This window comes from Streptomyces sp. NPDC007945 (assembly GCF_042958885.1).
Lineage (GTDB): Bacteria > Actinomycetota > Actinomycetes > Streptomycetales > Streptomycetaceae > Streptomyces.
The window spans coordinates 1-111,653 of the sequence record NZ_JBIBJV010000011.1 but is presented as its reverse complement, the minus strand read 5'-3'; the positions used below and the strand labels follow the sequence as shown (position 1 = coordinate 111,653).

The following is a 111,653-nucleotide window of genomic DNA, read 5'->3' as shown; positions in this document are numbered from 1 at the left end:
CTCGACCGGCAGCAGGTTCAGCGGGTCGTTGGCGAGCCGCTGCCGCTTCGCGTCCGGCCAGCGGGAGGCGCCCATCTGCCAGGCGTACGAGAGCGGCACCACGTGGTCGATCTGGACCTCGGCGGCCTTCTGCTTGCGCCAGTCGATGGTGGTGCCGGTGTACGGGTCGTCCAGCGTCATCGCCACGACCACGCAGTCCGAACCGTCCCGGAAGCGCAGCGCGCGGCCGTCGCGGCGGAGCAGGTCGTTGCGGGTGTCGCAGCCGTTGCGCGCGAACGGCACGCCGTCCGCCTTGTCCAGCCACGCGTGCCCGAACGCGTCCCGCGCGTACCCCGTGCGCGGCCCCCGCCCCTTGGTGGCGAGCCCCCCGATGAGCTCCCGGGCCCGCGCCCGCTCCCCGTCCGCCACCGGCGCGAGCCCCGGCTTCGTCCCGTCCGGATTCCCCAGGGGACTCGCGACCCGCGCGGACACGGACCCCCCGGAGGACTCCCGCCCGCCGGACGCCCCGTCCCCGCCGCCCCCGGAGGGGGCGCACCCGGAGAGCCCCAGGAGAAGGACGAGCCCGGACAGCCCGACGGCGGAAGCGGGGGCGCGGCGAAGCCTTCGACGTATCAGCACCCGGAAATCCTAGGCACGAAAACCGCCGATAGTGATCGTTTCGTGCCGTCCGGGTGCCGTCAGTCCAGGATCGTCGTCAGGAACTCGCCCGTCCAGGCGAGGAGTTCGCGGCCGACGAGGGGCTTGCCGCCGATGGGGCGGGTGGCGGGGCGGGGCACCAGGATCTGGTGGACGGCCGGCTTGATGACGGACTTGGGGTGGAGGCGCTTCAGGCGGAGTTCCTGGGACTCGCGCAGCTCCACGGGCGCGAAGCGGATGTTGGGGCCCTGGAGGACGATCTCGCCGACTCCGCAGGCGCGGGCCAGCATGCGCAGGCCGGCGACGAGGAGGAGGTTCTCGACCGGCTCGGGCAGCTTGCCGTAGCGGTCGGTGAGTTCCTCCCGGACCGCGTTGATGTCCTCCTCGGAGTTCGCGGAGGCGATGGCGCGGTAGGCCTGGAGGCGGAGGCGCTCGCCGGGGGCGTAGTCGTGGGGGACGTGGGCGTCGACCGGCAGCTCGATCTTGACCTCCAGCGGGGCCTCCTCCTGCGCGCCGCCCTCCAGGGAGGCGCGGTAGTCCGCGACGGCCTCGCCGACCATGCGGACGTACAGGTCGAAGCCGACGCCCGCGATGTGGCCGGACTGCTCGCCGCCGAGGAGGTTGCCCGCGCCGCGGATCTCCAGGTCCTTCATCGCCACGTACATGCCGGCGCCCATCTCGGTGTGCTGCGCGATGGTCGCGAGCCGCTCGTGGGCGGTCTCCGTGAGGGGCTTCTCCGGCGGGTAGAGGAAGTAGGCGTAGCCGCGCTCTCGGCCGCGGCCGACGCGGCCGCGCAGCTGGTGGAGCTGGGAGAGGCCGAAGTTGTCGCCGCGCTCCACGATGAGGGTGTTGGCGTTGGAGATGTCGATGCCGGACTCGACGATCGTCGTCGAGACGAGCACGTCGAACTTCTTCTCCCAGAAGTCGACGACGACCTGCTCCAGGGCCGATTCCGTCATCTGGCCGTGGGCCGTCGCGATGCGCGCCTCGGGGACGATCTCGCGGAGCCGGGCGGCGGCGCGGTCGATGGAGTCGACCCGGTTGTGGATGTAGAACACCTGGCCCTCGCGGAGGAGTTCGCGGCGGATCGCCGCGCCGATCTGCTTCTCCTCGTAGGGGCCGACGAAGGTGAGGACCGGATGCCGCTCCTCCGGCGGGGTGGTGATCGTCGACATCTCGCGGATGCCGGTGACCGCCATCTCCAGCGTCCGGGGGATGGGGGTGGCCGACATGGTGAGGACGTCGACGTTGGCGCGGAGCTTCTTCAGCTGCTCCTTGTGCTCGACGCCGAAGCGCTGCTCCTCGTCGACGATGACCAGGCCGAGGTCCTTGAACCTGGTCTCCGAGGAGAACAGCCGGTGGGTGCCGATGACGACGTCGACGGAGCCGTCCCTCAGCCCCTCCAGGGTCGCCTTCGACTCGGCGTCCGTCTGGAAGCGGGACAGGGCGCGGACGTTCACCGGGAACTGCCCGTACCGCTCGCTGAAGGTGCCGAAGTGCTGCTGCACCAGGAGGGTCGTCGGCACCAGGACGGCGACCTGCTTGCCGTCCTGGACCGCCTTGAAGGCGGCCCGCACCGCGATCTCCGTCTTGCCGTAGCCGACGTCGCCGCAGATCAGCCGGTCCATCGGGACCGTCTTCTCCATGTCCTCCTTCACCTCGGCGATCGTCGAGAGCTGGTCGGGCGTCTCCGCGTACGGGAAGGCGTCCTCCAGTTCCCGCTGCCACGGGGTGTCGGGGCCGAAGGCGTGGCCGGGGGCCGCCATCCGGGCGCTGTACAGCTTGATCAGGTCGGCGGCGATCTCCTTGACCGCCTTCTTCGCCCGCTGCTTCGTCTTGGTCCAGTCGGCGCCGCCCAGCCGGTGCAGGGTGGGCGCCTCGCCGCCGACGTACTTGGTGACCTGCTCCAGCTGGTCCGTCGGGATGTACAGGCGGTCGCCGGGCTGGCCGCGCTTGGCGGGGGCGTACTCGACGAGGAGGTACTCGCGGGTCGCGCCCTGCACGGTCCGCTGCACCATCTCCAGGTAGCGGCCGACGCCGTGCTGCTCGTGCACGATGTAGTCGCCGACCTCCAGGGTCAGCGGGTCGATGGTCTTGCGGCGCTTGGCCGGCATCCGCTGGCCGTCCTTGCCGGCCGCCTTCTGCCCGGACAGGTCGGTCTCGGTGAGGACGGCGAGCTTCAGCGCCGGGTCGACGAAGCCGAAGTCGATCGAGCCGCAGGCCACGTGCACGACCGCGGGCTCGACCTGGGTCAGGTCGCCGGTCAGGCGGGCCGCGATGCCCTCGCCGCCCAGCACCTCGACGGTGCGGGACGCCGGGCCGTGGGCCTCCGTGACGTACACCGTCCGCCAGCCGTCGGCCAGCCAGCCCTTGGTGTCGGCGAGCGCGCGGGCGGTGTCGCCGCGGTACGACTCCGGGGCGCGCATGCCCAGCGCGAGGGTGTCGCCGTCGGTCTCCGCGTCCGCCGCGAACGGCGACACCGACCACCACATCATGCCGAGCTCCCGCGCCCGGTCGCGGACGTCCGCGATCCCCCACAGGGAGGCGGCGCCGACGTCGATCGGCGCCTCGCCGCCGCCGGCCGTCGCCGCCCACGAGGCCTGGAGGAACTCCTGGCTGGTGGCGACCAGGTCGGCGGCGCGGGTCCGCACCCGCTCGGGGTCGCAGACGACGGCCATCGACCCGGCGGGCAGGACGTCGAGCAGCAGCTCCATGTCGTCGACGAGGACCGGCGCGAGGGACTCCATGCCCTCGACGGCGATGCCCTCGGCGATCTTGTTCAGCATCTCGCCGAGCTCCGGGTGCTCCTCGGCGAGGGCCGCGGCCCGTCCGCGCACGTCCTCCGTCAGCAGCAGCTCGCGGCAGGGCGGCGCCCACAGGCCGTGCGCGGCGACCTCCAGCGAACGCTGGTCGGCGACCTTGAAGTAGCGGATCTCCTCGACGTCGTCGCCCCAGAACTCGATCCGGAGCGGGTGCTCCTCGGTCGGCGGGAAGACGTCCAGGATGCCGCCGCGGACGGCGAACTCGCCGCGCTTCTCGACCAGCTCGACCCGGGAGTACGCGGCGGCGGCCAGCCCCTCCACCACGTCGTTCAGATCCGCCGTCTGCCCGGTCCTCAGCGCCACAGGCTCCAGCTCCCCCAGCCCCTTGACCTGCGGCTGGAGTACGGAACGGATCGGCGCGACGACGACGGAGACGGGGCCCGCCGCCGGGTCGTCCGGGCTCGGGTGGGCGAGCCGCCGGAGCACGGCGAGACGCCGGCCGACGGTGTCCGAACGGGGCGAGAGCCGCTCGTGCGGCAGCGTCTCCCAGGACGGGTACTCGGCGACGGTGTCCGGGTCGAGGAGCGACCGCAGCGCCGCCGCCAGGTCCTCGGCCTCGCGGCCGGTCACCGTCACCGCGAGGACCGGGCGCCCCGAGTCCCTGGCCAGCGCGGCCACGGCGAAGGGGCGGGCGGCGGCGGGGCCGACCAGGTCCACGTGCGGACGCTTCCCGTCCGACGCGGCCGCCACCGCCTCCGCGAGGGCCGCGTCCTTGACGACGAGGTCGAGCAGACCGTGCAGGCTCATGGAGCATCCATCCCGGTACGTACGAGGGCGAACGGACAAGCGGCAACGCGAACCACCCGACACGTGAACGGGCCGGGGCCTTCCACCCTACGACGCGCCGCGCCGTTCCGTTGCGGGCACCCGCCCCGCCCTGCGGGACGCCTGCCCACAGGGACGGCGGGTGCGGGCGCCCGCGGGGACGGCGGGTGGGCCTCACCCGATGGGGTGAGGCCCAGGGGGGCGTGCCGCCGCGTCCGGCCTAGTCGCTCGCGATCGCGTTCAGGACGTTCATCCGGCCCGCGCGGAACGCCGGGACGAGGGCCGCGAAGAGGCCCACGAAGGCCGAGCCGACGAAGACCGTGAGGATCGTCGTCCAGGGGATCTCCAGGACCCCGAAGCCCTCCAGGGCGAGGAGCCGCTGCGCGGCCGTGCCCCAGCCCATGCCGAGCCCGAGGCCGAGGAGCGCGCCGAAGAGGGCGATGACGACCGACTCCAGGCGGATCATGCGGCGCAGCTGCCGGCGGGAGAGGCCGATGGCCCGCATGAGGCCGATCTCGCGGGTGCGCTCGACCACCGACAGGGCCAGCGTGTTCACCACGCCGAGGATCGCGACGACGATCGCGAGCGCCAGCAGCCCGTAGATGATGTTCAGCAGCTGCCCGACCTGGTCCTGGAGGTCCTTCTTGTAGTCGGCCTGGTCGGAGACCGTGTACTGGGGGTACGGGGCCAGCGCTTCCTTCAGCGCCGCGTACGCCGCCTCCTCCTGGCCGTCCTTCGCGCCGGCGAGCAGCAGTTTGGCGGCCGGCAGCCGGTCGGCCGGCAGGTGCGCGCGGGCGGTGGTGACGTTCGTGTACATCGCGCCGTTGTCGACGTTCCCGGTGTCCGCCGTGATCGCGGCGACCTTCAGCTTCGCGGTCGAGCCGGGCGCGAAGGCGACGGTGAGGGTGTCGCCGACCTCCACGCCGTGCGCGGTGGCGTAGTCGCTGCCGACGGACATCGCCCCGGGGGCGTACGCGGCCGCCAGGTCGCCGGCGGTCACCTCGCGCCTGAGGTCGCCGATGTACGAGGGTTCGGTCGCCGCCAGCCACTCCTCGGAGACGGTGCCGTCCGGGCCGGTGATCCGCACGTCCGCCGGCCGGTACTCGGTGACGTGGTCGAGGCCGACCGTCCTCTCCACCGCGGCCTGCGCCTGCGGCACGATCGGCGCGCCCATCCGGTTCTGCACGATGTAGTCCGCGCCGACGGACCGGTCGAGCTCGTCGGTGGCCGAGGCGACCATGGAGGAGCCGACGACGGACAGGCCGGCGACGAGCGCGAGGCCGATCATCAGGGCGGCGGCGGTCGCGCCGGTGCGGCGCGGGTTGCGCAGCGCGTTCCGCTCGGCCATCCGGCCGACGGGCCCGAAGACCCGCAGGACGACGGCGCCGAGGACGCGGACGACACCGCCCGCGAGGACCGGGCCGAGGACGACGAAGCCGAGCAGCGAGAGCACGACGCCGACGCCGAGCCACAGCGAACCCGTACCGGCCCGCTCGGCCGCGGCCGCGGCCCACAGCGCCCCGCCGCCGGCGAGGGTGAGGAGCAGTCCGACGGCGCCGCGGACGCGTCCGGCGCGGCCGTCGGCGGGGGTGCCGGCGTCGCGGAGGGCGGCCATCGGGGAGACCTTGCCGGCTCGGCGGGCCGGGACGTACGCGGCGAGGACGGTGACGAGGACGCCGAGGACGAGGCCGACGACGGGGGTGGTCCAGGCGACGGTGAGGTCGCGGGTGGACAGCTCCATGCCCATCGTCGACATGAGCTCCATCAGGCCGACGGCGAGTCCGACGCCGGCGGCGACGCCGGCGACCGAGCCGATGAGTCCGAGGAGGACGGCCTCGACGAGGACGGAGCGGTTGATCTGCCTGCGCCCGGCGCCGATGGCCCGCAGCAGGCCGATCTCGCGGGTGCGCTGGGCGACCAGCATGGAGAAGGTGTTGACGATGAGGAAGATGCCGACGAGGAACGCGATCCCGGCGAAGCCGAGCATCGCGTACTTCATGACGTCGAGGAAGCCGGCCAGGTCCTCGCTGCCCTCCTCGGCGACCTCGGCGGCCGTCTGGACCTTGTAGCCGTCGCCGAGCGCGGCGGCGACGTCCGCCTTCAGCGCGGTGTGGTCGACGCCGGGCTCCGCCTCCACCATGACCTGCGTGAACAGGCCCTCCTTGCCGAGGAGTCGCCGCTGCGCGGTCGCGGTGTCGAAGTAGACGAGGGTGGCGCCGGGGTTCGTGACCTTGAACGCGACGATGCCGGAGACACGCGCGGTGAAGTCGCCGTCGGCGGTGATCGTGCGCAGCGGGGCGCCGAGCTCCAGGCCGTGCTTGTCGGCGGTGCCGCGGTCGACGACGACGTCGGTGGGGCCGCGCGGCTCGTGGCCCTCGACGAGTTCGACCGTGCGCAGCTCGTACGGGCTCCAGTCGGCGGCGATCGTCGGGGCGCCGCTGGTGGGGCCGACGTTCTCGTTCTCCCGGTCGACGACGGTGACGCCCATGGAGGTGACGGAGCCCCGCGCCTCGGCGACGCCCTTCGCGCCGCGCACCTCGGCGACGACGGAGGCCGGGAGGGACTCGGGGCGGCCGGTGTCCGGGGTCTCGTCCGCCGGGTCGGCCGAGGCCGGGGAGACGGTGACGTCGGAGGCGGTGACGGCGAAGAGCTTGTCGAAGGTCGTGTTCATGGTGTCGGTGAAGACGAGGGTCCCGGACACGAACGCGACGGAGAGGAGCACGGCGACGGCGGAGAGCGCCATCCGGCCCTTGTGGGCGAGGAGGTTGCGCAGCGAGGTTCTGAGGACGGTCACGAGGTCCGCCCGCGCGCGTCGGAGTCGGCGGTCTCGGGGTTCCCCCCGGCGAAGAGGAGCATGCGGTCGAGGACGGCCTCGGCGGTCGGCCGCTCCATCTCGTCGACGATCCGCCCGTCCGCGAGGTACAGCACCCGGTCCGCGTAGGAGGCGGCGACCGGGTCGTGGGTGACCATGACGATCGTCTGCCCCAGCTCGTCGACGGAGCGGCGCAGGAAGCCGAGGATCTCGGCGCCGGCCCGCGAGTCGAGGTTGCCGGTCGGCTCGTCGCCGAAGATGATCTCCGGCCGGGCGGCGAGCGCCCGGGCGACGGCGACGCGCTGCTGCTGTCCGCCGGAGAGCTCGGTCGGCCGGTGCTTGAGGCGTCCGGCGAGGCCGACGGTCTCGACGACCCGGTCCAGCCACTCCTTGTCGGGCCTGCGTCCGGCGATGTCCATGGGCAGCGTGATGTTCTCCAGCGCGCTGAGGGTCGGCAGCAGGTTGAACGCCTGGAAGATGAAGCCGATCCGGTCCCGGCGCAGCTGGGTGAGCTTCTTGTCCTTGAGCCCGGTGATCTCGGTCTCGTCGAGGAAGATCTGCCCGCCGGTGACGGTGTCGAGGCCGGCGAGGCAGTGCATCAGGGTCGACTTGCCGGACCCCGAGGGGCCCATGATCGCGGTGAACCGGCCGCGGGCGATGTCCACGTCGACGTGGTCGAGGGCGACGACCCGGGTCTCCCCCGACCCGTACGCCTTGACGACCTGCCGCGCTCGCGCGGCGACGGCCGTCTTCCCTCCGGTACTCCCGTCCCTGGGAATGGTCACAGCCGAAGTCACGGTCTTCTCCTCGTCGCAGCGGCGGTCAGGGCTTGTAGGAACCAGTTAAGAACCGCGCCCGCCCCTTCTCGTCCTCCGCCGGGACGACCGCCCCCTGGCTCGCATGGGGGAGCTTCCCTTAGGGGTTCCTCAGCCCGTGGTCGGAGTGAGACCCTGTCCGCGCCCATTTAGGTGTACGAAGAAAGGAAGCGGCGCGTGGTGGCGGACGGGAGAGCGGCCCCGGAACGGACCGGCCAGGACGACCCGCCCGCGAACCCGCGGCGCGGCCCCGTCGTGGCCGCCCTCATGCTCTGCATGGCGCTCGCCGCCCTCGACGGCACCATCGTCGCCACCGCCGTCCCCCAGATCGTCGGCGACCTCGGCGGCCTCTCCGTCTTCTCCTGGCTCTTCTCCGGCTACCTCCTCGCCGTCACCGTCACCCTCCCCGTGTACGGCCGGCTCAGCGACACCTACGGCCGCAAGCCGGTCCTCGTCGCCGGCACCGTCCTCTTCCTCCTCGGCTCCCTGCTCTGCGCCGCCGCCTGGGACATGGCCGCGCTCATCGCCTTCCGCGTCGTGCAGGGCCTCGGCGGAGGCGCCCTCCAGGGCACCGTCCAGACCATCGCCGCCGACCTGTACCCGCTCAAGGAGCGGCCCAGGATCCAGGCGCGGCTCTCCTCGGTCTGGGCGACGTCCGCCGTCGCGGGCCCGGCGGTCGGCGGCCTCCTCGCCGGCTACGCCGACTGGCGCTGGATCTTTCTCGTCAACCTGCCCCTCGGCGGCGTCGCCCTCTGGCTGATCGTCCGCCACCTCAAGGAGCCCGCCAGGCCCCCGCGTACGGCCCCGGTCCGCGTCGACTGGGCCGGTGCGCTGGGCGTCTTCGCGACCGGCGCGCTGCTGCTGACCGCGCTCGTCCAGGGCGGCGTGGCCTGGCCGTGGCTCTCGCCGCCGTCCCTGGCCCTCCTCGGCGGCGCGGCCGTCCTCGCCGCCGCCACGGTGGCCGTCGAACGCCGGGCGGCGGAGCCGATGCTGCCCGGCTGGGTGTGGCGCCGCCGCACCATCGCCGCCGTCAACGTGTCCCTGGGCGCCCTCGGCCTCCTCATGGTCGCCCCGACCGTCTTCCTGCCGACCTACGCCCAGTCGGTCCTCGGCCTCGGCCCGATCGCCGCCGGCTTCGTCCTCTCCGCCTGGACGCTGAGCTGGCCGATCTCCGCGGCCTTCTCCAACCGCGTCTACACCCGCATCGGCTTCCGCCTGACCGCCGTCCTCGGCATCTCCGGCGCCCTCGCCTGCCTGCTCGCCTTCCCCTTCCTCCCCTACCCGGGGGAGGCCTGGCAGCCGGCCCTCCTGATGCTGGCCCTCGGCGCCTGCCTGGGTCTCTTCCAACTCCCCCTGATGGTCGGCGTCCAGTCGACGGTCCCCTACGAGGAACGCGGCACCACCACCGCCTCCGTCCTCTTCTGCCGCCAGGTCGGCCAGAGCGTCGGCGCCGCCGCCTTCGGAGCGGTCGCCAACGCGGTCCTCGCCGCCCGCCTCGGCACCGACACCGACCTCGACGCCCTCGCCCGCTCGCTCGACACCACCGACGCCATCCGCCGCGCGGTCGACGCGGCCGTCGATTGGGTCTACTTCGGCGCCGCGGCCGCCGCCGCCCTCGCCCTCCTCGCCCTCCTCACCCTCGCCCCCCGCCGCTTCCCGGTCCTGGAGGAGGCGACGGGGGACGAGAAGGAGCGGGACCGCCCCGGCCTCAAGCCGTGAGGGCCGGGACGAAGCCGTCCGGCAGCCGCGGCGGAGTGCCGCGGGTCCACACCACCCGCAGCGCCGAGGCGGCGATCCGCCACCCGTCGGCCGTCCGCACCAGCTCGTTGTCGACGTGCCCGGCGGACACGAACAGGCCGCCCGACCCGTCCGCCAGGACGTGCGTGCTCAACTGGGCGCCCCTCGCGGTGGCCCGGTCGCCGTCGACCTCGACGACGAGGTCGGTCCCCAGGTGCACGGTCCGCTCGAACAGCGCCATGGCCTCCCGGACATGCGCCAGCAGGGCGTCCCGTCCGCGCACCGTGCCGATGGGCATCTCGGCGGTGACGTCCTCGGTGTGGAACGCGTCGACCCACTCCTCGTCGAACACCCCCACGTCCAGGGACCGCAGGTAGCGGCCCATCAGGTCGGTGATCTCGGCACGGTCGGCCAGGGCCCGCAGCTGCCGCTGCATCTCTTCGATGTCCATGCCGAAACTGTCGACCCTCAAGTCCACTTGAGGTCAAGGGTCTCTCGCCGCGGACACGGGGGCCCTGCCCGTCCGGCTCGGACGGGCAGGGCCCCCGTACGTACAAGCGGCGGTTGTACTACTCCGCCGAGGCGAGCCCGACGAACCCGGCCCACGCGTCGTGCGAGACCCGCAGGGCAGGCCGGGCCACGTCCTTCGAGTCGCGGACGTACACGGTTCCCGCGCCGGCCGCGACCTCGACGCACTGGCCGCCTTCGCCGCCGCTGTAGCTGCTCTTGAACCAGGCGAACGCGACCTCGACGCAGTCACCGCCTTCAGCACCGCTGTAACTGCTCTTGAACCAGGCGAGGGGCTCCGCGCTGTTCATAGGTCTCCCAACAGTCTTTCGATGAACGCAAGCGACTCTCGCGGGCTGAGAGCCTGCGACCGGATGGTCCCATAGCGGGCTGCGGCGAGGATCACCCGTTTGGGGTCGGCCTCCAACGTGCCGGTTCCCTGAGCTTCGGCGTAGGCGAACCTCTTGCCGTCATCTCGGGTGACGACGGTGAACGGCCCGTCCACACCCGAGTTGTCCTCGCAGTCGAACGGCATGATCTGGATCTCGACGTTCCTCCGCTGACCGATGAGAAGCAGATGCTCCAGCTGCCCGCGCAACACGCCCTTGCCGCCGATTCGCCGCCGCAGCACCGACTCGCACATGACGAAACTGAGCATGGGGGTGGGGCGGCGATCGAAGATGGCCTGGCGGGCAAGACGGGCGGTCACGCGCTGCTCGATGACCTCGGTGTCGAGCAGCGGCCGTCGGTTGTTCAACACCGCCCGCAGGTACTCCTCCGTCTGCAACAGCCCCTTCACCACCAGGGTGTCGTACGCCAACAGCTCTATCGCCCGCTTCTCCAGCTGCGCCATACCCTGGAAGAACGCCGGGTACTGCGCCTCCTCCAACTGGTCCTTCCAGACCTTCAACAGCCCGCCGGCGCCCAGCACCTCGTCCGACCGGTCGATCGCGCGCGGGGGAGGGATCCGTCTGCCCTGCTCGAAGGAGGCGATGGTCGAGGCCGAGTAGCCGAGCCGCTTGCCGAACTCCTCCCGTTCCATCCCCGCCCGCACCCGCAGCGTCTTCAGGCTCTGCCCGAACGCCGCCACCACGCCCTTGCCGGACTTGTCCGCCGCCTGGCCCGCCTCGGCGTCGGGTCCCGCCTCCGGCTCCGGCACCTCTTCTTCCACCGCACCCCGCCTCTCGTACCTGCGCCGACACGGCGCGTACAAGCGGATCGCGTCGGCGCGTCACCACTGGTCACGCTACGCCACCAAGAGGAGCTTGGAGGGCATGACGAGCAACATCGGCAGCCCCAGTGGGCCCACCCAACTCCCGGCCACCTCGCCTTACTTGACCGGCCGCGCCTTCGCCATGCGGTTCACCTCCACGCCCCGGGGCGCGCGGCTCGCGCGGCGGATGGTCGCCGTGCGGCTGGACGAGTGGGGGGTGCCGTACGGGAGCGCGGCGCACGAGGGCGTCGTGCTGGTCGCGGCCGAGCTGGCGGCGAACGCGGTGCGGCACGGGCACGTGCCGGGGAGGGACTTCCACCTCTCGCTCCGCGCCACGGAGGCGCCCCGGCCGGTCGCGCGGGTCGAGGTGAGCGACACCCGGGCCGAACGCCTGCCGTGCCGGCGCCACGGCCATCCCGGCGAGACGGATCCCGCCGAGGGCGGCCGGGGGCTGCTGCTCGTCGGGGGGCTCGCACAGCGGTGGGGGTGGCATCCGAGGCCCGGGGCGCCGGGGAAGACGGTGTGGGCGGAGTGCCTGCTCGACGTCGGGACGGAATAGTCCTGTACGGGGGCGGGTTGGGTGCGGACATGCGTCCTGATCCGGAACCGCGCGGCGGTCTCCATCCCCTGCTCGCGGCCCGGTTCAGTCCGCGCCGGTTCGACCCGGCCGGGCGGGTCGACGACCGGGCCCTGCACCTTCTCCTGGAAGCGGCCCGCTGGGCGCCCTCCGCGGGCAACTCCCAGCCGTGGGGGTTCTTCACGGCGCGGCCCGGGGAGCCGGGGCACGCGCGGGTGGTGCCGCACCTCGCGCCGAGCGCGGCCCGGTGGGCGGTGGACGCGGGCCTCCTGGTCGTGGCGCTGACGCGGCGGCACGTCGACGGCTCGGAGGTGGTGTACTCCGAGTTCGCCGACTACGACCTGGGCCAGGCCGTCGCCCACATGACCGTGCAGGCGCAGGCGATGGGCCTGGCGGCGCACCAGTTCCGCGCCTTCGACCTGGAGGGGCTCACCGAGGAACTGGCTCCCTCCCCCGGCTGGGCCGTCGTCTCGATGGTCGCCCTGGGCAGGGCCGCCGGCGCGCCGCCGGTGACCAGGGATCGGCGCGGCGTCGCGGAACTGCTGGCCGCCCCCTGGTCACCGGCGGAGTAGGGCTCAGAAGGCGGAGTCGTACGCCGCGTCCTGGGTCAGGTTCGTCCGGACGCCCCGCTTGAAGGGGGCGGACCAGTCGCCGGTGCCCGCGTAGAAGGTCTCGTCGCCGTTCCAGGCGACGAGGTCGGCGCGGCCGTCGCCGTCGGCGTCGCCGACGGCGGTGAGGCCCTTGAAGCCGCCCCAGCCGCCGCCGACCTGCTTGCGTGCGGCGAAGGTGCCGTCGCCCTTGCCGAGGTACAGCCAGAGGACACCGGAACGGTCCCGGGCGAGGAGGTCGCCGGCGCCCGCGCCGCCGAGGTTCCCGGCGGAGGTGATCTCGTTGTAGGCCTGCCAGCCGCCGCCGATCCTCTTCCGCGTGGAGAACGGCGCCTTGGCGTTGCCGGTGCCCGCGTAGAGCCACAGGACGCCGGTCTTGTCGGTGGCGAGGACGTCGGGCCGCCGGTCGCCGGTGACGTCGCCGCCGCCGGTGATCCGGTCGTACGTCTGCCAGCCGCCGCCGATCTGCGTCCGGGCCGCGAGGGGGGCGTTCCGCTTGCCGGTGCCCTGGTAGAGCCAGAGCACTCCGGAGCGGTCGCGGGCCACGCTGTCGGGCGCGGAGCCGCCCGCGACGTTCCCGACGGACACCAGCCGGTCGTACGCCTGCCAGCCGCCGCCCACCCGCGAGGCGCTGGTGCCGGTGAGCGGGCCGCCGGGGGCGGTGGGCCGGGTGCCGTACCGCCACAGGACGCCCTGCGGGTCCCGGGCGAGGAGGTCGGCGGTGCCGTCGTCGTCGTAGTCGTGCGCGGCGGGGGGCCGGGTCACGGTGAACCGGCCGGTGGTGACGAGGTCGGGGCCGATGCCGTCGTCCGGGCGGGCGTTGATCTCCCACTCGTACGTGCCGTTGCGGGCGGGCGCGTCCGGGTTCGCGGGGTCCAGGTCCTTGCCGTCCCAGTGCCAGGCGAACCTGCGGGGGGTCCCGGCCACGGTTCCGGCGGGGACGCCCCAGCCGCTGTACGTGGTCGTCCGGCTGGGCAGGTGGGTGACGGTCAGCCAGACGTGGCTGTCCGCCCGGGACAGGTCCCAGCCGAGGTCGACCCCGCGCGCCGCCTGCGCGCCGGTGAGCTCCTTCGGCACCGAGGAGCCGGTGAGGGCGACGACGGTCGACTGGCCGGTGGACGCGACCTGTTCGACCAGCGGGCGGCCGCCGTCGGCGCCCGGTGAGATCCGGTACAGCCCTTCGCCGTGCTCGGGCGTGCCGCCGCGGACCAGCAGCGAGCCGCCGGGGGCGGCGACGGCGGAGGAGTACGCGGTGAGGGCCTCGAACGTCTCGCCGGTGTCGAGCGACCGGAGGGTGAGGGGCCGCTTCCGCGGGTTGTGGCCGCCCGGGACGTAGGTGTCCTCCTCGATGGAGACCTTCTGGCCGGACGCCAGCCAGCCGCCGACCAGATACAGCGGGTCGGACCACGCGGCGGCGTCCGGGATCCACCGCTCCTCGGCGGACGCGCCCCGGCGGACGGCGACGATGCCGCTGCCCCCGGGCCGGGACTCGCGCCAGGCCGCGTGCGTGGCGGAGACGGCGCCCCACCAGGGCAGTTCGTCCGCGGAGCGGGCGAACCAGGCGTCCTCGCCGGTGGCGAGGTCGACGAGGATCTTGGCGGCCGTCACCGAACGCCCCACGCCGATCTCGCAGTCGTAGAGCGCGGCGCCGCCGCCGGTCCACCCCTCCTCGGCGCCCATGCAGCTGATCTGCGGCCCGCCGACCAGCTTGCGGGGCTTCGGCGTGCCTCCGGCGAGCACCTCGGCGTCGAGCGTGGCGGCGTACTGGACCTCGTACCCGTCCTCGTACCGGCCGAGGAGCAGCGTGTCGCCGGCCAGGCCCGTGTAGGAGTAGTCGCCGAGCGCGTCGAGGTCGACCGTGACCGGCGGTGTGCCCGGCTTCGCCGTGTCGTGGACCTTCAGCACCGAGCTGACGGTGAGCATCGCCCGGTCTCCGGTGACGACGAGGTCCCCGCCGCCGCCCGCGGCGGACGGGCCCGGCAGCACCGTCGAGGTGCCGTCCGCGTACCGGGTCCACCGGAACTCCGGCGCGCCGCTCCGGGTCTTCGACAGGAAGCCGCTCGGGCCCGCGCCGACGACGTCCGCGTCGCGCGGGAACGGTACGGCGGACGCCTGCTGGTCCTGCGTGGCCACCGGCGCGACCGGCGCGGCGGCGGCCGGGAGTGTGGTGAGCGTGCCGCCGGTGGCGGCGAGGACGACGGTGACGGCGGCGGCCGCGAGACGGCGGGCGCGCGTGCGCGTGATGTGCATGATCGTTTCCCTCCCCTGGGAGGCCAGACGCTACCGGACGGTCACATCGGGCGCCGCCTCCGGGGGGAGACGCAGAAGGGGTGACCGGCCGGGTCCAGGAGGACGCGCCAGCGGTCGGGGCGGGACTGGGCCGCGGGGAGGGTGGCGCCGAGGGCGGTCAGTGCGGCCACGGCCTCGTCGAGGTCGTCCACGTCGAAGTCGAGGTGGAGCTGGGCCGGGACGTCGCCGTCGGGCCAGGTCGGCGGGCGGTGGTCCGCGACCCGCTGGAAGCCGAGGACCAGGCGGTCCCCGTCCACGAGCGCGGCGAAGTCGGCGTCGGACCGCGCGTGCGGGGTCAGCCCCGTGGCCCTCGCGTAGAAGTCGGCGAGGGCCAGGGGGTCGGCGCAGTCGAGGTTCACCGCCGTCAGCTTCATCCGCATGCGCGGAGCCTACGGGCGGGGTTCCTCAACCGGCTCGGGGTTTTCCGCCGGGGCCTCGGCCGGGGCTTCCGCGGGTTCCTGCGCCGTCGGGCGGCCGGTGAGGGCGGCGAGGGAGTTGCGGATGTGCTCCATGTGGGAGTGGATCTCGTCGCGGGACTCGTCGTGCTCGCGCAGCAGCCGTTCCGTCGCCCGCTCCGTCCGCTCGGCCGTGAGCCGGGCCTCCGTCAGGATCTCCGCGGCCTTCGCGTCGGCGTCCTCCTGGCGGTGACGGGCCTCCTCCTCGGTGCGGGCGAGGGCGCGACCGGCCTCCTCCAGGCGGGCCTCGGCCCGGGCGACCTGCTCGACGTGGCGGGCGTCGAGCGCCGCGGCGGCCTCCTCCGCCTCGCGGTCGGCCTCGGCGCGGGCGGCACGGTGCTCCTCGGCCTGGTGGGCCAGGAGCTCGGCCGCGCGGTGCGCCGTCTCCTCGTACGCCTCCTTCGCCGCCTCCCTGGCCCCCTCGGCGTCCCGGCGGGCGATGACGGCCAGCTCCTCGGCGCGTTCGCGGGCGGCCTCCAGGGTGCCGCGGGCCTTCGCCTCGGCCTCGGCCCGGACCCCTTCCGCGTACGTCCTGGCCGCCTCCCCGGCCTCCCGGGCCGCCGCGTCCGCCGCCTCCGCGACGGCCTGCGCCTCGGCCTCGGCGGCGCGCACGAGCCGCTCGTCCTCCTGCTCCGCGAGCTTCAGGATCTGTACGGCGGCCTCGCCCAGGGACTCGTACCGCTGCGGTTTCAGCGCCGCGACGGTCTCCCGCAGCGCGGCCAGCTCCGTCTCCATCTCCTTCGCGAGGACGGTCAGCCGCGCGGCCCGCTCCCAGGTCTCGTCGCGCTCCCGGGACAGCGCGTCGACGTACCGGTCGACCTGCTCCGGGCGGTAGCCCCGGCCCCGTCCGACGGAGAAACTCATCTGCGCCCCTTCCCTCTGTCCTCACCCACCAGGATGCGCCATAAGAACGGACAAAAGGCGCCCGACGTGATCACACATCGAGCGCCCTTCATCACATTCCGCTCTCACACGGCGTCAGATCCGGCGCCCTTCCGACACCTCAGAGCAGCCCGTCCCACATCTGCTCCAGCAGCACCGACCACCAGTTCTCCGGCGAGGACAGCGCCGCCGGATCCAGCATCGCCAGCTGCGCCTGGAAGTCGACCGTCCAGCGCCCCGCCTGCTCCGGCGTGAGCCCGAACCGCAGCCGCCACATCCGCCCGAGCAGCGCCATCGACCGCGTGAACTCCGGCAGCCCGGTGTTCACGAACTGCGGCGGCACCGACGCCCCGCCCGGACCGGCCTCCACCGGCACCGCCACGATGTGCGCGGTCCCGTACTGGACGCAGATCGCCCGCCCGAAGTCCGAACCCAGCACCAGGTACGAGCTCGCGTCCGGCGCCGCCGGCACCTGGCGCTGCTGCGCCAGCTCCGCCAGCGTCGGCACCACCGGCATCGCGGGCTGCGCCCAGAAGAACGGCCCGAAGTCCGCCGGAAGGCCCGCCCACATGAGCGTGACCGCCACCAGCTCCGGCACGCCCTGCCGGGACACCGCGCGCTGGTCGAACCGGAGGATCCCCGGCCCGAACGCGCCCGCCAGCTCCTGCGCCACGGCCTCCGGCGGCACCGGCGGTGCCGGCTGCACCTGCGGCAGCGGAGCCCGTACCGGAGCGGGCCGCGCCGGACCGTCCGCCACCTGATGCAACTCGCCCTGATGGGTGAGCAGTTGACGCATGCCCTGCTGACGGCCCGCGTGGTCGCGGCCGTACGGGGCGATGCTGGTGATCCGCGCCTGCGGCCACGTCTCCCGGATCATCCGCGCGCAGTAACCGCCCGGCAGCTCACAGGAGGCCAGCTCCGTGTGGAGTTCGAGCACCTGCTGCGGCGGCACGCCGAGCCCGCGCAGCTCGTGCAGGATCTGCCACTCCGGATGCGGGGTGCCCGGCGCCGAACGCCGGATGATCTGCTGCTCCGAACCGTCCGGCGCCCGGTACCGCAGCACCGCCTGGTACCCGGGGCCCACCGTCGGCACACCGGCCGGCGGCTGCGGATACCCGTAGGCCGGAGCCGGGACGGGACCCGGCGCCGGAGCGGGAGCCGGGATCGGGCCCGGCGCCTGCGGCGCGGCCGGGGCGGGCGCGGGCGGCGGCACCGGCGCGCCCGGACCCGCCGGACCCGGCTGGGCCAGCATCGTCGGCGCGTGCTCGATGCCGTGCGCCGGCGTCCCCGCACCCCCGGAGGCACCCGGAGCACCCGGAGCACCCGGAGCACCGGGAACGCCCGGCGGCGGAGGCGGCGGAGGCACGTTCCCGCCGGACGGACCGGCCTGCCCGGGATGCGCCAGCATCGTCGCCGCGTGGTGCACCGGCTGCGGCGGCGTCACCGGGCCCGGCGGCGCGGGCGGCGGAGGCGTACCCGGACCGACGGGCGCGGCCTGCCCCACCGGCACACCCGGCGCCGGCGTCTGCGGCACCAGCTGCGTCGGTACGTACGCGGGCGCCGGCGCGGGCCCGCCGGACGTCGCACCGGGCGCCCCCGGCGGAGGCGGCGGCGCGACCGGCGCCGCCGTCTGCTTCTTCGGCGGCAGCGTCGCCTTGCTCGTCGCCGCGTCCGCGATGTCCCCCGCGCCCGGCACGACCGGCGGGGCCGCGGGCGGCGGCGGAGTGGCACCGGGCGCCACCGGCGGCGCAGGCGCGGCCGGGTCAAGGCGCGGCGCCACGGCCGTCTTCGGCAGCGCGCTCCCGCCCTGCATCAGCGCCGTCGGCGCGTCCGCGCCCACCACCGGCACCGGGGCGTCCTCGTCGTCGGCCCCCGACAGCGGCGGCGCGAACACCGTCGCCGGCAGCGGCACACCCTCCACACCGCCGGAGCTCGCGTTGGCGTCGACCCACGGACCGGCCGGCGCCGACGTCGGCACCCCGTCCATCGCCGTCGGCTCGTACTCCCCGTCCGACGAAGCGGAAGACGAAGACGCCGAAGAAGCCGAAGAAGCCGAAGACGCCGAAGAAGCCGAGGGCGGGTCGAACGAGGGAAGCGGGATCGCCGCCGCCGGCGTCTCCGAACCGTCCGACGCATCCGCCCCGGCCGACGACACCGACCCCGACGCCGACACCGCGACCGCCTCGGGACCCGACGCCGGAACCACGTCCCCGCCCGCGTCCGGCTCACCCTCCGACTCGGCCCGCTCCTCCTGCGACGCGTTCGGCCGCTGCGGCAGACCGATCTTGTCCGCCGCGTCCTGCAACCACTCCGGCGGACTCAGCAGGAACGACGTCTGATTCAGGTCGATCCGCGCCGGCGGCGCCGCCGGAACCGACACCGCCGCCTCCTCCACGGACCCGTACTCCTCCTCGTACCGCCGGATCACCTCACCCACCGGCAACCCCGGCCACAGCGTCGCCTCACCCGAATCCCGGGCGATCACCAGCCGCTGCCGGCCCCGGTCCGACGTCGGACCACCCTCACGGGCCTCCGCCCACACCACGAAACCCAGACCGAACTCCCGCACCCGCACCTCCTGGTGCTGGTACGGCGGCAGATCGCCGTTGATCCACTCCTCGGCGCGCTCCTGCGCCTGCGCGAACGTCACCACAGCCGGCTCAGCCTCCCACCGGGACCACGGGCACGGCACGCGCGAACCCGCCGTCCACCATCAGATTCGCGACCGTCTCCAACTCCGGCGGATTGCCGGCCAGCCGCAGCAGGAACGCGTCGAAATCCTCACCACACGGAAGCAGCAGACGCTCCACCCGCTCGTTCACCGACCACCCCGCGGCCTCCTCCCCGGAGTCCCGCACGTCGTCGTAGGCACAGAACCACACGGAACCCACACCCGCGCCCCGCACCTTCACCGCCACCAGACCACCCTGCACGAAGGCCACCCCCAGGTAGTCCTTCGTCAGATGGTCCCGCAGACACTTGTTGACATAGACGAGGTCGTTGAGCCCCGCCTCCTCACGCACCGTGAAGAACGGCTGGTCCACCAGAAGCCCCAGCTCCGCGTCGAGCGCCGCGCCCACCGGCGCACACCCACCCGCCACCTTCAGGAACGAGCGGTACGCCCCCGGCAGCCGATAGCCGAGATCCTCCTCGACGCCCTGCAACTGCTGCTCCGACACCGACATCCCCGACTTCGGCAGCCCGAAATGCACCGGACGCGTGTCCCGCAGCGGCCGCGTCCCCCGCTTCGCATGGTCCACCGCCGCCGTCGCCACCCCACCGTGATGCCGCAGCAACGCCTTCACCTCGACCGGCACCAACTCAAGACGACGCGAACCCACCACGTGATGCCACGTCCACCCGTGCGGCGTCGCCACCGCCGGAATCGTGTCCCACAGCTCGTGACCCGTCGCCGCCATCGCCGCGTTCGCCGACACGTAGTCCGTCAGCCGCAGCTCGTCGACACCGAAACCCTCCGGAGGCTCCGCGATCTCCGCCGCCGCACGCGCGTACGGCGAGAAATCCGGGAACCCCCGCTCGTCCACCCGCACCCCGCGCGGATGCCGCGAGGCGCGCACCGGATCCGGGAAGCGCACGACCTGCCCGGCATAAGCCGCGTTCGGTGGCGCGGTGTACTGCCCGAGCCGACCTGTCGTCATGGCGGTTGCCCCCTGCATGGCGTCACTGGCTGCTACTGCTTGCTACTCGCCGCTCGCGCACCCGGACACCACTGCTCCCGGCACGCCCGAGCGATCCCGCACAGCCTATGCGCTGCCACAAGAGCACGAACCGGGCCGCGCCCCCACCGGCCCACCCCGCACACCCACCGTCACGAACCGTCACGACCCCATGACAGGCCGACCACGGCTCCGACACACCGGCGCGGCGAAACCCCCACCCAGCTTCCCCATATGGCTCCCTATTTGGCAGGCTGTCACCGCAACTCGGGGGATTGCAGGAGGGGAAGACCAGCACGATGTACGCCAGCACCACACCCACACAGGGTGACCCACGCCTCAACTGGAGCAGCGACACCGACCACGGTCGCGCCCCCTTACTGCTCCACCGCCGCGACGGCATCCTCCCCGCCGTCGGGGCCGCGCTCTCCGTCCGCGGCGAGACCCTCACCTGCACCGCCGGCCGCGGCGACACGCCACCCGTCCTGCACGCCCTCGTCCAGGACTTCCTCGACACCCTCACCAGCGGCCAGCGCGAACGCTTCACCGGACGCTGCCCCGAAGCCATCCTGCTCTCCCGGCACCTCACCGCCACCGAGAACGGCCGCTCCAAGCGCGCCCAGCGCAAGCCCCTCACCGCGGGCGAGGCCCGCCGCAGCCTCAAACACGCCAAGATCACCGCCCGGCGCATCCGCGAGGACGGCGACCCCCTGCACGGCAGCTACGCCGCACCCTGCCGCTCCTGCGCCGCCCTCCTCGACCACTTCGGCGTCCGCACCGTCACACCCACCGAGAACGGCTGACCCGCACCATGGCCGACACCACCCGCTTCCCCGTCAACGTCGACGCCGCCCTCCGCGACGCCGGCTGGCAACCCGGACGCTGGGACATCAAACTCGCCGAGGAATGGGCCGACACCCTCCGCGCCCACGTCTCCCCCGCCGGCCACCGGCACACCGTCTTCCCCGCCGTCGTCGAAGCCTGGGCCGAATTCGGCGGCCTCCACCTCACCGCCCCCGGCCCCGGCCGCCAGATCGCACCCGCCACCCTCCGCTTCGACCCCCTCGCCGGCCTCCACCTCGCCCGCACCCTCGCCGACCTGGGCCGCGCCCTCGGCACCGAACTCGCCCCCCTCGGCGAAGAGGGCGACCACCAGGCCGTCCTCGCCATGGACGCCGAAGGCCGCGTCTACAGCCTCGACCACACCGGCGACTGGTACCTCGGCCGGGACATCGACACCGCCCTCGCCACCCTCGTCACCGGCACCCAGCCCGTCCGCCTCACCGCCGGCCAACCCCACCCCGCCGGGATCACCACCGGCTAACCCCGCCCCACCGGAATCACCGCCGACACCTTGAAACCACCCGCGTCCGTCGGCCCCGACACGAACGCACCCCCCAACCGCACCACCCGCTCCCTCATCCCCACCAGACCGTTCCCCCCGCTCGGCAACCCCGCGTCCGCCGCACCCGCGTCCGACGGACCGTTCTCCACCTGCGCCGCCACCTCCGCCTCACGATGCGCCAGCCGCACCACCACCGAAGCGCCCGGGGCATGCTTGTGCACGTTCGTCAACGCCTCCTGGACCACCCGGTACGCCGTCCGCTCCACCTCCGGCGGATACGCCCCCGGCTCCCCCAGCACCACCAGCTCCACCACCGCCCCCGCCCGCCGCGACTCCTGGCACAACTCCTCCAGCGCCCCCAGGCCCGGCCCCGCCGCCGCCTCCGCCGCCGCGGCCGCCGCCCGCCCCACCGCCGCCAACGGCACCACCGCCGGAACCGCCACCGGAGCCTCCTCCCGCAACACCCCCAACATCTCCCGCAACTCCGTCAGCGCCTGACGCCCCATGTCCCCCACCAGCGCCGCGTTCCGCACCGCCTTCTCGGGATCCTTCAACGCCACCGCCTGCAACGCCGCCGCGTGCACCACCATCAACGACACCCGATGCGCCACCACGTCGTGCATCTCCCGCGCGATCCGCCGCCGCTCCTCCTGCCGCGCCCACTGCGCCCGCTGCTCCGCCCGGTCCGCCAGCAGCGACAACTCCTGCTCCAACGAGTCCGCCCGCTCCCGCAGGCTCTCCATCAGCCGCCGCCGCGCCCCTATGTAGAGACCGAACAACACCGGAGGCGCGTTCAACCCCAGCGTCATGAACAGCGCCATCACCGGCACGTACCAGGCACTCGGATCGAAGTCGTCCGCCTGCGCGGCGATGTCCCGCCGCATCTCCACCGCCGTGACGACGAACACGGCGACCGTCGCCATCCCCGCCAGCACGGCCGTGTACCGACGCGGCACCTCCGAAGCGGCGAGCGTGTACAGACCGACGATCCCCATCAGGAAACCCATCTCGGCCGGCGCCACCGCGACCGACACCAGCACCACCGTGATCGGCCACCGCCGACGCACCAGCAGCACGGCCCCCACCACGAACCCGAACAGCGCCCCCAGCGCCTCCGGCACCCCCGCGCGGCCGGCGAACGCCACCCCCTCGAAGGCGCACTCCACCCCCGACACCAGCGCCAGTCCGACATCGAGCACGGCACTCCGCCGCCGCCCCCACCACCACACGGCCCGCGCGCCCGGCGCGTCCCGATCTGCCCCCGTTGCGGTCATGCCCCCACCCTACGGGCGCACCCCCGCGTACCCCGCGGGGCGTCAACACTCCGCACACCAGTCCCTCGAACTAGCGGAGCGGAAGCGGTCCTCGCAGCAGGCATCCGAGATCGCCCGGCGGGGCTGGGAAGCGACGATGCGCCGGCGCGAGGAGCAGCGGCAGGCAGCCAAGCGCGCGGCAGCCGACGAGATCGGTACTGGGCGGAGCTCGTGGGCGTGGACCCCGCCCGCTTCAACAAGACCACCCTCAAGCGCCATCAGCCCAAGACGATCCGCAAGAACACCGGGGTGGATTACCGGGGATGCCTCGCCATCCGCGTTCTCGGCAGTGCCGACTTGCACCGTCGCATCGAAGGCGCCCGGTACGGCATAGTAGGGGCGGCGTCCGCACTGGATCTCCAGAAACGGACATAAGGCCCATCCCGGGTCGTCTAAGGGCAAGACGGGAGATTTTGGTTCTCCATATGGGGGTTCGAGTCCTCCCCCGGGAGCTAGCCAGGTTAGGGCCCTGACCTCACAGGTCAGGGCCCTTCCTCATGGCCGTCCTCCGACGCCCCGGTATCCTGCGTGCGTCCACCACCCAAAGCCGAAGGGCATATCCGTGAGCGCCAACCGCCCGGCAGCCGTCGTCGTCCTCGCAGCGGGTGAGGGCACCCGCATGAAGTCCAAGACCCCCAAGGTCCTGCACGAGATCGCCGGGCGTTCGCTCGTCGGGCACGTCGTGTCCGCCGCGCGCGAGCTCGACCCCGAGCACCTCGTCGTGGTCGTGGGGCACGCGCGGGAGCGGGTGCGGGGGCATCTGGAGGAGGTGTACCCGGGGACCCGTACCGCCGTGCAGGAGGAGCAGAACGGCACCGGGCACGCGGTGCGCATGGCGCTGGAGGAGCTCGGGGACGCGCCCGAGGGGACCGTCGTGGTCGTGTGCGGCGACACCCCGCTGCTGTCCGGCGCGACGCTGCGGGGTCTGGCCGAGACGCACGCCGCCGACGGCAACGCGGTGACCGTGCTGACCGCGGAGGTGCCGGACTCCACCGGGTACGGCCGGATCGTGCGGGACGTGGCCACGGGTGCCGTGACCGCGATCGTGGAGCACAAGGACGCGTCGCCGGGCCAGCTGGACATCCGGGAGATCAACTCGGGTGTGTTCGCGTTCGACGGCGTGCTGCTCGCGCAGGCGATCAAGCAGCTGCGGACGGACAACAGCCAGGGCGAGGAGTACCTCACCGACGTGCTGTCGATCCTGCGTGAGGCGGGCCACCGGGTCGGCGCCTCCGTGGCGGCCGACCACCGGGAGATCCTCGGCATCAACAACCGCGTGCAGCTGGCCGAGGCGCGGGCGCTGCTGAACCGCCGGCTGATCGACGCCGCGATGACGGCCGGGGTGACGGTGGTCGACCCGGCGTCGACGATCGTGGACGTGACCGTGACGTTCGAGCCGGACGCCGTGATCCACCCGGGTACGCAGCTGCTCGGTGCCACGCACGTCGGGGAGGACGCCGAGGTGGGTCCGAACACCCGTCTGACGGACACGACGGTGGGCCGGGGCGCGCGGGTGGACAACACGGTGGCGGTGTCGGCGGAGATCGGCGACGGGGCCTCCGTGGGTCCGTACGCGTACCTCCGTCCGGGTGCGCGGCTGGGCGCGAAGGCGAAGATCGGCACGTATGTCGAGGTGAAGAACTCGTCGATCGGTGAGGGTACGAAGGTTCCCCATCTGTCGTACGTGGGTGACGCGACGATCGGCGAGTACTCGAACATCGGTGCGGCGAGCGTCTTCGTGAACTACGACGGGGTGGCGAAGCACCACACCACGATCGGGTCCCACTGCCGGACGGGTTCGGACAACATGTTTGTGGCTCCCATCACCATCGGGGACGGTGCGTACACCGCGGCGGGGTCCGTGATCACGAAGGACGTGCCGGCGGGTGCTCTGGCTGTCGCCCGGGGCCAGCAGCGGAATATCGAGGGTTGGGTCGCCCGGAAGCGGCCCGGCAGCGCCGCGGCGAACGCGGCCGAGGCGGCCTCGGAGGGGGCGGCCGGCGAAAGCTGACCGGAAACAGGTGCGTCGAACTCGGCGTACCGTGATACGTGCACACAAATTCGGCTGGTTCGCACACGCCTCCGGGAGCTCCGGGAGCGCGGGTCTTGCGGCCAGAGAACACGTCTGAGGAGACAGTGCTGTGACCGGGATCAAGACGACCGGCGAGAAGAAGCTGATGCTCTTCTCCGGCCGCGCCCACCCCGAGCTGGCCGAGGAGGTCGCGCACCAGCTGGGTGTCGGTCTCGTTCCGACCAAGGCGTTCGACTTCGCCAACGGTGAGATCTACGTCCGCTTCCAGGAGTCGGCGCGCGGCGCCGACTGCTTCCTGATCCAGAGCCACACGGCTCCGATCAACAAGTGGATCATGGAGCAGCTGATCATGATCGATGCTCTGAAGCGGGCTTCGGCCCGGAGCATCACCGTGATCGTCCCGTCGTACGGCTACGCCCGTCAGGACAAGAAGCACCGTGGCCGCGAGCCGATCTCGGCCCGTCTGGTGGCGGACCTGATGAAGACGGCCGGCGCGGACCGGATCCTGACCGTGGACCTGCACACGGACCAGATCCAGGGCTTCTTCGACGGCCCGGTGGACCACCTGTCGGCGCTGCCGGTGCTGGCGGACTACGTGGGCAGCAAGGTCGACCGCGAGAAGCTGACGATCGTGTCCCCGGACGCGGGCCGCGTGCGGGTCGCCGACCGCTGGTGCGACCGCCTGGACGCGCCGCTGGCGATCGTGCACAAGCGCCGTGACAAGGACGTCGCCAACCAGGTGACGGTCCACGAGGTCGTCGGTGACGTGAAGGGCCGCGTCTGTGTCCTGGTGGACGACATGGTCGACACGGGCGGCACGATCTGCGCGGCGGCCGAGGCGCTCTTCGCGCACGGTGCCGAGGACGTGATCGTGACGGCGACGCACGGCATCCTGTCGGGTCCGGCGGCGGACCGCCTGAAGAACTCCAAGGTGAGCGAGTTCGTGTTCACGGACACGCTGCCGGTGCCCGGCTCGCTGGAGCTGGACAAGATCACGGTGCTGTCGATCGCGCCGACGATCGCGCGCGCGGTGCGCGAGGTGTTCGAGGACGGTTCGGTGACGAGCCTCTTCGAGGAGCACTGAGTCCCGGGTTCCACGACGGAGGGCCGTCTTCCCCGCTCGGGGGAGGCGGCCCTCCGCCGTTCCCGGACCCACAGGCTGGTGATCCATTTGGGGGGCCGGGGTGGGGCGGGTAGACTGCCCTGGTTGCTCGGCGAGGGAGGCCGGTACCCGTTCTCGGGTCGGCGCTCCGTTATCGACGCGCTCTTCGTAGCAGGCCATCGCCAGTCGGCGGCCGGGTGACAGTCGCGTTCGTCACCACCACTTACGAGGAGTGCACATGTCCGAGGTGAAGCTCACCGCCGCCGTCCGCACCGAGTTCGGCAAGGGCGCCGCCCGCAAGATCCGCCGTTCCGGCAACGTCCCCGCGGTCGTCTACGGCCACGGTTCGGACCCGATCCACCTGACGCTGCCGACGCACCAGACCACGCTGGCGCTGCGTACCCCGAACGTCCTGCTGGCCCTGGACATCGAGGGCAAGGGCTCCGAGCTGGCCATCCCGAAGGCCGCCCAGCGCGACCCGCTGAAGGGTGACCTGGAGCACGTCGACCTCCTCCTCGTGAAGCGCGGCGAGAAGGTCACCGTCGAGATCGTCGTCGAGACCGAGGGCGACCTGGCCCCGGGTGCCTTCCTGGTCGAGAACGTGCTGAACACGCTCTCCGTCGAGGCCGAGGCCACCCACATCCCGGAGTCCGTCACGGTCTCCATCGCGGGTCTGTCCGCCGGTGACTCGATCCACGCCAAGGACATCGCGCTGCCGAAGGGCACCGCCCTGGTGACGGACCCCGAGGCCGTCGTCATCCAGATCCTGGCCGCCCAGGCCGAGGAGCCGGCCGCCGAGGGCGCCGGCGACGAGGCCGCCGAGGCCTGAGCCGTAGGCTCTTGTCCGACGTGACGGGGTGACGGGCCGTGCTGCGGTCCGTCACCCCGTTTCGCTGTGTCCGTTTCCCTGTGTCCGGTGAATGAGGAGAGTGCGATGACCGACGACGCGAACGCGCCCTGGCTGATCGTGGGCCTCGGCAATCCGGGGCCGGAGTACGCGGGAAACCGCCACAACATCGGCTTCATGGTGGTGGATCTGCTGGCGGAGCGGATCGGCGGGAAGTTCAAGCGGGCGCAGAAGGCGCAGGCGCAGGTCGTGGAGGGCCGGCTGGGGCCGGTGGGCCCGGCGAACCGGCGGGTGGTGCTGGCGAAGCCGATGTCGTACATGAACCTGTCCGGTGGGCCGGTGACGGCGCTGCGGGACTTCTACAAGGTGCCGACCGCGCACGTGGTGGCGGTCCACGACGAGCTGGACATCGACTACGCGACGCTGCGGCTGAAGCTGGGCGGCGGGGACAACGGGCACAACGGCCTGAAGTCGATGACGAAGGCGATGGGTGCGGACTACCACCGGGTGCGGTGCGGGATCGGGCGTCCGCCGGGCCGGATGCAGGTGGCGGACTTCGTGCTGAAGGACTTCTCGTCGACCGAGCGCAAGGAGCTGGACTGGTTCGTGGACCGGTCGGCGGACGCGGTGGAGTGCCTGGTGACGGAGGGCCTGGAGCGGGCGCAGTCGGCGTACAACTCCTGACGGTCGTCTTTCGGCCGTACGACTGTACGATCGCGGGTCATGACGCACGTCCGGAACGCCGCCATGGCCCTCGTCGCCGTCCTGCTCGTCGTCGCGGGGGTGTGGGCGTCGTGGGCGTCGGCGCAGCACGTGCTCCTTTCGAAGGGCCGTGAGCACGGGACCCTGACCGTGACGGGGTGCGGGGACGAGCGGTGCGGCGGCGCGTACGTGCCGGAGGTCGCGGGTGCGCCGCGGCGGACGCTGACGATCGAGCGGTCGGTGGCGGTGGAGCCGGGTGCGGTGATCCCGGTGGTGGTGAAGCCGGGCACGGACGAGGGCGTACGGGCCGGCTGGGGCGGCGGGCTGCACGCCTGGCTGCCGTTGGGCGGGGCGCTGGTCCTGGCGGCTCCGCTGGTGGCGGGGGGTCTGCGGCTGCGGCGCACGGCGTGGTCGCTGGCGGGCGCGGGGGCGGCGTTGTGGGTGGCGGCGTTCCTGGCGCTGTGAGCGGCGCCAAAGTGCAACCGGTTTCAACCAGTTGATGGTGGGATCGTTATGCACCTCTGGGTTAAGCGTGGCTCAAAGCGACGGATAGGCTGCCCCCGCCACCTCCCACGGCATCCCTCATCCCACAGATGGACGACTGCACATGCGACGTTCCCTCATTCCTGCCGCCACGCTCGTGGCGGCCATGGCGGGCTCTCTGGCTCTGGCGCCGGCGGCTTCCGCCTCCAGCGGTGTCTACGACCTCGAGCTGCACCAGAAGACGCCGATCAAGGCGGCCGAGTTCGAGCAGGGCGAGTGCCCGGACACCATCCCGGCCGGCAAGGACGGGTGGCACTTCGTGATCCCCGGCGGCGGCACGGACTTCGTGAAGCTGACGGTCACGTTCGACAACGGCGCCCCCATCGAGATCACGTCCTTCGGCCCGCCGAAGGACGACCACGCGTACGTGGCCTCGGACGCCGGTGCGGAGCTGACCTCGGCGGTCGCGACGGTCAAGGGTGAGCGGGTGAAGTTCTTCAACCTCTCCCACACCTGCGCCGCGGAGGGCGAGGAGACCACCGGTGGCACCGCCACCGGTGAGACCACGACCGGTGAGACCACCACGGGCGAAACCACGACCGGCGAGACCACCACGGGTGAGACCACCGCCACCGGTGAGACCACCGCCACGGGTGAGACCACCTCGACCGGTGAGGCCACCGCCACGGGTGAGACCACCTCGACCGGCGAGACCACCGCCACCGGCGAGACCACCTCGACCGGTGAGGCCACCGCCACGGGCGAGACCACCTCGACCGGTGAGACCACCGCCACCGGCGGCTCCTCCGCCACCGGCGAGACCACCGCCACGGGTGGGACCGCCACGACCGGTGAGGCCGCCACCGGTGACGTCAAGGGTGGGACCGACACCAAGGGCGGCTCCGAGGAGGGCAACCTCGCGGAGACCGGTTCGAGCGCGCCGGTCGGCGTGATCGCCGGCGTCGCCGCCGCGCTCGCCGCGGCCGGCGCGTTCCTGGTGCTGCGCCGTCGCAAGGCCGCGCAGGGCTGACGTACTCCGTCGCGTGAAGCGAAGTGCCCCCACGGGATTCCCGTGGGGGCACTTCTCGTGGGTCCGGCGGCGTCAGCCGGTGTTGCGCAGGCCCGCGGCGACGCCGTTGACCGTGAGCAGCAGGGCCCGCGCGAGGAGCGGGTCCGGCTCGTGGCCGGCCTCGGCGTCGGCGCGCTGGCGGGCGAGGAGGGCGACCTGGAGGTAGGAGATCGGGTCCAGGTAGGCGTCGCGGATGGCGAAGGTCTGCTGGAGGACGGGGTGGGAGTCGAGCAGCTTCTCGCCGCCGGTCACCTTGAGGACCTCCTCGACCGTGAGCGCGTGCTCCGCCTCGATGGTCTCGAAGACGTGCTTGAGCTCGTCGGGGACGAGGGTGTCGACGTAGTGGCGGGCGATCCGCAGGTCCGTCTTCGCGAGGGTCATCTCCACGTTGGAGAGGAAGTTGCGGAAGAAGTGCCACTGCTCGTACATCTCGCCGAGGACCGCGTCGAGGCCGGCCTCGCGGAGCGCCTTGAGGCCGGATCCGACGCCGAACCAGCCGGGGACGATCTGGCGGGACTGGGTCCAGCCGAAGACCCACGGGATGGCGCGGAGTCCGTCAAGTCCCGCGCCGGAGTCGGGCCGGCGGGAGGGCCGGGAGCCGAGGTGCAGGTCGGCGAGCTGGTCGACGGGGGTGGCCGCGAAGAAGTACGCGGGGAGGTCGGGGTCCTCGACGAGCTTGCGGTAGGCGGTGTGGGCGGCGTCGGAGACGGTGTCCATGGCCGCGTCCCAGCGGGCCAGCGCCTCCTGGGACTGGCGCGGCGCGGTGTGCAGGGCGGAGGCCTGCAGGGTGGCGGCGACGGTGAGTTCGAGGTTCTCGCGGGCCAGCGACGGGATGAGGTACTTGTCGGAGATGACCTCGCCCTGCTCGGTGACCTTGATCTCGCCCTCCAGGGTGCCCCAGGGCTGGGCGAGGATCGCGTCGTGCGAGGGGCCACCGCCGCGGCCGACGGTGCCGCCGCGGCCGTGGAACAGCCTCAGCCGGACCCCGTAGCGGTGGGCGACGTCCCTCAGCCTCCGCTGGGCGCGGTGGATCTCCCACTGGCTGGTGGTGATGCCGCCGAACTTGGAGGAGTCGGAGTAGCCGAGCATGACCTCCTGGACGTCGCCGCGGAGCGCGACGAGGCGTCGGTAGGAGGGGTCGGCGAGCATGTCGTTGAGGATGACGTCGGCGGCCTTGAGCTCGTCGGTGGTCTCCAGGAGCGGCACGATGCCGATCTTGGCCCAGCCGGCGTGCAGGTCGATGAGGCCGGCCTCGCGGGCGAGGACGGTGGCGGCGAAGACGTCGTCGGCGCCCTGGCACATCGAGATGATGTAGGACTCGATGACCTCGGGGCCGAAGCGCTCGAAGGCTTCCTTGACGGTGTGGAAGACGCCGAGGGTCTTCTGGCCGGGGGCGTCGAGCGGGGCCGGGGTGGGGGCGAGCGGCCGGCGGGAGCGGAGTTCCTTGGCGAGGAGCTTCTGCCGGTAGTCGCGGGGCATGTCGGCGTACCGCCAGGACTCCTCGCCGAGGCGGTCGAAGAGCTGGCCGAGGGCGTGGTGGTGGGCGTCGGCGTGTTCGCGGACGTCCATGGTGGCGAGCTGGAGGCCGAAGGCGGCGAGGGTGCGGATGGTGCGGTCCATCCGGCCGTCGGCGAAGAGGCCGCCGCGGTGTTCGCGCAGGGAGGTCTGGATGAGGGTGAGGTCCTGGACGAGCTCGGCGGTGCCGAGGTAGTCGCGGCCCTCCTGGTGGGGGGTGCCTGCGGCGAGGCGCTCGCGGGTGTTGAGGAGCTTCTGGCGGATGCAGGTGGCCTTGAGGCGGTACGGCTCCTCGGCGTTGAGCCGCTTGTAGCGCGGGCTGATCTCGGGGAGGAGGTCGAGGTCGCGCTGGAGGGAGTCCAGGAGTTCCTGGGTGGCTCCGGTGTAGCGGATGGAGTTGGAGAGGAGGCCGCGGAGGAAGTCGATGAGCTCCAGGGCGTCGGTGATGCCGTGCTCGTGCTGGAGGATCAGGACGTCCCAGGTGACCTGGGGGGTCACGTTCGGGTTGCCGTCGCGGTCGCCGCCGATCCAGGTGCCGAAGGTGAGGGGGCGGGTGCCGGCGGGCAGCTCGTAGCCGACGCGCTCCAGCTCGGCGGCGAGGTCCTCCAGGACGTCGCCGACGGCTCCCGCGTGGAGCTCGTCGAGGTAGTAGATGGCGTTGCGGGCCTCGTCGGCGGGCTCCGGGCGGACGACGCGGAGTTCGTCGGTCTGCCAGATGAGGTCGATGTTCTCGGCGAGGCGGAGGTCGTGGCGGCGCCGGTCGGCCTCGATGACGGGGCTCTCCAGGAGGGCGCCGATGCGGCGGAGCTTGTTGAGGACGGAGCGGCGGGCGGCCTCGGTGGGGTGCGCGGTGAAGACGGGCCGCACGTTGAGGTTCTTGATCGTCTCGCGGACGTGGGCGGGGTCGCCGTCCTTGAGCATGTCGGCGGTGCGGGCCAGGAGGCTGCCGTCGGCGGCGCGCTTCTCGCGGAGCTCGCGGCCGCGGTGGACCTGCTCGGTGACGTTCGCCAGGTGGAAGTAGGTGGAGAAGGCGCGGACGAGCTTGGCCGCCGTCTCCAGTTCGACGCCGCGGAGCAGCTCGGCGGCGGCGTCGCCGTCCTCACGGGTGAGTCGCCGGACCTTCTCGACGAGGTCGAGGAGGTCGTGGCCCTCCTGGCGTACGAGGGTCTCGCCGAGGAGGTCGCCCAGTCGGCGGATGTCGGCGCGCAGCTCGGCGTTGGTGGTGGGAGTCTGGTCGGCACTGCTCACAGGTGTGGCTCCTTGCAGTGTTCAAGCACGTCTGGAGGGTTCTGGAGGCTTGCGGACCGCGCTGTCCGGCGTCCCCAGGATAGGTGTCCATTCCCTGGACGTCGGCGAGCCCCCCGCTTGTGCCCTCTTGCCGGGCGCCGTCACGCTGCCATACTTACGTTGCCGTAGGTTACGCAGCCGTAGCCTCGACGCGGCCGATTCCGGCCGTGCCTTCATCCTCTCCCTCACCCCCCAGGGGACACACGTATGACCATCACCCCCGACATGACTTCGGCGTCCGAGACGCAGGATCAAGCCCAGGCCCTGCCCGCCGCCACGCTCGGCGGCGACCGCAAGGGGTCCGTCGAGCAGCTCGCACTGGGGCTGTTCATCGTGGTGCCGTTCGCGGCGCTCGTCGCGGCGGTGCCGCTGGCCTGGGGGTGGGGGGTGAGCTGGCTGGATCTCGGGCTGATGACGGCGATGTACTTCATCGGCTGTCACGGCATCACGATCGGTTTCCACCGGTACTTCACGCACGGCTCGTTCAAGGCGAAGCGGCCGCTGCGGATCGCGCTGGCGATCATGGGTTCGCTGGCGGTGGAGGGGCCGCTGGTGCGGTGGGTGGCGGATCACCGCAAGCACCACAAGTTCTCGGACGCGGACGGCGACCCGCACTCGCCGTGGCGGTTCGGCGAGACGGTCCCGGCACTGCTGAAGGGCCTGTGGTGGGCGCACATCGGCTGGATGTTCGACGAGGAGCGGACGCCGCAGCACAAGTACGCACCGGATCTGATCAAGGACCGGGCGATCCGGCGGATCTCGCGGCAGTTCATGCTGTGGACGATCGTGTCGCTGGCGATCCCGCCGGTGATCGGCGGGCTGGTGACGTGGTCGTGGTGGGGCGCGTTCACGGCGTTCTTCTGGGGCTCGCTGGTCCGGGTCTGCCTGCTGCACCACGTGACCTGGTCGATCAACTCGATCTGCCACGCGGTGGGCAAGCGTCCTTTCAAGTCGCGTGACCGTTCGGGGAACGTGTGGTGGCTGGCGGTGTTGTCCTGCGGCGAGTCGTGGCACAACCTGCACCACGCGGAGCCGACCTCGGCGCGGCACGGCGTGCTGAAGGGACAGATCGACTCCAGCGCCCGGTTGATCCGCTGGTTCGAGCAGGCCGGCTGGGCGTACGACGTGCGGTGGCCGGCGCGGTCCCGTATCGACGCCCGGCGCCAGTCGGCGTCCGCCGACGCGGCATGATGGAGGACGTGGCGATCGACGGCAGTTCCAGCAGCACCAGCGGTCCGGGCGGCACCGGGGCGAAGCCCCGGCGGAGCCGCCGGGTGCGGATGACCGGTGCGGAGCGCCGGGAGCAGCTTCTGGACATCGGCCGGACGCTCTTCGCCGAGAAGGGGTTCGAGGGCACGTCGGTGGAGGAGATCGCGGCGAAGGCCGGGGTCTCGAAGCCGGTGGTGTACGAGCACTTCGGCGGCAAGGAGGGGCTGTACGCGGTCGTGGTCGACCGGGAGATGCGTCAGCTCCTCGACGGGGTGACGGGCGCGCTGACCGCGGGCCACCCCCGGGAACTGCTCGAACAGGCGGCGTTCGCGCTGCTCGACTACATCGAGAACTACACGGACGGGTTCCGGATCCTGGTCCGGGACTCGCCGGTGGCCCAGTCCACGGGCACGTTCGCCTCGCTGATCAGTGACATCGCCACGCAGGTCGAGGACATCCTGGGTCTGGAGTTCAAGGCGCGCGGCTTCGACCCGAAGCTGGCGCCGCTGTACGCGCAGGCGCTGGTCGGCAGCGTGGCGCTGACCGGCCAGTGGTGGCTGGACGTCCGCAAGCCGAAGAAGGCGGAGGTCGCGGCGCACCTGGTGAACCTGGCGTGGCACGGCCTGGACGGCCTGGAGCAGAAGCCGCGGCTGATAGGGCACCGGAAGAGCTGACCCGGCGCGCCGGTCCGGGCCCGGGTCCGCGGGCCGGTGTCCGGGCGCCCGGCCGCGGTCGCCGGGGCCGGTGCCCGGTCCGGGCGGGGTCCGCCGACCTGACGGATCCCGAAAAGATTCGTTGCCGTATCAACGTTCAAGGTTATGATCCCCCCACATCCGGGGGGGTGTCCGCCCTCCGCGCGTGCCTTCTGCCGCGCGGAGCAGGAGCGGAACCCTGCCCTGGATCCTGTTCTCACGTTCCCCAGGGGGGGATCACTTTGCGTACCGCTTTCTCCCTGCGCGGCCGCCGGATCGCCGCGTGCACCGCTCTCGCCCTCTCCGCCGGCATGCTGCTGGCGTCCCCGGCCGTGGCACAGCCCACGCCCCCGCCGACCGCGGAGCAGCCGCGTCACGCCGCGACCCCGCTGCCCGACCTCGACCTGTCCCCGCTGCGCGCGGGCGCGACCGCCCGGACCGCCGAGGCGGGCGACCCGCTGGCGTCGCGGTTCGACGTGGACGGGGACGGTTTCACGGACATTCTGCTGCGCGACTGGAACGACCAGCTCGGCGTCGTGACCAGCGGTCCGGGTGACAGCAACGTGTGGACGCGCTACGGCACCGACGAGCTCCCGATGGACCTGGTCCCGCTCGGCGACCAGAACGGCAACGGGCAGCCCGAGGTGCTGGTGCTGACCAAGTACGGCAAGGCCGAGCTGCAGGGCGACGCCTCGCTGTACGGTGCCACCCACTACTGGACCGGCAGCGGCTGGAACGTCTACAACAAGGTCTTCTCCCCCGGTGACGTCGACGGCGACGGACGCTTCGACCTGCTGGCCCGCCAGCACAACGGGGACCTGTACTTCTACCGGGGCACCGGCAACCCCTCCGCGCCGTTCTCGGCCCGCGTGAAGGCGGGTGTCGGCTGGGGCGCCTTCGACCAGCTCGTCGGCATCGGCGACAACGACGGCGACGGCCGGGGCGACGCGGTGGCCCGCACGCCGGACGGCACCCTGTACTTCTACGGCAGCACGGGCGTGAAGACGAACCCGTTCAAGCCGAAGAAGCAGCTCGGCGGCGGCTGGAACACGTACAACCAGCTCGTCTCCGTCGACGACACCAACGCGGACGGTTTCGCGGACCTGTTCGCGCGGGGCGTGGACGGCTCCCTCTGGGTGTACAACGGCCGGGGCAACGGCACCTTCGCCACCAGGGGCCGGATCGCGTCGGCCGGCAGCTTCATCGGGGTCGACCAGTTCGCCGGCTCCGGCGCCAACGCCCACGCGGGCAAGAAGTCGCTGCTGGCACGGACGCCCGGGGGCACCCTCTACTGGTACGGGGCGACGAACAACGGCAAGCTGACCGCACGCAAGCCCGTCGAGGGCAACGTGTCGGGCCTCACGGTGGGCTATGCCGCCTCCCTCGACAAGGCCAGCTTCGGCGACCTCTTCCTCCTCGCCGGCGGCACCCTGTACACCGAGGGGTGGAACGGCGGCGGGTGGGGCTCGTACAACCACGTCTTCGGCCCCGGCGACCTGAACGGCGACGGCAAGGGCGACCTGCTGGCCCGCGACCGCTCCGGCGTCCTGTATCTGATGCGGGGCAACGGCGAGGGCACCGGCTTCGCCTCGCGGATCCGGGTCGGCAGCGGCTGGGGCGCGTACAACCGCCTGATCGGCGCCGGCGACGTCTCCGGCGACGGCCGCGCGGACGTCCTCGCGCGGGACGGTTCGGGCACCCTGTGGCTGTACAAGGGCACGGGCGTGTCGACGCGTCCGTTCGCGACCCGGCAGAAGGTCGGCGGCGGCTGGAACACCTACCGGCAGATCGTCGCCCCGGGCGACGTGGACGGCGACGGCCGCGCGGACCTGCTCGCGACGACGTCCGGGGGCACGCTGTACCGCTACCACGCGACGGGCTCCCGGGTCGCGACGGCCACCTTCGCCACGCGTGCCGCGGTCGGCGGCGGCTGGCAGGCCTACTCGAACCTGTACTGATCCGCGTCGCCCCGGCGCCGGCATCCGTTCGTCCGGATGTCGGCGCCGGGCGCTACACTCACGCACACACGGGGAGAGGTGTTCGCCCTTCGCACGCGAGTGCGTCGCGCAGGCGTGCGAACCCACCCCGGTACCCACATCTTCATGTTCCCCAGGGGGGGATACCTTTGCGTTCCATGTTCTCCGGGCGCGGCCGCCGCGTCGCCGCGTGCACCGCCCTCGCCCTTTCCGCCGGCATGCTGCTGGCCACCCCCGCCTCGGCCGACGACGTCGTTCCGTCGAAGTCGCGCGCCCTCGCCGAGCGGAAGCAGGACCACAAGCCCACGCAGCGGAGCCTGACGCTGCCTCAGACCGGCGCCGCCCGCGCGGACGCGCAGGCCGCCGAGGCCGCCTCGCCGCTCCTGTCGGACCTGGACGGCGACGGCTTCGAGGACCTCATCTACCGCGACACCTTCGGTTTCCTGAACGCGGTCACGGCCACCGGCCTGTCCCCGTTCGGCGAGATCGAGACCGTCGTGAAGGACGTCGTGCCGATCGGCAACCAGGTCGGGGACGAGCGGCCCGAGGTGCTGACGGTCAGCGAGACCGGCGCGCTCGTCATGTACCGCGACAACAACGAGTTCGGCAGCCAGGACGCGGACGGTAACCCGCGCCCGGGCACCTTCGTGGGCGGCGGCTGGCAGACCTACAACAAGGTCTTCTCCCCCGGCGACGTGAACGGTGACGGCCGTGCCGACGTCCTCGGCCGCGCCAAGACCGGCCAGCTGTACCTGTACCTCGGCACCGGCAGCGCGGACAAGCCGCTGAGCGGCCGGACCCTGATCGGCCCCGGCTGGAACAAGTTCGACCAGCTCATCGGCGTCGGCGACGGCAACGGCGACGGCCACGCCGACCTGTACGCCCGCTACCCCGACGGCCAGATGGTCTTCTACCCGGGCACCGGCGTCGTCGCCCGGCCCTTCGGCGCCCCCAAGGCCATCGGCGGCGGCTGGCAGGCGTACACCCAGATCGTGGCGGGCGGGAGCGGCAGCCTCCTCGGCCGCGCCCTGGACGGCACGCTCTTCTTCTACGCCCCGAAGGGTGACGGCACCCTCGCGGGCCGCGTGCAGGAGGGCGACAAGGGCGCCTGGTCGGACGCCGCGCAGATCGCCAACGCGGGCAGCATCCCGTACCTGGGCCGCACGGGCGTCAACGCCATCACCTCGAACGGCACCTGGTACTGGTACGACAACCTGACGACGGGCCGGCTCAGCTCCCGTACCCTCGTCTCCGGGCCGGACGCGTTCATGGCGAGCCTGAACCTCTTCACCGTCTCCTCGCTGAACGACGACGTCGTCGGCGACGACGCCTACATCATCGACGGCCGACTGTTCATCGACGGTGAGGACATCGGTGGCGGCTGGAACGCCTTCACCTCGATCGTCGGCCCCGGCGACCTGACCGGCGACGGCAAGGGCGACCTCGTCGCCCGCGACCGCTCCGGCGTCCTGTGGCTCTACAAGGGCAACGGCCTGGGCACCGGCTTCGCGCCGCGCGTGAGCATCGGCGGCGGCTGGAACGGCTTCAACAAGCTCCTCGGCGCCGGCGACTACACCGGTGACGGCCTCACCGACCTGGTGGCCCGCACCACCGGCGGCGACCTGTACGTCTACCCGGGCACCGGCAACGCCAGCGGCGTCTTCGGGGCCCGCAAGCTGGTCGGCAGCGGCTGGAACACCTTCAAGCGCCTCACGGCCCCCGGCGACCTGAACGCCGACGGCAAGAGCGACCTCCTCGGCGTCAACAGCGCGGGCGAGCTCTACCCCTACCTGAACACCTCGTCGGCCCGCTTCGCCAAGCAGAAGAGCGCCGGCACCGGCTACCAGGTCTACAACAAGTTCGACTGACCCTCGGGTCGGGCCCGTCAGCCGCCCCCGCACCGGTTCCCTCCGGTGCGGGGGCGGCCGCGTTTCCGGGGGGTCAGGCGGGCTTGCGGGCGACGGCGAAGACGCGGCGGAAGGGGAAGACCGTGCCGTCGGGGCCCGGGGGGTAGGCCTCGCGGAGGAGGTCGCGGTACTGGGCGAGGAAGGTGTCGACGGCTTCCCGGTCGTCGCCGAGGGTGGTGAGGACGGGGCGCAGGGCGGTGCCCTTGACCCAGTCGAGGACGGGGTCCTCGCCCTGGAGCAGCTGGCAGTAGACGGTCTCCCAGACGTCGGTCTCGCAGCCGAGGGCGGTGAGCCGGGTGAGGTAGTCGGCGGCCTCCAGGATGTGGACGAAGCGGCGGCCCTGGCCGGCGAGCCGGCCGCGCCACTCGGGGCGGGCGCAGAGTTCGCCGAGGAGGGCGTGGCTGGGGGAGGTGAAGTTGCCGGGGACCTGGAAGGCGAGGACGCCGCCGGGGCGCAGTCCTTCGATCCAGGCGGCGAAGGACTCGGGGTGGTTGGGGACCCACTGGAGGGCGGCGTTGGAGACGATCAGGTCATAGGGCTCGGTGGGGGTCCAGTGGGCGGCGTCGGCGAGGCGGAAGTCGATCCAGCCGCCGCCGGAGGTGCTGCCGGCCCAGTCCTTCTCGGCCTGCTGGAGCATCTCGGGCGAGAGGTCGAAGCCGGTGATGTGGGCGTCGGGCCAGCGGTCGGCGAGGAGGGCGGTGACGTTGCCGGGCCCGCAGCCGAGGTCGGCGACGCGGGCGGGGCGGCCGTGGTCGGGGAGGGACGGTATTCGCTGGAGGAGGTCGAGGAAGGGGCGGGTGCGGTGGGTGGAGTGGCGGAGGTACTGGTGGGGGTCCCAGACAGGTGCGGCCGCGGAACTCTCGGCCGGCGCGAACGGCACGGAATGCATGTTCGAAGTCCCCTTGCAGGAGTGAGTCGGCGAAACGGAACCGGTTCCGGCCGGGTCCCTTCCCCACCTTTCGGCCAAATATATCTTGACATCAAGATTCACGATATCGAGAAACTCTAACCCAAGAGACTTTATGTCAACAGACCCTCTACACTGATCACATGGAGGACGAGGTCGACCGACTGGTCGCTGCATGGCGCCGCGAGCGCCCGGACCTCGACGTGGAGCCGTTGGAGGTCCTCAGCCGCGTCTCCCGGCTGGCCCGGCACCTCGACCGCGCGCGCCGGCTCGCCTTCTCGGAGCACCAGCTGGAGCCCTGGGAGTTCGACGTCCTCACCTCGCTGCGCCGGGCCGGAGCCCCGTACCAGCTCTCCCCCGGCCAGCTCCTCACCCAGACCCTGGTGACCTCCGGCACGATGACCAACCGCATCGACCGGCTCACCAAGAAGGGCCTGGTCGAGCGGCTCCCCGACCCCAGCGACCGGCGCGGGGTCCTGGTCCGCCTCACCCCCGAGGGACGCGACCGCGCCGACGAGGCGCTCGCCGGGCTGCTCGCCCAGGAGCGCGCCATCCTCGCCCAGCTGTCCCGCCCCCAGCGCGCGGAACTGGCCACCCTGCTACGCCGGCTGACCGCCCCGTTCGACAACGTCCCCGGCTAGCGCCGGCAGCGGCGCCGGGCCCACGCCCGCCCGCCGCGCCAAGGCCACCGCCGCGAGCGTCGAGTGGACGCCCAGCTTCCCCAGCACGTTCTGCATGTGCGTGCGGACGGTGTGCGGGGAGAGGAAGAGGCGCTCCGCCACCGCCTTGCGGCCCAGGCCCGCCACCATGCAGCGCAGCACCTCCCGCTCCCGCGGCGTCAGCGACTCCACGAGCCGCTCGCTCTCCGTCCGGTGCCGCCGGGCCGCCGTCAGCTCCCGCAGCACCCCCGTCAGCAGCGCCGGCGGCAGATGCGTCTCGTCCCGCAGCACCCCCCGCACCACGGCGAGCAGCCGCTGGAGCGAGGAGTCCTTCGCCACCCAGCCGGAGGCCCCGGCCTGCAGCGCCAGCGCGGCGCGCCGGGGGTCGTCCCGCTCGGCCAGCACGATCGTGCGCACCGCCGGCTGGGCCTTCCGCACCCCCGCGACCAGCGCGATCCCGTCCACCACGGGCTCGCCCTCGGCGGCCTGCGGGGCGGCCTGCGGCATCGTGGCGGCCCCGGGCGGCACGCCCAGGTCGGCGTCGACGAGCAGGACGTCGAACCGGCGCCCCTCCGCGACGCCCCGGTCCAGACAGCGCATGGCGGCGGGACCGGTGCCCGCCGCGGCGACGTCGACGTCCGGCTCGGCCGCGAGCGCGGCGGCCAGCGACTCGGCGAAGACGCGGTGGTCGTCCACCACCAGGACGCGGATTCGTGCCACGGACACCCCCAAGTGTCGAGGAGAGGCCGGCGCGGTACGGCGCCGAGGGGGGCGGGTCCGTCGGGCCACGGCCGCCGCCGTGACCAGACCTGTACCCCGCTCCCGGCGCCGTACCCGACGGGTCTCGCTCCCCTGAACGGCACCGGCCCCCACCGGTGCTGCCCCACAGAGTAGGGGCAGGGCGGCACCGTGGGGGCCGATGGGCGGAAGTGTCCGAAGTCGACCGTCCGTGTCGTTCACCGGGGCGCGGGGCCCGGTCGAACGGACGACCGGGTCAGAGGCGGCGGGCACCCGCCGAGGGTACGGCCGGGAAGATCCCCGGCTCCGCGTACCCGGCGGCCTCGAAGGCCTTCCGGACCGCCGCCGCGACGTCCTCCGCCCGGTCCGCCTCGACCAGGACCACCGCCGAGCCGCCGAAGCCGCCGCCGGTCATCCGGGCGCCGAGCGCCCCGGCGGCGTTCGCCGCCTCGACCACCAGGTCCAGCTCGGCGCAGGAGACCCGCAGGTCGTCCCGGAGCGAGGCGTGGCCCTCGGTGAGGAGCGGGCCGACCGCGCGGGTCGCGCCCGCGTCCAGCAGGGCGATCACCCGGGCCACCCGGTCGTTGTCCGACACCACGTGCCGCACGTACCGCAGAATCGTCCCGTCGCTCAGACGGTCGAGCGCGGCGGGCAGATGCGCGGCGTCCACCTCGCGCAGGGCCCGCACCCCGAGCGCCCGCGCGCCCGCTTCACAACCGGCGCGCCGCTCCGCGTACGCGCCGTCCCCGAGCGCGTGCTTCACCCGGGTGTCGACGACCAGCAGCGCGAGCCCCTCGGCGGCGAGGTCGAAGGGCACCTGACGGTAGGACAGGTCCCGGGTGTCCAGGTGGAGGGCGTGGCCCTCCTCGGCGCACGCGGAGGCCATCTGGTCCATGACCCCGCAGGGCACGCCGACGAAGGCGTTCTCGGCGCGCTGGGCGATCCGGGCCAGCTCGGGCCGGGTGAGCCCGAGCTCGAAGAGGTCGGCGAGGGCGAGGGCGGTGACGACCTCCAGGGCCGCCGAGGAGGAGAGCCCGGCGCCGGTCGGCACGGTGGAGACGAGGTGCACGTCGGCGCCGCCGATCGCGTGCCCGGCCTCCCGCAGCGCCCAGACGACGCCGGCCGGATAGGCGGCCCAGCCGCCGCCGGAGAGGGGTTCCAGCTCCGCCACGTCGAGCTGGACGATGCCGCCGGCCCCGAAGTCGGCGGACCCGGAGTGCAGCCGCAGGACGCCGTCGTCGCGGCGGGAGACGGCGGCGACGGTGGTGTGCGGCAGGGCGAGCGGCAGCACGAAGCCGTCGTTGAAGTCGGTGTACTCCCCGATGAGGTTGACCCGCCCGGGGGCGGCCCACACCCCGTCGGGCGCGGCGCCGTACAGCGCCTCGAAGTCGGCGGCGACGCTCATGCGCCCTCCTCCTGGTGGCGGTGCCGGGCGAAGGCCCAGGCGTCGGCGACGACGTCCGCCAGGTCGGGGCGGGACGGGATCCAGCCGAGCCGCTCGCGGGCGGTGTCGGCGGAGGCGACGAGGACGGCCGGGTCGCCGGGGCGGCGCTCGGCGGCGATCTCCGGGATCGGGTGGCCGGTGACCTTGCGGACGGTCTCGACGACCTCGCGGACGGAGAAGCCGTTGCCGTTGCCGAGGTTGCAGACCAGGTGCTCGCCGGCCGGCACGTCGCCGCGGGTCATGGCGTCGAGGGCCAGGAGGTGGGCCTCGGCGAGGTCGGCGACGTGGATGTAGTCGCGGACGCAGGTGCCGTCGGGGGTCGGGTAGTCGTCGCCGTAGACGGAGATCGCCTCGCGGCGGCCGAGGGCGACCTGGAGGACCAGCGGGATGAGGTGCGACTCGGGGTCGTGGCGTTCGCCGAGCCCTCCGTACGCCCCGGCGACGTTGAAGTAGCGCAGCGAGGCGGCGGCGAGGCCGTGGGCGGCGCACTCGCCGGTGATCATGTGGTCGACGGCCAGCTTGCTCGCCCCGTAGGGGCTGGTGGGGGCGGTGGCGGCGGTCTCGGTGATCGGGACGGCGGCGGGCTCGCCGTAGGTGGCGGCGGTGGAGGAGAAGACCAGCCTGCGGACCCCGGCCGCGCGCATCGCGGCGAGCAGCGCCATGGTGCCGCCGACGTTGTTCTCCCAGTACTTCTCCGGCCGGGCGACGGATTCGCCGACCTGCGAGTACGCGGCGAAGTGGAGGACGCCGTCGTAGGAGCCGTCGAGCCAGCGGGCGGCGTCCTGGACGCGGCCCTCGATGAACTCGGCGCCGGCCGGGACGCCCTCCCGGAAGCCGGTCGAGAGGTCGTCGAGGACGGTGACCCGGTCCCCCCGCTCCAGGAGGTGGGCGGCGACCGTGCCGCCCACGTACCCCGCTCCGCCCGTGACCAGGTACCTCTTGGTCGTCGTCATGCGCTTGCCACCTCTCGGATGCGCCGGGCCGCGTCCTCCGGCCGGATGTCGTTCATGAACGCGCCCATGCCGGACTCGGTGCCCGCGAGGAACTTCAGCTTGCCGGAGGCGCGCCGGACCGTGAACAGCTCCAGGTGCAGCCCGAAGTCCTCCCGCCGCTCGTCCGTGAACGGCGCCTGGTGCCAGGCGGCGATGTAGGGCGTGGGCGGCTCCGCCGGGCCGAAGATCCGGTCGAAGCGCCTCAAGAGTTCCAGATGGACCTGTGCGAACTCCGACCGGGCGGCCTCGTCGAGGCCGAGCAGGTCGGGGACGCGCCGCCGCGGGTGGAGGTGGACCTCGTACGGCCACTTGGCGGCGTACGGCACGAAGGCGATCCAGTGGTCGGTCTCCAGGACGACGCGCTCGGCGTCGGCGCGCTCGCGGGCGACGAGGTCGTCGAAGAGGTTCCGGCCGGTCTCCCGGCGGTGCTCGTCGATGCGGCGGCGCATCAGGGCGGTGCGGGGGGTGACGTACGGGAAGGCGTAGATCTGGCCGTGGGCGTGGGGCAGGGTGACGCCGATCTCCCGGCCTCGGTTCTCGAAGCAGTAGACCTGCTGGACGCCGGGGAGGGCGGAGAGGGCGGCGGTGCGGTCGGTCCAGGCGTCGAGGACGAGGCGGGCCCGCTCCTCGGTGAGGTCGGCGAAGGAGGCGGTGTGGTCGTCGGTGAAGCAGACGACCTCGCACCGGCCGACGCCGCCGGAGAGGGCGGGGAAGCGGTTCTCGAAGACCGCGACCTCGTAGCTCTCCTCGGGGATCTCGCTCTCGTGTCCGTCCCTGGCCGGGCAGAGCGGGCAGGCGTCGGCCGGCGGGAGGTAGGTGCGGGTCTGCCGGTGGGAGGCGACGGCGACGTGCTCGCCGGTCAGCTCGTCGTACCGGATCTCCGAGCGGGAGGAGACGGGGGCGAGGGGGCGCGGGTCGACGGCGGTGCGGGCGCGGTCGTCGCGATGGTCGTAGTAGATGAGCTCGCGCCCGTCGGCGAGCGTGGTGACGGTCTTCTTCACAGGGTGCCCTCCGGGCGCGAACAAACAGAACCACGCACAAAGAATCACAATCGAACATCGAGGTCAAGGGTGCGGCCCCGGGACCCCTCCGGGGGGACTCAGTGCGCCGTGCGCTGTCGCGGCACCGCCCGGTCCAGAAGACCGGTCCTGGCCGCCAGCGCCGCGGCCTCCAGCCGCGACCCGACGCCCAGCTTCATCAGCACCCGCTGCACGTGCGTCCGCGCCGTGCTCGGCGCGATCCCCATCCCCGCCGCGATCAGCCGGGTGTCCTCGCCCTCCGCGACCCGCACCAGGACCTCCACCTCGCGGTGGGTCAGCAGGGCCAGCAGCCGCTGCGCCTCGTCGTCCGGCTGCGCCGCCGGGTTCAGCAGCTCCGCGAAGGCCCCGGCCAGCAGCTGCGGCGCCACCGCCGCCTCCCCCGCGCGCGCCTTCAGCAGCGCCCGCTCGACGCCCTCGATCCGCTCGTCGTGGCGGACGTACCCGGACGCCCCGGCGGCGAAGGCGGCGGCGATCCCGCGCGGCGACGGCACCGGGCCGAGGACGACGACGGCCACCTGCGGCCGCTCCCGCTTGATCCGCGCGACCGGCTCGAAGGCCCCGGCGGCGGCCGGCGCCGCCGTGCCGAAGAGGCAGACCTCGGGGGCCCGGCCGACCACGACCTCCGCCGCCCCGGCGGCCGGCGCGGCCGCCGCGAGCACCCGGTGCCCGCGCAGCTTCAGCGCCGAGGCGAGCGCCTCCGCGTGCAGGCGGTGGTCGTCCACGACCACGAGCCGAACGCCCATCCCGTCGTCCCCCTCCCCCGGGCGTGCCGTCCCCCGGCAGCCCTGATCCCGGCAAGCTACACGCTCCCCCTCCCCACGGTCCGTCAACCTCCGCCGCCCGAAAGGGGGAAGGAACGCGCGAAGGGCCTCCCCGGTGTCCCGGGGAGGCCCTTCGCGTCGGTCGGGGGGCGTCAGCCCTTGGTGCTGAACGAGACCGCGAGGTACTTCTTGTCGAGGGCGGAGCCGGACTCCCTCGGCTTGTTGGCGTAGGTGCCGGAGATGAAGAACCGGCCGTCGCCGTAGAGGAGCTCGGCGCCGGTGATCGAGAAGCTGGACTCGATGGACCGGTTCGCCTTGTCCGAGGGGTTCTCCAGGAGCAGCGTCGACTTCATGGTGCCGGCGTGGACGGAGACGATCTGCCCGCCCTTGTCGTGCGGGGGCACCTTGTACGCGATGAGGTCGCCGCCGTCCATGCGCAGCGGCATCAGCACGTAGCCGTCGCCCGCGTCGGCCTTCTCGGGCGCCATCTTGCCGTCGGCGAGGCTGAAGGCGACGATCTCGTTGGTCTCGTCGCCGTACTCGCCGGTGGAGCCCTCGTGCTCCTCCGTCGGCAGGTAGAGCCGGTCGTCGCCGACCAGGGCCTGCGAGCACTCCTCCACCGAGGTGGCGCCGCACTCGGCCGCGTAGCGGTCCGGGTTGGCCGTGATCTTGGTCCGCAGCTTGCCGGTCTTCTCGTCGATGGAGAAGAAGTCGGAGACGCTGCTGCCGTCGTCTGCGGCGTCGCCGACGTTGGCCGCGACCACCAGCGGCTTGGTCGAGACGACCGACGTGTAGTCCACGCCCTGCGGCATCTTGAACTCGGAGAGCGGCTTGCCCGACTTCGGGTCCAGGTTCTGGACGGAGACGGTCTGGGCGCCGTACTTGCCGCACTTGCGGACCGCGACGAGGCCGGCGCCGCCGCCGTACCCCATGTCGTAGCAGCCCTGGTCGTTGGACTGGGGCTTCCAGAGCACCTTGCCGGTGGCCGCGTCGAAGGCGGCGCCGCCGTCGGTGCCGCCGGCCGCCACGGTGCCGCCGCCGAGCGTCACCTCGCTGAAGCGGGCCTTCTCGTCGCCGCCGCCGCTGACCGAGGCGGACCAGAGGAGCTTGCCGCTGTTCAGGTCGAGCATGCCGATCTGGTTGCAGCTCTGGTAGTAGCGGGGTGCGACGCGCTTCTTCTCCTCGAAGAGGATCGGCACCTTGTTGTCCTCGGTCTTGTGCCGGGACGCGCCGCAGACCTGGCCGGGCAGCGGGATCGTCCAGGAGACCGTGCCCTTGTCGATGTCGTAGCCGACGACCGAGTCGACGCCCGTCTTCACGAACGTCTTGTCGGTCAGCCAGGAGCCGTCGACGGGCGTGGTGTCGGGCACCTTCGGGACGTCGATCCGGAAGGCGAGGCGGGCGCCGGTCTTGTCGCCCGGCTTCTCCTTGCCGTTGCCGCCCAGGCCGTTGCCCGCGCCGCCGTCGCCGGAGGCGCCGCCGTCACCGCCGCCGTTCGGGGACTGGCTGGTGCCGCCCGCGGGCTTGGCGTCCGGGGACGGGTCCGAGCCGGACTTGGCATACCAGATGCCGCCGCCGACGATCAGGGCGACGGCCACGGCCGCCGCGACGATGATCTGCGCCTGCGCGGACAGCTTCCGGCGGCCGCCCGGCGCGACCGCCGGCACCTGCTGCTGCGGCGCGGTCGGGTAGCCGTACGGCTGCGGGGGCTGGTTCGGATGGCCGTACGGCGGCGGAACCGGCTGCTGGTACTGCGGGGCCTGCTGCGGGTAGCCGTAGCCGGGCTGCCCCTGCGGGGCCTGCGGGTAGCCGTAGCCGGGGTCGCCGGCCGGTGGGGGCGGGGGCGTCGGCGCGCCGAAGCCGCCCTGGCCCTGGCCCTGACCGGGGTCCTGCGGGGCGCCGAAGCCGCCCGGCGGCGGGCCGGGGGGCTGGTTCGGCGGCGGAGGGGGTGGCTGGGTCATCGGTCCGCGTACCTCACTTGCTGAAGCCCATCATCGTCTTGGTCTCCTTCTCCTCGGCGTCGTTGGACGCCGAGACCCGGCCCGCCGCGATCACGAAGGTGCCGTTCCCGTAGGCGTAGCCCGCGCTGAAGAAGCCGCTCTCGATCTGCGTGACCGAGACGGGGTGCTTGAGGAGGATCTTCGGCGCGCCGCCGGCCGGGGCGATCGTCGCGACCGCGCCGCCCTTGTCGTACTTGGGCGCGACGTAGGCGAGGACCTCGCCGCCCTCCATGCGCAGCGGCGACATCTGCTGCTCGTCGGGGGCCTTCGAGCGCCACTTCGGCTTGCCCGTGTTCAGGTCGAAGGCGACGATCTCGTTGGAGGTGCCGTACGCGGTGTCGGTCGCCATGTAGAAGGTGTCGCCGCCGGCGGCGACACCGGTGCAGCCCTGGAGGTTGCGGCCGAAGATGACGAAGCCGCCCCCGCAGCGCGGGGCGAACTTGTCCTTGCCGCCCTGGATCTCGGAGCGCACCTTGCCGTCGGGCTTGAGCGCGACGACGGACCACTTCTTCTGCTCGCGCTGGAAGGCGGAGACGACGAGCGGGTTCACCGAGTAGACCTTGTCGACCTCCCAGGTGGCGGCCAGCCGGTAGGTCCACTTGGCCTTGCCCGTGTTGGGGTCGACCTCGCTGATCGTGTGCTGCTCCTTGTTCACGTCCGAGGTGCGGCACTGCGCGGCGGCGATCAGCTTGGTGGCGTCGCCGGCGTAGGCGTACGGCTTGCAGTCGCCGGTCGGGCCGGTGAAGACCTGGCGGCCGTCGGTGAGCGAGAAGCCGTAGGCGCTGCTGCTGCCGGCCGCGGTGACCGTGTTGCCGCCGATGGCGAGGGTGTTGTCGGAGAAGGCGAAGAGGCCCTGCGGCTTCGGGACGGCCTTCTTCCAGCCCGCCTTGCCGGTCTTGAGGTCGATCTGCTGCAGCATCGAGCACTTGGCGCCGTCCTTGGCGCTCTCCTCGTACCCGAAGACCATGAGGCCGTTGGCGCCGGGCTGGGCCGGGGCGGCGCACAGCTTGAAGGGCACGTCGACGGACCACTTCTTGGCGCCGTCGGTCAGGGAGTAGCCGGAGACGCCCTTGTACATCGCCTTGACGACGGTGTCGCCGACGATCCACGGGCCGAAGACCTCGGAGCCGTTGCGGGGCAGGTCGACGTCGTTGGTGGTGAGGAAGTTGACCTTCGCCTCGCCCTCCTGGCGGGCCGCGTTGAGGTCGTCCTCGCCGCCCTTGTCGCCGTCGCCGGAGCCGTCGCCCTGGTCGACCGACTCGGTCGGCTTCGGGCCGGTGGTGGCGCTGGAGCTGCTCGACGGCGTCTGCGCGACGGTCGGCTGGTCGTCGTCACCGCCGCCGACGACGGCCCAGGTGGTGACACCGGCGACGAGCACGACGGCGGCCGCGACGATCGCGACGAGCCCCGTGCGGCCCTTGAACGGGCCCCCGCCGGAACCGCCGCCCGGCGCGGGCGCGCCCGGGTACATCGGCTGGGTCTGGCCCGGGTAGCCGCCGTAGGGGCCGGGCTGCTGCCCGTACGGGCCCGGCTGCTGCGGCTGGCCGTACGGACCCGGCTGCGCGGCCTGCTGCGGATAGCCGTACGGCGGCGGGACGGGCTGCTGGTGCTGCTGCTGCTGCTGCTGCTGCGGGTAGCCGTAGCCGGGCTGGGCCTGCGGCGGCTGGCCGGGCGCCTGCGGCGGGACCGGCGGCATCTGCGGCGGCTGGGCCGGCGGGACGGGCGGCATGCCGCCCTGGTTCGGATCCTGGGGAGCTCCGAAGCCCCCCGGCGGCTGGTTGCTGGGCGGCTGGGTCATCAGCGCTTCCCCCTTGCTGTGAGCGGGTTTTCTTTCTACCACTCACCAGGTGGCGCAAAAGCGACCGGTCCATCCCTTGTGCCCAAGGGAGGACCGGTCCGTGATGCCCTCGTTATGCGTCCTCGGCCAGTTCGAGCCAGCGCAGCTCCAACTCTTCACGTTCTCCCGAAAGTTCTCGCAACTCGGCGTCGAGCTTCGCGACCTTCTCGAAATCGGTCGCGTTCTCGGCGATCTGCGCGTGCAGCTTCGACTCCCGCTCGGAGATCTTGTCGAGCTGCCGCTCGACCTTCTGGAGCTCCTTCTTGGCGGCCCGCGCGTCGGCCGCGGAGACGCCGGCCTTCTGCTGCGGGGCGGCCGCGGCGGCGGGCGCCGGGGCGGCCTCCTCGATCATCCGGCGGCGCCGCTCCAGGTACTCCTCGATGCCGCGCGGCAGCATCCGCAGGGCCCGGTCGCCGAGCAGGGCGAAGGTGCGGTCCGTGGTGCGCTCCAGGAAGAAGCGGTCGTGGGAGATGACGACCATCGAGCCCGGCCAGCCGTCGAGGAGGTCCTCCAGCTGGGTCAGGGTCTCGATGTCGAGGTCGTTGGTGGGCTCGTCGAGGAAGAGGACGTTCGGCTCGTCCATCAGCAGGCGGAGCAGCTGGAGCCGGCGGCGCTCACCGCCGGACAGGTCGCCGACGGGCGTCCACTGCTTCTCCTTGCCGAAGCCGAACTGCTCGCACAGCTGCCCGGCCGTCATCTCCCGGCCCTTGCCGAGGTCGACCCGGTCGCGGATCTGCTGCACGGCCTCCAGGACGCGCAGCTGGGCGGGGAGCTCGGTGACGTCCTGGGAGAGGTAGGCGAGGCGCACGGTCTTGCCGACGACGATCCGGCCGGCCGGCGGCTGCTTCTCGCCCTGGGAGACGGCCGCGTCCGCGAGCGCCCGCAGGAGTGAGGTCTTGCCCGCGCCGTTGACGCCGACGAGACCGACGCGGTCGCCGGGGCCCAGCTGCCAGGTCAGGTGCTGGAGGAGGGTCTTCGGACCGGCGGTGACGGTCACGTCCTCCAGGTCGAAGACGGTCCTGCCGAGCCGGGCGTTGGCGAACTTCATGAGCTCGGTGGAGTCCCGGGGCTCGGGCACGTCCGCGATGAGCGCGTTCGCCGCCTCGATGCGGAAACGGGGCTTGGAGGTGCGGGCCGGGGCGCCGCGCCGCAGCCAGGCCAGCTCCTTGCGGACCAGGTTCTGCCGCTTGACCTCCTCGGTGGCGGCGATCCGCTCCCGCTCGGCCCGGGCGAACACGTAGTCGGAGTAGCCGCCCTCGTACTCGTACACGGCACCGCGCTGCACGTCCCACATGCGGGTGCAGACCTGGTCGAGGAACCAGCGGTCGTGGGTGACGCAGACGAGCGCCGAGCGGCGGGCCTGGAGGTGGCCGGCGAGCCAGGCGATGCCCTCGACGTCCAGGTGGTTCGTCGGCTCGTCGAGGACGAGGAGGTCCTGCTCGTCGATGAGCAGCTTGGCCAGCGCGATGCGGCGCCGCTCGCCGCCGGAGAGCGGACCGATGACGGTGTCGAGGCCGTGCTCGAAGCCGGGCAGGCCGAGGCCGCCGAACAGGCCGGTGAGCACGTCCCGGATCTTGGCGCTGCCGGCCCACTCGTGGTCGGCCATGTCGCCGATGACCTCGTGCCGGATGGTGGCCTTCGGGTCGAGCGAGTCGTGCTGGGTCAGCACCCCGAGCCGCAGCCCGCCGCTGTGCGTGACGCGGCCGGTGTCGGCCTCCTCCAGGCGCGCCAGCATCCGGATGAGGGTCGTCTTGCCGTCGCCGTTGCGCCCCACGACCCCGATCCGGTCCCCTTCGGAGACGCCGAGCGAGACCCCGTCGAGCAGGGCACGGGTGCCGTACACCTTGCTGACGTTCTCGACATTGACCAGGTTGACGGCCACGTTGACTCCAGTGCGGGGTGATCGATCGACGTACCAGGGTACGTCGCCGCGCCCCGCCGGCGGCCCGGCCGACCGGCTCAGGACCGGAAGCGGCCCGGCCGGTCGACGAGGAGCCAGCCCACCAGCGCCATCGCGACCGCCGCCGGGGCGGTCACCCTGACGGCGATCAGGGTGGCGGTGTGGCCTTCCAGGAGGCCGCCGAAGCCCGTCATCGACAGGCCCAGGACGCCGAGGAGGGCGAGGGCGATGCCGAGTGCGGCGAGCGGGCCGGAACCACCGGTGCGGGGGACGGGGGCGGGGGCCTCGAAGCGGCGGAAGACCGCGACGAGGAGGCCGGTCAGCAGGGCCGCCGCGAGGATCCGGGGCGGCAGCTGCGCCCACCAGGCGGCGGTCGCCGGCGCCGGGAGCCGCACGCCGAGCGCGAGCATCCCGCCGTACACGCCGAGCATCGCCGTCAGGTGCCACAGGAAGGCCGTCATCGCGATGCCGTTCGCCGCGACCACCGCCCGCCAGACCCGGGCCCCGGCCGCGAACCGCTCCCCCGGGCCGCGCAGCAGCTCCACCGCGCCGATCAGCCACAGGCCGTGGCAGAGCAGGGCCAGCGTCGGCGGTGCCATGTTCGACACCTTCTCGCCGGGCATCCCCACCATGGACAGCGGATACGGGCCGAGGGCCACGAGCAGGCCCGCGCCCGCCAGCCCCGCCGCCGCGAGGAGCGCCGGGCGGCGGATCGCCCCGTCGGCGCGCAGGAAGCCGAGCTGGTGCACGGCCAGCCAGACGAACGCGAAGTTCAGGAACTCGACGTACGGGACGCCGGCGGCGAAGCGCAGCACGTCGACGAGGACGGCGGCGGCCGCGAGCCCCGCGAAGGCGCCCCAGCCGTACCTCTCGTGCGCCCGCAGCAGCGGCGGCGTGAAGGCGACCATCGCCAGGTAGATGCCGATGAACCACAGCGGCTGCGTCACCAGGCGCAGCGCGACGCCGGTCAGACCCCCGTCGGCCCCCGCCGCCTGGAGGACGAGCGCCGCCGCGCCCCAGACGGCGACGAACACCATGGTCGGCCGCAGCAGCCGGCGGAGCCGGGCCCGCAGGAAGTCCGCGTACCGGGGGCGGGAGCGGTGGGCGAGGGCGTGCGCGAAGCCGCCCACGAAGAAGAACACCGGCATCACCTGGAGCGCCCAGGTCGCCGCCTGGAGCTCCGGCACGACCGCCAGCAGGTTGCCGACGCCGTCCTGGGTCACGGCCGCCATCAGCCAGTGGCCGAGGACGACGACTCCGAGCGAGACGACCCTGAGCAGGTCCACGTACCGGTCCCGGCTCGCCGGCGTGCCCTCGGCGAGCTCCCGCGCGCTGATTCTCATGCGGGCAGCGTCCCGCGCCCTGCCTCCGGGCCGACAGGGCGCGGATACTCATCCGGCCGCTGAGTACGGGGCCGGGGCGCGGACCGGGCGGCGCGACCTAGAGGAGCGTCGCTCCCGCGGCCGGGGAGGTGGCGGTGTGGGTGGCGCGGCAGGTGCCGGAGGCGCGGAGGGCCCGCGCCACCTGGTCCGCCGACTCCGCGTCCTTCACCAGGAAGGCCGTCGTCGGGCCGGAGCCGGAGACCAGGGCCGCGAGGGCGCCCGCCTCGGTGCCTGCCGCCAGGGTCGCGGCGAGCGAGGGGCGCAGCGAGAGGGCGGGGGCCTGGAGGTCGTTGGCGAGTGCTCCGGCCAGCGCGGCCGTGTCGCCGGTGCGCAGGGCGTCGAGGAGCGCCGGGGAGGCGGCCGGGGCCGGGACGTCGACGCCCTCCGTGAGGCGGTCGAACTCGCCGAACACCGTCGGCGTCGACAGGCCGCCGTCGGCGACCGCGAAGACCCAGTGGAAGGGCCCGGCGACCGGCAGCTCGGTCAGCCGCTCGCCGCGGCCGACGCCGAGCGCCGCGCCGCCGACGAGGCTGAAGGGCACGTCGGAGCCGAGTTCGGCGCAGAGGTCGAGGAGCACGTCACGCGGGGTGTCGAGGCCCCACAGCGCGTCGCAGGCGAGGAGGGCGCCGGCGCCGTCCGCGCTGCCGCCGGCCATGCCGCCGGCCACCGGGATCGCCTTGGCGATGTGGAGGTGGACGTCCGGGGAGAGGCCGTGCCGGGCGGCGAGGAGCGTGGCGGCGCGGGCCGCGAGGTTGGTGGCGTCCAGCGGGACCTTGTCCGCGTCGGGGCCCTCGCAGGTGACCGTCAGCCGGTCGGCGGGGGTGGCCGTGACCTCGTCGTACAGCGACACGGCGAGGAAGACGGTGGCGAGGTCGTGGAAGCCGTCGGGGCGGGCGGCGCCCACCGCGAGCTGCGCGTTGACCTTGCCGGGGACCCGTACGGTCACGCCCGCCGTGCCGGTCACGCCCGTGCCTCCGGCTCGTCTCCCGGCTCGTTCTCCGACGTGGGTCCGGGCTTGTTCTCCGCGATCCGGGCGAACTCCTCCACGGTCAGCGCCTCGCCGCGCGCCTGCGGCGAGATGCCGGCCTTCACCAGCGCCTCCTCGGCCGCGGCGGGCGAGCCCGCCCAGCCGGCGAGCGCGGCCCGCAGCGTCTTGCGGCGCTGCGCGAAGGCCCCGTCGACGACCGCGAAGACCTCTTCCTTGGTCGCGGTGGTCGCGACCGGCTCCGTGCGGCGGACCAGGGAGACGAGACCGGAGTCGACGTTCGGCGCGGGCCAGAAGACGTTGCGGCCGATGGCGCCGGCGCGCTTGACCTCGGCGTACCAGTTCGCCTTGACGGAGGGGACCCCGTACACCTTGCTGCCGGGGCCGGCGGCGAGCCGGTCGGCGACCTCGGCCTGGACCATGACGAGGGTCCGCTCGATGGTCGGGAAGCGGTCGAGCATGTGGAGCAGGACGGGCACGGCCACGTTGTACGGGAGGTTGGCGACGAGCGCGGTCGGCGCCGGTCCCGGCAGCTCGCGGACGAGCATGGCGTCGGAGTGGACCAGCGCGAAGCGGTCCTTCCGCTCCGGCATGCGCGCGGCGATCGTGGCCGGCAGCGCGGCGGCGAGGACGTCGTCGATCTCGACGGCGGTGACCCGGTCGGCGGCCTCCAGGAGGGCCAGGGTGAGGGAGCCGAGTCCGGGCCCCACCTCGACGACCACGTCGTCGGGGCGCACGCCCGCGGTGCGGACGATGCGCCGGACGGTGTTGGCGTCGATGACGAAGTTCTGGCCCTTCTGCTTCGTGGGGCGCACGCCGAGGGCGGCGGCCAGCTCACGGATGTCGGCGGGGCCGAGGAGGGCGTCGGGGCCGTCGGGGCCGGTGGTGGTGCTCACCGGTACAGCGTAGGCCCTGTGCGGCGCGGCACGGTCACCCGAAAAGCCTGCGCCCGCAGTGCGGCCAGGGGCCGGCGCCGCGCTGGACGTACAGCTTCTTGGCCCGGAAGGTCTGTTCGGCCGCGGGGGCGTTCTGGGCGACGCCGGTGCCGCCGAGGGAGCGCCACGTACCGGGGTCGAACTGGTAGAGCCCCCCGTACGTCCCCGAGGGGTCGACCGCGTTCGGCCGGCCGCCGGACTCGCAGGCCGCGAGGGCGCCCCAGTTCAGGCCGTCGGCGCCGGCCACGGAGGTGGGGAGGGCGCGGGTGCCGACGCGGACCTTGCGGGAGACGGGTGCGCGGACGAGTTCCTCGCCGGTGCGGCGGGGCCGCTGCTGCACGCCGTTGACGGAGCGCAGGTGGTACGTGATCCGGCGCAGGCCCGGCACCCCCTGGCGTTCGACGACCTCGGTGCCGGCGAAGAGTTCCGGGTCGCGGACGCGCTCGACGGCGTACGGGACGGCCTCCTCGCGGGTCTGGGTGGCGCCGGTGATCCGCAGCACGGTGACGGTCTGCCCGTCGCGGGGGAAGGCGTCCCGGGGGACGGAGGTGGTGTCCTCGCCGCCGAGGGTGATGCCGGCCTCGTCGAGGGCCTCGGCGACGGTGGCCGCGTTGGTGCGGACGGTCCGCTCGCGTCCGTCGGCGAGGAAGGTGACGGCGCGTTCGGTGCGGACATCGAGCGCGAGTCCGGTGCGGGAGATCGCGGCGGAGCGGGAGACCGACAGATAGGCGCCCTCGGCCCGGACGCCGAGCTGGCGCAGGGCGCCCTCGACGGTGTCGGCGGTGGTCCACACCTGGCGGCGGTACCCGTCGAGGGTGAGGGAGACCGGCCGGCCGTACCGCAGGACGACCTCGTCGCCGCTGGCCAGCGGCTCGCCGGGGGCGGGGGCGACGAGGTCGTGCTCGCCGATCTCCAGGCCCTCGTCGGCGAGGAGCTCCCGCACGTCGTCGGAGAAGGTGTGCAGGGTGCGGGGGACGCCGTCGACGGAGAGCCGGATCGCCTTGTCGTCGGCGACGAAGGCGCTGGTGCCGCCGGCCAGGAAGGCGACGACGAGGGCCTGCGGCAGCAGCCTGCGCAGTCCGTCGCCGGCCGGGCGGGCGGCCTTGCGGCGCCGGGCCCCGCGCCGGGCGGCCCTGCCCGGCGCGGGGACGGGAGCGGGGACCGGAGCGGGGACGGAAGCGGGGGCGGTGCCGGGAAGGGGTTCCACCGCGGGTCCCACGAAGGGTTGCACGACGAGGGGGGCGGCCTGGGTGGGCTGCTCGTGGAGGGGCAGCGTGGCCGTCGCGCCCCGCCGTCCGGCGCGGTGACTGCCCTGGGAAGTGCTCACGAGCCCGGGACCCTAGCCCCGGCGGCCGTCACTCTCCAAAGCGACCCGACTACGACACGTAACCGTTATGCGGGGTGACGCACCGGAGCTCGTCCCCGGCGGCCCGGAGGCCTGCGGTGGTCGTCAGTAGTCGAAGGCGCGGGCGGTGTTCACGGCGAGCGCCTCCGCCATCGCGTTCTCGTCGATCCCGCGGACCGCGGCCATCGCCCGGACGGTGACCGGGATCAGGTACGGGGCGTTGGGGCGGCCCCGGAAGGGCGCCGGGGTGAGGAAGGGGGCGTCGGTCTCGACGAGGACGAGGTCCAGCGGGGCGACGGCGAGGGCGTCGCGCAGCGGCTGGGCGTTCTTGAAGGTCATGTTGCCGGCGAAGGACATGTAGTAGCCCTTGGCCGCGCAGATCTCGGCCATCGCGGCGTCGCCGGAGTAGCAGTGGAAGACGGTCCGCTCGGGGGCGCCCTCCTCGTCGAGGACGCGCAGCACGTCGGCGTGGGCCTCGCGGTCGTGGATGACGAGGGTCTTGCCGTGCCGCTTGGCGATCTCGATGTGGGCGCGGAAGGAACGCTCCTGCGCGGCCATGCCCTCGGGGCCCGTGCGGAAGAAGTCGAGGCCGGTCTCGCCGACGCCGAGGACGTGCGGGAGGGCCGCGAGCCGGTCGATCTCGGCGAGCGCGTCGTCGAGCGCCGCGTCGCCGCCGGCCTCCCGCGCCCCCTGCCGCGACCATCCGTCGGGGTCGCCCAGGACGATCCGGGGGGCCTCGTTCGGGTGCAGGGCGACGGCCGCGTGCACGTTGGCGTGCCGCTCCGCGGTCTCCGCGGCCCACTGGGAGCCCTTCACGTCGCAGCCGACCTGCACGACCGTCGTGACGCCGACGGCCGCGGCCTTGGTCAGCGCCTCCTCGACGGTGCCGGACTGCATGTCGAGGTGGGTGTGCGAGTCGGCGACCTCCACCAGGAGGGGTTCGGGCAGCGGCGGCGGGGCGTCCTTGGCACTCATGGCCCCGATCGTACGAGGGCCGGGAGCGGGTCCGCGCGGCGGTTCCGCGGTCCCGACGCCGGAAGCGGGGGGCTTTCGGCGCCGGGGGCGGGGGCTACCGGTGCCGGGTCTCTCGGCGTCGGGAGCGAGGGCTCGGCACCGAGGGCCGTCGGCACTGAGGGCTCTCAGCACCGGGGCTCCCGGCGCCGGTGGCTCTCAGCGGCGGGAGCGGAAGGGATGGAGCAGGTCGGAGAGGTGCCAGTGGTGCGGGACCGGTGGCGTCTCGTCGCCCTCGGTCAGCTCCTGGCCCACGGGCCCGGCCGGCGAGACGGGCCGGGTCTCCTTGGCGCCGCCCCCGCGCCCGTGGTGCTCCATCGACGCGATCAGGTCGAGCACGCTCGACACCTGGCCGGCGCGCATGATCCGCACGACGTGGCCGCCGCAGTTCATGCAGGTCGGGTTCGAGAGCGGCGAGGGAACCCGCTCCCCGTCCGCCTTGTACACGACGAACGCCTGACCGTGCGCGTCCGTGTGGTGCTCTATCTCGTAGGACTGCTCCCAGCCGTACCCGCACCTCATGCAGGCGAAGGCGTAGGCCTCATGGACGACGGGCGTTCCGGTGCCGGTGGACTCGCTCATGCCAGCTCCTCTCCACTGGTCCAGTGGACGCCTTTTCGGGCCGGGGCGCATCAGCGCGGAAGAAAACGTGGAACGGTTTTGGGCGTTCCCTTGCCAAAGCGCCCTCGGAAGTCTCCCGGCGCCGGATTCGGCTTTACCTCAAAGATTAGCCCTTTACCGTTTCCAGGGCCTTTCCTGGAATCGTCAGGACGCGTTCTTCGCCGCGACGACCGCGTCGAAGACCTCCCGCTTGGGCAGCCCCGCCTCCGCGGCGACCGCCGCGATCGCCTCCTTGCGCCGCTCGCCCGCCTCCTCGCGCACCCGCACCCTGCGCACCAGCTCGGCCGCGTCCAGTTCCTCGGGTCCGGTCTCCGGGGCGCCCTCGACGACGACGGTGATCTCGCCGCGCACCCCTTCCCTCGCCCAGGCCGCCAGCTCGCCCAGCGGGCCGCGTTTCACCTCTTCGTACGTCTTGGTCAGCTCGCGGCAGACGGCGGCGCGCCGGTCGGTGCCGAAGGCCTCGGCCATCGCGTCGAGGGTGTCGTCGAGCCGGTGGGGGGCCTCGAAGTAGACGAGGGTGCGCCGCTCCGCCGCGACCTCCCTGAGCCGGCCGAGCCGCTCGCCGGCCTTCCTCGGCAGGAAGCCCTCGAAGCAGAACCGGTCGACCGGGAGGCCGGAGAGGGCGAGGGCGGTGAGCACGGCGGACGGGCCGGGCACGGCGGTCACCTTGATGTCCGCCTCGACGGCGGCGGCGACGAGGCGGTAGCCGGGGTCGGAGACCGACGGCATGCCCGCGTCGGTCACGAGCAGCACCCGCGCGCCGCCCCGCAGGGCCTCGACCAGCTCGGGCGTGCGCGCCGACTCGTTCCCCTCGAAGTACGACACCACCCGCCCCGTGGTGTGCACGCCGAGCGCCCGGGTCAGGCCGCGCAGCCGGCGGGTGTCCTCGGCCGCGACGATGTCCGCCCCTTCCAGCTCGGCGACGAGCCGCGGCGGCGCGTCGCCGACGTCACCGATGGGGGTCCCTGCGAGTACCAGCGTTCCTGTCACGCGTCCATCCTCCCAGGAGTCACGCCGCTCTCGTCCCGGAAGTCCCACCCGTGACGGCGCCGCGACCGCCGGGACGGGCGACGCGCACAGGCGCAGTCCCTACGATGGCGCGGTGACCCGTACCGCACCCGAGGCCCTGGAGGGCCAGCACTCCGTGGCGCCGACCGTGGCCGAGCCCTCGTCGTGGCAGCTGCGGCTGCGGCGCTTCGGCTACCGCCCGCCCGCCGCCGGTTCGCTCGCCATCGGCACCCGGGACCGGCTCGACCCGCCGTACACCCGGCCCTCGCCGCGGGTGACGTCGCTCCTGGGGCTCGGCCCCGCGGCCGCCGACCGGCTGTGGCGGCTCTCCGCGTGGGGCGGCCCGCTGCTCGTCGCGGCCGTCGCGGGCGTGCTCCGGTTCTGGAACCTGGGCAAGCCGCACGCGGTGATATTCGACGAGACGTACTACGCCAAGGACTCGTGGGCCCTGATCAACCAGGGGTACGAGGGGGCGTGGCCCAAGGACATCGACAAGACGATCCTGAAGGATCCCGGCTCGGTCCTGATCCCCACCGACCCGGGGTACGTGGTCCACCCGCCGATGGGCAAGTGGGTCATCGGCGTGGGCGAGCAGCTCTTCGGCTTCGAGCCGTTCGGCTGGCGGTTCATGGTGGCGCTGCTCGGGACGCTCTCCGTCCTGATGGTGTGCCGGATCGGCCGCCGCCTCTTCCGCTCCACCTTCCTCGGCTGCCTCGCCGGACTGCTGCTCGCCGTCGACGGCCTGCACTTCGTGATGAGCCGCACCGCGCTCCTCGACCAGGTGCTGATGTTCTTCGTCCTCGCGGCCTTCTGCTGCCTGGTCGTCGACCGGGACCGGGCGCGGAAACGGCTCGCCGCCGCGCTCCCCGAGGACGCGGACGGGGTCCTCCGCCCCGACGCGGAGATCGCCGAGACCCTCCGCCTGGGCTGGCGCCCGTGGCGGCTCACGGCCGGTGTGATGCTGGGCCTGGCGGGCGCGACGAAGTGGAACGGTCTGGTCTTCCTGGCCGCGTTCGGCCTGATGACGGTCCTGTGGGACGTCGGCGCCCGGCGGACGGCGGGCGCGGTCCGCCCGTACGCGGCCGTCCTGAAGAGGGACGTGCTGCCCGCGTTCGTCTCCACGGTGCCGGTGGCGTTCGCCGCCTACCTGGCCACCTGGTCGGGCTGGCTCGTCTCCGACAAGGGGTACTTCAGGAACTGGGCCGCCGAGCAGGACGCGGTGGACCCCGGCTTCTGGAGCTGGCTGCCGCAGTGGTGGCGCAGCTTGTGGCACTACGAGTCCGCGGTGTGGAAGTTCCACGTCGAGCTGACCTCGCCCCACACGTACGAGTCCAACCCCTGGTCCTGGCTGGTCGCGGGCCGCCCGGTCTCCTACTTCTACGAGTCCCCCGCCCCCGGCACCGGCGGCTGCCCGGCCTCCGCGAAGGAGAAGTGCGCCCAGGAGATCCTCGCCCTCGGCACCCCGCTCCTGTGGTGGGCCGGCTGCGCCGCCCTCCTGTACGTCCTGTGGCGCTGGCTGTTCCGCCGCGACTGGCGCGCCGGCGCGATCCTCTGCGCCTTCGCCGCCGGCTGGCTCCCGTGGCTCCGCTACCAGGAGCGCACGATCTTCTACTTCTACGCCGTGCTCCTCGTCCCCTTCCTGTGCCTGGCGGTCGCCATGATGATCGGCGCCATCATCGGCCCGAAGGGCTCCACGGAGAGACGCCGCACCATCGGCGCCGTGGTGGCGGGCTGCCTGGTCCTCCTGATCGTCTGGAACTTCATCTACTTCTGGCCGATCTACACGGCGACGCCGATCCCGATGGACGAGTGGCGGTCGCGGATGTGGCTGGACACCTGGATCTAGCGACGGAGACGAAGGAGGGAGGGTCCGACCGGCGGTCGGGCCCTCCCTCCTTCGTCTCCTACTGACGCGGGGCGTCGGCGGGGAGGGTGCAGCGGGCCGCCTTGTGGGCCGCCTCGGCCGCGATCTCGGCGAGGCGGCGGAGGTCGTCGAGGCGGTCGGCGGGGGCGGGGTCGCGGAGCTGGACGAAGGTGCTCAGCCCGGAGTTCCCGTAGGGGATACAGGCGGAATAGACCGCTCCGACCCGCAGGATCTCCGGTGTCGTCGTGAAGGCCCAGCGCCCGGCGTCGAAGGCCACCGGCCGCCGCCCGTCGGTGTTGCCGAGCACCTCCTCCCGCCAACTCCGCTCGCTGCCCCAGGCGCCCATCTCCGTGCGCACCAGAAGCAGCTGCCGGCCGTCACCGCTGACGGTGCAGCTCGACAGGTGGTTCGCGTCGGTGGGGCTCGGGCCGCGGGGAGTGCCCCGCTCGCGGGGGATCCGGTAGGAGACCGCGTACGGCAGCAGCCGGTTCAGGATGTCCGCCGCCTCCTGCGACTCCCCGAACGAGGGACAGAGATCGGCCGCCTCGATCGTCCCCTTCGGCTTCTTGAAAGGCGGGGTATTGGTGGCGTAGCTGGTCGCCACCCAGGCGGCGACCAACACCAGGCACACCGCGAGCGCGATGGTGCCACGCTTCCTCGACGTCATGCTCACTTGTCCTTCTCCAGCGCGTTCGGGACACCCACACCCTCGCAGTAGTCACGGATGTTGGTGTGGGCGGAGGTGAAGCCCGCTTCGGTCTGTCCCGCGATCGAGGACACCACGCTCGGGTAGGACACGCCGGTCTTCTTCTCCGACTCCTGGGCGGCCTTCTCCACGAGGGCGAAGGTCGATTCGCGGGTCGCGTTGATCTCCTCGCCGTTGCGGTAGATGACCTCGCCCGAGCTGTCCTTCATCAGCCCCTCGGTGAGGCTTCCGATGATCTCGCCCGCGACCGTCTCCGCCGCGCCGCCGGCGATGACCGCGCCCGGGCCGACGGCCGAGGCCGTGGCGGCGCCGACACCGATGCCGACGAGGGACTCGCCGAGTTCGCCCGCCTTCGTGATGGCGTCGTTGAACTCGGCGTCCTTGTTGCCCGCGTCCAGTTCGGCGGCGTACGCGCGGCCGGCACCCAGCATGCCCTGGATCTCGCCGGCGTTGTGCGCGATGGCTCCGGTGGCCTTCTCCAGGTTCTGCGCGGGGGTGTTCCCCTTCTCGTCCACGAAGGCGTCGGGGTGGGCGAAGTGGTACTCCAGCATCCCGGCGGTGTACGCGTGCTGGCCGACGCTGACGGCCGCGTACCCCTCGGGGTTCTGTCCCACGGTGTACAGGAAGCGGGTGAGGTCCTGCTCGTTGAGGGGTGCGGCCGCTCCCGCGATCGGGTACAGCCTGTCCTCTCCGGCGTCGCCCGCGCGCAGGCCCCGGTGGATGTCCGCCATGTACTCCGCCGAGATCTGGCCCAGGCTGTCCGACATGAAGCCGTTGTCGGTGAGGCGGGAGGGGACCTCGGAGACGGACTTGACGATGTCGCCGTACAGCTTGGCCTGTTCCTCGGTGTGGGCGGCGGTCGCCGGGGTGGGGAGTTCGCCGGCCGGGTGGCCCGTCGTGGCGGCTTCCAGGGCGGCGGCGAGGTAGTTCTTTCCGGAGATGCTGTCCTCGCCCTCCGAGTCCTCCTCCCGCATCCACTCCCGCTCCTCGAAGAGGTACTGGAAGTTGGTCAGGCCGATGTGGCCCTTGTTGCCGTCGCCGTCGGTGTCACGCTTGAAGGGGTTGTTCTCGGTGTCCTTGCCGATGAACTCCGAGTTGAAGAACGCGGTCGCGGCGTCCGGGCTGTTGGAGAGGGCCTTCATGTAGCCGGTCATCGGGTCGAAGCCGAAGTCGGTGCCGGTGGTGTTCAGGTGGGGCCAGATGCCGCCGCCGTTGTAGCCCCAGATCTGCTCGGGGCGGCGGCCGTCCCGTACCCCCTCCTGTTCCTTGGCGAGCATGTTGCGGCCGTAGCTGTCGAGGAAGTCGTCCTCGTAGTCGCCCCAGCGCATGAGGTTGCTCATCACGACGTAGCCGGAGAGGCCGTTACCGGGGCCCATCGGCTTCTCCACGGCCTGGAGCATGTCGAACTTCCAGCGCGCCATGTCCGGGCTCGCGCTCTGCGTGGCGTTGGCGAGCGTCAGGCCCAGGTGCTTCTGGAGGTCCTTGTACTGGTCGAGGCGCTTGCCGTCAGCGGCGTGGTCGCGGCTGTTCGGGTCGTTCAGCTGGGCCCAGAAGTCGAGGGTGCCCTGGGCGCCGAGCCCGTGGGCGAAGGTGGAGGCGAAGAGATCGTCGCCGTGGTACTTGGTGAGGCCCGCGAGCAGCCGGTCGAACTCGGCCTCCGACATCGTGCCCGGGTCCTTCTTCGCCAGCGCCGCGAGGTCCTCCGCCGTCTTCATGGCGGTGGCGGCCTGGTCCCGGTCGCCGTACTCGGCGTCGCCGAAGCCCTTCTCCGCCTGGTCGACGAGGGCGCGGAGGACCTTGGCGGCGGAGCTGTCGCTCTCGGCGGCGCTCTTGATGATGCCGTCGATCCGGTCCCGGACGCCGTCCACGGTGCTCTGCTGGACGTCCTTGCCGGCGTCGCCGTCCATGGCCTTGGCCATGAAGCTCTTCCCCTGGGGGACGACGGACACCTCCTGCTGCCGCGCCGACTCGATGGCCTGCTCCAGGTCTCCCTTGAACTTCTTCAGCTCGCCGAGGGTGTCGCGGAGGATGTTGCGGACGGAGGTGGCCTGGGTGTGCGCGTCGCCGAACTCGCCGGCGGTCTTGTCGATGAACTTCCGTCCGACCTGGGAGTTCACGCCCTGCCAGTCGGCCTTGGCTGCGGCGCCCTTCAAACCCTCGCTCGCGTCCTTCTCCAGCTTCTCCAGGTTGGTGACGAGCGTGTTCCAGTCGGTCAGCGCCGCGTCGAGCGTGCCGAACTTGGCGTGCAGCAGGGTGTCGAAGTCCATCACTTGCCGTCCTTCTTCTCACCCTTGTCGTCCTTCTCGCCGTACACGTCGTTCGGCTCGCCGGGCGCGGAGGCCCGCTCGTCGAAGCCGGAGTCGAGCGTGGCGATGCCGCTCATGCGCCGCTCGATGAAGATCTCATCGCCGGCGTGGGCGTTCTTCGTGTAGTCCATGTGGTTCGAGATGTGCGCGCAGGCGTCCATGAGGTCCGCCAGCGCGGACGCCCACTTGATGGAGACGTGGCTGAGCGCGCCGCCCAGCTCGAAGCCCTGGCCCGAGAGGTCGGAGGCGGCGGAGTCGGTGGTGGTCTCCGCCACCCGGCCCTCGCGCCACAGCCGGTTGTAGAGCCCGAAGGCGTGATCGCCGATCTTGGCGAGGTGCTCGTTGACGACCTTGAGGTCGCCCTGGCCATTGGTGGACAGCGACTTGCCGTCCGGCTCGTCCGGCACCCGGTTCAACTGCATCCGGGTCGAGGAGGCTCCGGCGGCCTCAGCCTTGAGCTGGTTCCATTCGTCCCACGCCATGGTGACTCCTCCTCTTGGGCCCGTCCTCGCTCCGCGCGGTCGCCTCGAAACCTTCGATGCGGAAGCAACGCTCGACGGCATCCTAGGGAGAAGGACGAAAGGCGCCACGCCTGAGACCAGGGTCCGGACACCTTCACAGATCCTTCGCAGGGGAGAATTCCGTTTGCGATGGACGTGACAGGTGTGGCTCGATCCCGCTCGACAGGTGTCAGTGGCGGCTGCTTGACTCGACGGTCCACACGGGGAGGGGAACCCAGTCATGCGAAGTGGAGCGAAGGTCGGGATCGTCGGGGGCGTGTTCGTCGTCGTCGCGAGCGGGGTGGCGTACGGGGGGTACAACCTCTGGAACGGGATCACGGGCGGCTCGCAGGACGTCGGTACGCGGTCGGCGCCGAAGACCGGGCCGGTGACGGCGGAGGAGGTGACCGCCACCGCGGGGGACTTCCTCGCCGCGTGGGCGGCCGGCGAGGCCGAGCGGGCGGGCGGGCTGACGAACGACCCGGTGACGGCGGCCCCGGCGATCGCCGCGTACCGGGAGGGGGCCGGCGTCTCGGAGACGACCATCACGGCGGGGACGCCGACGGGGGCGGTCGTGCCGTTCACGGTGAAGGCGACCGTCACGTACGACGGGGTGTCGAAGCCGTGGACGTACGAGTCGAAGCTCAGCGTCGTCCGCGGCGAGTCCACCGGCCGCCCGCTGGTGAAGTGGACGCCCACCGTGCTGCACCCGAAGCTGGCCGCCGGCGCCACGCTGCGCACCGGCACCGCGAAGACCCCGCCGGTGAAGGCCGTCGACCACAAGGGCGTCGCGCTGCCGCCGGAGAAGTACCCGTCGCTCGTGCCCGCCCTGGACGCGCTGCGGCAGCGGTACGGCGGCAAGGCCGGCGGCGAGGCGGGCGTCGAGACCTGGATCGAGAGCGCGAACGGCACGCCGAGCAGCACCCTCCTCGTCCTGTCCGCCGGGAAGCCCGGCGAGCTGCGCACCACGATCGACGCGGGCGTGCAGGCGGCGGCGGAGAAGGCGGTCAAGGAGTTCCCGAACGCGGCGGTGGCGGCGGTCGAGCCGTCGTCGGGCGCGATACGGGCGGTCGCCAACAACCCGGCCAGCGGCTTCAACACGGCGTTCCAGGGGAAGCAGGCCCCCGGCTCCACGATGAAGATCGTGACGGCGGCGATGATGATGCGGTACGGGGTGGCGGGGCCGGACTCGCGGGTGGAGTGCCCGCCCACCGTGACGTGGGACGGGTACCCGTTCCACAACCTGAAGGACTTCTCCACCGAGGGCGACCTGACGAACGCGTTCGCCATGTCCTGCAACACCGCCTTCATCAAGGCGATCAACCCGCTGAAGGACAAGGGCGTCCACAACACCGCGCTCGGCGACACCGCCCGCAAGTGGTTCGGTATCGGCGAGGTGTGGTCGGTCGGCGTGCAGACGGAGGACGGGAACGTGCCCGAGTCCAGCGGCACCGAGACCGCCGCCTCGTACATCGGCCAGGGCGCCATCACCATGAACGCGCTCAACATGGCGTCGATCTCCGCGACCGTGAAGGACGGCGGCTTCCGCCAGCCGTACCTCGTAGCGGAGGACGGGGAGGACGGTCAGAAGTTCGCCACCGCCGAGCGGCTTCCGGGCGAGGTCGCCCGCGGGCTGCGGAAGATGATGAACGCGGCGGCCACAGCCCCGGAGGGCACGGCCCGGGAGGCGATGCGGGGAGTGTCTTCGCCCAAGGGCGCGAAGACCGGTTCGGCGGAGGTCGGGACGCAGTCCACCTCCAACAGCTGGTTCACCGGCTACTCCGGCGACCTCGCCGCCGCGGCCGTCGTCGAGGCCGGCGGGCACGGCGGCGACGCGGCCGGGCCGGTCGTGGCGGCCGTGCTCAAGGCGGGCTGACCGTCAGGCGGAAAGCCGGTCGCGTGCCCCGTACACGTACCGCTACGGTGCGGGGCATGACGACCGATGCCACCTCCGCCGCCCATCCCCGGTTCGCCGCCGCCCTCGCCGAGTTGGGCCTCGACGTCGAGGTCCGCCGCTTCCCCGACGAGACGCGGACCGCGCAGCAGGCCGCCGACGCCATCGGCTGCGCGGTCTCCGAGATCGTGAAGTCGCTGATCTTCGCCGCCGACGGGGTGCCGGTGCTCGTCCTGATGGACGGGGCCTCGCGGGTGGACGTCGAGCGGGTGCGGAAGGCGCTGGGCGCCGAAGAGGTCACCCGGGCGGACGCCCGGCTGGTGCGGGAGACGACCGGGTACGCGATCGGCGGCGTACCGCCCTTCGGGCACCGCACCCGGACCCGCGTGCTCGCCGACGAGGCGCTGCTCGCCCACGCCCTGGTGTGGGCGGCGGCCGGCACCCCGCACTCGGTCTTCGCGCTGCCCCCGAAGGAACTGATCGCCCACGCGGGCGCGACCGTCGTGGACGTGCGCGAGCGCACGGCGTGACGCCGCCGGTCGCGGGTTCGGTGCTGGTCGCGGGGGTCAAGCACGCCACGTGGAACGCGCCGGCCCACCACATCCGCGACCAGCTGCTCTCCTTCACCCTCGTCTCCGGCGGCGGGGCCTGATCGGCCTGGCGCCGACCCGCGCCCGAGTCGGCGTCAGCCGCCGTCCAGGATCTCCCGGAAGTGGCGGTTGACCGCCATCAGGCCGCCGTCGACGCGGAGGGTGGTGCCGGTGATCCAGGCGGCGTCGGGGGAGGCGAGGAAGGCGACGGCGGCGGCGATGTCGTCGGGGGTGCCGACGCGGCCGAGGGGGTAGGCGCGGGCGCCCAGGGCGGCGAGGGCCTGTTCGCGGCCCGCCCAGGAGGGGGTGGCGACGGTGCCGGGGTTGATCTGGTTGACGCGGACGCCGCGGGGGGCCGCTTCGCCGGCCAGGGTGCGGGTGAAGGAGCCGAGGGCGGCCTTCGCGGCGCTGTAGGCGTGGTCGCCGAAGTCGGCCTCCGCGTTGACCGAGCCGATGGTGACGACGGCGCCGCCCGTCGCGGCCAGGTGGGGGAGGGCGGCGCGGGAGCAGTGGACGGCGCCGAGGAGGGTGCCGTCGAGCTGGCGGCGCCAGTTCTCGTCGGGGTCGTCGACGAAGGGGACGAAGGCGTTGTTGACGAGGACGTGAAGGGCGGGGAGGCCGCCGATCACCTCGTCGACCGACCGCCGGTCGGTGATGTCGAGGCGGTGGGCCGTCGCGTTCGGGAGGTCCGCCGCCACCGTCCGCGCCGACTCCTCGTCGACGTCGGTGACCAGGACCCGCGCGCCCTCCGCCGCCAGCCTTCGGGCGGTCGCCGCGCCGATGCCGCTGCCCGCGCCCGTGATCAGCGCCGTCCGCCCTTCGAACCGCTTCGTGAGATCCATGCTCCGATCTCAGCACCGATCGCCGGCCCCGACTACCCCTCCCTATCGTTTTTCGATAGATTCCCATCGTAAGTCGATTGGAGGAGGGGTCATGGGAAGACTGACGGTGCTGGCGCTGCGGGCCGTGCTGGTGGGACTGGCGGCCGGGTCGGTGTTCGTGCAGGCGGTGATGATCCCGCTGCTCGCCGCCGATCTCGACGGGGCGGAGGGAGACCTGGTGCACCTGCGGACGCCGCTCCTGGTGGTCTTCTTCCTCGGCGTCGTCACGGTCCAGGTCACCCTCGTGTGCGTGTGGCGGCTGGTGACGATGGTGCGGCGCGGGACCGTCTTCTCCCATGCCGCCTTCCGGTACGTGCACATCGTGATCGGCGCGCTCGTGGCCGCCGCGCTGCTGGTCTTCTCCCTCGCGGTCCTGCTGGCGCCGGGCGAGGCGGTCGCCCCCGGGATCGTCCTGCTGATCTGCGGGGTCTCCCTGGCGGTCCTGGGGGTCGCGCTCATCGTGCTGGTGCTGCGGATGCTGCTGGCCCAGGCCGTCGACCGCGACGTCGAGGCGACGGCGCTGCGCGCCGAGCTCGACGAGGTGATCTGATGCCGATCGTCGTCGACATCGACGTGATGCTGGCCCGCCGGAAGATGTCGGTGGGCGAGCTCGCGGAGCGGGTCGGGATCACCCCCGCCAACCTGGCGGTCCTCAAGAACGGCCGGGCCAAGGCCGTGCGCTTCACCACCCTCGCCTCCCTGTGCGCGGCCCTCTCCTGCCAGCCGGGCGACCTCCTGCGCTGGGAGGAGGGGGCCGGAGGGGACGAGGAGCCGGAGGAGTAGGCGGGTGCGGGCGGGAAATCGGTGGGCGGCGGCCGGTCGCGGCCCTACCGTCACCCGGATGGAGATCTCCTTCCGGAAGCTGCCGGACAACCAGCACGAGATCCTGGTCCGCGCCCGCAAGGGCCCGGACGTCAGGCTGCCCGCCGCACCCGTCGGGCCGACCGTGCCGCACGACCTGGTCCACGCCGTCGTGGAGACCGCCCTCGGCATCGAGGACGGCTTCTGGGGGGCGACGGCGCGCGGCGCCACGTTCGAGGGCTTCGAGCTCGTCGTCCCGGGCCGGCACCGCCGGTCGGGGATGAAGGTGCTGCGCCGGGGCGGCGACGCCGTGCTGGCCGCCGAGCTCCGCGTGAACTGGGCCTACCGGGTGTGGCGCGGGCTGCCCACGGAGGGCCGGGGTGTCGGCCGGCCGCTCCTGGACGCGGAGGCCCTGGCGAGGACGGGGCCGCGTCTGGACGCCGCCGCCGCCCGCTGGGCCGCCGTCCCCGAGGGCGGGGAGCTCCTCTGGCGCTGGGGCGCGGACGGCTGAGCCGCGGGCTCAGCCCGTCCGGCCGTCGAGGGAGGTCCGCACCGCCCGCACCAGGGCCTGGGCGCGCGGGTCCGAGGTGACGGTCCTGCGCATGCCGTTGGTGACGTAGGCGAAGGCGGTGCCGGACTCGGGGTCGGCGAAGGCGAGGGAGCCGCCGCGGCCGGGGTGGCCGAAGGAGGTGGGGCCGAGGAGGGGGGAGGCCGGGCCGTGGAGCATGTGGCCGAGGCCGAAGCGGGTGCCGACCAGCAGGACCCGGTCCGTGCCCGCCGACTCCTCGGTGCGGGCCAGGGCGAGGGTGGCGGGGGCGAAGAGGCGGGGGGTGCCGTCGCCGAGGGGGCCGAGGGTGGCGGCGTAGTAGCGGGAGAGGGCGCGGGCGGTGGCGACGCCGGCCGAGCCGGGGAGTTCGGCGGCCCGGTAGGCGGGGTCGTTCTCGTCGGGCTTCGGGGTGATGACCTCGAAGGCGCGGCGGGTGAGCGAGGCCGGGTCCTCCCAGGCCTCGGTGACCGAGCGCTTGGGGCGCAGGCGGAGGGCGCCGGCCTCCTCCGGGGCGGCGACCGGCGCCAGGCGGCCGACGCGGTGCTCCTCGGCGGCCGGGAGACCTATCCACAGGTCCAGGCCGAGCGGGGCCGCGAGCTCCTCCGCGACCCAGCGGCCGATGGTGCGGCCGGTGACGCGGTGGACGAGGCCGGAGAGCAGCCAGCTGAAGGTGTGCGCGTGGTAGCCGTGGTCGGTGCCGGGGTCCCAGGCGGGGGCCTGGGCGGCGACCGCGGCGGTGGACGCCTCCAGGTCGGTGGCCTCGGCGAGGGTGAGGGGCCGGTCGAGGACGGGGACGCCCGCCTGGTGGGCGAGGAGCTGCCGTACCGTCACGCGGTCCTTGCCGGCGGCCTTGAACTCGGGCCAGTACGTGGCCACCGGGGCGTCCAGGTCGATGCGGCCGCGCTGGTGGAGGAGGAGCGGGACGGCGGCGGCGACGCCCTTGGTCGCGGAGCGGACGATCTGGGCGGTGTCCCGCGCCCAGGGTTCCGTGCCGTCGGCGTCCTTCGTGCCGGCCCACAGGTCGACGACCGGGGCGCCGTCGTGGTGCACGGCGACCGCCGCGCCCTGCTCGCCGCGCTGCTCGAAGTTGCGCAGGAACGCGTCCCTGACCGGTTCCCAGCCCGGTGCCACCGTGCCCTGGACGTCCACCTGACCCACTCATCCTTTCGTACGAACGGGTCCCATGGTCTCAGGCCACGGACCCCGGAACGAAACCGAAGGGGAGTTCGAGGCGGTGGCGGGCCATGAGCGCGTCGTCGGCGAGGATCTCCCGGGTCGGACCGTCCGCCGCGATCACGCCCTCGCTGAGGATCAGCGAGCGCGGGCAGAGCTCCAGGGCGTACGGCAGGTCGTGGGTGACCATGAGGACGGTGACGTCCAGGGAGCGCAGCACGTCGGCGAGTTCGCGGCGGGAGGCGGGGTCGAGGTTGGAGGACGGCTCGTCGAGGACGAGGATCTCCGGCTCGGTGGCGAGGACGGTCGCGACGGCGACCCGGCGCCGCTGTCCGAAGGAGAGGTGGTGCGGGGGCCGGTCCGCGTACGCGGCCATGCCGACCCGGGTCAGGGCCCGCTCCACCACCGCGTCGAGCTCGGCGCCGCGCAGCCCGGCCGCGGCGGGGCCGAAGGCCACGTCCTCGCGGACGGTCGGCATGAACAGCTGGTCGTCGGGGTCCTGGAAGACGATGCCGACCTTCCGGCGGATCTCCGCCATGTGCTTCTTGCCGACGGGCAGCCCGGCGACGGTCACGCTGCCCGCGCCGGCGGCGAGGATGCCGTTGAGGTGGAGGACGAGGGTGGTCTTGCCGGCGCCGTTGGGGCCGAGGAGGGCGACCCGCTCGCCGCGCGCGAGGGTGAGGTCCACGCCGAAGAGGGCCTGGTGGCCGTCGGGGTAGGCGTAGGCGAGGCCGCGCACGTCGAGGGAGGGGGGAGAGGGGGGCACGGGCACGGTGGTCATCCCAGGAGGGCGAGGAGGCGGATCGGGAGGGCGGCGAGCGGCAGCGCCAGGGCCCGCGCCCACTGGGCCCGGGTGGTCGCGGTGGCGTCGAGGACCGGCATGGTGCCGGTGTAGCCGCGGCTGACCATGGCGAGGTGGACGCGTTCGCCGCGCTCGTAGGAGCGGATGAAGAGGGCGCCGGCGCTCTTCGCCAGGACTCCCCAGTGGCGTACGCCGGACGCCTCGAAGCCTCGGGAGCGGCGGGCGATGGACATCCGGCGCATCTCGTCGGTGACGACGTCCCCGTACCGGATCATGAACGAGGCGATCTGGACGAGCAGGGACGGCAGTCCGAGCCGCTGGAGGCCGAGGACGAGGGAGCGCAGCTCGGTGGTGGCGGCGAGGAGCACGGAGGCGGCGACGCCGAGGGTGCCCTTGGCGAGGATGTTCCAGGCGCCCCAGAGGCCGGGGACGCTCAGGGAGACGCCGAGGACGGTGGTCCGGTCGCCGGGGACCACGAAGGGCATGAGGACGGCGAAGGTGACGAAGGGGATCTCGATCGCGAGGCGGCGGAGCAGGAAGCCGGCCGGGACGCGGGCGGCCGCGGCGACCACGGCGAGCAGGCCGGCGTAGCAGGCGAAGGCCCAGACGGCCTCGCGGGGCGTCGTGACGACGACCAGGACGAAGCCGAGGACGGCGACGAGTTTGGTGTGCGCGGGCAGGCCGTGGACCGGCGAGTCCCCCCGCCGGTACAGCTGGTGCGCGTGGCCCGCTCCCACCTCAGACCCGGGCGCCGGTGTCGGCGGCCCGGCGGCGGCGGGCGGCCCAGAAGGCGCCGGTGCCGACGGCGAGGGTGAGGCCGACGCCGATGACGCCGGCGAGGCCGCCGGAGAGGCGTGCGGAGTCGACGCCCGCGACGCCGTAGTCGGCGAGCGGGGAGTCGGCGGTGGCGTGCTCGTACTCCTCGGCCTTGGCGTCGATGCCCTGGTCGGCGGCGACCTTCTCCAGGCCGTCGGGGCTGGCGGAGGCGTAGAAGGAGACGACGCCGGCGAGGACGAGGGCGGTGACGACCCCGCCGATCCAGAGCTTCCTCGGGCTCCGCGCGGCGGGGGGCTCGGCCGGGGCGGGGGCCGCGTCGACCAGCTCGCCGCCGACGCGGAGCTTCAGCGGTGCCGTGAGGCCGCGGGCGCCGTGGACGAGGTCGGGGCGGACGGCGAGGACGGCGCCGACGGTGAGGGCGGTGATGACGGCCTCGCCGATGCCGATGAGGACGTGGACGCCGAGCATCGCGGTGAGGACCTTGGCGATCGGCACGTCGGTGGTGCCGCCGATCGCGTAGATCAGGGTGAAGGCGGCGGCCGAGGCCGGTACGGAGACGAGCGCGGCGACGAAGGTCGCGGCGGTCACGCCGCCCCGGGTGCGGGGCAGCACGAGCCGCAGGCCGCGGAAGAGGAAGTGGGCGGTGACGACGGTCACCACGCCCATGACGGTGATGTTGACGCCGAGCGCGGTGAGGCCGCCGTCGGCGAAGAGGACGCCCTGCATGAGCAGGACGACGGCGATGCACAGGACGCCGGTCCACGGCCCGACGAGGATCGCCGCGAGCGCCCCGCCGAGGAGGTGGCCGCTGGTTCCGGCCGCGACGGGGAAGTTGAGCATCTGGACGGCGAAGACGAAGGCCGCGACGAGGCCCGCGAGCGGGGCCGCCTTCTCGTCGAGTTCCTTGCGCGCTCCGCGCAGGCTCACGGCGACGGCGGCCGCGGCGGCGACGCCGGCGGCCGCCGACACGGGGGCGTTGATGAATCCGTCAGGTACATGCACGTAGCGAATGATGAGCGCAGCTGCAAAAGACTTGCAAGAGCGCCCGGATGACAAGACGAGGGATGTGAGGCCGGACACGTCACGAGTGATCATCCGATGACCGGGGAAGAATGTGACATCAAGGAATAAAACAGACTGGGCCACGACCTGAGGAGCCACCCCATGCGCGCCGTCGAGGACCACGCCCGAGGCCGCCTGATCAGCGACGACGGACCGGTCTCCCGGGCCGTGCCGGTCGCTCTGCGCTACGACCCCGGCTTCTCCCCCGCCACCGTCCGCTTCGTGCTGCCCGGCGGCGTCGAGTGGTCCTTTCCCCGCGCCCTCCTGGAGGACGGGCTGCGGCAGCCCGCGCACCGCGGGGACATCGCGGTGTGGCCGTGCGGGCGGGTGCAGACGGTCGTCGAGTTCCACGGCCGCGACGAGGTCGCCGTCGTCCAGTTCGACAGCACCGCGCTCACGCGGTTCCTGGAGCACACGTACGCCGCCGGCGCGTCGTCGCTCACGACACGCTGACGGCGTACGGCCGCGTCGGCTCCCCGTCCCCACAGGTCCCGGCGCGGTCCGGGGCGCACCCCCCGCTCAGGGGCGGCCCCGGGGTTCTCGGGTCGGTCAGGCCTTCACGAGGTCCGTCCTCCGGGGTCCGTCGGTCCCGCCGTCGGTGTCGTGGGCGGCCAGTGCCTCGCCCTCCACGTCCACGTTGGGCAGTGCCCGGTCCAGCCACTTCGGCAGCCACCAGGCCTTGTGGCCGAGGAGCGCGAGGACGGCCGGGACGATCGCCATGCGGACCACGAAGGCGTCGAAGAGGACGGCGACGGCGAGGCCGAAGCCGATCATCTTGATCATCTGGTCGGTCATCCCGATGAAGCCGGAGAAGACCGCGATCATGATCACCGCGGCGGCGGTGACCACCCGGGCGCTGTGCCGGAAGCCGGTCACGATCGCCTCGCCGGGCCGCTCGCCGTGGACGTACGCCTCCCGCATGCGGGTGACGAGGAAGACCTCGTAGTCCATCGCGAGGCCGAACACGACGCCCACCATGAAGATCGGCATCATCGACATGATCGGGCCGGTCTGCTCGACGCCGAACAGGCTGCCCAGCCAGCCCCACTGGAAGACCGCGACGACGGCTCCGAGGGCGGCGACCACCGAGAGCAGGAAGCCCAGGGCGGCCTTGAGCGGCACGAGGATCGAGCGGAAGACCACGGTCAGCAGGAGGAAGGCGAGGCCGACGACGAGTGCCAGGTAGGGCACCAGGGCGTCGTTCATCTTCTGCGAGAAGTCGATGTTCATCGCGGTGGCGCCGGTGACGAGGACCTCGTCGCCGGTGGCGTCGCGGATGTCGTGGACGAGGGTCTCGGTGGCGCCGGAGGACGGGCGGTCCTTCGGGATGACCGTGATCATGGCGGCGTCGCCCGCCTTGTTGGGGGTGGCCGGGGTGACGGCGGCGATGCCGTCGAGGCCCTTGATGGTGGTGACGGTCCGGTCGGCGGTGGCCCGGTCGCCGTCGACGACGACGAGCAGCGGGCCGTTGAAGCCGGGGCCGAAGCCGTCGGAGAGCAGGTCGTAGGCGCGGCGCTCGGTCGCCGAGACCGGCTTCACGCCGTCGTCGGGCAGGCCCATCTCCAGGGAGGCGGCCGGGATCGCGACGGCGCCGAGGCCGATGACCCCGGCGAGGAGCACGAAGAGCGGGCGGCGGATGACGAAGCGGGCCCAGCGGGTGCCGCCGTTCGGCTTGGCGGCCTTCTCCGCGTCGGCGCCGCCCTTGCGCTGCTTGCGGCCCACGACCTTGTCGCCGGCGAAGCCGAGCAGCGCCGGGATGAGGGTGAGGGCGATCAGGACGGCGATCACGACGGTGCCGGCGGCGGCGAAGCCCATCTTCGTCAGCATCGGGATGTTGACGACGGCGAGGCCGACGAGGGCGATGACGACGGTGAGTCCGGCGAAGACGACGGCCGATCCGGCGGTGCCGGTGGCGCGGCCCGCGGCCTCCTCCTTGTCGCGCCCGTCGGCCAGCTCGGAGCGGTAGCGGGAGACGATGAAGAGGGCGTAGTCGATGCCGACGGCGAGGCCGATCATCATCGCGAGCGTGGAGGTCGTGGAGCCGAGGTCCAGGACGCTCGCGAGCGCGGTGATCGTGGAGACGCCGATGCCGACGCCGATGATGGCGGTGAGCAGCGGCAGTCCGGCCGCGACGAGCGAGCCGAAGGTGATGACGAGGACGATGCCGGCGATGACGACGCCGACGATCTCGCCGGTGCCGGTCTCGGGCATGGTCTGGAGGGCGTCGCCGCCGAGCTCGACGGTCAGGCCCTTGCCCTGGGCGGCGAGCCCGGCCTGCTTGAGGGCCTCGCGGGTCTCGTCGGTGAGCTCCATCGCGTTCACCTTGTAGGCGACGGAGACGTAGGCGGTGGAGCCGTCCCGGGAGACGGCCTGGGCCGTGTACGGGTCGGTGACGGAGACGATCTGGTCCGAGCCGGACTTGAGCGCGGCGACGGTCTCCTCGACGACGGCCTTGGGGGCCGCGTCGGTCATCCTGCCGCCGTCGGGGGCCTTGAAGACGACCCGGGCGGTGGCGCCGTCGGCGCCCGCGCCGGGGAACCGCTCTTCGAGCAGGTCGAAGGCGCGCTGGGCCTCGGTGCCGGGTATGGAGAAGGAGCTGGAGGTCGCGGCGGGCGCGGTGGCGGCGCCGACTCCGGCGAGCGCGAGCAGCGCCACCCAGAGGAGGGCGACGAGCCGCCGGCGCCGGAAGGCGGTGCGGCCCAGCTTGTACAGGAAGGTGGCCACGGGTGCGTACTCCCATTGTGGGGCGGGACAGGGCATGGGGAGCCGGCCCGACGGCGTGAGCGGTGCGCAGTCAGGTGGAGCGGGGACTTACGGGTGGTGCCGGGTCAGACGCCGAGGGCGGGGAGCACGACGGCGTCGACGTAGCGGGTGAGGAAGGCGTGGTCGACCGGCTGGTCGTCGATCAGCGGGCGGGCGACGAGCGCTCCGATGAGCATGTGCGGGACGAAGTCCAGGGCCGGGTTGTCCGGCGGGACCTCGCCCCTGCGGACCGCGCGGCGGAGGAACTCGGCGAAACCGTTCAGCTCGGGTTCGATGAGCAGTTCGCGCAGCGCCTGGTGCAGGTCCGGGTGGGTGTGGACGGCATGGGCCAGACCCCGCATCAGCGCGGTGTCCTTCTCCATCTGGCAGTCGTCGGCGAGCTCCAGGAGCGCCTGGAAGTCGCCGCGCAGGGATCCGGTGTCGATCTCGTCGAAACCGGACGGCTTGTTGTGGCGCAGGGCCGTGGCGACCAGCTCCGGCTTGCTCCCCCACTGGCGGTAGAGGGTGGCCTTGCTGGAGTGGGTGCGGGCGGCGACGGCGTCCATGGTGAGGGCGTCGTAGCCGACCTCGCGGAGGAGGTCGAGCACGGCCGCGTACAGCTCGGACTCCCGTTCGGGAGTGAGTCTGCTGCGGGCCATGTCCGGACCTCCGGTCTGCGGGGACGAGCAGAGCGAACGAAACGGTTTCGTACTCTGCGCTCCCTACGAAGGTACCCCGGCCCTCAGCGAAACGAAACCGTTTCGTACGTGGCCTGGGCCACACCGCCCTCCGTACGCCCGTACGAGTTGCCGCGCCCCCTCCGCGCGGAAAGCATGAACGGGTGAGTGACGACGTGGCCTACCTCCGCTTCCCGCACCTCCACGACGACCTGCTGTGCTTCACGGCCGAGGACGACCTCTGGGTCGCCCCGCTCGTCCCCGACGGACAGAGCCCCGGCCGCGCCTGGCGGCTCACGGTCGACCGCACCCGGGCCGGGCACCCCCGCTTCTCGCCCGACGGCCGCCACATCGCCTACACGAACTGGCGCAGTCTCGATCCCGAGATCCACCTCGTGCCGGTCGACGGCGGCCACGCCCGCCAGCTGACCCACTGGGGCTCCTCCGACACCCGGGTCTGCGGCTGGTCGCCGCCGGACAAGGACGGCCGCTCCGACATCCTCGCCGTCTCCTCGCACGGCCAGCCCTTCTCGTACTTCTCCTGGGCCTACACCGTCGCCACCGACGGCTCGCCCGGCGGCAGGATGCCCTGGGGCCCGGTCTCGGACATCGCCGTCCGGGACGTCGACGGCGAGCGCCGCACCCTCCTGCTCACCGGCACCCCGCCGCACGAGCCGGCCGCCTGGAAGCGGTACCGGGGCGGCGCCACCGGGCGCCTCTGGCTCCACGGCGAACGCCTCCTGCCGGACCTCCGCGGCCACCTCGCCGACCCGATGTTCGTCGCCGCCCCGCCCGGCGAGACCGGATACCGGATCGCCTTCCTCTCCGACCACGAGGGCATCGGCAACCTGTACTCCTGCCGCCCCGACGGCACCGACCTGCGCCGCCACACCGACCACGCCGACTTCTACGCCCGGCACGCCTCCTCCGACGGCCACCGGATCGTCTACCAGTGCGCCGGACAGCTGTGGATCGCCGACGACCTGAGCGCCGGCGCCGAACCGCGCCGCCTGGAGGTGCGGCTCGGCGGGCAGCGGGCCGGCCGCCGCCCCTACCAGGTCCCCGCGGCCCAGCACGTCGACGCGCTCTCCGTCGACGAGACCGGCCGGGCCAGCGCGGTCGGGGTGCGCGGCAGCCTGTACTGGCTCACGCACCGGGACGGGCCCGCGCGGGCCATCACCGACACCCCCGGCGTCCGCGTCCGGCTCCCCGAGATGCTCGGCAGCGGCGGCCAGATCGCCTACGTCACCGACGCCGAGGGCGAGGACGCCGTCGAGATCGCCTACCTCCCCCGGGCCAGCGGCGACCGGCCGCCCCGCCGGCTCGCCGCCGGGGAACTCGGCCGCGTCGAGGAACTCGTCGCCGACCCCGACGGCGAGCGGCTCGCCATCGCCTCCAACGACGGCCGCCTCCTCCTCATCGACGCCACGGAGGACTCCAACGGCGAGGTCACCGAGCTCATCCGCTCCGTCAACGGCCCCGTCCGCGACCTCGCCTTCTCCCCCGACGGCGCCTGGCTCACCTGGTCCCACCCCGGCATCGGCCGCTCCCTGCGCTCCATCAAGCTGGTCCGCATCTCGGGCCCCGGCCCCCGCACGGTCATCGACGTCACCAACGGCCGCTTCGAGGACGAGAACCCGGTCTTCACCAGCGACGGCCGCTACCTCGCCTTCCTCTCCTGGCGCGGCTTCGACCCGGTGTACGACGTCCACACCGGCGACCTGTCCTTCCCGCTCGGCTGCCGCCCCTACCTCGTGCCGCTCTCCTCCGCGACCCCGTCCCCCTTCGCGCTGCTGCCCGACGGCCGCCCGGCGGCCGGCGGGCTCGACCCGGCCGACGACGGCGCCGACAGCGGCGACGGCACCGTCACCGTGGAGACCGAGGGGCTGGCCGACCGGGTGACCCCCTTCCCCGTCGCCGCCTCCAAGTACTCGGCCCTCGCCCCCGTCACCGGCGGCGGCCTCGTCTGGCTGCGCTGGCCCATCTCCGGCGCCCTCGGCGAGACCTTCGCCAACCCCGCCGACACCTCCGGGCGCCCCACCCTGGAGCACTTCTCCGTCACCAAGGCGCGCCGCACCGAACTCGCCCGCGACCTCGACTGGTTCGCCGTCAGCGGCGACGGCAGCCGGCTCGTCGTCTTCGACGAGGGCGAGCTGCGGGCCGTCCCCGCCACCGAGCCCGGCGACGGCGACTCCACCGTCTACCTGGACCTGCGCCGCATCCTCCACCAGGTCGACCCCGGCGCCGAGTGGCGCCAGGCCTACGACGAGGCAGGGCGGATCGTCCGCGCCTACTTCTGGGAGCCCGGCATGGGCGGCGTCGACTGGCCGGCCGTCCTCGACCAGTACCGGCCGCTGCTCGATCGGGTCGCCTCCCCCGACGAGTTCGCCGATCTGCTGCGCGAGGTCATGGGCGAACTCGGCACCTCCCACGCCTACGTCACCCCGGCCCGCCGCAACGAGGGACCGCCGCACTACCACCGCCCCCAGGGCCTCCTGGGCGCCAACTTCGTCTGCCGCGACGGCGACTGGGTCGTCAAGCGGATCCTGCCCGGCGAGTCCTCCGACTCCAAGGCCCGCTCCCCGCTCGCCGGCACCGGCATCCGCGAGGGCGCCGCCCTCACCCACGTCGACGGCCGGCCCGTGGACCCCGTCCGCGGCCCCTACCCGCTGCTCGCCGGCACCGGCGGCACCACCGTCGAGCTCACCTTCACCCCCGCCGGCGGCGAGGGCCGCTCCCGCCGCGTCGCCGTCGTCCCGCTGGTCGACGAACGCCCGCTGCGCTACCAGGACTGGGTCGCCAAGCGCCGGGCCGTCGTCCGCGAGCTGAGCGGCGGCCGCTGCGGCTACCTCCACATCCCCGACATGGGCGGCTCCGGCTGGGCCCAGTTCAACCGCGACCTGCGGATGGAGGTCTCCCGGCCCGCCCTCATCGTCGACGTCCGGGGCAACGCCGGCGGCCACATCAGCGAGCTCGTCGTCGAGACCCTCACCCGGAAGATCATCGGCTGGGACCTCACCCGCAACGCCCAGCCCGTCAGCTACGCCTCCAACGCCCCGCGCGGCCCCGTCGTGGCCCTCGCCGACGAGGCCACCTCCTCCGACGGCGACATGATCACCGCCGCCTTCAAGCTCCTCGGCCTCGGCCCCGTCGTCGGCCAGCGCACCTGGGGCGGGGTCGTCGGCATGACCGGCCGCCACAAGCTCGGCGACGGCACCTGGATCACCGTCCCCATGAACGCGGCCTGGTTCACCTCATGGGGCTGGTCCGTGGAGAACCACGGCGTCGAACCCGACCTGGCCGTCCTGCGCACCCCGCTCGACTGGGCCGAGGGCCGGCACGCCCAGCTCGACGACGCCGTCCTCCGGGCCCTCGCCCTGCTGGAGGAGGAGCCCGCCGCGAGCCCGCCCGGCTACGAGTCCGTGCCGGACCGCTCCCGCCCGAAGCTGCCGCCGAGGTCCAGCTCGTAGGCGATCGCGGACTCCCCGGTCTTCAGCGTCTCCCTGCCGACCGCGCCGAAACCGACCCGGGCGAGCACCGCCCGGGACGCGGCGTGCTCCGGCGACGCCCTCGCGTACAGCCGGCGCAGCCCGTACTCCTCCACGGCGAGCCGGCACACCTCGCGCACGCCCCGGGTGGCGAGGCCCCGGCCGGTGGCCGACTCCGCGATCCGGTAGCCGAGTTCGGCGGCGCCGTCGGCGACGTCGATGAGGTTGACCCGGCCGACGATCCGGCCGCCCTCCTCCACCAGGACGTGGAAGCGGATGGTCCCCTCCTCCTGCTCGTCGAGGAGGGCCTGGTGGCGGGCGGCGAAGTCGGCGAAGTACGCGTCCCCCCGGTCGGGCACGGTGGCGGCGAAGTAGGCCCGGTTCTCCTGCTCGAAGGCGAGCAGGGCGGGCGCGTGGTCGGAACGGAGACGTTCGAGTACGACGGACATGAGGGGAGCGTACGAAGATCCACGCGCGAACGCCCGTGAGTTGAGCAGTTCCGGCCACCTGTCGACCGGTCCCGGACGCACGCGCGGAAGGCGCACCCGGCGTCCCGGGTGCGCCTTCCGTCACAGGACGGGCGTCAGGCCTCGTCGCGGCCGGTGCGCTCGCGCAGCTCCCGCTGGGCGCGCTCCTTGGCGTCCGGCGTGCCCTCGCGCTCCTGCCGGGCGCGCTCGGAGGCCTCGTCCTTGGGGTTGCCCATGGCCTTCTTCGCGCGGTCCTGGAGCTCCTGCGCCTTGTCCTGGAACTGGTCCTTGATGCCCATGTAGGTTCACTCCTAGTAGGGGTGTGAGGGGGTCGGGGCGGTGTGCCCCGGGGCCTCGACCAGCCTCGCATGAGCGGACATCCCACGCATTTCGATCAGTTACGGTCCGTAGGCAAGGGCCTCAAACCTTCCCGCCGCGGGCCTGCTCGTCGGCCGCGCCACCGGCGCCGACCAGGCCCTTGGAGACCGTGCCGAGGCGGGGTCCGAAGCGGGCCACCTCCCGCTTGCCGACGGTGGCGATGAGGCCGGGCAGGTAGCCGCGGACGGACTGCATCCCGCGCAGCCACCACTGCGCGTACACGTGCGCCGAACGGCGCTCGATGCCCTCGACGATCCGGTCGACGGCCGGGCCGAGCGGGTACGTGCGGTTCGACGGCCACGGCAGCCGCTGCCGCAGCTCCTTCATCACGTCGTCCTGGTCGGCGCCGCGCACCATGTCGGTGTCGGTCCAGGAGAGGTAGCCGACGCCCACCTTGACGCCCTTGTAGGCGACCTCGGCGCGCAGGCTGTGCGCGAAGGCCTCGACGCCCGACTTGGAGGCGCAATAGGCGGTCATCATCGGGGCCGGGGTGATGGCGGCGAGCGAGGCGATCTGGAGGAAGTACCCCCGGGACTCCATGAGGACCGGCAGGAAGGCGCGGCCGGTGACCGCCCCGCCGATGAGGTTGACCTCGATGACCCGCCGCCAGGCGACCGGGTCGGAGTCGACGAACGGGCCGCCGGCCGCGACGCCGGCGTTGGCGACGACGATGTCGACCTTCCCGAAGCGCTCCTTCACCTCGGCGGCGACCCGGGCCATCGCCTCGTGGTCGGTGACGTCCGCCTCCCACCAGTCGGCCTCGGTGTGCAGCCGCCCGGCGACCTCCTTGAGGAGCTCGGGCTCCAGACCGACGAGGGCGATCCTCGCACCGCGAGCGGAGAGCTTGCGGGCGAGCAGCTCGCCCACACCGCGCGCGCCGCCGGTGACGACCGCGACCTGCCCTTCCAGGCTGACCCTGCTCATACCCCTGCCTCCTTGCTGGTCGGACGCGCTCCGAGATAGGTGAGCGTCAGTTCGCGGATCTGCGCGGTGACGGCCTCCGGGGCCTCGACCGGCGTCATGTGGCCCATGCCGGCCAGTTCGGTGAGTCCGGTGCAGTGCGGGAGCGCCTCGGCCATGGCCCGGGAGTGCGCGGGCGGGGTGAGCCGGTCGGCGGTGCCGACGAGGACGGCGGTCGGGACCCGCAGGTCGCGCAGGGCCGTCTCCAGGTCGAGGTGGGCGAGCACCTGCGACCAGCCGTGGCGGGCCGGGCGCGGGCAGGCGTGCACGATCCGGGCGCAGGCGTCGACCCGCGCGGGTGCCGAACCGGGGCCCATGGTGGCGTACTTGAGGATCCGCTTCGAGAGGCCGTTGACGGGCCCGAGCGGCGCCTTGGAGCCGAGGACGGCGCCGGTGAGCCGGGTCCGCAGGGCGCCGGGCCCGAACGGCACGACGGTGGCCTCCGCGGTGAGCCGGGACGGTCCCGTGGAGCAGAGCAGGACGGCGGCGGCGTGCTGGACGAAGCCGGGCCGGCCGGCCGCGGCCATGATCGTCATGCCGCCCATGGAGTGGCCGGCGAGCACGGCCCGCTCACCGGGCCCGAGGGTGGCGGCGAGCACCGCCTCCAGGTCGTCGGCGAGCGCGGTGGTCGAGTACCCGCCGTCGCCGGGGACCGGCGAACGGCCGTGGCCGCGCTGGTCGTAGGCGACGACCCGGTGGTCGACGGCGAGGTCCCGGATCTGCTCGGCCCAGAAGAGGGTGGAGCAGGTCCAGCCGTGGGCGAGGACGACGGCGGGCGCGCCCTCGGGGCCGTGCACCTCGGCGTGCAGCTCGGCGCCGTCGGCGGAACGGACGGTCAGCGTACGGGCGTTCACGAGGCGGCCTCCTCCTTCCGGGCGGCGCGGGCGGCGGCATCGGCGGCCTTCGGCGATCCGACGGCCTTCAGGGGCTTCGGGGCACGGAGGACCTCGTACTCGGAGAGGTCGACCTGCCGGGTCTCGCGGCGGAACTCGCCGGTGGTGCCCGGCCAGAGGGTGGTGTTGCGGCCGTTGGCGTCGAGGTACCAGCTGTCGCAGCCGCCGGCCTTCCAGACCGTCCGCTCCATGCGGTTCTGGACCTTGCGGTTCCAGGCGTTGACGGCGGAGGGGCGGACGGCGAGGGCGGCCCGGCCGCCGAGCACGTCCAGCTGGCGGAGGTAGTCGGCCATGTAGTTCAGCTGGGACTCGATCATGAGGATCATGGAGGAGTTCCCGAGGCCGGTGTTGGGCCCGATGATCGTCATCCAGTTGGGGAAGCCGGCGGCGGTGGCGCCGCGCAGCGCCTCCATGCCGCCCTTCCAGACCTCGGCGAGCGAGCGGCCGTCGGCGCCGATGACGCGCGGGGCGATCGGCATGTCGGTGACGTGGAAGCCGGTGCCGAAGATGATCGCGTCGACCTCGGTCTCGGTGCCGTCGGAGCCGACGACGACATTGCCGCGGACCTCCTTCAGGCCGCCGGCGACGACGTCGACGTTGGGCCGGGCGAGGGCCGGGTAGTAGGCGTTGGAGAGCAGGATCCGCTTGCAGCCGATGCGGTACGAGGGCGTGAGCTTGGCCCGCAGCGCCGGGTCCTTGACCGCCCGGGCGATGTTCGCCTTGGCGAGCTTCTCGACCAGGCCCAGCTCGCCGGGGTGCTTGGTGAAGGCGCCGACCTGGAGTTCGCGGATGCCCCACAGGATGCCGCGGCGCAGGGCGGCGGTGGCGGGCAGCTTGCGGTGCAGCCAGCGCTCGGGGCCGCTGATGGCGCGGTCCACGCGGGGCATGACCCACGGGGGCGTGCGCTGGAAGAGGGTGAGCCGGGCGACCTCGGGCTGGATCGAGGGCACGATCTGGATGGCGGAGGCGCCGGTGCCGACCATGGCGACCCGCTTGCCCCGGAGGTCGTAGTCGTGGTCCCAGCGGGCCGAGTGGAAGACCTTGCCGGTGAAGCCGTCGAGCCCCGGGATGTCCGGGATCTTCGGGTCGGAGAGCGGGCCGGTGGCGGAGACGACGACGTCGGCGGAGAAGCTGCCGCGGCCGGTCTCGATGTCCCAGCGGAGTTCGTCCTCGTTCCAGGCCATCTTCATGACCTCGTGGTTCAGGCGCAGGTGCGGCCGGAGCCCGAAGGTGTCGGTGACGTGCTCCAGGTAGGCCCGGATGTGCCGCTGGCCGGAGAAGGTCCTGGGCCAGTCGGGGTTGGGCGCGAAGGAGAACGAGTAGAGGTGGGAGGGCACGTCGCAGGCGCACCCGGGGTAGCTGTTGTCGCGCCAGGTGCCGCCCACGGAGTCGGCCCGCTCCAGGACGACGAAGTCGGTGATCCCCTCGCGGCGCAGCCGGACGGCGGCCCCGAGTCCACCGAACCCCGATCCGATCACCGCCACCCGAACGTGCTCGTGCTTCGCCATGCCGCCTCCCGTGCGCCCGGCCAAGATTCCGCCAGCAATCACTGGCACAGTCGGACTGTAGAGCAGCTCCATACCGAGCGGTAGGGGTCCGGCGAGGGAAAGTTACCGGCGGTACAACATAGGCTGGCCGGTGTGGCAGAACGATCAGGGAAACCGCCCCACGAGTACCGGATGACGGAACTGGCCGAGGCCGCCGGCATCACCGTCCGCACGCTCCGCTTCTACCGCGAGCGCGGCCTGATCCCGCCGCCGCGCCGCGAGGGCCGCATCGCCTGGTACGACGAACGCCACCTGGCCCGCCTGCGCACCATCGCCGCCCTGCTCGAACGCGGCCACACCCTCACCGGCATCGCCGACCTCACCACGGCCTTCGAATCCGGCCGGGACGTCGGCGAGGTCCTCGAACTCGGCTCCCCCACCGAGGAGGAACCGGTCCGCCTCACCCCCGAGGAGCTCGCCGACCACTTCGACGGCGAGGTCACCCCGGAGAACCTCGCGGCCGCCCTGGACCTCGGCTACCTGGCGACCGACGGCGAGGAGATCGTCCACATCAGCCGCCGCCTGCTCGACGTCTCCGCGGCCCTGGTCCGCGAGGGCGTCCCCCTCGCCGAGGTCCTGAGGGCCGGCGCGCGCGTCCGCGAACACGCCGAGGCGCTCGCCGAGCTCTTCACCGAAGCCCTCGGCCCCCACGTGAAGGACGCCGACGTGCAGCGCCTCCGCCCCCTGGCCAAGGCGGTCGTGGACGCCGAACTCTCCCTCGCCCTCGACCGCCGCCTGCACACCCCGGGGACCTGACGGCAGTGCCTGAAGGCTGAAACGGCAGGTCGGAACGGGGTGGCGGTGCGCCCTCCGGTGAGGCTTCCTCCTGTCGGACGGTTCGTGGCCCTAGCCCAAATACGGGGCGGCGCGGTGCTCCAGGAAGTGCCGGATGCGCAGCCGCTGCGTGTGGTGCATGGGAAGCGAGTCGAGCTCTTCGGGCGCCACGAAGCGGAGCTCCGTGCTCTCGTCGGAGATGGCCAGGGCGCCGCCGACAACCCGGGCGGTGAAGCAGACGTTGAACTGCCGGCGCACCTCTCCGTCGCTGTACGCGATGACATGGCGGGGGTCGGTGTACGTGCCGACGAGGCCCGTGATCTCGACGTCCAGACCGGTCTCCTCCTTGACCTCGCGCACGGCCGTACCGGGCAGGGAGTCGTCCATGTCCATGGCTCCGCCCGGGAGCGCCCACAAGTCGTTGTCCCGGCGCCGCTGGAGGAGTACGCGGCCGTCCCCGTCGGTGACGACGGCGGAGGCTGCCACGACCAGGCTGTTCGGCCGGGGGGCGTTCGGATCGTCGTAGTACTCGGTTCGGGCCACGGCGCTCAGCCTTCCACGGGGCGGGCCGTTTCCCATACGGCGTCGAAGCTGCCCGCGTAGGTGTCGAACATGCCCCCGTCGCCGTGGCGCCGGAGGTGCCACACGGGTGCGCCGTAGGCGTTGACGCCCCACACGTGTGCGTTGACCAGCATCTGATCGTCGGCGCGGTACAGGCTGTTGTAAAGGGTCGTTCCGTGAGTGCGCAGCTCGATGCCCGGTACGTCCGCGAGGGGTCGGTAGTGCAGGAGCGCGAGCCGGCAGCGGGATTCGATGCCGTGGCCGAACTTCTCTTCCCGTCCGCGCTGCTGGACGTTGAGGTCGTCGGCGTCTCCCACCGCGATGCGGACCGCGCATCCGTCACCGGCCCGCTCGCGCAGGAGGTCGTTGAGGCGGGGGTACGCCTCGTGCAGGAAGACGGCCGCGTACACCAGCACGTCGATCCGCTGCCGCGCCTGGGAGAGGAGATCGACGAAGACCGACACGGGAAGATCCGCCCGTTGTCCGTACAAGGCGACGAGTTCGGGGCTGACAGCACGTGCGGCACGCGCCTGCCGGAGTGCCGGCCATAGGGCATGCACGTCTTCCCCGAGCGCTTTCGCTGCCGCCAGTGCAGTTGCCCGGCGCGGGGTGCGCCCGAGGTTGACCCACCGTTCCACGGACTTGGGGTCGACGCCCGTGACGTCGGCCAGAGCGGCGTGCGTCCAACCGCCGGCTTCCATGACGACTCGAAGTCGCTCGTTCTGCATGCGTGCGTCCCCTCGGCTCCCGGACTTCCCGAGGGACGTTCTACACGCCACGGGACGTCCCCAAGTGGGAAACGTACGAGGTTCCCCCGTCCCGATGACCGACGGGACGATCACGCCATGAGTGATCCCACGCGCTACAGCACCTCGCCGATCGAACTGCCGCTGGACCTGGAGCGGGAGCCCGACCCCGCCGACGGGTGCGCGGGTTGCGCTGAGCTGGCCGCCGTGCGGGGCCGTGCTCGCGTCGTGGGCGATTGGTCGACGGTCAGCGACTGCAACATCTTCATGCGGCGCCACCCCGAGGGGCACTGATGGTCACCTCGGCGGACATCGGGCAGCGTGTGGAAGACCGCGCGGGACGGGTCGGCGTGCTGCGGGACGTGCTTCCGGACTACGAAGACCCCGCCCAGCTCCCGAGCGAGCGCCGGAAGCGCCCCACGGCGTTCTTACGCCCCGAGGGCGGGGGCCGTGAATGGCTGGTGGCGCCAGAAAGCGTGAACCGCGCCTAGCGCCCCCATGCGGCCCCGTCCGGCGACGGCGAGCAGGACAGCCGGGCGGGGCTTTCCGCTACCGGGCCCTACAGCTCGTACACCGCCGTGACGGGCGCGTGGTCGCTCCACCGCTCCGCGTGGGTCGCGGCCCGTTCCACGAACGCCTTCACGGCCTTCGCCGCCAGGCCCGGCGTGGCCATCTGGTAGTCGATCCGCCAGCCCGTGTCGTTGTCGAAGGCGCGGCCCCGGTAGGACCACCAGGAGTACGGCCCCTCCTGCTCGGGGTGGAGGGCCCGCACCACGTCCACGTACCCGCCGTCGGTCTCCTCCAGGACCCGGGAGAGCCACGCCCGCTCCTCGGGCAGGAAGCCGGCGCTCTTGCGGTTGGCCCGCCAGTTCTTGAGGTCAGCCTCGCGGTGGGCGATGTTCCAGTCGCCGCAGACCACGACCTCGCGGCCGTCGGCGGCGGCGCGGACCCGCAGCTCCTTGAGGTAGGGCAGGAACTCGCCCATGAAGCGGTACTTCTCGTCCTGCTTCTCCGTCTCGGCCTCGCCGGAGGGCAGGTAGAGGCTGGCGACGGTGACACCGGGCAGGTCCGCCTCGATGTAGCGGCCGGAGCCGTCGAACTCGGACGACCCGAAGCCGACGCGGACGGCGTCGGGCTCGCGCCGCAGATAGAGGGAGACGCCGGCACGGCCCTTGGCGGCGGCGGGGGCGTGGAAGGTGAACCATCCCTCGGGACGCCGCACCTCCTCGGGCAGCTGCGCCTCCTCGGCGCGCACCTCCTGGAGCAGGACGGCGTCGGCGGAGGTCTCCGCCAGCCACTCGACGAAGCCCTTCTTGGCGGCGGCGCGGAGACCGTTGACGTTCGCGCTGGTGACAGTGAACATCCCGGGAGAATACCGACACCCGCTCCTCGCATACACGTACGATCGACGCCATGCGCATCGAGCCCATCCCCTACGACCACCCCGATTCCGTGAAACTGCAGGACGAGGTACTGGCCGAGTACGCCGTCCGCTACGGCGACGACGAGGGCGACGCCACACCGCTCGACGCCTCGATGTTCGCCCCGCCCCGGGGCCTCTACCTCCTCGCGTACGACCCCGAGGGCCGCCCGGTCGCCAGCGGCGCCTGGCGCGGCCACGAGGAGAACGAGGAGGGGTACGCGGACGGCGACGCCGAGCTGAAGCGCATGTACGTCATACCCGAGGCCCGGGGCCTGGGCCTGGCCCGCCGCATCCTCGCCCTCCTGGAGGACGACGCCCGCGCCGCCGGCCGCACCCGCATGGTCCTGGAGACCGGCACCGAGCAGCCCGAGGCCATCGCCCTCTACACCTCCAGCGGCTACGCCCCCAGCCCGGCCAAGTTCGGCCACTACCGCCACCACGAGAGCAGCCTCTGCTTCGTGAAGCCGCTGGTCTGAACCCCCGCACTTCCCCGACACCTCGGGACGGCTCCGCGGCGGGCCCGGCGATCGACGGCCGGGCCCGCCGCCTCTCCCGCTCCACGACCGCGTCACGGGCCGAACGACGAAGATCCCGCCCGATCTTTCGATCGGACGGGATCTTCGTTTCTCGCTGGTGGACCTGAGGGGATTCGAACCCCTGACCCCCTCGATGCGAACGAGGTGCGCTACCGGACTGCGCCACAGGCCCCTGCGACGTGTGAAACATTAGCATCCCGGTCGCCGAGAAGAAAAATCGCTTACGCCGCAGGTCAGATGAGGCCCCGTACGAGACCTCCGTCATTCGTTGGCGGCGCGGGGGCGCTCGTCGTCCGGGCGGTCGGCGTACTGGTCGAAGAGCGGGGTGCGGCCGTGGTCGCGACCGCGGCGCGGCGGGGACTGGCGGCGGCGCGGCGGCGGGGAGGCGGCCGGGGGCTGCTCGGCGGCCGTGGAGGAGCGGGCGGCGCTCCAGGTCTCCGGGTCGGTGACGTCCACGCCGTTGGAGGCGCGCGGGGCGACCGGCGCGGTGACGTACGTCGGCAGCGGCACCGGCACCGGGTCCCAGCTGTCGCCGCGGGCCGGGCCGCGCTCGCGCTGCTGGTCCACCCACTCGGCGTGGTCGGTCTGCTCGACGAGGGCGCGCCGGTCGGCCTCCTGCGGGGAGACCGGCGGCGCCGGCGACGGCTCGGGCTCGGGCGCGGCGGCCCGGCGGCTCTCGCGGAGCCGGGCGGCAGCGGCCTCGGCGCGGCGCCGGTCCATCACGTACACGAAGCGGCGGCGCTCCTGTCCGCGCAGATGGACGATGTAGGCGCTGAGGAGCACGGCGGGGACGCCGGGCGCCCAGAGGAAGGCGACGCCGCCGACGGCGGCGACGACGGCCCCGAGGGTGAAGGCGGAGAACAGCACGATGGTGGTGCGCCGGCGGCGCGCCAGGGCCTTGCCGCGGCGGGCGCGCTCGGCGGCGGCGCGGGCCGCCGGGGCGGGCGCGGCCTCGGGCTGCGGGGCGGGCTCGGGGAGTTCGAGGCGCGCCTCGGTCCTGGCCGGAGGCGCGGCGAAGGCCCGGACGTCGACCGAGCTCAGGTGCTCGGTCGCCGCGTCCGGGTCCACGTCGGTCGCCGCCTCCAGGGCCGTACGGTCCCGCTCGCGGAGCTCCTTGGCGTACCGGCGCTCCATGCCCGCCCGTCCGGAGAGGAGCCGGATGGCGGTGCTGAAGCGTTCCGTCGGACGGGCCTCGTTCAGCTCGTCCTGCCTGCGGAGCCACATCGGCACCAGGTAGGCGGCCCAGGCCCCGACGATGACTGCGTAGATGAGGCCGCTGCTGCTCACGTCTCACACGGTAGAGGGGTTCGCGACGGGGCATCGGCCAATTGGCCCGGTGTGTCGCACGATCTGGCTGATATCACTGAACTTTTTTATGACTGTTCAGATCGATCGCTGTTCATATACCGCCGAAATTCGAACACTTATATGAATAACTGTTCGTGTGAACGCTAGAGGGCGTCCCGGCGCCGCGTGCGGTGCCAGCGGGCCAGCAGCCCCTCCGGGATCTCCTCCGCCGTCAGCGCGAAGACCAGGTGGTCCCGCCAGGCGCCGTCGATGTGGAGGTAGCGCGGCCGCAACCCCTCCTCGCGGAAACCGAGTTTCTCCACCACGCGCCGCGAAGGGCCGTTCTCCGGCCGGATGCAGACCTCTATCCGGTGCAGTCCGACCATGCGGAAGCAGTGGTCGGTCGCGAGCGCGACCGCCGTCGGCATCACCCCGCGCCCGGCGATCTCGCTGTCCACCCAGTAGCCCACGTGCCCGGAGCACATCGAGCCCCAGGTGATCCCCGCGACCGTCAACTGCCCGGCCATCCGGCCCCGGTACTCGATGACGAAGGGCAGCATCCGCCCCGCGTTCGCCTCCGACCGGAGGTGGCGCACCATCTGACGGTACGTGGGACGCCGCGCGGGAGGCATGCCGGGCGCGGGCGGCGGCACCGTCGCCTCCCAGGGGCGCAGCCACTCGCGGTTGCGGCGGTTCACCTCCCGCCACTCCCGCTGGTCGCGCATCCTTATCGGGCGGAGCACCACGTCTCCGTCGACGAGGACGGCCGGCCAGGCCGTGATCATGACGCCGGGTCCGCTTCCGCCGGTCTCGGGTGGTCACCGCCGCGGATCTGGTCGACGGCGTGCCGCAGCAGCGGCTCCAGGACGGCGAGCCCGTCCCGCACCCCGCCGGTCGACCCCGGCAGGTTGACGATCAGGGTCGAGCCCGCGACGCCGGCGAGCCCGCGGGAGAGCGCCGCCGTCGGCACCTTCTCCCGGCCGTACGCCCGGATCGCCTCGGGGATCCCCGGGATGTGCCGCTCCAGGACCCGCGCGGTGACCTCGGGCGTCTCGTCGGTCGGCGAGATGCCGGTGCCGCCGGTCGTGAGGATCACGTCGTACCCGGCCCGCACGCCGGCGCGGAGGGCGGCCTCGACGGGCGCCCCGTCCGGGACGACCTGCGGCCCGTCGACGGTGAAGCCCAGGGCGCGCAGGCCCTCGGCGATCAGCGGCCCGCCCTTGTCCTCGTAGACCCCGGCGGAGGCGCGGTTGGAGGCGGTGACGACGAGCGCCGCGTACGGGGCGGTCGGGGAGCCGCCGTGGGCCTCGTGGACGCCCGCCACCCGGCCGCCGCGCGTCATGCGTCGTCCCGGGTCCAGTGCCCGGACTTGCCGCCGGTCTTCTCCTCGACCCTGATGTCGGAGATGACCGCGCCCTTGTCCACGGCCTTCACCATGTCCACGACGGTCAGCGCGGCCACCGACACGGCCGTCAGCGCCTCCATCTCGACGCCCGTGCGGTCGGTGGTCCGCACCGTCGCGTGGATCTCCACGGCGTCGTCCGCGACGGTGAGGTCGAGGGTCACGCCGGAGACGGCCAGGGGGTGGCAGAGCGGGATGAGGTCGGGGGTCCGCTTGGCGCCCATGATCCCGGCGATCCGGGCGGTGGCCAGCGCGTCGCCCTTCGGCACGCCCTCGCCGCGCAGCAGCTCGATCACGCGCGGCGAGACGAGCACCCGCCCGCTGGCCCGCGCCGTGCGGGACGTGACGTCCTTCGCCGATACGTCGACCATGCGGGCGGCGCCCGCCTCGTCGATGTGGGTGAGGCCTTGCTGCGTGCTCATCGCCGTGACACTCCCGGTCGCTGTGTGGGACGACACACCGTACCCCCGCGCCGCCCCCCTCAGCCGAGGAGGACCACGTCCAGCTCGTCGCCGGGGGCGGCCGTCTCACGGTCCTCCGGGACGACGAGCAGGCAGTCCGCGTGGGCGAGGGCGGCGATCAGGTGCGAGCCGGCACCGCCCACGGGGGTGACGGTGCCGGACTCGGCGTCGTACGTCCCCCGGAGGTACTGGCGGCGGCCGGACGGCGAGGCGAGCGGCGCGTCCGCCTTCAGGGTGGCGCGGACGACCGGGCGGTGCAGGTCCTCCAGGCCCATCAGGGCGCGGATGGCGGGCCGGACGAAGAGCTCGAAGGAGACGTACGAGGAGACCGGGTTGCCCGGCAGGGCCAGGAGCGGGATCTGCTCGTCGCCGACGGTGCCGAAGCCCTGCGGCTTGCCCGGCTGCATGGCGAGCCTGCGGAAGTCGACCCGGCCGTCGGCGGTCAGCGCCTCCTTCACCACGTCGTAGGCGCCGACGCTGACGCCGCCGGTGGTGACGACCAGGTCGGCCCGGATGAGCTGGTCCTCGATGGCGGCGCGGAGCGACTCGGCCTCGTCGGCGACCGCGCCGACCCGGTAGGCGAGCGCGCCGGCGTCGCGGGCGGCGGCGGCGAGCGCGAAGCTGTTGGAGTCGTGGATCCGGCCGGGGCCCAGCTCCTCGCCGGGCTGGACCAGCTCGCTGCCGGTGGAGAGGACCACCACGCGCGGGCGGGGGCGGACGGTGACCGTGCCCCGGCCGATCGCGGCGAGCAGGCCGAGCTGCGGCGGCCCGAGGACCGTGCCGGCGGCGAGGGCCAGCTCCCCGGCCCGCACGTCGCTGCCGGCCCGCCGGACATGGGCGCCGGCCTCCGCCGCGCGGTGCACCCGCACCTCGCCGGCGGCGCCCTCGGGGGCGCCGCTCGCGGCCCGCATGCCGGTCGCCGCGCCCTCCCCCGTGCCGCCGTCGGTCCACTCGACGGGCACGACGGCCTCGGCGCCGGGCGGCAGCGGGGCGCCGGTCATGATCCGGGCGGCCTGCCCGGGACCGACCTCCGGCAGGCCGTCCGCGCCCGCGGCGACGTCGCCGATGACGGTGAGGACCGCCGGGTACTCCTCGGTCGCGCCCGCGACGTCGGCGACCCGGACCGCGTACCCGTCCATGGAGCTGTTGTCGAACGGCGGCAGGGCGACCGGCACCGTCACGTCCTCGACCAGGACGCACCCCTGGGCGTCGAGCAGCTGGAGCTCGATCGGGTCGAGGGGGCGGACCGTCGCCAGGATGTCGGCCAGGTGCTCGTCGACCGACCACAGGTCCCGGGCCGCTCCCGCGCAGGGGTCGCCGGCCGCCGCGTGGTCGTGGCCGCCGTCATGGCCGTGGCCGTGGTCCCGCGCGTCCTGGGACGGTGCCGTGTCGCTGCTCAAGGTCCTACATCTCCTCGTTGACGTATCTCCGGAGCCAGTCCCGGAAGTCCGGTCCCAGATCCTCACGTTCGCACGCGAGTCTGACAATGGCACGCAGATAGTCACCGCGGTCACCGGTGTCGTAGCGGCGGCCCTTGAAGACGACGCCGTGCACCGGTCCGCCCAGCTTCTCGTCGCCCGCCAGCTTCTGGAGGGCGTCGGTGAGCTGGATCTCGTCACCTCGGCCGGGCTCCGTCTCCCGCAGCGTGCCGAAGATCGCCGGGTCGAGGACGTAGCGGCCGATGATCGCGTAGTTGCTGGGCGCCTCGGCCGGGTCCGGCTTCTCCACCAGGTCCGTCACGCGCACCACGTCGCCGTCGACGGTCTCCTCGACCGCCGCGCAACCGTACAGATGGATCTGAGAGGGCTCGACCTCCATCAGCGCGACGACGCTGCCGCCGTGACGCTCCTGGACGTCGACCATGCGCGCGAGCAGCGGGTCGCGCGGGTCGATCAGGTCGTCGCCGAGGAGGACGGCGAAGGGCTGGTCGCCGACGTGCGGCTCCGCGCACAGCACCGCGTGGCCGAGGCCCCGGGGGGCGCCCTGGCGCACGTAGTGCATGGTGGCGAGGTCGCTGGACTCCTGGACCTTGGAGAGGCGCTCGTCGTCGCCCTTGCGGATCAGCGCCTCCTCCAGCTCGTAGTTCCGGTCGAAGTGGTCCTCCAGCGGACGCTTGTTGCGACCGGTGATCATGAGCACGTCGGAGAGCCCGGCGGCGACGGCCTCCTCGACGACATACTGGATGGCCGGCTTGTCGACGACCGGAAGCATCTCCTTCGGCGTCGCCTTGGTCGCCGGCAGGAAACGGGTGCCGAGCCCGGCGGCCGGAACGACGGCCTTGCTGATCCGGCCGGGCCGGGGGGACTGCTGATTCATACGGGAACCTTATCCGCTGATGAATGAGGGAAAGATGGGGCTCCGATTAACTTTCCCCCCATAAATACTGTGAAGAGCGATTTATGAGGATCTGCTATGCGGAAGGAAAATCCGGACGTGTCCGAAAAAGCCCTCTTGCGCCGACGGCTGCTCGACGCGCGCGCCGCCCTCTCCCCCGAGGCCCTCGCGCGGGCCGCCCGGGCGCTGGCCGGGCACGGCGTCGATCTGCCGGAGCTGGCGGGAGCCGCCACCGTCGCCGCGTACGTCTCCGTCGGCCGCGAGCCCGGCACCCGCGCCCTCCTCGACGCGCTGCACGCGCGCGGGGTGCGGGTCCTGCTGCCGGTCCTGCTGCCCGACAACGACCTGGACTGGGCGGTGTACGAGGGGCCGGGCGCGCTCGCGAAGGCCGGCCGCGGTCTCCTCGAACCGACCGGTCCGCGGCTCGGCCCGGACGCCGTGTGCACGGCGGACGCGGTGCTGCTGCCGGGGCTCGCGGTGGACGCGCGCGGGATGCGCCTCGGCCGCGGCGGCGGCTCGTACGACCGGGTCCTCGCCCGGCTGGCGCGGGCCGGGAAGGACCCGGCCCTGGTGGTGCTCCTCTACGCGGACGAGGTGGTCGCGCGGGTCCCGGAGGAACCGCACGACCACCCCGTGCACGCGGTGGTCACCCCGGAGGGCGCGACCCGTTTCGGCCGTTCCTGATCACGGCTTCAGCGTGAGCGTGTCCTTCGCCGCCGCGTCGACCGCCGCCTTGCCGTAGGCCCAGTCGTACAGCTCGCCGTCGGCCCAGGCGTCCGTCTGGTCGGTGTAGTTGTCGTGGAAGGCGTGGCCGGAGGCGCCGGTCAGGTTGATCCACCGGGACCTGTCCCAGTCGCCGACGTTGACGACCATCCGCATCGACGGCACCCAGATGACCTCGTAGCCGCCGGCGGCGTTCCAGCCGGTGGCGTCGACGGCCGCCTCGCCGCCGCCGAGGTTCCACGGGCCGCGGTTGAGAAGCTGCCGGACCGGGCCGGGCCCGGCGGTGCCGAGGGTCTGGTTCTTCAGGGTCAGCTGGTGCAGCCGGCCCCAGCTCCAGGTGGAGACGTCCTTGCCGAGCTTGGCGGTCAGCTCCCAGCGGGCGTCCTTCATAGCGCGGGCGAGCAGCTGGTCGCGGGTCTCGGTGGCCGGGTCGGTGCGGGTGGCGGGGGTGGTCCACCACGCGCTCTTCTCCTGCTTGAGGAGCGGGCGGACGACCTCGTACCAGCGGTCGCCGCCGTCCGGCTGCGCCGAGTCGGGGTCGCGCTCGCCGCATTCGCGGACCAGCTTGTTCTGCTCGTCGACCGGGCCGGTGGCGTCGACCGGGCGCACGTTGACGCAGTCGCCCTCGGCGCGCACCTCCTTGGGCAGCTTGTCGCCGAAGGAGAGCTTGAGGACGTTGCGCCAGACCGCGTTGAAGTAGGCGGCGGCGGCCGAGTCGGGCTCCTGGGTGTAGTCCCAGCCCTCCAGGAGCTTCTGCGCCTCGCGGACGTGCGGGTCGGAGATGTCGATCTTCAGCAGCAGCGGGTTGAGCAGGGTGGCGATCTCGCTGCGGTTGTCGGTCTGCATGGTCCGCATGTCGTCCGGCGAGATCTTGCCGCCGTCCTTGGTCTTCGACTCGATGAGGTCGTTGATCCGCTGGCTGCGGGAGCCGTAGCCCCAGTCCTTGGTGAGCAGGTCGGGGTACTGCTCCGGGGAGATCACGGCCTGGTTGGCGGTGACGATGTAGCCGCGCGCCGGGTCGTACTCGTAGGGCAGCTGCTCGAAGGGGATGTAGCCCTTCCAGCGGTAGCGGGAGTCCCAGCCGGGGGCGGGCAGGGTGCCGTCGCCGAGGGCGCGGCGCGGGATCTTGCCCGGGGACTGGTAGCCGATGTGGCCCTTGGTGTCGGCGTAGACGAGGTTCTGCGAGGGGACCTCGAAGTTCTTCGCGGCGGCCCGGAACTGCTTGAAGTCCTTGGCCCGGTTGATCGCGAAGATCGCGTCCATGGACTTGCCGGGCTGGAGGGCGGTCCACTGCAGGGAGACGCCGTAGCCCTCGGCGCGGTCGGGGGCGGAGTTGCCGACGGGGGCCTTCTGGCCGACCTTCTCCAGCTCGGAGGAGCGGTCGGAGACGAGCGGGCCGTGCTCGGTGGAGCGGATGGTGATGGGCCGGTCGCGGCCGCCGGCGACCTTGATGACCTCCTCGCGGGTGTCGAACGGCTTGACCTTGCCGTCGACGAGGTAGCCCTCGGGGCTGACCTTCTCCAGGTAGAGGTCGGTGACGTCGGCGCCGAGGTTGGTGAGGCCCCAGGCGATGGTGTCGTTGTGGCCGATGATCACGCCGGGCATGCCGGAGAAGGTGTAGCCGGCGACGTCGTAGCGGCAGGTCGCGGAGACCGAGCGGCAGTGCAGCCCCATCTGGTACCAGAGGGACGGCAGCATCGGCGCGAGGTGCGGGTCGTTGGCGAGCAGCGGCTTGCCGGAGGTGGTGAGCTCGCCGGAGACGACCCAGGAGTTGGAGCCGATGCCGTTGCCGTTCGGGCCGAGCAGGGCCGGGACGGAGTCGAGGACCTCGGAGAGGCCGGAGAGGGCGGCGAGCTGGGGGCTCGCGCCGCCGGTGCCCGTCCCCGTGCCGTCCTCGGACTCCTCGTCCTTGCCGGCCTTCGGGTCGAACTTCTTCGTCACCGGGTCGACCGCGCCGCGGTCCACGATCGGCTGGTGGAGCTCGTACGGGTACTCCGGGTACAGCTGCTTGATCTGGGCCGGGGTCAGCCGGCTGGTGAGCAGCGAGCGGTCGATCTCGTCCTGCATGTTGCCGCGCAGGTCCCAGGCCATGGCCTTGAGCCAGGCGACCGAGTCGACCGGGGTCCACGGCTCGATGGTGTAGTCGTTGTCGAAGGAGAGGGCCGCGTACTCGACGGAGACGTCCTGCGGCTCACGGTCCTTCAGATAGGCGTTGACGCCCTCCGCGTAGGCCTGGAGGTACTTCTTCGTCTCCGGGGCCAGGACCTTGTCGTACTCCTGCTGCGCGACCCGGCGCCAGCCGAGGGTGCGCAGGAAGGCGTCGGTCTCGACCTGGCCCTCGCCGAACATCTCGGAGAGGCGGCCGGCGGTGAGGTGCCGGCGGACGTCCATCTCGTAGAAGCGGTCCTGCGCCTGGACGTAGCCCTGCGCGCGGAAGAGGTCGGTCTCGTTGTCCGCGTAGATCTGCGGGATGCCGAGGGCGTCCCGTTTGACCTCGACGTCGCCGGAGAGGGAGTCGATCCTGACCTCGCCGGTCGTCTGCGGGAACGAGGCACGGACGGTGCCGACCCCCCACCAGCCGCCGAAGGCGACGGCCCCGACCAGCGCAAGGACCAGGAGCAGGACGATCAGGCGGGCGCGCCTGCCTTTCTTCTTGGCGGGGGGCGCGGTCGTGTTGGAGGGCATCGCTGTCCTTCGAGGGGCAGGGTGGTCCTGGAGTACGGGAGCAACCTTAGGCGCAGCGCCCGGGCGGCCTGGACTCGGTGTCAGGGAGGAACCGCACTCATGACCGCATCGGGGAAGCGCCGGCCGCGAAGAAGGCGTCAAGGAAACGTTAAAGATTAGGTAAGGTAACGAAGTACCGCCCGCTGGAGGAACGATCCGGCGCGACGAGGGGAAGGAACGGCGCACTGACTGTCCACGAGCTCAACGAACTCCTGCTGATCAGCTCGCTGGTGCTGCTGATCGCGGTCGCCGCCGTGCGGATCTCGTCCCGGAGCGGACTCCCCAGCCTCCTGCTGTACCTCGGCATCGGCGTCGCCATCGGGCAGGACGGCATCGGCAACGTCGCCTTCGACAACGCCGAGCTGACCCAGGTCATCGGCTACGCGGCGCTCGTCGTCATCCTCGCCGAGGGCGGTCTCGGCACGAAGTGGAAGGAGATCAGGCCGGCCCTGCCGGCCGCCGTCGTCCTCTCCACCCTCGGCGTCGCCGTCTCCGTCGGCATCACCGCCGCCGGCGCCCACTACCTCGTCGGCCTGGACTGGCGCCAGGCGCTGATCATCGGCGCCGTCGTCTCCTCCACCGACGCCGCCGCCGTCTTCTCCGTCCTGCGCAAGGTGCCGCTGCCCGCCCGGGTCACCGGCGTCCTGGAGGCCGAGTCCGGCTTCAACGACGCCCCCGTCGTCATCCTCGTCGTCGCCTTCTCCACGGCGGGACCCGTCGACCACTGGTACGTCCTCGTCGGCGAGATCGCCCTGGAGCTCGCCATCGGCGCCGCCATCGGCCTCGCCGTCGGCTTCGTCGGGGCGTACGGGCTCCGGCACGTCGCCCTGCCCGCGTCCGGCCTCTACCCGATCGCCGTCATGGCCATCGCCGTCACCGCCTACGCGGCCGGCGCGCTCGCCCACGGCTCCGGCTTCCTCGCCGTCTACCTGGCCTCGATGGTCCTCGGCAACGCCAAGCTGCCGCACGCCCCCGCCAACCGCGGCTTCGCCGAGGGACTCGGCTGGATCGCCCAGATCGGCATGTTCGTCCTGCTCGGCCTGCTCGTCACCCCGCACGAGCTCGTCAACGACTTCTGGCCGGCCGTCGTCATCGGCCTCGTCCTCACCATGGTCGCCCGGCCCATGGAGGTCCTGGTCAGCCTGCTGCCCTTCCGCATCCCCTGGCAGGAGCAGGCCCTCATGTCCTGGGCCGGCCTGCGCGGAGCCGTCCCCATCATCCTCGCCACCATCCCGATGGTGGGGCAGATCGAGGGCAGCGAACGGATCTTCAACATCGTCTTCGTCCTGGTCGTCGTCTACACCCTCGTCCAGGGCCCGACGCTCCCCTACCTGGCCAAGGCGCTGAAGCTCGGCGACTCCACCGGCGCCGCCGACCTCGGCGTCGAGTCGGCGCCGCTGGAGCGGCTCCGCGGTCACCTGCTCTCCGTCGCCATCCCGCCCGGCTCCCGGATGCACGGCGTCGAGGTCGCCGAGCTGCGCCTCCCGGCCGGCGCCGCCGTCACCCTCGTGGTGCGGGACGACGCCAGCTTCGTGCCGGGCCCGGCGACCGTGCTGCGCACGGGGGACGAACTGCTCGTCGTCGCCACCGACCCGGTCCGCGACGCCACCGAGCGGCGCCTGCGCGCGGTCGGCCAGGGCGGCAAGCTCGCCGGCTGGCTCGGCACCGGTGACGGGCGCCAGACGGTCGCCACGACCGCGACCCGCTTCCACCGGCCCGCCTCCACGACGGGCCGGGACAAGCGGACGGAGCCCTGATCACGGGCATGGTGTCGGGGTCGGGAGTGTTCTCCCCAGCGGAATCACAGGCGGAAGAGCGCTCCTCCCTGTACCATGAAGGCACACTTGATCGAACCAACTCTGCCTGACGCAGAGCTGGCGCGACCGTATGGCGGCCGGCGCCCCCTCCCGCAGTGGGGCCCTCCCGGTATCTACCGCAGTTCCGCGCATGAGGACAGCTCTCGGCGAGACCGGCACCACCGTGCCCCGGCGCGCTACCAGGCGGCAGAAAGGCCAGGACCGTGGCGTCCACGGTCGTCTCCGAGAAGCGGCCCGGCTACGGGCAGCTGCTGCGCACCCCCGGTGCGCTCTCCTTCCTGATCCCCGGCTTCGCCGCCCGGCAGCCGTTCGCGATGCTGACCATCGGCATCGTCCTGCTCGTCCAGCACACCACCGGTTCCTACGGCAGCGCCGGCGCCGTCGCCGCCGTCACCGGTGTCTCCATGGCGCTCTTCGCGCCGCAGAGCGGCAAGCTCGCCGACCGGTTCGGCCAGCGGGCCGTCCTCGTCCCCGGCGTCATCGTCCACTCCGCGGCCGTCTCGCTGCTCGTCGCGCTCGCCCTGGCCGGCGCCCCGCTGTGGGCGCTGTTCCTCGCCGCCGTGCCCGCCGGCGCCTCCGTCCCGCAGGTCGGGCCCATGGTCCGGGCCCGCTGGGCCGCCAAGCTCGACGGCACGCCGCTGATGCCGACCGCCGCGGCCTTCGAATCCGTCACCGACGAGTTCACCTTCGTCGTCGGCCCGGTCCTCGCCACCGCCCTGTGCACCGGTGTCCACCCGGCCGCCGGCCTGATCACCGAAGCCGCGCTCACCCTCGTCGGCGGCCTCTTCTTCGCCGCCCAGCGCGCCACCCAGCCGGCCTTCGGCGCACTCGCCGCCGCGGGCCGGGAGGACGCCGAGCCGCACCGCTCCGCGCTCTCCGTCCCGGGCGTCCGCGTCCTGATCGTCGCCTTCCTCGGCATCGGCGCCGTCTTCGGCGGCATGCAGGTCTCGCTCACCGCCTTCAGCGAGGAGATCGGCAACCCGGGCGCCAACGGCCTCCTCTACGGCGTCTTCGCCGCCGGAAACATGCTCGCCGGCATCGCCATGGGCGCCGTCGCCTGGAAGACCGGCCCCCGCCGCCGCCTGATCCTCGGCTACGCGGGCCTCACCGTCGCCGCGTCCCTGCTGTGGACCACGCACTCGGTGCTGCTGCTCGGTGCCCTCGGCCTCGTCGTCGGCCTGTGCATCGCCCCGGCCCTGATCACCGGCTACACCATCGTCGAGACCCTGATCCCGGCCTCCTCCAGGACCGAGGCCTTCACCTGGCTCACCGGCGCCGTCGCCCTCGGCCAGGCGCTGGCCGTCACGGTCGCCGGCCGCCTCGCCGACGCCCACGGCTCCGGCGCGGGATTCCTCGTCCCCGCCGCGGGCACCGCGCTCGCCTTCGTCACCCTGCTCGCCCTGCGTTCGCGGCTCGCGCCGCGCGAGGCGAGCCGGGTCGCGGCACGGGCCGCGACACGTGGCATCGGTCACCGCGTGCCGGTGGCGGTGGACTGAACCGACGGAATACGTCACTATGGATCGTCGTTAGCACTCGATGAGTGTGAGTGCCAGGAGGAAGACTAGTGCCGACCTACCAGTACCAGTGCACCGAGTGCGGCGAGGGCCTTGAGGCGGTCCAGAAGTTCACGGACGACGCGCTGACCGAGTGCCCCGCCTGCCACGGCCGCCTCAAGAAGGTGTTCTCCGCCGTCGGCATCGTCTTCAAGGGCTCCGGCTTCTACCGGAACGACAGCCGCGGTGCCTCGTCCAGCAGCTCCCCGGCCACGAAGAGCCCGACGTCCTCCACGGCGTCCACCTCCTCGTCGTCGTCCTCGGACGCCAAGCCGGCCTCGTCGACGAGCACCTCGACGTCGTCCAGCTCGACGCCGGCCGCCTGAGGCCCGTCCCGCACCCGAACACCGTCCCGGCCCCGGCCCCCGACAGGGGACCGGGGCCGTGGCGTACCCCCGGTGTACCCCCGGCGCTTTCCCCCGCAGGGGTGGGCGAGTTGTCCACAGACGGCAGGTCGTCCACAGGCCGGAGCGGGATCGCGGGACGGGCGCCACAGTGGCCGCATGACCACGACGACGCATACGCACCCGCGGGCGCGGACCCACACGCGGACCCATACGCAGACCCACACGCATTCCGATACGCAGACCCACACGCTGACGCGGACCCACGGGCTCCCGCGGGCGCACCCGGCGGCGGGCGCTCCGGGCGCGGGCGCCGCCGGGCCCGTCCCCGGGCCCTGTGACGTGCCGGACTTCCCGCCGCTGCGGGTCCGCGGCGGGCGGCTACGGCCCCGGCTGCGCCGCACGCCCGGCGCCCTCCTCCTGCTCACGGCCGCGGCCCTCGCGCTGACCGCCGCCACCGCCCGGCCCGAACCACCCGGCGGGTACGCCCCCGGGGCCCGGACCGTCTCCGCGCCCGCGGCCCGCGCGCCCGCTCCCGCGCCCCCACCGGCCCGGCTCGTGTCCGCGCCGGTGCGGATCGCCGACGCCGAGGCCGTACGGCTCCTGCGCGCCGGCGACCGCGTGGACGTCATCGCCGCGCCCACCGTCAACTCCCCGCTGGGGAACGGCGACGGCGCGGTACGGGTGGTGGCGCGGGCCGCCCGGGTGGCCGAGGTCCCGCGCCCGGGCGCGACCCGCCCGGACGGCGGGGCGCTGATCGTCCTCGCCGTGCCCCGGGCGACCGCGACGGCGCTGGCAGGTGCCGGTGTCACGTCCCAACTGGCGGTGACACTGTGCTGATTCGCACGGACACCCTGTCAAGTCACCGTCCCGTGTGTACGGATTGGACGGCCTCCCGCCGTTCGCGGCCTAATGGCTCCGCACACAGCAGCACACTCCTGGAAAGGCACCTTGGTGGCCGAGAAGAAGGAAAGCGTGATGGCGGGCTTCAAAGCCTTCCTGATGCGCGGGAACGTGATCGACCTCGCGGTGGCGGTCGTCATCGGTGCCGCGTTCACCAACATCGTGAACTCGGTGGTCAAGGGCATCATCAACCCGATCGTGGGCGCCTTCGGCACGAAGGACCTGGAGAGCTACGCGAGCTGCCTCAAGGATCCCTGCCGGGTCGTCGACGGCGAGATGCAGGGCATCCAGCTCCAGTGGGGCCTGGTGCTGAGCGCGATCCTCAGCTTCATCATCACCGCCGCCGTCGTCTACTTCCTGATGGTCCTGCCGATGGCCAAGATCCTCGCCCGGCGTGCCGCGCACGACAAGGCGAAGGAGGGTGTCGACGAGGTCCTGGAGGTCAGCGAGCTGGAGGTGCTCAAGGAGATCCGCGACCACCTGGTCGCGCAGCGCGGCCCCGGCAGCGACAAGGGGACGCACTCCACCTCCTGACCGGAGGGACGCCCCGGCGTCAGAGGTGGTGCGGCGGCTTCTCGTCCAGGAAGCGCGCGAGGTCGGCGGCTCCGCCGCCGGAAGGAGGCCGCTCGCCCCACCCGCGGTCCGTGTCGTCCGCGGACTGGACGTCGAGCGGATCGTCGAAGACGATCACCGGCTTCGGGGGGTTCTGGGAATTCGACCGAATGCCGTTCGGCTTCGCGTCTCGCGGTCCGTGGGCGGGGGCGGTGCTCATGTCTTCAGAGTACGCCCGCTCCCCCGCCCCGGACCCGCCCGATCAGCGGTCCTTCGGGTCCAGCGCCCACAGCCCGAGGACCACCAGGAACGACAGGACGAGGAAGCCCGCGCCCCACCAGGCGGTGCCGGTGTCGCCGGACATCCACTCGTCCACCACGATCGTCAGCCCCCAGAGCTGGCCGATCACCACCGTGAGCGCCAGTGCCAGCCGCGCCGACAGCTTCGAGGAGCGCTCCGGTTCCTGCTCCGTGCCCGCACCCGGGCCCGGCCCCGTGTGCCGGATCCGCGGGTCGCCGTAGCCGCTCGTGGGCCGGATCTGCGGATAGCGCTCGCGCACCGGACGGTTGAGCCGGGGCTCCGCGCTGCCCGGGCGGTACGGGGGGCGCTCCGGGAGCGGGCTCTCGGGTGTCATGCGCGCTCGCTCCTCTCGGCGCCGGAGCGGTCGGCGGGCGCGCCGGCCCGGAGGGCGGCGCAGGGCGGGGTACCCGCGCCGCGCTGGCGGCAGTACCCCTCCCGCAGGCTCTCCCCGGAGCGGGCGGTGCCGATGGCCCAGACGGAGCCGTCGGCCTGCTCGACGAGGATCACCTTCGGCAGGCCGCGCGGCGGCGGTCCGGCCGTCACCTCTCCGGTACGGGCGTCGAAGACCCCCTCGTGGCAGGGGCAGTACAGCTCGCCCTCGCTGCCCCGGTCCTTGCGCCACAGGACGGCGCAGGCCAGGTGGGTGCAGACGGCGGAGTAGCCGGCGAGGGTGCCGTCCTCCATGCGGACGGCGATCGCCCGGTCCTCGTCGCCCGGGTAGCGGAAGGCGAGGGACTCCCCGGGCGGGATCGCGTCGGCGACCTTCTTCACCTCGGGGGTGCCGTCGGCGTCGCCGTGCCGGTGCAGGATGCCGGAGGCGACCGCGACGCCGCCGACCGCGAGACCGCCGGAGACGGTGGCGACGATCCGCAGGTAGTCCCGGCGGGTGGTGAGGGAGTCGGCGGCGATCCGGTCGCGGAGCGCCTCCTGCGCCGCGTCGGCTCCGGCGTCCGGCGCGGGCGGCTGCGGGTCGGTGACGCTCATCCGACGTCCTTTCCGTTGATCCGGACGACCGGGAGCCCGCCGGGGACGGGCCACTGGACCTTGTCGGCGGGGACGACCATCGCCACCCCGGTGGTGACGGTGGTGCCGCCGAAGGTGAAGGAGTCGGCGACCTGGACGCCGGGGCGCTCGGCGCGCAGCTCGTCGAGGGTGCCGTAGAAGAGGGCGCCGGTGGGGCAGACGGTGGCGCACATGGGGGCGAGGCCGTAGGCGGTGCGGTCGTAGCAGAGGTTGCACTTCATCTGCAGCTTCGCCTGGAGGTCGATCTTCGGGACACCGAAGGGGCAGGCGTTGACGCAGTTGGCGCAGCCGATGCAGCGGGTGGTGTCGGCCTGCTGCACCACGCCGTCGGCGGTCACCAGGATCGCGTCGGCGGGGCAGACCTCGGCGCAGGGGGCGACGGGGTCCTCGCAGTGCATGCAGACGGTGGGAAGGGAGGCGACGGAGTGGCCTTCGTCGGGGTAGTCGAGGTGGATCATCGACTTGCCGCGGTGCGAGTCGCATTCGCGGCAGGCGGAGACGCAGGCCTGGCAGCCGATGCAGCGGCCCGGGTCGATGAAGATCGTGCGGCCCATCATGTGCGGTCAGCTCCTCTCCGCGGTGCCGCGGCCCTGCGGGGCCGTGGGGGGCAGGGGGTCGGTGCGGGAGACCTGCGTCTCGGGGTAGGCGGGCCGCCCGGGGGCGGTCGGGGGCGCGGGGACCTCGTCGACGCGTTCGGCGGCCTCGATGCGGGCGGCGCAGACCTTGTACTCGGGGATCTTCGAGCGGGGGTCGAGGGCGTCGACGGTGAGGGCGTTCGCGGCGGTGGGGACGGGCCAGTGATAGGGCACGAAGACGGTGTCGGGGCGGATGGCCTCGGTGACCAGGGCGGGGAAGACCTCGCTGCCGCGCCGGGTGACGACGCGGACCGGGTCGCCGTTGCGGAAGCCGTGCGCGGGGTGGACCTCGACCCAGGGGCGGGGGGTCTGTTCGACGAGGGCGCCGAGCCGGCGGGTCTGGTTGCCGGACAGGAAGTGCGCGACGGTGCGGCCGGTGGTGAGGGAGAGCGGGTACTCCTCGCTGTACGGGTCCATCGGCGGGTGCCACTCGACGGCCTGCAGGTGGATCCTGCCGTCGGGGTGGTAGGTGCGTCCGTCCTCGAAGAGGCGGGGGGTGCCGGGGTGCTCGGTGGTCGGGCAGGGCCAGGCGATGCCGCCGGTCTCCTCCAGCCGCTCGTAGGTGATGCCGTAGTAGTCGTTGACGGTGCCGGCGGACGCGATCCGCAGCTCCTCGAAGACGGACCGGGAGTCGGGGAAGGCGAACTTGTCGCCGGCGCCGAGCCGCTTGGCGAGCTCGCACATGACCCAGGTGTCGGTGCGGACCCCGGCCGGGGGTTCCTGCGCCTTGTTGTGCTTGACGACGCGGGCCTCGGCGTTGGCCATGACGCCCTCGTCCTCGGCCCAGACGGTGACGGGGAAGACGACGTGGGCGTTGGCGGCGGTCTCGGAGAGGAAGAAGTCGAACTGGGCGTGGAACTGGAGGGTGTCGTACCCCTCCTTGACCGTGGCGTAGTTCGGGAGGGAGACGAAGGGGTTGTTGCAGATGCCGATGAGGCCGCGGATCTCTGCGCGCTGCATCTGCCAGACCATCTCCATCATGGAGGTGCCGGCGGGCGGGAGTTCGGACTCCTCGATGCCCCAGATCGCGCAGATCTGCCGTCGGTGCTCGGGATCGGAGATGGAGCGGCCGCCGGGGAGGAGGTCGGACTTCTGGCCGTGCTCGCGGCCGCCCTGGCCGTTGCCCTGGCCGGTGATGGTGCCGTAGCCGGCGCCGGGCTTCCCGATGTTCCCGGTGGCGACGCAGAGGTTGATGAGGGTGAGGCAGTTCTCGACGCCCTGCGAGTGGTGCTCGACGCCCCGGGCGTGCCAGGCCATGGCCTTGCCCGCGCCGGCGAACATGCGGGCGACCTGGACGATCTGCTCCTCGGGGACGCCGCAGATCGGGGCGGAGCGCGACGGCGGGTAGGCGGCGACGGTCTTCCTGACCTCGTCCCAGCCGGTGGTGTGGGCGGCGAGGTAGGCCTCGTCGGTGAGTCCCTCGGCGACGATCACGTGCAGCACCGCGTTGAAGAACGCGGAGTCGGTGCCGGGCTTGAGGGCGACGTGGACGTCGGCGGTGCGGGCGACGGCCGTCTCCCGGGGGTCGACCACGATGAGGGAGGCCCCGCGGTCCCGGGCCCCCCACAGGTACTGGGTCATCACCGGGAAGCATTCGCCGACGTTGGAGCCGGCGATGAGGAGGCAGTCGGTGAGGAGGATGTCGGAGAAGGGGTTCCCGGCCCGGTCGATGCCGAAGGCGAGCTTGTTGGCGCCGGCGGCGGAGACCATGCAGAGGCGTCCGTTGTAGTCGACGTGCCTGGTCTTCAGCGCGACCCGGGCGAACTTCCCGACGAGGTAGGTCTTCTCGGAGAAGAGACTGGCCCCGCCGAGCAGCCCGAAGGCGTCGTTGCCGTACTCGCCCTGGATGCGGCGGATCTCGGCGACGGTGTGGTCGAGCGCCTCCTCCCAGCCGACCGGCCGGAACTCCTCGTCGCGGTTGCGCCGCATCAGCGGCGAGGTCAGCCGGTCGGGGTGGTTGACCTGCTGGTAGGCGTTGATGCCCTTGGGGCAGAGCCGCATCCGGTTGATGTCGTGGTTGCGGGGCTCCACCCCGAACACCTTGCCGCCGCGGTCGACCCGCAGGTACATGCCGCACTGCACCCCGCAGAAGCAGCAGTGGGTGGGGACGAGCGTCTCCCCGTTCTGGTCGGCGTGCCACCGGTCGGCGGGGATCCCCCCGGCGTCCCGGAAGTTCCGCGTCCCCGGCGGGGCGACGGAGGGGTCGAGCGGCAGCGCGCGGGAACGGTCGGTCGCGGTCACTCAGTGGAAGCCCTTCTTGACGTGGCTGAGGTAGGCGCTGCCGCGGAGGACGCGTTTGCAGCGGGGGCAGTACTCGGCCCATTCGTCGAAGTCGAGCTTCAGGTCCCGCATGGTGCCGCGCAGGTTGTCGACGTAGGCGGGGGTGTCGAGGGGCTCGTGGCAGCGGCGGCAGGTCCGGAGTTCCTCGGCGGCGCCGTCCTCGCGGCGGGAGGTGTACTTGAAGAGCTGCATGCCGACGGCGGCGGGCCGCTGGACGATGTGGAAGAACTTCCCGAAGGGGATGTAGACGAGGGTGAGGACGACCGAGACCATGTGGAGGATCGCCAGGAACTCGTAGCCGCCGCCGTGCAGGAAGATCGAGGAGAAGGTGAGCAGCAGGCCGGTGACCGAGATGACGACGAGGGCGATCAGCGGGACCAGGTCGTAGGCGAAGCGCTGGCCGGTGATCGCGCCGCGGTCCTTCATGCGGCGCCAGAGGAAGTACGAGGCGCCGGCGATGACGAGGACGGCGGCGATGTCGAGGCCGTGGAACATGAGCCAGCCGAAGACGTTCAGCGAGTCGAAGCCGAGGACCTTGAAGCCCCAGATCCGCATCTCGTAGCCGGGGCCGTCGCCGGTTCCGGACGTGAAGGTGAACCAGCCCCAGGTGAGGGGGAAGGTGATGAGCGCGGCGAGGACGCAGCCCCAGAAGAGGAGCTGGTGGGCGGCCCAGCGGGCGTGCGAGCGGGCGCCGAGGAACTTCTGGAGGCCGAGGTAGGTGGCGATCATCCTCGGCAGGGCGGTGGGTGCCTTGCGGAAGTTGGCGGCGGAGAAGAAGGACCGCCAGCCCTGGCGGAAGAGGCGCCGGGCGCCGGGGGCGGAGATCCAGACGGTGTAGCGGTGGGCGACGCCGAAGGCGAGGAAGACGGTGGCGACGGCGTAGGGCAGGAGGGCCGAGTCGAAGTCGCGGAGGAGCCGGCTGCCGAAGACGATCGCGAGGACCAGGAGGGCGGAGACGGCGGTGCCGGCGAGCAGCGCGCGGCGGCGGACGGCGGCGGGGGTCCGGTGCGTGGGGCCGTCCGGGACCGGAGCGGGCGCCTCCGGCTCGGAGGCGGCGGGCTCGGCGGTCTGGGGTGGCTCGGTCACGGGGCCACGGTAGGACGTATATACCCTTTGAGCCCGCTATGTCCGGCGTACGGGTGACCGTGTCGCCGGGCCCGGGAGGCGGGACGTCGGGCCGCGCGCGGGCCCGGGGGCCCGCCACTCCTTCGGCGGCGGGCCCGGCCGACCGGGAGGCCGCGGCCTTCCACGGGGCCGGGAAGGTCGGGGACCAGGGCCCCGCTGTGCTGTGCTGAGCTCATGACACAACCTTTTCTGCCGCTCACCGCACGCTCCCGCGAGGAGGCGCACCGGACGGCGACGCCTCTGGAGCTCTTCTTCGACCTGTGTTTCGTGGTCGCCGTCGCCCAGGCGGGCGCGTCGCTCGTGCACGCGGTCGCCGAGGGGCACGCGGGTGAGGGCGTGGCGAGTTACGCGATGGTCTTCTTCGCCATCTGGTGGGCGTGGATGAACTTCTCCTGGTTCGCGTCGGCCTACGACAACGACGACGTCCTGTACCGGGTCGTCACGCTGGTGCAGATCGCGGGGGTGCTGATCCTCGCCGCCGGCGTCTCCCGGGCCTTCGAGGAACACGACTTCCTCGTGGTGTACCTGGGCTACCTGGTGATGCGGGTGGCGCTCGCGACGCAGTGGCTGCGGGCCGCGCGGCACGCCTCGTCGGCGCGGGAGCGGACGATGTGCCGGCGGTACGCGGGCGGGGTGCTCGCCGTGCAGATCGGCTGGCTGGCGCTGCTGTTCGTGCCGGAGGGGGCGCGGCCGTGGGTGTTCCTGGTGATGGCGCTGGCGGAGCTCGCGGTGCCGGTGTACGCGGAGAAGGACGCGCCGAGCACCTGGCATCCGCACCACATCGCGGAGCGGTACGGGCTGTTCACGATCATCGTGCTGGGCGAGTCGGTGGCGGCGGCGACGGTGGCGGTGAAGTCGGGGGTGGTGGAGAACGACGCGCTGAACGAGCTGCTGCCGATCGCGGCGGGCGGGCTGTTGATCGTCTTCGCCGCGTGGTGGGTCTACTTCGTGGTGCCGGCGCACGACCGGCTGACGGACAGCCGGCAGGGGTTCCTGTGGGGGTACGGCCACTACGTGATCTTCATGTCGGCGGCGGCGATCGGGGCGGGGCTGGAGATCGCGGTGGAGCAGGCCGTGGGGAAGGCGCACATCAGCACGCTGGCGGCGTCGGCGTCGGTGACGATCCCGTCGGCGGTCTTCCTGCTGTCGGTGTGGCTGCTGCACGCCCGGTACTTCAAGGTGGGCCTGGCGCAGCAGGCGGTGCTGCCGGGGGCGTCGCTGGCGATCCTGCTGTGCTCGTTCGCGGGCCGCTGGGCGGTGCTCGCGGCGGGTCTCGTGGCGGCGGGGGCGGTCGTGGTGGGCGTGACGCTCACCGCACGGAACCCGGTGACCGGGCCGGCCCGCCGCTCCTGAGGTAGGAAGGGGACATGACAGCCGACCCGCTCCCGTCCGACGGAATCACCGACGTGCCCGGCGTGCGGGTGGGGCACGCGCGGGTGGCGGGGGCGCGGGCGCTGTCCGGGACGACGGTGGTGCTCGCGCCGGAGGGCGGGGCGGTGGCCGCCGTGGACGTGCGGGGCGGGGGGCCCGGCACCCGGGAGACGGACGCCCTGGACCCCAGGAACCTGGTGCAGCGGATCGACGCGATCATGCTGACCGGCGGCAGCGCGTACGGCCTGGAGGCCGCGGCCGGGGTGATGGCGTGGCTGGAGGAGCGGGGGCGGGGGGTGCGGGTGGGGCCGGATCCGGCGCACGTGGTGCCGGTGGTGCCGGCGGCGTGCGTCTTCGACCTGGGCCGGGGCGGCGACTTCGCGGCCCGCCCGGACGCGGCCACGGGGCGGGCGGCGGTGGCGGCCGCGGCCGCTTCCGGGGACCACGCGCGCGTGGCGACGGGGGCGGTGGGCGCGGGCACGGGTGCGGTGGTCGGCGGGGTGCGCGGCGGCGTCGGCACGGCGAGCGTCCGGCTGGGATCGGGGATCACGGTCGGCGCCCTGGTGGTGGTGAACGCGGTGGGTTCGGCGTTCGACCCGGAGACGGGGATCCTGTACGGCCGTCTCTTCGGGGGCGGCGGGCTGCCGGTGCCCCCGTCGGCGGAGGTGCACGCGGCGGCGGTCCGGCGGCTCGCGGAGGCCCGTGCGGCCTCCGTCGCGCCGCCGATGAACACCACCCTGGCGGTGGTCGCGACGGACGCGGCCCTGACCCGCGCGCAGGCGCAGAAGGCGGCGGGGACGGCGCACGACGGGATCGCCCGGGCGATCCGGCCGGTGCATCTGATGAACGACGGCGACACCGTCTTCGCGCTGGCCACGGGCGCCCGTGAACTGCCCGCCGCGCCGGGCCCGCTGGCCCTGAACGAGATCCTGGCGGCGGGGGCCGACGTGGTGACCCGGGCGATCGTCCGGGCGGTCCTGGCGGCGCCGGGCGGCCGGCGGGGGCCGGGCGGTGACTTCCCGTCGTACCGGGAGCTGTACGGCGGGGCGTAGGCAGCCGTATTCCCGGTGAAGAAAGGGTAGTTGGGAGGCTCGTCGGCGCGGGAACTTCCGTCGGACGCCCCTCGTTTTCCGTAACCCCGACCCCGTTGTCGGACCCAGGGGCTACGTTAAGCAAGCATCAAGTGACATGCGGCGACGGCCTGGAGACCCTCTTGAACGATCCGCGGGATCACCTCGATCCGTACGAGACGACCGAGACGCACGTCGAGCGGCTCCTCGGCCGGGCGCTCAACTCCTTCGACCTGCCCGACGCGACGGTGGAGCGCCTGGAGTCGGCGCTCGCCCACTCCACCGCGCTGCACTCCTCGCACCACAGCTCCACCCTGAACCGCAGCACCTACCGCCACACGTACCTGCTCGCCGACGGCAGCGCCCTCGTCCTGTGGGAGCTCGCGCACAACGCGGGGCGGGACGGCACCGAACAGCACGAGCTGTACGCGGAGGAGGCCGAGGCCCGGCTCGCCGCGTCCCGACTGCCGTCGGGTCCGCTGCCGGAGTGGACGGTGGAGCGGTCCGACGGGCGTCCGCTCGACGAGGACGACGACCTGGCGGCGCTGGGCGCGCTCCTCGCCCACCCCATACCGGCCCAGCCCCGGATGTACGTGCCGGACAACTCGGCGGACCACGCCCGCCGCGTCCTGCGGCGGGCGGAGAACGGCGACCGGCCCGGCGAGCGGACCGCCCGCCGGCTGCGGATCGCCTTCGCCCACCACATCACCCAGGTCTTCGGCCGCCACTGCCCGGTGGAGGGCGGCCGGGACGCCGGCTTCACCCTCTACGAGCACCAGTTCCTGCTGCTGGACGGCAGCGAGCTGAGCCTCTGGGAGGTCGAGCACACGGCCACCCCGGACGGGCGGCACATGTGCGAGGTGTACGAGTCGGAGGCCGCGGCCCGCGGAGCGATGGAGGCCCGCTCCCGGGTCCGCTGACCCCCGGGGTCCGCTGACCCCCTGAAGCCGCGGACCCCCGGAAGCCGCTGACCCCCGGGGCCGCCGACCCCCGGTGCGGCGAAGGCCCCGGTCTCGGGGGACGAGACCGGGGCCCTTCGGGGTGCGGCGGAGGGCTCAGGAGGCGAGCGCCGGGACCTTCTCCACGAGGCCGTCCGGCTCGGCGCCGTCCGCGACGTCCGCGTCGCCGCCCTCCAGGTGCTGCTTCGGGCGGGCCGGCAGGGCGAACATCACCAGGAAGATGCCGGCGAGGACCACCGCGACCCAGCCCAGGGAGTTGCGGAAGGCGTCGACGAAGGCGTCCGTGACGTCCGCCGGGACCTTGGCCGGACCCCGGTCGTCGATCACGCCGAAGAAGACCACGGAGACCAGGCCGAGACCGATCGCGTTGCCCATCTGGCCCGTCGTGTTGATCAGGCCGGACGCCGAACCCGCGTGCTCCTTCGGGACCTCCGACAGCACCGCGTCCGTCAGCGGCGCCACGATCAGGCCCATGCCGAGGCCCATCACCACCAGCGCCGGGATCATCTGCCAGGGCGAGATCCCCGCCTCGTACCGGCCCGCGAGGAAGAAGTAGAGCAGGATGCCCGCGACCATCGTCAGCGCGCCCGCCTGGAGCACCTTGCGGCCGAAGCGCGGCACGAGGAGCTGGACCGACAGGCCGGCCGCCATCGAGACCGCGATCGAGAACGGCACTCCGGTCAGACCCGCCTTGAGGGCGCTCCAGCCGAGGCCGATCTGCATGTAGAGCGTCCACACCAGGAAGAAGACGCCGAGCACGACGCCGAACGTGAGCTGGACGGCGATGCCCGCGGCGAACGACTTCACACGGAACAGCGAGAGCTCGACCAGCGGGGAACCGTCCTTGCGCGTCTTGTACCGCTCGTAGACGACGAGGGCGCCGAAGACCAGCGGGCTGGCCGCCATCATCAGGTGGCCCCACAGCGGCCAGTCCAGCTCGCGACCCCGGGTCAGCGGGTAGATCAGCAGGAGCAGCGCGGCCGTGACGAGCACGACGCCGACCAGGTCGAGGCGGAGCGCCTTCGGCGCCTTCGACTCGATGATGTACTTCCGGCCGAGGATCAGGGCGGCGACGCCGACCGGCAGGTTGATCAGGAAGATCGGGCGCCACTCCAGGCCCGCGATGTTCCACTCGGTGAGCAGCGCGCCGAGCAGCGGGCCGGAGACCGCGCCGAGGCCGACGATCGCGCCGAACAGGCCGAAGACCTTGCCGCGTTCGTGCGCGGGGAAGGTGACGTGGACGATCGACAGCACCTGCGGCACCATCATCGCAGCCGCCGCGCCCTGGAGGAGGCGGGAGGCGACCAGCATCTCCGGGTTAGCGGCGAAGCCGCACAGGGCGGAGGCGAGCGTGAAGCCCGCCGTGCCGAGGAGGAAGAGCCGCTTGCGGCCGTAGATGTCGCCGAGGCGGCCGCCGGTGATCAGGCCGGCGGCGAAGGCCAGCGCGTAGCCGGCGGTGATCCACTGGATCGCGCCGAAGGTGGCCCCGAGGTCGTGCTCGATGCTGGGGATCGCGATGTTCACGATCGTGGCGTCGACCAGGTCCATGAAGGCGGCCGTCATGACGATGGCCAGGGCGATCCAGCGTCTGCTGTCCCCCGTGGTGGTGCTGTCCGCCCCCGTGGCGGCGTCGGTCTCGTGTGCGCTCATGGAAGAACCATAGGAGTGATGTAGGTCAGGTTGCGTCCTATTTCTGGCCCATGCTGGTGGGCATGACGGACACCCCGGCACGACTCCTCACCCTGCTCTCCCTCCTCCAGACCCCGCGCGAGTGGCCCGGCAGCGAGCTCGCCGAACGGCTCGCGGTCTCCGCGCGCACGATCCGCCGCGACATCGACCGGCTGCGGGAGCTCGGCTATCCCGTGGAGGCGACGAAGGGGGCGGTGGGCGGCTACCGGCTCGTCGCGGGCGCGGCGATGCCGCCGCTGCTCCTCGACGACGAGGAGGCCGTCGCCATCGCCGTCGGTCTCCGGGCCGGGGCGGGGCACGCCGTCGAGGGCGTCGAGGAGGCGTCGGTACGGGCCCTGGCGAAGCTGGAGCAGGTGCTGCCGGCGCGGCTGCGGCACCGGGTCTCGACGCTCCAGGCGGCGACGCTGCCGCTGACCCGGGGGGACGGGGCGACGGTCGCGCCGTCCACGCTGACGGCGCTCGCCGGCGCGGTCACCGGGCACGAGCGGCTGCGGTTCGGGTACCGGGCGCGGGCCGGCGAGGAGTCGAAGCGGCTGGTCGAGCCGTACCGCCTGGTGTCGACGGGCAGCCGGTGGTACCTCGTGGCGTACGACCTGGGGCGCGAGGACTGGCGGACCTTCCGGGTCGACCGGGTGTCGGATCCGCTCGCGACCGGGGCGCGGTTCGCTCCGCGGGAGCTGCCGGAGGGGGACGCGGGGGCGTACCTGGTGCGGTCGATGGCGCGGGCGTACGGGGAGGGGGAGCGGGAGGTGGAACTCGACGTGGAGTTCGCGGCGCCGCTGGAGCGGGTGGTGGCGGTGCTGCCGGCACACCTCGTGCCGGTCGCGACGGGGCCGGAGTCCTGCCGGCTGCGGGCCAACGTGACCGAATCCGTCGACTGGCTGGCCGTGCGGCTCGCCGTGGTCGGCCTCGACTTCACGGTCCACGGGCCGGCCGGTCTCCGCGACCGCCTCCACGCCCTGGCGACCCGCCTGACGCACGCGACCCGCTGACGCGCCGGGAAGGCCCCGCCGTGCCGCGGCTCCGTGGTGGGGCCGCGGTCCCCCCGGCCCCGGGCCCCCCCCCCAGGGGGGGGGGGGGGGCGCCCCCCCGCGGCCCCCGGGGGGGGGGGGCGCCCTGTTTAAATAGTGGGTGGGGGGGGTGTCGAGTATGGGGGTTGGCGACCGG

Annotated in this window: 99 protein-coding genes, 2 tRNA genes and 2 pseudogenes (1 of these 103 running past the window's edge); 40 read left to right on the top strand and 63 right to left on the bottom strand. The window is 73.0% G+C overall.

The window, feature by feature from the left end; all coding sequences use genetic code 11:
* The 4 genes from ACFZCF_RS28340 to ACFZCF_RS28325 form a co-directional block, all read right to left on the bottom strand.
* A protein-coding gene (locus ACFZCF_RS28340) for an HNH endonuclease family protein (RefSeq protein ID WP_388449283.1) crosses the window boundary here: on the bottom strand, positions 1–612 show its 5' portion. The gene continues 168 nt to the left of window position 1, outside the view; 612 of the gene's 780 nt are visible here — the first part of the coding sequence; it begins with the start codon at positions 610–612; the stop codon falls past the left edge of the window.
* A gap of 65 nt (positions 613–677) precedes the next feature.
* On the bottom strand, positions 678–4,205 hold the full coding sequence (mfd, locus tag ACFZCF_RS28335; RefSeq protein ID WP_391289723.1) for a transcription-repair coupling factor: 3,528 nt from the start codon (positions 4,203–4,205) through the stop codon (positions 678–680).
* Between the two features lie 238 nt (positions 4,206–4,443).
* Positions 4,444–7,017, bottom strand: a complete 2,574-nt coding sequence (locus ACFZCF_RS28330) for an FtsX-like permease family protein (RefSeq protein ID WP_391289721.1) — start codon at positions 7,015–7,017, stop codon at positions 4,444–4,446.
* Positions 7,014–7,832, bottom strand: a complete 819-nt coding sequence (locus ACFZCF_RS28325) for an ABC transporter ATP-binding protein (RefSeq protein ID WP_388449146.1) — start codon at positions 7,830–7,832, stop codon at positions 7,014–7,016. The genes ACFZCF_RS28330 and ACFZCF_RS28325 overlap by 4 nt, the downstream gene beginning before the upstream one ends.
* A 198-nt stretch (positions 7,833–8,030) precedes the next feature.
* Between ACFZCF_RS28325 and ACFZCF_RS28320 the strand changes: the two genes are divergently transcribed.
* The gene (locus tag ACFZCF_RS28320) at positions 8,031–9,569 is read left to right on the top strand and encodes an MFS transporter (RefSeq protein WP_388449148.1); all 1,539 of its coding nucleotides are present in this window, start codon (positions 8,031–8,033) and stop codon (positions 9,567–9,569) included.
* Here ACFZCF_RS28320 and ACFZCF_RS28315 read toward each other — a convergent pair.
* From ACFZCF_RS28315 to ACFZCF_RS28305, 3 genes are all read right to left on the bottom strand, one after another.
* On the bottom strand, positions 9,559–10,038 hold the full coding sequence (locus ACFZCF_RS28315; protein ID WP_388449151.1) for a nuclear transport factor 2 family protein: 480 nt from the start codon (positions 10,036–10,038) through the stop codon (positions 9,559–9,561). The two genes, ACFZCF_RS28320 and ACFZCF_RS28315, sit on opposite strands and share 11 nt — an antisense overlap.
* A gap of 118 nt (positions 10,039–10,156) precedes the next feature.
* Positions 10,157–10,405, bottom strand: coding sequence for a DUF397 domain-containing protein (locus ACFZCF_RS28310; protein ID WP_388449153.1), 249 nt, complete (start codon positions 10,403–10,405; stop codon positions 10,157–10,159).
* A complete protein-coding gene (locus tag ACFZCF_RS28305) occupies positions 10,402–11,265 on the bottom strand; it encodes a Scr1 family TA system antitoxin-like transcriptional regulator (RefSeq protein ID WP_391289718.1) in 864 nt (287 codons plus the stop codon). Before ACFZCF_RS28305 ends, ACFZCF_RS28310 begins: the two co-directional genes overlap by 4 nt.
* A gap of 103 nt (positions 11,266–11,368) precedes the next feature.
* Between ACFZCF_RS28305 and ACFZCF_RS28300 the strand changes: the two genes are divergently transcribed.
* Both ACFZCF_RS28300 and ACFZCF_RS28295 read left to right on the top strand, forming a co-directional pair.
* Positions 11,369–11,866 carry an ATP-binding protein gene (locus ACFZCF_RS28300; protein ID WP_391289716.1) on the top strand — a complete coding sequence of 166 codons (498 nt, stop codon included), beginning with the start codon at positions 11,369–11,371 and terminating at the stop codon, positions 11,864–11,866.
* A gap of 29 nt (positions 11,867–11,895) precedes the next feature.
* Positions 11,896–12,456: a nitroreductase family protein gene (locus tag ACFZCF_RS28295; RefSeq protein WP_391289714.1), complete on the top strand. Its 561-nt coding sequence runs from the start codon at positions 11,896–11,898 to the stop codon at positions 12,454–12,456.
* Positions 12,457–12,459: 3 nt separating this feature from the next.
* Here ACFZCF_RS28295 and ACFZCF_RS28290 read toward each other — a convergent pair whose 3' ends face one another.
* The 5 genes from ACFZCF_RS28290 to ACFZCF_RS28270 all read right to left on the bottom strand — a co-directional run bounded on the left by ACFZCF_RS28290 (position 12,460) and on the right by ACFZCF_RS28270 (position 19,777).
* On the bottom strand, positions 12,460–14,742 hold the full coding sequence (locus tag ACFZCF_RS28290; protein ID WP_391289712.1) for an FG-GAP-like repeat-containing protein: 2,283 nt from the start codon (positions 14,740–14,742) through the stop codon (positions 12,460–12,462).
* 41 nt (positions 14,743–14,783) lie between these two features.
* Positions 14,784–15,161: a VOC family protein gene (locus ACFZCF_RS28285; RefSeq protein WP_391289710.1), complete on the bottom strand. Its 378-nt coding sequence runs from the start codon at positions 15,159–15,161 to the stop codon at positions 14,784–14,786.
* A gap of 9 nt (positions 15,162–15,170) precedes the next feature.
* A complete protein-coding gene (locus ACFZCF_RS28280) occupies positions 15,171–16,100 on the bottom strand; it encodes a cellulose-binding protein (protein ID WP_391289709.1) in 930 nt (309 codons plus the stop codon).
* Positions 16,101–16,239: 139 nt separating this feature from the next.
* Positions 16,240–18,771 (bottom strand): SUKH-4 family immunity protein, encoded by a 2,532-nt coding sequence (locus ACFZCF_RS28275; RefSeq protein WP_391289707.1) that lies wholly within the window; start codon positions 18,769–18,771, stop codon positions 16,240–16,242.
* 7 nt (positions 18,772–18,778) lie between these two features.
* Positions 18,779–19,777 (bottom strand): SMI1/KNR4 family protein, encoded by a 999-nt coding sequence (locus ACFZCF_RS28270; RefSeq protein ID WP_388449170.1) that lies wholly within the window; start codon positions 19,775–19,777, stop codon positions 18,779–18,781.
* 317 nt (positions 19,778–20,094) lie between these two features.
* Here ACFZCF_RS28270 and ACFZCF_RS28265 point away from each other — a divergent pair, with 317 nt between their 5' ends.
* On the top strand, positions 20,095–20,598 hold the full coding sequence (locus ACFZCF_RS28265) for a YwqJ-related putative deaminase (RefSeq protein WP_388449172.1): 504 nt from the start codon (positions 20,095–20,097) through the stop codon (positions 20,596–20,598).
* Between the two features lie 8 nt (positions 20,599–20,606).
* Positions 20,607–21,119: an SUKH-3 domain-containing protein gene (locus ACFZCF_RS28260; protein ID WP_391289704.1), complete on the top strand. Its 513-nt coding sequence runs from the start codon at positions 20,607–20,609 to the stop codon at positions 21,117–21,119.
* On the opposite strand, the gene ACFZCF_RS28255 is transcribed toward ACFZCF_RS28260, so the two are convergent.
* Positions 21,116–22,414: a sensor histidine kinase gene (locus ACFZCF_RS28255; protein WP_388449176.1), complete on the bottom strand. Its 1,299-nt coding sequence runs from the start codon at positions 22,412–22,414 to the stop codon at positions 21,116–21,118. The genes ACFZCF_RS28260 and ACFZCF_RS28255 overlap by 4 nt on opposite strands.
* Positions 22,415–22,603: 189 nt before the next feature.
* Here ACFZCF_RS28255 and ACFZCF_RS28250 point away from each other — a divergent pair.
* The 8 genes and pseudogenes from ACFZCF_RS28250 to ACFZCF_RS28215 all read left to right on the top strand — a co-directional run.
* Positions 22,604–22,828: pseudogene (locus ACFZCF_RS28250) on the top strand (hypothetical protein); the annotation flags it as partial.
* Between the two features lie 6 nt (positions 22,829–22,834).
* Positions 22,835–22,905, top strand: a tRNA-Gln gene (locus ACFZCF_RS28245).
* A 110-nt stretch (positions 22,906–23,015) separates the two neighbouring features.
* The gene (gene glmU, locus ACFZCF_RS28240) at positions 23,016–24,464 is read left to right on the top strand and encodes a bifunctional UDP-N-acetylglucosamine diphosphorylase/glucosamine-1-phosphate N-acetyltransferase GlmU (RefSeq protein WP_388449178.1); all 1,449 of its coding nucleotides are present in this window, start codon (positions 23,016–23,018) and stop codon (positions 24,462–24,464) included.
* A gap of 130 nt (positions 24,465–24,594) precedes the next feature.
* Positions 24,595–25,569 (top strand): ribose-phosphate diphosphokinase, encoded by a 975-nt coding sequence (locus ACFZCF_RS28235; RefSeq protein WP_189950666.1) that lies wholly within the window; start codon positions 24,595–24,597, stop codon positions 25,567–25,569.
* 256 nt (positions 25,570–25,825) lie between these two features.
* On the top strand, positions 25,826–26,416 hold the full coding sequence (locus ACFZCF_RS28230) for a 50S ribosomal protein L25/general stress protein Ctc (protein ID WP_388449180.1): 591 nt from the start codon (positions 25,826–25,828) through the stop codon (positions 26,414–26,416).
* 105 nt (positions 26,417–26,521) lie between these two features.
* Complete coding sequence (pth, locus tag ACFZCF_RS28225) at positions 26,522–27,118, top strand: aminoacyl-tRNA hydrolase (protein WP_189950671.1); 597 nt, start codon at positions 26,522–26,524, stop codon at positions 27,116–27,118.
* A 39-nt stretch (positions 27,119–27,157) separates the two neighbouring features.
* Complete coding sequence (locus tag ACFZCF_RS28220; RefSeq protein WP_388449183.1) at positions 27,158–27,601, top strand: hypothetical protein; 444 nt, start codon at positions 27,158–27,160, stop codon at positions 27,599–27,601.
* Between the two features lie 142 nt (positions 27,602–27,743).
* Positions 27,744–28,649: an LPXTG cell wall anchor domain-containing protein gene (locus ACFZCF_RS28215; RefSeq protein ID WP_391289699.1), complete on the top strand. Its 906-nt coding sequence runs from the start codon at positions 27,744–27,746 to the stop codon at positions 28,647–28,649.
* Positions 28,650–28,721: 72 nt separating this feature from the next.
* Here ACFZCF_RS28215 and ppc read toward each other — a convergent pair whose 3' ends face one another.
* Positions 28,722–31,451 (bottom strand): phosphoenolpyruvate carboxylase, encoded by a 2,730-nt coding sequence (gene ppc, locus ACFZCF_RS28210; RefSeq protein WP_388449187.1) that lies wholly within the window; start codon positions 31,449–31,451, stop codon positions 28,722–28,724.
* Positions 31,452–31,715: 264 nt separating this feature from the next.
* Here ppc and ACFZCF_RS28205 point away from each other — a divergent pair, with 264 nt between their 5' ends.
* The 4 genes from ACFZCF_RS28205 (at position 31,716) to ACFZCF_RS28190 (ending at position 37,235) form a co-directional block, all read left to right on the top strand.
* The gene (locus tag ACFZCF_RS28205) at positions 31,716–32,681 is read left to right on the top strand and encodes an acyl-CoA desaturase (protein ID WP_388449284.1); all 966 of its coding nucleotides are present in this window, start codon (positions 31,716–31,718) and stop codon (positions 32,679–32,681) included.
* Positions 32,681–33,373 (top strand): TetR/AcrR family transcriptional regulator, encoded by a 693-nt coding sequence (locus ACFZCF_RS28200; protein ID WP_388449285.1) that lies wholly within the window; start codon positions 32,681–32,683, stop codon positions 33,371–33,373. The genes ACFZCF_RS28205 and ACFZCF_RS28200 overlap by 1 nt, the downstream gene beginning before the upstream one ends.
* 260 nt (positions 33,374–33,633) lie before the next feature.
* On the top strand, positions 33,634–35,349 hold the full coding sequence (locus tag ACFZCF_RS28195) for an FG-GAP-like repeat-containing protein (RefSeq protein WP_391289696.1): 1,716 nt from the start codon (positions 33,634–33,636) through the stop codon (positions 35,347–35,349).
* A 176-nt stretch (positions 35,350–35,525) separates the two neighbouring features.
* Complete coding sequence (locus tag ACFZCF_RS28190; protein WP_391289694.1) at positions 35,526–37,235, top strand: FG-GAP-like repeat-containing protein; 1,710 nt, start codon at positions 35,526–35,528, stop codon at positions 37,233–37,235.
* 73 nt (positions 37,236–37,308) lie between these two features.
* Here the strand turns inward: ACFZCF_RS28190 and ACFZCF_RS28185 are convergent, their stop codons facing one another.
* On the bottom strand, positions 37,309–38,163 hold the full coding sequence (locus ACFZCF_RS28185) for a trans-aconitate 2-methyltransferase (RefSeq protein WP_391289692.1): 855 nt from the start codon (positions 38,161–38,163) through the stop codon (positions 37,309–37,311).
* A gap of 161 nt (positions 38,164–38,324) precedes the next feature.
* Here ACFZCF_RS28185 and ACFZCF_RS28180 point away from each other — a divergent pair, with 161 nt between their 5' ends.
* Complete coding sequence (locus ACFZCF_RS28180; RefSeq protein ID WP_169093547.1) at positions 38,325–38,822, top strand: MarR family winged helix-turn-helix transcriptional regulator; 498 nt, start codon at positions 38,325–38,327, stop codon at positions 38,820–38,822.
* On the opposite strand, the gene ACFZCF_RS28175 is transcribed toward ACFZCF_RS28180, so the two are convergent.
* The 15 genes from ACFZCF_RS28175 to rsmI all read right to left on the bottom strand — a co-directional run bounded on the left by ACFZCF_RS28175 (position 38,781) and on the right by rsmI (position 56,821).
* Positions 38,781–39,572: a LuxR C-terminal-related transcriptional regulator gene (locus tag ACFZCF_RS28175; protein WP_391289690.1), complete on the bottom strand. Its 792-nt coding sequence runs from the start codon at positions 39,570–39,572 to the stop codon at positions 38,781–38,783. The two genes, ACFZCF_RS28180 and ACFZCF_RS28175, sit on opposite strands and share 42 nt — an antisense overlap.
* Positions 39,573–39,834: 262 nt before the next feature.
* A complete protein-coding gene (gene galK, locus ACFZCF_RS28170) occupies positions 39,835–40,983 on the bottom strand; it encodes a galactokinase (protein WP_388449198.1) in 1,149 nt (382 codons plus the stop codon).
* Entirely contained in the window at positions 40,980–41,975 is a 996-nt protein-coding gene (galE, locus tag ACFZCF_RS28165; RefSeq protein ID WP_388449200.1) for a UDP-glucose 4-epimerase GalE, read from the bottom strand. Before galE ends, galK begins: the two co-directional genes overlap by 4 nt.
* Positions 41,972–43,015 (bottom strand): galactose-1-phosphate uridylyltransferase, encoded by a 1,044-nt coding sequence (gene galT / locus ACFZCF_RS28160; RefSeq protein ID WP_388449202.1) that lies wholly within the window; start codon positions 43,013–43,015, stop codon positions 41,972–41,974. The genes galE and galT overlap by 4 nt, the downstream gene beginning before the upstream one ends.
* 98 nt (positions 43,016–43,113) lie before the next feature.
* On the bottom strand, positions 43,114–43,797 hold the full coding sequence (locus tag ACFZCF_RS28155; protein WP_388449204.1) for a LuxR C-terminal-related transcriptional regulator: 684 nt from the start codon (positions 43,795–43,797) through the stop codon (positions 43,114–43,116).
* Positions 43,798–43,967: 170 nt separating this feature from the next.
* On the bottom strand, positions 43,968–45,776 hold the full coding sequence (locus ACFZCF_RS28150; protein ID WP_388449206.1) for a PQQ-binding-like beta-propeller repeat protein: 1,809 nt from the start codon (positions 45,774–45,776) through the stop codon (positions 43,968–43,970).
* Positions 45,777–45,789: 13 nt separating this feature from the next.
* Complete coding sequence (locus tag ACFZCF_RS28145) at positions 45,790–47,613, bottom strand: PQQ-binding-like beta-propeller repeat protein (protein WP_391289686.1); 1,824 nt, start codon at positions 47,611–47,613, stop codon at positions 45,790–45,792.
* 112 nt (positions 47,614–47,725) lie between these two features.
* Positions 47,726–49,534, bottom strand: a complete 1,809-nt coding sequence (locus ACFZCF_RS28140) for an ABC-F family ATP-binding cassette domain-containing protein (RefSeq protein WP_388449210.1) — start codon at positions 49,532–49,534, stop codon at positions 47,726–47,728.
* 77 nt (positions 49,535–49,611) lie between these two features.
* Positions 49,612–50,895 carry an acyltransferase family protein gene (locus tag ACFZCF_RS28135; protein ID WP_391289684.1) on the bottom strand — a complete coding sequence of 428 codons (1,284 nt, stop codon included), beginning with the start codon at positions 50,893–50,895 and terminating at the stop codon, positions 49,612–49,614.
* Between the two features lie 97 nt (positions 50,896–50,992).
* Positions 50,993–51,898 carry a 4-(cytidine 5'-diphospho)-2-C-methyl-D-erythritol kinase gene (locus ACFZCF_RS28130; RefSeq protein WP_391289681.1) on the bottom strand — a complete coding sequence of 302 codons (906 nt, stop codon included), beginning with the start codon at positions 51,896–51,898 and terminating at the stop codon, positions 50,993–50,995.
* On the bottom strand, positions 51,895–52,815 hold the full coding sequence (gene rsmA, locus ACFZCF_RS28125) for a 16S rRNA (adenine(1518)-N(6)/adenine(1519)-N(6))-dimethyltransferase RsmA (protein WP_388449213.1): 921 nt from the start codon (positions 52,813–52,815) through the stop codon (positions 51,895–51,897). Before rsmA ends, ACFZCF_RS28130 begins: the two co-directional genes overlap by 4 nt.
* Before the next feature lie 34 nt (positions 52,816–52,849).
* The gene (locus ACFZCF_RS28120; RefSeq protein WP_391289679.1) at positions 52,850–54,181 is read right to left on the bottom strand and encodes a ubiquitin-like domain-containing protein; all 1,332 of its coding nucleotides are present in this window, start codon (positions 54,179–54,181) and stop codon (positions 52,850–52,852) included.
* A 123-nt stretch (positions 54,182–54,304) separates the two neighbouring features.
* Entirely contained in the window at positions 54,305–55,174 is an 870-nt protein-coding gene (locus tag ACFZCF_RS28115; RefSeq protein WP_359528607.1) for a TatD family hydrolase, read from the bottom strand.
* A 195-nt stretch (positions 55,175–55,369) separates the two neighbouring features.
* Complete coding sequence (locus ACFZCF_RS28110; RefSeq protein ID WP_388449216.1) at positions 55,370–55,792, bottom strand: hypothetical protein; 423 nt, start codon at positions 55,790–55,792, stop codon at positions 55,370–55,372.
* 183 nt (positions 55,793–55,975) lie between these two features.
* Entirely contained in the window at positions 55,976–56,821 is an 846-nt protein-coding gene (rsmI, locus tag ACFZCF_RS28105) for a 16S rRNA (cytidine(1402)-2'-O)-methyltransferase (RefSeq protein WP_388449217.1), read from the bottom strand.
* Positions 56,822–56,933: 112 nt separating this feature from the next.
* On the opposite strand from rsmI, the gene ACFZCF_RS28100 reads away from it, so the two are divergent.
* Positions 56,934–58,685 carry a phospholipid carrier-dependent glycosyltransferase gene (locus ACFZCF_RS28100; protein WP_391289677.1) on the top strand — a complete coding sequence of 584 codons (1,752 nt, stop codon included), beginning with the start codon at positions 56,934–56,936 and terminating at the stop codon, positions 58,683–58,685.
* Positions 58,686–58,743: 58 nt separating this feature from the next.
* On the opposite strand, the gene ACFZCF_RS28095 is transcribed toward ACFZCF_RS28100, so the two are convergent.
* Genes ACFZCF_RS28095 through ACFZCF_RS28085 form a run of 3 tightly spaced genes read right to left on the bottom strand, consistent with a single transcriptional unit; the run spans position 58,744 to position 62,197 of the window.
* Positions 58,744–59,370, bottom strand: a complete 627-nt coding sequence (locus tag ACFZCF_RS28095) for a hypothetical protein (protein ID WP_388449219.1) — start codon at positions 59,368–59,370, stop codon at positions 58,744–58,746.
* 2 nt (positions 59,371–59,372) lie between these two features.
* Positions 59,373–61,676 carry a hypothetical protein gene (locus ACFZCF_RS28090; protein ID WP_391289676.1) on the bottom strand — a complete coding sequence of 768 codons (2,304 nt, stop codon included), beginning with the start codon at positions 61,674–61,676 and terminating at the stop codon, positions 59,373–59,375.
* Positions 61,676–62,197 carry a hypothetical protein gene (locus ACFZCF_RS28085; RefSeq protein WP_391289674.1) on the bottom strand — a complete coding sequence of 174 codons (522 nt, stop codon included), beginning with the start codon at positions 62,195–62,197 and terminating at the stop codon, positions 61,676–61,678. Before ACFZCF_RS28085 ends, ACFZCF_RS28090 begins: the two co-directional genes overlap by 1 nt.
* A gap of 259 nt (positions 62,198–62,456) precedes the next feature.
* Between ACFZCF_RS28085 and ACFZCF_RS28080 the strand changes: the two genes are divergently transcribed.
* The 3 genes and pseudogenes from ACFZCF_RS28080 to ACFZCF_RS28070 form a co-directional block, all read left to right on the top strand.
* Complete coding sequence (locus tag ACFZCF_RS28080; RefSeq protein ID WP_391289672.1) at positions 62,457–64,091, top strand: penicillin-binding transpeptidase domain-containing protein; 1,635 nt, start codon at positions 62,457–62,459, stop codon at positions 64,089–64,091.
* A gap of 56 nt (positions 64,092–64,147) precedes the next feature.
* Complete coding sequence (locus ACFZCF_RS28075) at positions 64,148–64,639, top strand: YbaK/EbsC family protein (RefSeq protein WP_391289671.1); 492 nt, start codon at positions 64,148–64,150, stop codon at positions 64,637–64,639.
* A pseudogene (locus tag ACFZCF_RS28070) lies at positions 64,636–64,755 on the top strand (EamA family transporter); the annotation flags it as partial. The gene ACFZCF_RS28075 and the pseudogene ACFZCF_RS28070, both read left to right, overlap by 4 nt.
* 39 nt (positions 64,756–64,794) lie before the next feature.
* Here ACFZCF_RS28070 and ACFZCF_RS28065 read toward each other — a convergent pair.
* A complete protein-coding gene (locus ACFZCF_RS28065; RefSeq protein WP_388449227.1) occupies positions 64,795–65,541 on the bottom strand; it encodes an SDR family NAD(P)-dependent oxidoreductase in 747 nt (248 codons plus the stop codon).
* A gap of 91 nt (positions 65,542–65,632) precedes the next feature.
* Between ACFZCF_RS28065 and ACFZCF_RS28060 the strand changes: the two genes are divergently transcribed.
* The 3 genes from ACFZCF_RS28060 to ACFZCF_RS28050 are packed head-to-tail and all read left to right on the top strand — an operon-like array spanning position 65,633 to position 66,892.
* Complete coding sequence (locus tag ACFZCF_RS28060; RefSeq protein ID WP_388449228.1) at positions 65,633–66,130, top strand: DUF2975 domain-containing protein; 498 nt, start codon at positions 65,633–65,635, stop codon at positions 66,128–66,130.
* Complete coding sequence (locus tag ACFZCF_RS28055; protein WP_391289669.1) at positions 66,130–66,363, top strand: helix-turn-helix domain-containing protein; 234 nt, start codon at positions 66,130–66,132, stop codon at positions 66,361–66,363. Before ACFZCF_RS28060 ends, ACFZCF_RS28055 begins: the two co-directional genes overlap by 1 nt.
* Positions 66,364–66,421: 58 nt before the next feature.
* Entirely contained in the window at positions 66,422–66,892 is a 471-nt protein-coding gene (locus tag ACFZCF_RS28050) for a hypothetical protein (RefSeq protein WP_391289667.1), read from the top strand.
* Between the two features lie 9 nt (positions 66,893–66,901).
* Here ACFZCF_RS28050 and ACFZCF_RS28045 read toward each other — a convergent pair whose 3' ends face one another.
* The 4 genes from ACFZCF_RS28045 to ACFZCF_RS28030 are packed head-to-tail and all read right to left on the bottom strand — an operon-like array spanning position 66,902 to position 70,682.
* Positions 66,902–68,077 (bottom strand): serine hydrolase, encoded by a 1,176-nt coding sequence (locus ACFZCF_RS28045; protein ID WP_391289788.1) that lies wholly within the window; start codon positions 68,075–68,077, stop codon positions 66,902–66,904.
* A 40-nt stretch (positions 68,078–68,117) separates the two neighbouring features.
* A complete protein-coding gene (locus ACFZCF_RS28040) occupies positions 68,118–68,882 on the bottom strand; it encodes an energy-coupling factor ABC transporter ATP-binding protein (protein WP_388449231.1) in 765 nt (254 codons plus the stop codon).
* Entirely contained in the window at positions 68,879–69,640 is a 762-nt protein-coding gene (gene cbiQ, locus ACFZCF_RS28035) for a cobalt ECF transporter T component CbiQ (protein WP_391289664.1), read from the bottom strand. Before cbiQ ends, ACFZCF_RS28040 begins: the two co-directional genes overlap by 4 nt.
* A 1-nt stretch (position 69,641) precedes the next feature.
* Positions 69,642–70,682, bottom strand: a complete 1,041-nt coding sequence (locus tag ACFZCF_RS28030) for an energy-coupling factor ABC transporter permease (RefSeq protein ID WP_391289663.1) — start codon at positions 70,680–70,682, stop codon at positions 69,642–69,644.
* Between the two features lie 162 nt (positions 70,683–70,844).
* Between ACFZCF_RS28030 and ACFZCF_RS28025 the strand changes: the two genes are divergently transcribed.
* The gene (locus ACFZCF_RS28025) at positions 70,845–71,195 is read left to right on the top strand and encodes an SsgA family sporulation/cell division regulator (protein ID WP_388449234.1); all 351 of its coding nucleotides are present in this window, start codon (positions 70,845–70,847) and stop codon (positions 71,193–71,195) included.
* A gap of 96 nt (positions 71,196–71,291) precedes the next feature.
* Here the strand turns inward: ACFZCF_RS28025 and ACFZCF_RS28020 are convergent, their stop codons facing one another.
* Both ACFZCF_RS28020 and ACFZCF_RS28015 read right to left on the bottom strand, forming a co-directional pair.
* On the bottom strand, positions 71,292–73,466 hold the full coding sequence (locus tag ACFZCF_RS28020) for an MMPL family transporter (RefSeq protein ID WP_391289661.1): 2,175 nt from the start codon (positions 73,464–73,466) through the stop codon (positions 71,292–71,294).
* A gap of 104 nt (positions 73,467–73,570) precedes the next feature.
* Positions 73,571–74,143, bottom strand: coding sequence for a TetR/AcrR family transcriptional regulator (locus ACFZCF_RS28015; RefSeq protein WP_388449236.1), 573 nt, complete (start codon positions 74,141–74,143; stop codon positions 73,571–73,573).
* A gap of 182 nt (positions 74,144–74,325) precedes the next feature.
* On the opposite strand from ACFZCF_RS28015, the gene ACFZCF_RS28010 reads away from it, so the two are divergent.
* On the top strand, positions 74,326–77,631 hold the full coding sequence (locus ACFZCF_RS28010; RefSeq protein ID WP_388449237.1) for a S41 family peptidase: 3,306 nt from the start codon (positions 74,326–74,328) through the stop codon (positions 77,629–77,631).
* Here the strand turns inward: ACFZCF_RS28010 and ACFZCF_RS28005 are convergent.
* The 5 genes from ACFZCF_RS28005 to ACFZCF_RS27985 all read right to left on the bottom strand — a co-directional run bounded on the left by ACFZCF_RS28005 (position 77,574) and on the right by ACFZCF_RS27985 (position 81,855).
* Entirely contained in the window at positions 77,574–78,098 is a 525-nt protein-coding gene (locus ACFZCF_RS28005; protein ID WP_391289659.1) for a GNAT family N-acetyltransferase, read from the bottom strand. The genes ACFZCF_RS28010 and ACFZCF_RS28005 overlap by 58 nt on opposite strands.
* Positions 78,099–78,232: 134 nt before the next feature.
* Positions 78,233–78,415: a hypothetical protein gene (locus tag ACFZCF_RS28000; protein ID WP_388449239.1), complete on the bottom strand. Its 183-nt coding sequence runs from the start codon at positions 78,413–78,415 to the stop codon at positions 78,233–78,235.
* Between the two features lie 121 nt (positions 78,416–78,536).
* A complete protein-coding gene (locus tag ACFZCF_RS27995) occupies positions 78,537–79,418 on the bottom strand; it encodes an SDR family oxidoreductase (protein WP_388449240.1) in 882 nt (293 codons plus the stop codon).
* The gene (locus ACFZCF_RS27990; RefSeq protein WP_391289657.1) at positions 79,415–80,308 is read right to left on the bottom strand and encodes an alpha/beta fold hydrolase; all 894 of its coding nucleotides are present in this window, start codon (positions 80,306–80,308) and stop codon (positions 79,415–79,417) included. Before ACFZCF_RS27990 ends, ACFZCF_RS27995 begins: the two co-directional genes overlap by 4 nt.
* Entirely contained in the window at positions 80,305–81,855 is a 1,551-nt protein-coding gene (locus tag ACFZCF_RS27985) for an NAD(P)-binding domain-containing protein (protein ID WP_391289655.1), read from the bottom strand. The genes ACFZCF_RS27990 and ACFZCF_RS27985 overlap by 4 nt, the downstream gene beginning before the upstream one ends.
* Before the next feature lie 171 nt (positions 81,856–82,026).
* Between ACFZCF_RS27985 and ACFZCF_RS27980 the strand changes: the two genes are divergently transcribed.
* Positions 82,027–82,650, top strand: a complete 624-nt coding sequence (locus ACFZCF_RS27980) for a MerR family transcriptional regulator (RefSeq protein ID WP_391289786.1) — start codon at positions 82,027–82,029, stop codon at positions 82,648–82,650.
* Between the two features lie 90 nt (positions 82,651–82,740).
* Here the strand turns inward: ACFZCF_RS27980 and ACFZCF_RS27975 are convergent, their stop codons facing one another.
* Complete coding sequence (locus tag ACFZCF_RS27975; protein WP_391289653.1) at positions 82,741–83,211, bottom strand: NUDIX domain-containing protein; 471 nt, start codon at positions 83,209–83,211, stop codon at positions 82,741–82,743.
* 5 nt (positions 83,212–83,216) lie between these two features.
* Positions 83,217–83,957, bottom strand: coding sequence for a helix-turn-helix domain-containing protein (locus ACFZCF_RS27970; protein WP_391289651.1), 741 nt, complete (start codon positions 83,955–83,957; stop codon positions 83,217–83,219).
* A gap of 117 nt (positions 83,958–84,074) precedes the next feature.
* Between ACFZCF_RS27970 and ACFZCF_RS27965 the strand changes: the two genes are divergently transcribed.
* Entirely contained in the window at positions 84,075–84,269 is a 195-nt protein-coding gene (locus tag ACFZCF_RS27965) for a hypothetical protein (protein WP_391289649.1), read from the top strand.
* Between the two features lie 265 nt (positions 84,270–84,534).
* Here the strand turns inward: ACFZCF_RS27965 and ACFZCF_RS27960 are convergent, their stop codons facing one another.
* Entirely contained in the window at positions 84,535–85,338 is an 804-nt protein-coding gene (locus ACFZCF_RS27960; RefSeq protein ID WP_391289647.1) for an exodeoxyribonuclease III, read from the bottom strand.
* 50 nt (positions 85,339–85,388) lie between these two features.
* On the opposite strand from ACFZCF_RS27960, the gene ACFZCF_RS27955 reads away from it, so the two are divergent.
* Positions 85,389–85,874: a GNAT family N-acetyltransferase gene (locus tag ACFZCF_RS27955; protein ID WP_388449244.1), complete on the top strand. Its 486-nt coding sequence runs from the start codon at positions 85,389–85,391 to the stop codon at positions 85,872–85,874.
* 155 nt (positions 85,875–86,029) lie between these two features.
* Here ACFZCF_RS27955 and ACFZCF_RS27950 read toward each other — a convergent pair.
* The 7 genes from ACFZCF_RS27950 to galU all read right to left on the bottom strand — a co-directional run bounded on the left by ACFZCF_RS27950 (position 86,030) and on the right by galU (position 91,400).
* Positions 86,030–86,106: transfer RNA gene (locus ACFZCF_RS27950), tRNA-Ala, on the bottom strand.
* A gap of 89 nt (positions 86,107–86,195) precedes the next feature.
* Positions 86,196–87,221 carry a gephyrin-like molybdotransferase receptor GlpR gene (gene glpR / locus ACFZCF_RS27945; RefSeq protein ID WP_391289644.1) on the bottom strand — a complete coding sequence of 342 codons (1,026 nt, stop codon included), beginning with the start codon at positions 87,219–87,221 and terminating at the stop codon, positions 86,196–86,198.
* 164 nt (positions 87,222–87,385) lie between these two features.
* Positions 87,386–88,006, bottom strand: a complete 621-nt coding sequence (locus tag ACFZCF_RS27940) for a GNAT family N-acetyltransferase (RefSeq protein WP_391289642.1) — start codon at positions 88,004–88,006, stop codon at positions 87,386–87,388.
* Positions 88,003–88,563 carry a molybdenum cofactor biosynthesis protein B gene (locus tag ACFZCF_RS27935; RefSeq protein ID WP_388449247.1) on the bottom strand — a complete coding sequence of 187 codons (561 nt, stop codon included), beginning with the start codon at positions 88,561–88,563 and terminating at the stop codon, positions 88,003–88,005. The genes ACFZCF_RS27940 and ACFZCF_RS27935 overlap by 4 nt, the downstream gene beginning before the upstream one ends.
* Complete coding sequence (moaC, locus tag ACFZCF_RS27930; RefSeq protein ID WP_388449248.1) at positions 88,560–89,045, bottom strand: cyclic pyranopterin monophosphate synthase MoaC; 486 nt, start codon at positions 89,043–89,045, stop codon at positions 88,560–88,562. Before moaC ends, ACFZCF_RS27935 begins: the two co-directional genes overlap by 4 nt.
* 59 nt (positions 89,046–89,104) lie before the next feature.
* Positions 89,105–90,484 carry a gephyrin-like molybdotransferase Glp gene (glp, locus tag ACFZCF_RS27925; protein WP_391289640.1) on the bottom strand — a complete coding sequence of 460 codons (1,380 nt, stop codon included), beginning with the start codon at positions 90,482–90,484 and terminating at the stop codon, positions 89,105–89,107.
* A 4-nt stretch (positions 90,485–90,488) separates the two neighbouring features.
* Entirely contained in the window at positions 90,489–91,400 is a 912-nt protein-coding gene (galU, locus tag ACFZCF_RS27920) for a UTP--glucose-1-phosphate uridylyltransferase GalU (protein ID WP_388449250.1), read from the bottom strand.
* A 96-nt stretch (positions 91,401–91,496) separates the two neighbouring features.
* On the opposite strand from galU, the gene ACFZCF_RS27915 reads away from it, so the two are divergent.
* Positions 91,497–92,102: a 5-formyltetrahydrofolate cyclo-ligase gene (locus ACFZCF_RS27915; protein ID WP_391289638.1), complete on the top strand. Its 606-nt coding sequence runs from the start codon at positions 91,497–91,499 to the stop codon at positions 92,100–92,102.
* Here the strand turns inward: ACFZCF_RS27915 and ACFZCF_RS27910 are convergent, their stop codons facing one another.
* Positions 92,103–94,826: a penicillin acylase family protein gene (locus ACFZCF_RS27910; protein ID WP_391289636.1), complete on the bottom strand. Its 2,724-nt coding sequence runs from the start codon at positions 94,824–94,826 to the stop codon at positions 92,103–92,105.
* A 269-nt stretch (positions 94,827–95,095) separates the two neighbouring features.
* On the opposite strand from ACFZCF_RS27910, the gene ACFZCF_RS27905 reads away from it, so the two are divergent.
* The 5 genes from ACFZCF_RS27905 (at position 95,096) to mscL (ending at position 100,016) form a co-directional block, all read left to right on the top strand.
* Positions 95,096–96,622, top strand: a complete 1,527-nt coding sequence (locus ACFZCF_RS27905; RefSeq protein WP_391289634.1) for a potassium/proton antiporter — start codon at positions 95,096–95,098, stop codon at positions 96,620–96,622.
* A 263-nt stretch (positions 96,623–96,885) separates the two neighbouring features.
* Entirely contained in the window at positions 96,886–98,178 is a 1,293-nt protein-coding gene (locus ACFZCF_RS27900) for an MFS transporter (protein WP_391289632.1), read from the top strand.
* Positions 98,179–98,246: 68 nt separating this feature from the next.
* Positions 98,247–98,561 (top strand): FmdB family zinc ribbon protein, encoded by a 315-nt coding sequence (locus ACFZCF_RS27895; protein ID WP_388449255.1) that lies wholly within the window; start codon positions 98,247–98,249, stop codon positions 98,559–98,561.
* A gap of 177 nt (positions 98,562–98,738) precedes the next feature.
* Complete coding sequence (locus tag ACFZCF_RS27890) at positions 98,739–99,419, top strand: hypothetical protein (protein ID WP_391289630.1); 681 nt, start codon at positions 98,739–98,741, stop codon at positions 99,417–99,419.
* Between the two features lie 72 nt (positions 99,420–99,491).
* Entirely contained in the window at positions 99,492–100,016 is a 525-nt protein-coding gene (mscL, locus tag ACFZCF_RS27885) for a large conductance mechanosensitive channel protein MscL (RefSeq protein WP_388449257.1), read from the top strand.
* A gap of 19 nt (positions 100,017–100,035) precedes the next feature.
* Here mscL and ACFZCF_RS27880 read toward each other — a convergent pair whose 3' ends face one another.
* From ACFZCF_RS27880 to ACFZCF_RS27855, 6 genes are read right to left on the bottom strand one after another with little or no spacing between them, the layout of a single operon-like run.
* On the bottom strand, positions 100,036–100,254 hold the full coding sequence (locus tag ACFZCF_RS27880; RefSeq protein WP_388449258.1) for a hypothetical protein: 219 nt from the start codon (positions 100,252–100,254) through the stop codon (positions 100,036–100,038).
* Positions 100,255–100,296: 42 nt separating this feature from the next.
* Complete coding sequence (locus tag ACFZCF_RS27875) at positions 100,297–100,668, bottom strand: hypothetical protein (RefSeq protein ID WP_388449259.1); 372 nt, start codon at positions 100,666–100,668, stop codon at positions 100,297–100,299.
* Positions 100,665–101,318 carry a ubiquinol-cytochrome c reductase iron-sulfur subunit gene (locus ACFZCF_RS27870; protein ID WP_388449260.1) on the bottom strand — a complete coding sequence of 218 codons (654 nt, stop codon included), beginning with the start codon at positions 101,316–101,318 and terminating at the stop codon, positions 100,665–100,667. Before ACFZCF_RS27870 ends, ACFZCF_RS27875 begins: the two co-directional genes overlap by 4 nt.
* Positions 101,315–101,914 (bottom strand): 4Fe-4S dicluster domain-containing protein, encoded by a 600-nt coding sequence (locus ACFZCF_RS27865; RefSeq protein WP_391289627.1) that lies wholly within the window; start codon positions 101,912–101,914, stop codon positions 101,315–101,317. Before ACFZCF_RS27865 ends, ACFZCF_RS27870 begins: the two co-directional genes overlap by 4 nt.
* Positions 101,915–101,920: 6 nt before the next feature.
* Positions 101,921–104,233, bottom strand: a complete 2,313-nt coding sequence (locus ACFZCF_RS27860) for a molybdopterin-dependent oxidoreductase (RefSeq protein WP_391289625.1) — start codon at positions 104,231–104,233, stop codon at positions 101,921–101,923.
* Positions 104,234–105,358 carry an MFS transporter gene (locus tag ACFZCF_RS27855; protein WP_391289623.1) on the bottom strand — a complete coding sequence of 375 codons (1,125 nt, stop codon included), beginning with the start codon at positions 105,356–105,358 and terminating at the stop codon, positions 104,234–104,236.
* Positions 105,359–105,571: 213 nt separating this feature from the next.
* On the opposite strand from ACFZCF_RS27855, the gene ACFZCF_RS27850 reads away from it, so the two are divergent.
* The 3 genes from ACFZCF_RS27850 to ACFZCF_RS27840 all read left to right on the top strand — a co-directional run bounded on the left by ACFZCF_RS27850 (position 105,572) and on the right by ACFZCF_RS27840 (position 108,758).
* Entirely contained in the window at positions 105,572–106,750 is a 1,179-nt protein-coding gene (locus ACFZCF_RS27850; protein ID WP_391289621.1) for a low temperature requirement protein A, read from the top strand.
* 14 nt (positions 106,751–106,764) lie between these two features.
* On the top strand, positions 106,765–107,820 hold the full coding sequence (locus ACFZCF_RS27845; protein ID WP_388449265.1) for a P1 family peptidase: 1,056 nt from the start codon (positions 106,765–106,767) through the stop codon (positions 107,818–107,820).
* Between the two features lie 161 nt (positions 107,821–107,981).
* Positions 107,982–108,758, top strand: coding sequence for a DUF6227 family protein (locus ACFZCF_RS27840; protein WP_388449266.1), 777 nt, complete (start codon positions 107,982–107,984; stop codon positions 108,756–108,758).
* 135 nt (positions 108,759–108,893) lie between these two features.
* Here ACFZCF_RS27840 and ACFZCF_RS27835 read toward each other — a convergent pair whose 3' ends face one another.
* Positions 108,894–110,447 (bottom strand): DHA2 family efflux MFS transporter permease subunit, encoded by a 1,554-nt coding sequence (locus tag ACFZCF_RS27835; RefSeq protein WP_391289618.1) that lies wholly within the window; start codon positions 110,445–110,447, stop codon positions 108,894–108,896.
* Between the two features lie 62 nt (positions 110,448–110,509).
* Between ACFZCF_RS27835 and ACFZCF_RS27830 the strand changes: the two genes are divergently transcribed.
* Complete coding sequence (locus tag ACFZCF_RS27830; RefSeq protein WP_391289616.1) at positions 110,510–111,478, top strand: WYL domain-containing protein; 969 nt, start codon at positions 110,510–110,512, stop codon at positions 111,476–111,478.
* Positions 111,479–111,653: the final 175 nt, after the last annotated feature.

What these genes read in the sequence shown, in the direction of transcription:
- mfd (WP_391289723.1), bottom strand. Translation starts at nt 4,205, where the DNA reads ATGAGCCTGCACGGTCTGCTCGACCTCGTCGTCAAGGACGCGGCCCTC.
- ACFZCF_RS28315 (WP_388449151.1), bottom strand. Translation starts at nt 10,038, where the DNA reads ATGGACATCGAAGAGATGCAGCGGCAGCTGCGGGCCCTGGCCGACCGT.
- ACFZCF_RS28310 (WP_388449153.1), bottom strand. Translation starts at nt 10,405, where the DNA reads ATGAACAGCGCGGAGCCCCTCGCCTGGTTCAAGAGCAGTTACAGCGGT.
- ACFZCF_RS28300 (WP_391289716.1), top strand. Translation starts at nt 11,369, where the DNA reads ATGACGAGCAACATCGGCAGCCCCAGTGGGCCCACCCAACTCCCGGCC.
- ACFZCF_RS28295 (WP_391289714.1), top strand. Translation starts at nt 11,896, where the DNA reads ATGCGTCCTGATCCGGAACCGCGCGGCGGTCTCCATCCCCTGCTCGCG.
- ACFZCF_RS28290 (WP_391289712.1), bottom strand. Translation starts at nt 14,742, where the DNA reads ATGCACATCACGCGCACGCGCGCCCGCCGTCTCGCGGCCGCCGCCGTC.
- ACFZCF_RS28285 (WP_391289710.1), bottom strand. Translation starts at nt 15,161, where the DNA reads ATGCGGATGAAGCTGACGGCGGTGAACCTCGACTGCGCCGACCCCCTG.
- ACFZCF_RS28280 (WP_391289709.1), bottom strand. Translation starts at nt 16,100, where the DNA reads ATGAGTTTCTCCGTCGGACGGGGCCGGGGCTACCGCCCGGAGCAGGTC.
- ACFZCF_RS28270 (WP_388449170.1), bottom strand. Translation starts at nt 19,777, where the DNA reads ATGACGACAGGTCGGCTCGGGCAGTACACCGCGCCACCGAACGCGGCT.
- ACFZCF_RS28265 (WP_388449172.1), top strand. Translation starts at nt 20,095, where the DNA reads ATGTACGCCAGCACCACACCCACACAGGGTGACCCACGCCTCAACTGG.
- ACFZCF_RS28260 (WP_391289704.1), top strand. Translation starts at nt 20,607, where the DNA reads ATGGCCGACACCACCCGCTTCCCCGTCAACGTCGACGCCGCCCTCCGC.
- ACFZCF_RS28255 (WP_388449176.1), bottom strand. Translation starts at nt 22,414, where the DNA reads ATGACCGCAACGGGGGCAGATCGGGACGCGCCGGGCGCGCGGGCCGTG.
- ACFZCF_RS28230 (WP_388449180.1), top strand. Translation starts at nt 25,826, where the DNA reads ATGTCCGAGGTGAAGCTCACCGCCGCCGTCCGCACCGAGTTCGGCAAG.
- pth (WP_189950671.1), top strand. Translation starts at nt 26,522, where the DNA reads ATGACCGACGACGCGAACGCGCCCTGGCTGATCGTGGGCCTCGGCAAT.
- ACFZCF_RS28220 (WP_388449183.1), top strand. Translation starts at nt 27,158, where the DNA reads ATGACGCACGTCCGGAACGCCGCCATGGCCCTCGTCGCCGTCCTGCTC.
- ACFZCF_RS28215 (WP_391289699.1), top strand. Translation starts at nt 27,744, where the DNA reads ATGCGACGTTCCCTCATTCCTGCCGCCACGCTCGTGGCGGCCATGGCG.
- ACFZCF_RS28205 (WP_388449284.1), top strand. Translation starts at nt 31,716, where the DNA reads ATGACTTCGGCGTCCGAGACGCAGGATCAAGCCCAGGCCCTGCCCGCC.
- ACFZCF_RS28200 (WP_388449285.1), top strand. Translation starts at nt 32,681, where the DNA reads ATGGAGGACGTGGCGATCGACGGCAGTTCCAGCAGCACCAGCGGTCCG.
- ACFZCF_RS28190 (WP_391289694.1), top strand. Translation starts at nt 35,526, where the DNA reads ATGTTCTCCGGGCGCGGCCGCCGCGTCGCCGCGTGCACCGCCCTCGCC.
- ACFZCF_RS28185 (WP_391289692.1), bottom strand. Translation starts at nt 38,163, where the DNA reads ATGCATTCCGTGCCGTTCGCGCCGGCCGAGAGTTCCGCGGCCGCACCT.
- ACFZCF_RS28180 (WP_169093547.1), top strand. Translation starts at nt 38,325, where the DNA reads ATGGAGGACGAGGTCGACCGACTGGTCGCTGCATGGCGCCGCGAGCGC.
- galK (WP_388449198.1), bottom strand. Translation starts at nt 40,983, where the DNA reads ATGAGCGTCGCCGCCGACTTCGAGGCGCTGTACGGCGCCGCGCCCGAC.
- galE (WP_388449200.1), bottom strand. Translation starts at nt 41,975, where the DNA reads ATGACGACGACCAAGAGGTACCTGGTCACGGGCGGAGCGGGGTACGTG.
- ACFZCF_RS28155 (WP_388449204.1), bottom strand. Translation starts at nt 43,797, where the DNA reads ATGGGCGTTCGGCTCGTGGTCGTGGACGACCACCGCCTGCACGCGGAG.
- ACFZCF_RS28150 (WP_388449206.1), bottom strand. Translation starts at nt 45,776, where the DNA reads ATGACCCAGCCACCCCCTCCGCCGCCGAACCAGCCCCCCGGCCCGCCG.
- ACFZCF_RS28145 (WP_391289686.1), bottom strand. Translation starts at nt 47,613, where the DNA reads ATGACCCAGCCGCCCAGCAACCAGCCGCCGGGGGGCTTCGGAGCTCCC.
- ACFZCF_RS28135 (WP_391289684.1), bottom strand. Translation starts at nt 50,895, where the DNA reads ATGAGAATCAGCGCGCGGGAGCTCGCCGAGGGCACGCCGGCGAGCCGG.
- ACFZCF_RS28115 (WP_359528607.1), bottom strand. Translation starts at nt 55,174, where the DNA reads ATGAGTGCCAAGGACGCCCCGCCGCCGCTGCCCGAACCCCTCCTGGTG.
- ACFZCF_RS28110 (WP_388449216.1), bottom strand. Translation starts at nt 55,792, where the DNA reads ATGAGCGAGTCCACCGGCACCGGAACGCCCGTCGTCCATGAGGCCTAC.
- ACFZCF_RS28095 (WP_388449219.1), bottom strand. Translation starts at nt 59,370, where the DNA reads ATGACGTCGAGGAAGCGTGGCACCATCGCGCTCGCGGTGTGCCTGGTG.
- ACFZCF_RS28090 (WP_391289676.1), bottom strand. Translation starts at nt 61,676, where the DNA reads ATGGACTTCGACACCCTGCTGCACGCCAAGTTCGGCACGCTCGACGCG.
- ACFZCF_RS28085 (WP_391289674.1), bottom strand. Translation starts at nt 62,197, where the DNA reads ATGGCGTGGGACGAATGGAACCAGCTCAAGGCTGAGGCCGCCGGAGCC.
- ACFZCF_RS28080 (WP_391289672.1), top strand. Translation starts at nt 62,457, where the DNA reads ATGCGAAGTGGAGCGAAGGTCGGGATCGTCGGGGGCGTGTTCGTCGTC.
- ACFZCF_RS28075 (WP_391289671.1), top strand. Translation starts at nt 64,148, where the DNA reads ATGACGACCGATGCCACCTCCGCCGCCCATCCCCGGTTCGCCGCCGCC.
- ACFZCF_RS28065 (WP_388449227.1), bottom strand. Translation starts at nt 65,541, where the DNA reads ATGGATCTCACGAAGCGGTTCGAAGGGCGGACGGCGCTGATCACGGGC.
- ACFZCF_RS28060 (WP_388449228.1), top strand. Translation starts at nt 65,633, where the DNA reads ATGGGAAGACTGACGGTGCTGGCGCTGCGGGCCGTGCTGGTGGGACTG.
- ACFZCF_RS28055 (WP_391289669.1), top strand. Translation starts at nt 66,130, where the DNA reads ATGCCGATCGTCGTCGACATCGACGTGATGCTGGCCCGCCGGAAGATG.
- ACFZCF_RS28050 (WP_391289667.1), top strand. Translation starts at nt 66,422, where the DNA reads ATGGAGATCTCCTTCCGGAAGCTGCCGGACAACCAGCACGAGATCCTG.
- ACFZCF_RS28040 (WP_388449231.1), bottom strand. Translation starts at nt 68,882, where the DNA reads ATGACCACCGTGCCCGTGCCCCCCTCTCCCCCCTCCCTCGACGTGCGC.
- ACFZCF_RS28025 (WP_388449234.1), top strand. Translation starts at nt 70,845, where the DNA reads ATGCGCGCCGTCGAGGACCACGCCCGAGGCCGCCTGATCAGCGACGAC.
- ACFZCF_RS28015 (WP_388449236.1), bottom strand. Translation starts at nt 74,143, where the DNA reads ATGGCCCGCAGCAGACTCACTCCCGAACGGGAGTCCGAGCTGTACGCG.
- ACFZCF_RS28005 (WP_391289659.1), bottom strand. Translation starts at nt 78,098, where the DNA reads ATGTCCGTCGTACTCGAACGTCTCCGTTCCGACCACGCGCCCGCCCTG.
- ACFZCF_RS28000 (WP_388449239.1), bottom strand. Translation starts at nt 78,415, where the DNA reads ATGGGCATCAAGGACCAGTTCCAGGACAAGGCGCAGGAGCTCCAGGAC.
- ACFZCF_RS27995 (WP_388449240.1), bottom strand. Translation starts at nt 79,418, where the DNA reads ATGAGCAGGGTCAGCCTGGAAGGGCAGGTCGCGGTCGTCACCGGCGGC.
- ACFZCF_RS27985 (WP_391289655.1), bottom strand. Translation starts at nt 81,855, where the DNA reads ATGGCGAAGCACGAGCACGTTCGGGTGGCGGTGATCGGATCGGGGTTC.
- ACFZCF_RS27980 (WP_391289786.1), top strand. Translation starts at nt 82,027, where the DNA reads ATGACGGAACTGGCCGAGGCCGCCGGCATCACCGTCCGCACGCTCCGC.
- ACFZCF_RS27970 (WP_391289651.1), bottom strand. Translation starts at nt 83,957, where the DNA reads ATGCAGAACGAGCGACTTCGAGTCGTCATGGAAGCCGGCGGTTGGACG.
- ACFZCF_RS27965 (WP_391289649.1), top strand. Translation starts at nt 84,075, where the DNA reads ATGAGTGATCCCACGCGCTACAGCACCTCGCCGATCGAACTGCCGCTG.
- ACFZCF_RS27960 (WP_391289647.1), bottom strand. Translation starts at nt 85,338, where the DNA reads ATGTTCACTGTCACCAGCGCGAACGTCAACGGTCTCCGCGCCGCCGCC.
- ACFZCF_RS27955 (WP_388449244.1), top strand. Translation starts at nt 85,389, where the DNA reads ATGCGCATCGAGCCCATCCCCTACGACCACCCCGATTCCGTGAAACTG.
- ACFZCF_RS27940 (WP_391289642.1), bottom strand. Translation starts at nt 88,006, where the DNA reads ATGATCACGGCCTGGCCGGCCGTCCTCGTCGACGGAGACGTGGTGCTC.
- ACFZCF_RS27935 (WP_388449247.1), bottom strand. Translation starts at nt 88,563, where the DNA reads ATGACGCGCGGCGGCCGGGTGGCGGGCGTCCACGAGGCCCACGGCGGC.
- moaC (WP_388449248.1), bottom strand. Translation starts at nt 89,045, where the DNA reads ATGAGCACGCAGCAAGGCCTCACCCACATCGACGAGGCGGGCGCCGCC.
- galU (WP_388449250.1), bottom strand. Translation starts at nt 91,400, where the DNA reads ATGAATCAGCAGTCCCCCCGGCCCGGCCGGATCAGCAAGGCCGTCGTT.
- ACFZCF_RS27915 (WP_391289638.1), top strand. Translation starts at nt 91,497, where the DNA reads ATGCGGAAGGAAAATCCGGACGTGTCCGAAAAAGCCCTCTTGCGCCGA.
- ACFZCF_RS27910 (WP_391289636.1), bottom strand. Translation starts at nt 94,826, where the DNA reads ATGCCCTCCAACACGACCGCGCCCCCCGCCAAGAAGAAAGGCAGGCGC.
- ACFZCF_RS27890 (WP_391289630.1), top strand. Translation starts at nt 98,739, where the DNA reads ATGACCACGACGACGCATACGCACCCGCGGGCGCGGACCCACACGCGG.
- mscL (WP_388449257.1), top strand. Translation starts at nt 99,492, where the DNA reads ATGGCTCCGCACACAGCAGCACACTCCTGGAAAGGCACCTTGGTGGCC.
- ACFZCF_RS27880 (WP_388449258.1), bottom strand. Translation starts at nt 100,254, where the DNA reads ATGAGCACCGCCCCCGCCCACGGACCGCGAGACGCGAAGCCGAACGGC.
- ACFZCF_RS27875 (WP_388449259.1), bottom strand. Translation starts at nt 100,668, where the DNA reads ATGACACCCGAGAGCCCGCTCCCGGAGCGCCCCCCGTACCGCCCGGGC.
- ACFZCF_RS27870 (WP_388449260.1), bottom strand. Translation starts at nt 101,318, where the DNA reads ATGAGCGTCACCGACCCGCAGCCGCCCGCGCCGGACGCCGGAGCCGAC.
- ACFZCF_RS27865 (WP_391289627.1), bottom strand. Translation starts at nt 101,914, where the DNA reads ATGATGGGCCGCACGATCTTCATCGACCCGGGCCGCTGCATCGGCTGC.
- ACFZCF_RS27850 (WP_391289621.1), top strand. Translation starts at nt 105,572, where the DNA reads ATGACACAACCTTTTCTGCCGCTCACCGCACGCTCCCGCGAGGAGGCG.
- ACFZCF_RS27845 (WP_388449265.1), top strand. Translation starts at nt 106,765, where the DNA reads ATGACAGCCGACCCGCTCCCGTCCGACGGAATCACCGACGTGCCCGGC.
- ACFZCF_RS27835 (WP_391289618.1), bottom strand. Translation starts at nt 110,447, where the DNA reads ATGAGCGCACACGAGACCGACGCCGCCACGGGGGCGGACAGCACCACC.
- ACFZCF_RS27830 (WP_391289616.1), top strand. Translation starts at nt 110,510, where the DNA reads ATGACGGACACCCCGGCACGACTCCTCACCCTGCTCTCCCTCCTCCAG.